Annotated in this window: 105 protein-coding genes and 15 pseudogenes (2 of these 120 cut by a window edge); 67 read left to right on the top strand and 53 right to left on the bottom strand. The window is 40.6% G+C overall.

What is annotated here, in order from left to right; all coding sequences use genetic code 11:
• The 3 genes in view from ANSO36C_RS32915 to ANSO36C_RS32905 are tightly spaced (at most 31 nt apart) and all read left to right on the top strand, a layout consistent with a single transcriptional unit that may run on beyond the window.
• Positions 1-126 carry the final stretch of a hypothetical protein gene (locus tag ANSO36C_RS32915; protein WP_251960811.1) on the top strand. 579 nt of this gene lie to the left of the window's left edge, so 126 of the gene's 705 nt are visible here — the last part of the coding sequence; the start codon falls outside the window, past its left edge; its stop codon occupies positions 124-126.
• A 31-nt stretch (positions 127-157) separates the two neighbouring features.
• Positions 158-343, top strand: coding sequence for a hypothetical protein (locus ANSO36C_RS32910; RefSeq protein WP_251960810.1), 186 nt, complete (start codon positions 158-160; stop codon positions 341-343).
• Positions 344-349: 6 nt separating this feature from the next.
• Positions 350-580, top strand: coding sequence for a hypothetical protein (locus ANSO36C_RS32905; protein ID WP_251960809.1), 231 nt, complete (start codon positions 350-352; stop codon positions 578-580).
• 407 nt (positions 581-987) lie between these two features.
• Here ANSO36C_RS32905 and ANSO36C_RS32900 read toward each other — a convergent pair whose 3' ends face one another.
• Positions 988-1,392 (bottom strand): hypothetical protein, encoded by a 405-nt coding sequence (locus ANSO36C_RS32900; protein ID WP_251960808.1) that lies wholly within the window; start codon positions 1,390-1,392, stop codon positions 988-990.
• Between the two features lie 244 nt (positions 1,393-1,636).
• Between ANSO36C_RS32900 and ANSO36C_RS32895 the strand changes: the two genes are divergently transcribed.
• Positions 1,637-1,918, top strand: a complete 282-nt coding sequence (locus ANSO36C_RS32895; RefSeq protein ID WP_251960807.1) for a hypothetical protein — start codon at positions 1,637-1,639, stop codon at positions 1,916-1,918.
• Between the two features lie 91 nt (positions 1,919-2,009).
• Here the strand turns inward: ANSO36C_RS32895 and ANSO36C_RS32890 are convergent, their stop codons facing one another.
• Positions 2,010-2,423 (bottom strand): hypothetical protein, encoded by a 414-nt coding sequence (locus ANSO36C_RS32890; RefSeq protein WP_251960806.1) that lies wholly within the window; start codon positions 2,421-2,423, stop codon positions 2,010-2,012.
• Positions 2,424-4,337: 1,914 nt separating this feature from the next.
• Positions 4,338-6,296 carry a hypothetical protein gene (locus ANSO36C_RS32885; protein ID WP_251960805.1) on the bottom strand — a complete coding sequence of 653 codons (1,959 nt, stop codon included), beginning with the start codon at positions 6,294-6,296 and terminating at the stop codon, positions 4,338-4,340.
• A gap of 36 nt (positions 6,297-6,332) precedes the next feature.
• On the opposite strand from ANSO36C_RS32885, the gene ANSO36C_RS34070 reads away from it, so the two are divergent.
• Positions 6,333-6,458, top strand: coding sequence for a hypothetical protein (locus tag ANSO36C_RS34070; protein WP_267145384.1), 126 nt, complete (start codon positions 6,333-6,335; stop codon positions 6,456-6,458).
• A gap of 259 nt (positions 6,459-6,717) precedes the next feature.
• Complete coding sequence (locus ANSO36C_RS32880) at positions 6,718-7,044, top strand: hypothetical protein (protein WP_251960804.1); 327 nt, start codon at positions 6,718-6,720, stop codon at positions 7,042-7,044.
• A gap of 131 nt (positions 7,045-7,175) precedes the next feature.
• Here ANSO36C_RS32880 and ANSO36C_RS34645 read toward each other — a convergent pair.
• Positions 7,176-7,322 (bottom strand): annotated as a pseudogene (locus ANSO36C_RS34645) (ATP-binding protein); the annotation flags it as partial.
• Between the two features lie 277 nt (positions 7,323-7,599).
• On the opposite strand from ANSO36C_RS34645, the gene ANSO36C_RS32875 reads away from it, so the two are divergent.
• The gene (locus ANSO36C_RS32875) at positions 7,600-9,255 is read left to right on the top strand and encodes an IS1634 family transposase (protein WP_251955401.1); all 1,656 of its coding nucleotides are present in this window, start codon (positions 7,600-7,602) and stop codon (positions 9,253-9,255) included.
• A gap of 254 nt (positions 9,256-9,509) precedes the next feature.
• On the opposite strand, the gene ANSO36C_RS32870 is transcribed toward ANSO36C_RS32875, so the two are convergent.
• A complete protein-coding gene (locus ANSO36C_RS32870; protein WP_251960803.1) occupies positions 9,510-10,589 on the bottom strand; it encodes a hybrid sensor histidine kinase/response regulator in 1,080 nt (359 codons plus the stop codon).
• A gap of 729 nt (positions 10,590-11,318) precedes the next feature.
• Here ANSO36C_RS32870 and ANSO36C_RS32865 point away from each other — a divergent pair.
• Together ANSO36C_RS32865 and ANSO36C_RS32860 are read left to right on the top strand one after the other, a co-directional pair.
• Positions 11,319-11,525 (top strand): hypothetical protein, encoded by a 207-nt coding sequence (locus ANSO36C_RS32865; RefSeq protein WP_251960802.1) that lies wholly within the window; start codon positions 11,319-11,321, stop codon positions 11,523-11,525.
• Positions 11,526-11,611: 86 nt separating this feature from the next.
• Positions 11,612-12,337 carry a response regulator gene (locus tag ANSO36C_RS32860; RefSeq protein ID WP_251960944.1) on the top strand — a complete coding sequence of 242 codons (726 nt, stop codon included), beginning with the start codon at positions 11,612-11,614 and terminating at the stop codon, positions 12,335-12,337.
• Positions 12,338-12,397: 60 nt separating this feature from the next.
• On the opposite strand, the gene ANSO36C_RS32855 is transcribed toward ANSO36C_RS32860, so the two are convergent.
• The 6 genes from ANSO36C_RS32855 to ANSO36C_RS32830 all read right to left on the bottom strand — a co-directional run bounded on the left by ANSO36C_RS32855 (position 12,398) and on the right by ANSO36C_RS32830 (position 16,856).
• Complete coding sequence (locus tag ANSO36C_RS32855) at positions 12,398-13,300, bottom strand: ThiF family adenylyltransferase (RefSeq protein ID WP_251960801.1); 903 nt, start codon at positions 13,298-13,300, stop codon at positions 12,398-12,400.
• A 15-nt stretch (positions 13,301-13,315) separates the two neighbouring features.
• Positions 13,316-14,008 (bottom strand): hypothetical protein, encoded by a 693-nt coding sequence (locus ANSO36C_RS32850; protein WP_251960800.1) that lies wholly within the window; start codon positions 14,006-14,008, stop codon positions 13,316-13,318.
• Positions 13,992-14,750, bottom strand: a complete 759-nt coding sequence (locus ANSO36C_RS32845) for a prokaryotic E2 ligase family D protein (protein ID WP_251960799.1) — start codon at positions 14,748-14,750, stop codon at positions 13,992-13,994. Before ANSO36C_RS32845 ends, ANSO36C_RS32850 begins: the two co-directional genes overlap by 17 nt.
• On the bottom strand, positions 14,723-15,547 hold the full coding sequence (locus tag ANSO36C_RS32840) for a hypothetical protein (RefSeq protein WP_251960798.1): 825 nt from the start codon (positions 15,545-15,547) through the stop codon (positions 14,723-14,725). The genes ANSO36C_RS32845 and ANSO36C_RS32840 overlap by 28 nt, the downstream gene beginning before the upstream one ends.
• A gap of 221 nt (positions 15,548-15,768) precedes the next feature.
• Positions 15,769-16,206: a hypothetical protein gene (locus tag ANSO36C_RS32835; protein ID WP_251960797.1), complete on the bottom strand. Its 438-nt coding sequence runs from the start codon at positions 16,204-16,206 to the stop codon at positions 15,769-15,771.
• Between the two features lie 5 nt (positions 16,207-16,211).
• A complete protein-coding gene (locus ANSO36C_RS32830) occupies positions 16,212-16,856 on the bottom strand; it encodes a hypothetical protein (protein WP_251960796.1) in 645 nt (214 codons plus the stop codon).
• 125 nt (positions 16,857-16,981) lie between these two features.
• On the opposite strand from ANSO36C_RS32830, the pseudogene ANSO36C_RS32825 reads away from it, so the two are divergent.
• Positions 16,982-17,545 (top strand): annotated as a pseudogene (locus ANSO36C_RS32825) (Uma2 family endonuclease).
• Between the two features lie 172 nt (positions 17,546-17,717).
• Here the strand turns inward: ANSO36C_RS32825 and ANSO36C_RS32820 are convergent.
• Positions 17,718-18,296 carry a siphovirus Gp157 family protein gene (locus tag ANSO36C_RS32820; RefSeq protein WP_251960795.1) on the bottom strand — a complete coding sequence of 193 codons (579 nt, stop codon included), beginning with the start codon at positions 18,294-18,296 and terminating at the stop codon, positions 17,718-17,720.
• 2 nt (positions 18,297-18,298) lie between these two features.
• Positions 18,299-18,466, bottom strand: a complete 168-nt coding sequence (locus ANSO36C_RS32815; protein ID WP_251960794.1) for a hypothetical protein — start codon at positions 18,464-18,466, stop codon at positions 18,299-18,301.
• A gap of 164 nt (positions 18,467-18,630) precedes the next feature.
• On the opposite strand from ANSO36C_RS32815, the gene ANSO36C_RS32810 reads away from it, so the two are divergent.
• Both ANSO36C_RS32810 and ANSO36C_RS32805 read left to right on the top strand, forming a co-directional pair.
• The gene (locus ANSO36C_RS32810) at positions 18,631-18,882 is read left to right on the top strand and encodes a hypothetical protein (protein ID WP_251960793.1); all 252 of its coding nucleotides are present in this window, start codon (positions 18,631-18,633) and stop codon (positions 18,880-18,882) included.
• A gap of 55 nt (positions 18,883-18,937) precedes the next feature.
• On the top strand, positions 18,938-19,561 hold the full coding sequence (locus ANSO36C_RS32805; RefSeq protein WP_251960792.1) for a hypothetical protein: 624 nt from the start codon (positions 18,938-18,940) through the stop codon (positions 19,559-19,561).
• A 152-nt stretch (positions 19,562-19,713) separates the two neighbouring features.
• On the opposite strand, the gene ANSO36C_RS32800 is transcribed toward ANSO36C_RS32805, so the two are convergent.
• The 3 genes from ANSO36C_RS32800 to ANSO36C_RS32790 form a co-directional block, all read right to left on the bottom strand.
• A complete protein-coding gene (locus ANSO36C_RS32800; RefSeq protein ID WP_251960791.1) occupies positions 19,714-21,069 on the bottom strand; it encodes a hypothetical protein in 1,356 nt (451 codons plus the stop codon).
• Positions 21,070-21,210: 141 nt separating this feature from the next.
• Positions 21,211-22,737, bottom strand: a complete 1,527-nt coding sequence (locus tag ANSO36C_RS32795; RefSeq protein WP_251960790.1) for a relaxase/mobilization nuclease domain-containing protein — start codon at positions 22,735-22,737, stop codon at positions 21,211-21,213.
• Complete coding sequence (locus tag ANSO36C_RS32790) at positions 22,734-23,090, bottom strand: plasmid mobilization protein (RefSeq protein WP_251960789.1); 357 nt, start codon at positions 23,088-23,090, stop codon at positions 22,734-22,736. The genes ANSO36C_RS32795 and ANSO36C_RS32790 overlap by 4 nt, the downstream gene beginning before the upstream one ends.
• Positions 23,091-23,822: 732 nt before the next feature.
• Here ANSO36C_RS32790 and ANSO36C_RS32785 point away from each other — a divergent pair.
• The 5 genes from ANSO36C_RS32785 to ANSO36C_RS32765 all read left to right on the top strand — a co-directional run bounded on the left by ANSO36C_RS32785 (position 23,823) and on the right by ANSO36C_RS32765 (position 28,089).
• Positions 23,823-24,971 (top strand): ParM/StbA family protein, encoded by a 1,149-nt coding sequence (locus tag ANSO36C_RS32785; RefSeq protein ID WP_251960788.1) that lies wholly within the window; start codon positions 23,823-23,825, stop codon positions 24,969-24,971.
• Complete coding sequence (locus ANSO36C_RS32780) at positions 24,968-25,606, top strand: hypothetical protein (protein ID WP_251960787.1); 639 nt, start codon at positions 24,968-24,970, stop codon at positions 25,604-25,606. Before ANSO36C_RS32785 ends, ANSO36C_RS32780 begins: the two co-directional genes overlap by 4 nt.
• 45 nt (positions 25,607-25,651) lie before the next feature.
• Positions 25,652-26,422, top strand: a complete 771-nt coding sequence (locus tag ANSO36C_RS32775; protein ID WP_251960786.1) for a mobilization protein — start codon at positions 25,652-25,654, stop codon at positions 26,420-26,422.
• Positions 26,423-26,606: 184 nt separating this feature from the next.
• Positions 26,607-27,392, top strand: coding sequence for a DUF2207 domain-containing protein (locus tag ANSO36C_RS32770; protein WP_251960785.1), 786 nt, complete (start codon positions 26,607-26,609; stop codon positions 27,390-27,392).
• Between the two features lie 151 nt (positions 27,393-27,543).
• Positions 27,544-28,089, top strand: coding sequence for a hypothetical protein (locus ANSO36C_RS32765; RefSeq protein WP_251960784.1), 546 nt, complete (start codon positions 27,544-27,546; stop codon positions 28,087-28,089).
• Between the two features lie 78 nt (positions 28,090-28,167).
• On the opposite strand, the gene ANSO36C_RS32760 is transcribed toward ANSO36C_RS32765, so the two are convergent.
• From ANSO36C_RS32760 to ANSO36C_RS32750, 3 genes are all read right to left on the bottom strand, one after another.
• Positions 28,168-28,482, bottom strand: a complete 315-nt coding sequence (locus ANSO36C_RS32760; protein WP_251960783.1) for a hypothetical protein — start codon at positions 28,480-28,482, stop codon at positions 28,168-28,170.
• A 184-nt stretch (positions 28,483-28,666) separates the two neighbouring features.
• Positions 28,667-29,098, bottom strand: coding sequence for a hypothetical protein (locus ANSO36C_RS32755; protein ID WP_251960782.1), 432 nt, complete (start codon positions 29,096-29,098; stop codon positions 28,667-28,669).
• Between the two features lie 174 nt (positions 29,099-29,272).
• Complete coding sequence (locus ANSO36C_RS32750; protein WP_251960781.1) at positions 29,273-29,902, bottom strand: primosomal protein; 630 nt, start codon at positions 29,900-29,902, stop codon at positions 29,273-29,275.
• A gap of 96 nt (positions 29,903-29,998) precedes the next feature.
• Between ANSO36C_RS32750 and ANSO36C_RS32745 the strand changes: the two genes are divergently transcribed.
• The 4 genes from ANSO36C_RS32745 to ANSO36C_RS32730 all read left to right on the top strand — a co-directional run bounded on the left by ANSO36C_RS32745 (position 29,999) and on the right by ANSO36C_RS32730 (position 33,841).
• Positions 29,999-30,160: a hypothetical protein gene (locus ANSO36C_RS32745; RefSeq protein ID WP_251960780.1), complete on the top strand. Its 162-nt coding sequence runs from the start codon at positions 29,999-30,001 to the stop codon at positions 30,158-30,160.
• A 10-nt stretch (positions 30,161-30,170) separates the two neighbouring features.
• Positions 30,171-31,799 carry an ATP-binding protein gene (locus tag ANSO36C_RS32740; RefSeq protein ID WP_251960779.1) on the top strand — a complete coding sequence of 543 codons (1,629 nt, stop codon included), beginning with the start codon at positions 30,171-30,173 and terminating at the stop codon, positions 31,797-31,799.
• 228 nt (positions 31,800-32,027) lie between these two features.
• The gene (locus ANSO36C_RS32735) at positions 32,028-32,813 is read left to right on the top strand and encodes a ParA family protein (RefSeq protein WP_251960778.1); all 786 of its coding nucleotides are present in this window, start codon (positions 32,028-32,030) and stop codon (positions 32,811-32,813) included.
• Positions 32,813-33,841 (top strand): ParB/RepB/Spo0J family partition protein, encoded by a 1,029-nt coding sequence (locus ANSO36C_RS32730; protein ID WP_323374639.1) that lies wholly within the window; start codon positions 32,813-32,815, stop codon positions 33,839-33,841. The genes ANSO36C_RS32735 and ANSO36C_RS32730 overlap by 1 nt, the downstream gene beginning before the upstream one ends.
• A gap of 882 nt (positions 33,842-34,723) precedes the next feature.
• Here ANSO36C_RS32730 and ANSO36C_RS32725 read toward each other — a convergent pair.
• On the bottom strand, positions 34,724-36,379 hold the full coding sequence (locus ANSO36C_RS32725; RefSeq protein ID WP_251955401.1) for an IS1634 family transposase: 1,656 nt from the start codon (positions 36,377-36,379) through the stop codon (positions 34,724-34,726).
• A gap of 328 nt (positions 36,380-36,707) precedes the next feature.
• Here ANSO36C_RS32725 and ANSO36C_RS32720 point away from each other — a divergent pair, with 328 nt between their 5' ends.
• A complete protein-coding gene (locus ANSO36C_RS32720) occupies positions 36,708-36,881 on the top strand; it encodes a hypothetical protein (RefSeq protein WP_251960777.1) in 174 nt (57 codons plus the stop codon).
• A 37-nt stretch (positions 36,882-36,918) separates the two neighbouring features.
• Here ANSO36C_RS32720 and ANSO36C_RS32715 read toward each other — a convergent pair.
• Together ANSO36C_RS32715 and rppA (ANSO36C_RS32710) are read right to left on the bottom strand one after the other, a co-directional pair.
• Positions 36,919-37,395 (bottom strand): annotated as a pseudogene (locus ANSO36C_RS32715) (two-component system sensor histidine kinase RppB); the annotation flags it as partial.
• A complete protein-coding gene (gene rppA / locus ANSO36C_RS32710; RefSeq protein ID WP_251960776.1) occupies positions 37,382-38,134 on the bottom strand; it encodes a two-component system response regulator RppA in 753 nt (250 codons plus the stop codon). The gene rppA (ANSO36C_RS32710) and the pseudogene ANSO36C_RS32715, both read right to left, overlap by 14 nt.
• 447 nt (positions 38,135-38,581) lie before the next feature.
• On the opposite strand from rppA (ANSO36C_RS32710), the gene ANSO36C_RS32705 reads away from it, so the two are divergent.
• Positions 38,582-38,746 carry a hypothetical protein gene (locus ANSO36C_RS32705; RefSeq protein ID WP_251960775.1) on the top strand — a complete coding sequence of 55 codons (165 nt, stop codon included), beginning with the start codon at positions 38,582-38,584 and terminating at the stop codon, positions 38,744-38,746.
• A gap of 29 nt (positions 38,747-38,775) precedes the next feature.
• Here the strand turns inward: ANSO36C_RS32705 and ANSO36C_RS32700 are convergent, their stop codons facing one another.
• From ANSO36C_RS32700 to ANSO36C_RS32690, 3 genes are all read right to left on the bottom strand, one after another.
• Positions 38,776-39,252, bottom strand: coding sequence for a DUF2808 domain-containing protein (locus ANSO36C_RS32700; RefSeq protein ID WP_251960774.1), 477 nt, complete (start codon positions 39,250-39,252; stop codon positions 38,776-38,778).
• A 110-nt stretch (positions 39,253-39,362) separates the two neighbouring features.
• A complete protein-coding gene (locus tag ANSO36C_RS32695; RefSeq protein ID WP_251960773.1) occupies positions 39,363-39,848 on the bottom strand; it encodes a DUF2808 domain-containing protein in 486 nt (161 codons plus the stop codon).
• Between the two features lie 285 nt (positions 39,849-40,133).
• Positions 40,134-40,613: a hypothetical protein gene (locus tag ANSO36C_RS32690; RefSeq protein WP_251960772.1), complete on the bottom strand. Its 480-nt coding sequence runs from the start codon at positions 40,611-40,613 to the stop codon at positions 40,134-40,136.
• Positions 40,614-41,403: 790 nt separating this feature from the next.
• On the opposite strand from ANSO36C_RS32690, the gene ANSO36C_RS32685 reads away from it, so the two are divergent.
• Together ANSO36C_RS32685 and ANSO36C_RS32680 are read left to right on the top strand one after the other, a co-directional pair.
• On the top strand, positions 41,404-41,598 hold the full coding sequence (locus ANSO36C_RS32685; protein WP_251960771.1) for a heavy-metal-associated domain-containing protein: 195 nt from the start codon (positions 41,404-41,406) through the stop codon (positions 41,596-41,598).
• A gap of 168 nt (positions 41,599-41,766) precedes the next feature.
• Positions 41,767-42,063: pseudogene (locus ANSO36C_RS32680) on the top strand (cation transporter); the annotation flags it as partial.
• Between the two features lie 154 nt (positions 42,064-42,217).
• On the opposite strand, the gene ANSO36C_RS32675 reads toward ANSO36C_RS32680, so the two are convergent.
• Positions 42,218-43,141: a transposase gene (locus ANSO36C_RS32675; protein ID WP_251960770.1), complete on the bottom strand. Its 924-nt coding sequence runs from the start codon at positions 43,139-43,141 to the stop codon at positions 42,218-42,220.
• 5 nt (positions 43,142-43,146) lie between these two features.
• On the opposite strand from ANSO36C_RS32675, the gene ANSO36C_RS35260 reads away from it, so the two are divergent.
• The 4 genes and pseudogenes from ANSO36C_RS35260 (at position 43,147) to ANSO36C_RS32655 (ending at position 46,087) form a co-directional block, all read left to right on the top strand.
• Positions 43,147-43,623: a hypothetical protein gene (locus ANSO36C_RS35260; RefSeq protein WP_410174745.1), complete on the top strand. Its 477-nt coding sequence runs from the start codon at positions 43,147-43,149 to the stop codon at positions 43,621-43,623.
• Positions 43,512-43,850, top strand: a pseudogene (locus ANSO36C_RS35255) (RNA-guided endonuclease TnpB family protein); the annotation flags it as partial. The gene ANSO36C_RS35260 and the pseudogene ANSO36C_RS35255, both read left to right, overlap by 112 nt.
• Before the next feature lie 34 nt (positions 43,851-43,884).
• Positions 43,885-45,543 (top strand): annotated as a pseudogene (locus ANSO36C_RS32660) (copper-translocating P-type ATPase); the annotation flags it as partial.
• Between the two features lie 22 nt (positions 45,544-45,565).
• The gene (locus ANSO36C_RS32655) at positions 45,566-46,087 is read left to right on the top strand and encodes a cupredoxin domain-containing protein (protein WP_251960769.1); all 522 of its coding nucleotides are present in this window, start codon (positions 45,566-45,568) and stop codon (positions 46,085-46,087) included.
• A gap of 42 nt (positions 46,088-46,129) precedes the next feature.
• Here ANSO36C_RS32655 and ANSO36C_RS32650 read toward each other — a convergent pair whose 3' ends face one another.
• The 5 genes and pseudogenes from ANSO36C_RS32650 to ANSO36C_RS32630 form a co-directional block, all read right to left on the bottom strand.
• The gene (locus ANSO36C_RS32650) at positions 46,130-47,302 is read right to left on the bottom strand and encodes an MFS transporter (RefSeq protein ID WP_251960768.1); all 1,173 of its coding nucleotides are present in this window, start codon (positions 47,300-47,302) and stop codon (positions 46,130-46,132) included.
• Positions 47,303-47,470: 168 nt separating this feature from the next.
• Positions 47,471-47,809 (bottom strand): annotated as a pseudogene (locus ANSO36C_RS32645) (class I SAM-dependent methyltransferase); the annotation flags it as partial.
• Between the two features lie 136 nt (positions 47,810-47,945).
• Positions 47,946-48,287, bottom strand: a complete 342-nt coding sequence (locus ANSO36C_RS32640) for a hypothetical protein (RefSeq protein WP_323374638.1) — start codon at positions 48,285-48,287, stop codon at positions 47,946-47,948.
• Positions 48,288-48,707: 420 nt separating this feature from the next.
• Positions 48,708-50,267 (bottom strand): ISKra4 family transposase, encoded by a 1,560-nt coding sequence (locus ANSO36C_RS32635; RefSeq protein WP_251960766.1) that lies wholly within the window; start codon positions 50,265-50,267, stop codon positions 48,708-48,710.
• 98 nt (positions 50,268-50,365) lie between these two features.
• Complete coding sequence (locus tag ANSO36C_RS32630; RefSeq protein ID WP_251960943.1) at positions 50,366-50,665, bottom strand: thioredoxin family protein; 300 nt, start codon at positions 50,663-50,665, stop codon at positions 50,366-50,368.
• Positions 50,666-51,023: 358 nt separating this feature from the next.
• On the opposite strand from ANSO36C_RS32630, the gene ANSO36C_RS32625 reads away from it, so the two are divergent.
• The gene (locus ANSO36C_RS32625; protein WP_251960765.1) at positions 51,024-51,512 is read left to right on the top strand and encodes a heavy metal-responsive transcriptional regulator; all 489 of its coding nucleotides are present in this window, start codon (positions 51,024-51,026) and stop codon (positions 51,510-51,512) included.
• Between the two features lie 213 nt (positions 51,513-51,725).
• On the top strand, positions 51,726-52,223 hold the full coding sequence (locus ANSO36C_RS32620) for a hypothetical protein (protein WP_251960764.1): 498 nt from the start codon (positions 51,726-51,728) through the stop codon (positions 52,221-52,223).
• A 13-nt stretch (positions 52,224-52,236) separates the two neighbouring features.
• Here ANSO36C_RS32620 and ANSO36C_RS32615 read toward each other — a convergent pair whose 3' ends face one another.
• On the bottom strand, positions 52,237-53,550 hold the full coding sequence (locus ANSO36C_RS32615; RefSeq protein ID WP_251960763.1) for an IS701 family transposase: 1,314 nt from the start codon (positions 53,548-53,550) through the stop codon (positions 52,237-52,239).
• 82 nt (positions 53,551-53,632) lie between these two features.
• Between ANSO36C_RS32615 and ANSO36C_RS32610 the strand changes: the two genes are divergently transcribed.
• Positions 53,633-54,142, top strand: coding sequence for a WD40/YVTN/BNR-like repeat-containing protein (locus ANSO36C_RS32610; RefSeq protein ID WP_251960762.1), 510 nt, complete (start codon positions 53,633-53,635; stop codon positions 54,140-54,142).
• A 192-nt stretch (positions 54,143-54,334) separates the two neighbouring features.
• Positions 54,335-54,997: a class I SAM-dependent methyltransferase gene (locus tag ANSO36C_RS32605; protein ID WP_251960942.1), complete on the top strand. Its 663-nt coding sequence runs from the start codon at positions 54,335-54,337 to the stop codon at positions 54,995-54,997.
• Positions 54,998-55,024: 27 nt separating this feature from the next.
• On the opposite strand, the gene ANSO36C_RS32600 is transcribed toward ANSO36C_RS32605, so the two are convergent.
• Together ANSO36C_RS32600 and ANSO36C_RS32595 are read right to left on the bottom strand one after the other, a co-directional pair.
• The gene (locus ANSO36C_RS32600) at positions 55,025-55,948 is read right to left on the bottom strand and encodes a cation diffusion facilitator family transporter (RefSeq protein ID WP_251960761.1); all 924 of its coding nucleotides are present in this window, start codon (positions 55,946-55,948) and stop codon (positions 55,025-55,027) included.
• Positions 55,949-55,951: 3 nt separating this feature from the next.
• Complete coding sequence (locus ANSO36C_RS32595; RefSeq protein WP_410174744.1) at positions 55,952-58,624, bottom strand: heavy metal translocating P-type ATPase; 2,673 nt, start codon at positions 58,622-58,624, stop codon at positions 55,952-55,954.
• 46 nt (positions 58,625-58,670) lie between these two features.
• Here ANSO36C_RS32595 and ANSO36C_RS32590 point away from each other — a divergent pair, with 46 nt between their 5' ends.
• The 3 genes from ANSO36C_RS32590 (at position 58,671) to tnpC (ending at position 62,980) form a co-directional block, all read left to right on the top strand.
• Positions 58,671-59,063, top strand: coding sequence for an ArsR/SmtB family transcription factor (locus tag ANSO36C_RS32590; protein ID WP_251960938.1), 393 nt, complete (start codon positions 58,671-58,673; stop codon positions 59,061-59,063).
• Between the two features lie 655 nt (positions 59,064-59,718).
• Positions 59,719-61,398 (top strand): efflux RND transporter periplasmic adaptor subunit, encoded by a 1,680-nt coding sequence (locus ANSO36C_RS32585; protein WP_251960937.1) that lies wholly within the window; start codon positions 59,719-59,721, stop codon positions 61,396-61,398.
• 76 nt (positions 61,399-61,474) lie between these two features.
• Positions 61,475-62,980 carry an IS66 family transposase gene (gene tnpC, locus ANSO36C_RS32580; RefSeq protein ID WP_251960936.1) on the top strand — a complete coding sequence of 502 codons (1,506 nt, stop codon included), beginning with the start codon at positions 61,475-61,477 and terminating at the stop codon, positions 62,978-62,980.
• A gap of 230 nt (positions 62,981-63,210) precedes the next feature.
• Here tnpC and ANSO36C_RS32575 read toward each other — a convergent pair whose 3' ends face one another.
• A complete protein-coding gene (locus tag ANSO36C_RS32575) occupies positions 63,211-64,671 on the bottom strand; it encodes an ISLre2 family transposase (protein WP_251960935.1) in 1,461 nt (486 codons plus the stop codon).
• 663 nt (positions 64,672-65,334) lie between these two features.
• Between ANSO36C_RS32575 and ANSO36C_RS32570 the strand changes: the two genes are divergently transcribed.
• From ANSO36C_RS32570 to ANSO36C_RS32545, 6 genes and pseudogenes are all read left to right on the top strand, one after another.
• Positions 65,335-68,526, top strand: a complete 3,192-nt coding sequence (locus tag ANSO36C_RS32570; RefSeq protein ID WP_251960934.1) for an efflux RND transporter permease subunit — start codon at positions 65,335-65,337, stop codon at positions 68,524-68,526.
• A gap of 164 nt (positions 68,527-68,690) precedes the next feature.
• On the top strand, positions 68,691-69,377 hold the full coding sequence (locus tag ANSO36C_RS32565) for a SanA/YdcF family protein (RefSeq protein ID WP_251960933.1): 687 nt from the start codon (positions 68,691-68,693) through the stop codon (positions 69,375-69,377).
• A 234-nt stretch (positions 69,378-69,611) separates the two neighbouring features.
• Positions 69,612-70,610 (top strand): sigma-70 family RNA polymerase sigma factor SigB, encoded by a 999-nt coding sequence (gene sigB / locus ANSO36C_RS32560; protein WP_251960932.1) that lies wholly within the window; start codon positions 69,612-69,614, stop codon positions 70,608-70,610.
• Between the two features lie 84 nt (positions 70,611-70,694).
• Positions 70,695-71,273: a hypothetical protein gene (locus ANSO36C_RS32555; protein ID WP_251960931.1), complete on the top strand. Its 579-nt coding sequence runs from the start codon at positions 70,695-70,697 to the stop codon at positions 71,271-71,273.
• A gap of 191 nt (positions 71,274-71,464) precedes the next feature.
• Positions 71,465-71,581, top strand: a pseudogene (locus ANSO36C_RS32550) (cation diffusion facilitator family transporter); the annotation flags it as partial.
• Positions 71,582-71,720: 139 nt separating this feature from the next.
• Positions 71,721-72,146 carry a DUF2808 domain-containing protein gene (locus ANSO36C_RS32545; protein WP_251960930.1) on the top strand — a complete coding sequence of 142 codons (426 nt, stop codon included), beginning with the start codon at positions 71,721-71,723 and terminating at the stop codon, positions 72,144-72,146.
• A 35-nt stretch (positions 72,147-72,181) separates the two neighbouring features.
• On the opposite strand, the gene ANSO36C_RS32540 is transcribed toward ANSO36C_RS32545, so the two are convergent.
• A protein-coding gene (locus ANSO36C_RS32540; protein ID WP_251955754.1) for an IS630 family transposase occupies positions 72,182-73,236 on the bottom strand; the annotation gives its coding sequence in 2 pieces (ribosomal slippage) (positions 72,182-72,841 and positions 72,844-73,236; 1,053 coding nt in all).
• Between the two features lie 710 nt (positions 73,237-73,946).
• Between ANSO36C_RS32540 and ANSO36C_RS32535 the strand changes: the two genes are divergently transcribed.
• From ANSO36C_RS32535 to ANSO36C_RS32510, 6 genes and pseudogenes are all read left to right on the top strand, one after another.
• Complete coding sequence (locus tag ANSO36C_RS32535) at positions 73,947-74,933, top strand: RpoD/SigA family RNA polymerase sigma factor (RefSeq protein WP_251960929.1); 987 nt, start codon at positions 73,947-73,949, stop codon at positions 74,931-74,933.
• 334 nt (positions 74,934-75,267) lie between these two features.
• On the top strand, positions 75,268-75,711 hold the full coding sequence (locus ANSO36C_RS32530; protein ID WP_251960928.1) for a DUF2808 domain-containing protein: 444 nt from the start codon (positions 75,268-75,270) through the stop codon (positions 75,709-75,711).
• Positions 75,712-75,742: 31 nt separating this feature from the next.
• Positions 75,743-76,480, top strand: a complete 738-nt coding sequence (gene rppA / locus ANSO36C_RS32525; RefSeq protein WP_251960927.1) for a two-component system response regulator RppA — start codon at positions 75,743-75,745, stop codon at positions 76,478-76,480.
• Positions 76,458-77,852: a two-component system sensor histidine kinase RppB gene (gene rppB / locus ANSO36C_RS32520; protein ID WP_251960926.1), complete on the top strand. Its 1,395-nt coding sequence runs from the start codon at positions 76,458-76,460 to the stop codon at positions 77,850-77,852. The genes rppA (ANSO36C_RS32525) and rppB overlap by 23 nt, the downstream gene beginning before the upstream one ends.
• Positions 77,853-78,019: 167 nt before the next feature.
• Positions 78,020-78,349 carry a YnfA family protein gene (locus ANSO36C_RS32515; RefSeq protein ID WP_251960925.1) on the top strand — a complete coding sequence of 110 codons (330 nt, stop codon included), beginning with the start codon at positions 78,020-78,022 and terminating at the stop codon, positions 78,347-78,349.
• Between the two features lie 61 nt (positions 78,350-78,410).
• Positions 78,411-78,785 (top strand): annotated as a pseudogene (locus tag ANSO36C_RS32510) (Nramp family divalent metal transporter); the annotation flags it as partial.
• A 146-nt stretch (positions 78,786-78,931) separates the two neighbouring features.
• Here ANSO36C_RS32510 and ANSO36C_RS32505 read toward each other — a convergent pair.
• On the bottom strand, positions 78,932-79,861 hold the full coding sequence (locus tag ANSO36C_RS32505) for a transposase (RefSeq protein WP_251960924.1): 930 nt from the start codon (positions 79,859-79,861) through the stop codon (positions 78,932-78,934).
• A gap of 65 nt (positions 79,862-79,926) precedes the next feature.
• Between ANSO36C_RS32505 and ANSO36C_RS32500 the strand changes: the two are divergent.
• The 4 genes and pseudogenes from ANSO36C_RS32500 to ANSO36C_RS32485 form a co-directional block, all read left to right on the top strand.
• Positions 79,927-80,073: pseudogene (locus ANSO36C_RS32500) on the top strand (divalent metal cation transporter); the annotation flags it as partial.
• A 72-nt stretch (positions 80,074-80,145) separates the two neighbouring features.
• Positions 80,146-81,257 (top strand): annotated as a pseudogene (locus ANSO36C_RS32495) (IS630 family transposase).
• A pseudogene (locus ANSO36C_RS32490) lies at positions 81,190-82,059 on the top strand (Nramp family divalent metal transporter); the annotation flags it as partial. The pseudogenes ANSO36C_RS32495 and ANSO36C_RS32490, both read left to right, overlap by 68 nt.
• Before the next feature lie 94 nt (positions 82,060-82,153).
• Positions 82,154-82,837, top strand: a complete 684-nt coding sequence (locus tag ANSO36C_RS32485; protein WP_251960923.1) for a tetratricopeptide repeat protein — start codon at positions 82,154-82,156, stop codon at positions 82,835-82,837.
• 424 nt (positions 82,838-83,261) lie between these two features.
• Here the strand turns inward: ANSO36C_RS32485 and ANSO36C_RS32480 are convergent, their stop codons facing one another.
• Positions 83,262-84,413: a precorrin-8X methylmutase gene (locus tag ANSO36C_RS32480; protein WP_251960922.1), complete on the bottom strand. Its 1,152-nt coding sequence runs from the start codon at positions 84,411-84,413 to the stop codon at positions 83,262-83,264.
• A gap of 86 nt (positions 84,414-84,499) precedes the next feature.
• Here ANSO36C_RS32480 and ANSO36C_RS32475 point away from each other — a divergent pair, with 86 nt between their 5' ends.
• Complete coding sequence (locus ANSO36C_RS32475) at positions 84,500-86,419, top strand: heavy metal translocating P-type ATPase (RefSeq protein WP_251960921.1); 1,920 nt, start codon at positions 84,500-84,502, stop codon at positions 86,417-86,419.
• A 118-nt stretch (positions 86,420-86,537) separates the two neighbouring features.
• On the opposite strand, the gene ANSO36C_RS34065 is transcribed toward ANSO36C_RS32475, so the two are convergent.
• The 3 genes from ANSO36C_RS34065 to ANSO36C_RS32465 all read right to left on the bottom strand — a co-directional run bounded on the left by ANSO36C_RS34065 (position 86,538) and on the right by ANSO36C_RS32465 (position 90,399).
• Entirely contained in the window at positions 86,538-86,669 is a 132-nt protein-coding gene (locus ANSO36C_RS34065; protein WP_267145385.1) for a hypothetical protein, read from the bottom strand.
• A 20-nt stretch (positions 86,670-86,689) separates the two neighbouring features.
• The gene (locus tag ANSO36C_RS32470) at positions 86,690-87,178 is read right to left on the bottom strand and encodes a hypothetical protein (RefSeq protein ID WP_251960920.1); all 489 of its coding nucleotides are present in this window, start codon (positions 87,176-87,178) and stop codon (positions 86,690-86,692) included.
• Between the two features lie 110 nt (positions 87,179-87,288).
• The gene (locus ANSO36C_RS32465; protein ID WP_251960919.1) at positions 87,289-90,399 is read right to left on the bottom strand and encodes an efflux RND transporter permease subunit; all 3,111 of its coding nucleotides are present in this window, start codon (positions 90,397-90,399) and stop codon (positions 87,289-87,291) included.
• 611 nt (positions 90,400-91,010) lie between these two features.
• Here ANSO36C_RS32465 and ANSO36C_RS32460 point away from each other — a divergent pair.
• Positions 91,011-91,457 (top strand): hypothetical protein, encoded by a 447-nt coding sequence (locus ANSO36C_RS32460; RefSeq protein ID WP_251960918.1) that lies wholly within the window; start codon positions 91,011-91,013, stop codon positions 91,455-91,457.
• Between the two features lie 300 nt (positions 91,458-91,757).
• On the opposite strand, the gene ANSO36C_RS32455 is transcribed toward ANSO36C_RS32460, so the two are convergent.
• Positions 91,758-92,174 (bottom strand): Chromate resistance protein ChrB, encoded by a 417-nt coding sequence (locus tag ANSO36C_RS32455; protein ID WP_323374643.1) that lies wholly within the window; start codon positions 92,172-92,174, stop codon positions 91,758-91,760.
• Between the two features lie 46 nt (positions 92,175-92,220).
• Between ANSO36C_RS32455 and ANSO36C_RS32450 the strand changes: the two genes are divergently transcribed.
• On the top strand, positions 92,221-92,361 hold the full coding sequence (locus tag ANSO36C_RS32450; protein WP_251960916.1) for a hypothetical protein: 141 nt from the start codon (positions 92,221-92,223) through the stop codon (positions 92,359-92,361).
• A gap of 3 nt (positions 92,362-92,364) precedes the next feature.
• Here the strand turns inward: ANSO36C_RS32450 and ANSO36C_RS32445 are convergent.
• A pseudogene (locus tag ANSO36C_RS32445) lies at positions 92,365-92,607 on the bottom strand (efflux RND transporter permease subunit); the annotation flags it as partial.
• A 288-nt stretch (positions 92,608-92,895) separates the two neighbouring features.
• Between ANSO36C_RS32445 and ANSO36C_RS32440 the strand changes: the two are divergent.
• The 3 genes from ANSO36C_RS32440 to ANSO36C_RS32430 are packed head-to-tail and all read left to right on the top strand — an operon-like array spanning position 92,896 to position 95,104.
• Positions 92,896-93,576, top strand: a complete 681-nt coding sequence (locus ANSO36C_RS32440; RefSeq protein WP_251960915.1) for an SMI1/KNR4 family protein — start codon at positions 92,896-92,898, stop codon at positions 93,574-93,576.
• Complete coding sequence (locus tag ANSO36C_RS32435; RefSeq protein ID WP_251960914.1) at positions 93,512-94,240, top strand: FMN-dependent NADH-azoreductase; 729 nt, start codon at positions 93,512-93,514, stop codon at positions 94,238-94,240. Before ANSO36C_RS32440 ends, ANSO36C_RS32435 begins: the two co-directional genes overlap by 65 nt.
• 3 nt (positions 94,241-94,243) lie before the next feature.
• Complete coding sequence (locus ANSO36C_RS32430) at positions 94,244-95,104, top strand: RNA polymerase sigma-70 factor (RefSeq protein ID WP_251960913.1); 861 nt, start codon at positions 94,244-94,246, stop codon at positions 95,102-95,104.
• Between the two features lie 7 nt (positions 95,105-95,111).
• Here ANSO36C_RS32430 and ANSO36C_RS32425 read toward each other — a convergent pair.
• Together ANSO36C_RS32425 and ANSO36C_RS32420 are read right to left on the bottom strand one after the other, a co-directional pair.
• Positions 95,112-95,610 (bottom strand): annotated as a pseudogene (locus tag ANSO36C_RS32425) (efflux RND transporter permease subunit); the annotation flags it as partial.
• A 127-nt stretch (positions 95,611-95,737) separates the two neighbouring features.
• Entirely contained in the window at positions 95,738-96,250 is a 513-nt protein-coding gene (locus tag ANSO36C_RS32420; RefSeq protein WP_251960912.1) for a hypothetical protein, read from the bottom strand.
• A gap of 240 nt (positions 96,251-96,490) precedes the next feature.
• On the opposite strand from ANSO36C_RS32420, the gene ANSO36C_RS32415 reads away from it, so the two are divergent.
• The 4 genes from ANSO36C_RS32415 to ANSO36C_RS32400 all read left to right on the top strand — a co-directional run bounded on the left by ANSO36C_RS32415 (position 96,491) and on the right by ANSO36C_RS32400 (position 103,095).
• Positions 96,491-99,205, top strand: coding sequence for a TnsA endonuclease C-terminal domain-containing protein (locus ANSO36C_RS32415; RefSeq protein ID WP_251960911.1), 2,715 nt, complete (start codon positions 96,491-96,493; stop codon positions 99,203-99,205).
• Between the two features lie 2 nt (positions 99,206-99,207).
• Positions 99,208-100,377: an AAA family ATPase gene (locus ANSO36C_RS32410; RefSeq protein WP_251960910.1), complete on the top strand. Its 1,170-nt coding sequence runs from the start codon at positions 99,208-99,210 to the stop codon at positions 100,375-100,377.
• Position 100,378: 1 nt separating this feature from the next.
• Positions 100,379-101,947, top strand: a complete 1,569-nt coding sequence (locus ANSO36C_RS32405; RefSeq protein ID WP_251960909.1) for a TniQ family protein — start codon at positions 100,379-100,381, stop codon at positions 101,945-101,947.
• A 599-nt stretch (positions 101,948-102,546) separates the two neighbouring features.
• Positions 102,547-103,095: a PepSY domain-containing protein gene (locus ANSO36C_RS32400; protein WP_251960908.1), complete on the top strand. Its 549-nt coding sequence runs from the start codon at positions 102,547-102,549 to the stop codon at positions 103,093-103,095.
• A 792-nt stretch (positions 103,096-103,887) separates the two neighbouring features.
• On the opposite strand, the gene ANSO36C_RS32395 is transcribed toward ANSO36C_RS32400, so the two are convergent.
• On the bottom strand, positions 103,888-104,076 hold the full coding sequence (locus ANSO36C_RS32395) for a hypothetical protein (protein WP_251960907.1): 189 nt from the start codon (positions 104,074-104,076) through the stop codon (positions 103,888-103,890).
• 327 nt (positions 104,077-104,403) lie between these two features.
• Here ANSO36C_RS32395 and ANSO36C_RS32390 point away from each other — a divergent pair, with 327 nt between their 5' ends.
• Positions 104,404-104,847 (top strand): DUF2127 domain-containing protein, encoded by a 444-nt coding sequence (locus ANSO36C_RS32390; protein ID WP_251960906.1) that lies wholly within the window; start codon positions 104,404-104,406, stop codon positions 104,845-104,847.
• On the opposite strand, the gene ANSO36C_RS32385 is transcribed toward ANSO36C_RS32390, so the two are convergent.
• The 5 genes from ANSO36C_RS32385 to ANSO36C_RS32365 all read right to left on the bottom strand — a co-directional run bounded on the left by ANSO36C_RS32385 (position 104,844) and on the right by ANSO36C_RS32365 (position 109,400).
• Positions 104,844-106,088 carry a sensor histidine kinase gene (locus ANSO36C_RS32385; protein ID WP_251960905.1) on the bottom strand — a complete coding sequence of 415 codons (1,245 nt, stop codon included), beginning with the start codon at positions 106,086-106,088 and terminating at the stop codon, positions 104,844-104,846. The two genes, ANSO36C_RS32390 and ANSO36C_RS32385, sit on opposite strands and share 4 nt — an antisense overlap.
• A gap of 15 nt (positions 106,089-106,103) precedes the next feature.
• Complete coding sequence (locus ANSO36C_RS32380) at positions 106,104-106,778, bottom strand: response regulator transcription factor (RefSeq protein WP_251960904.1); 675 nt, start codon at positions 106,776-106,778, stop codon at positions 106,104-106,106.
• 59 nt (positions 106,779-106,837) lie between these two features.
• On the bottom strand, positions 106,838-107,581 hold the full coding sequence (locus tag ANSO36C_RS32375) for a COG4705 family protein (RefSeq protein ID WP_251960940.1): 744 nt from the start codon (positions 107,579-107,581) through the stop codon (positions 106,838-106,840).
• A gap of 138 nt (positions 107,582-107,719) precedes the next feature.
• Positions 107,720-108,919 carry an MFS transporter gene (locus ANSO36C_RS32370; RefSeq protein WP_251960903.1) on the bottom strand — a complete coding sequence of 400 codons (1,200 nt, stop codon included), beginning with the start codon at positions 108,917-108,919 and terminating at the stop codon, positions 107,720-107,722.
• A gap of 136 nt (positions 108,920-109,055) precedes the next feature.
• Positions 109,056-109,400, bottom strand: a complete 345-nt coding sequence (locus tag ANSO36C_RS32365; RefSeq protein ID WP_251960902.1) for an ArsR/SmtB family transcription factor — start codon at positions 109,398-109,400, stop codon at positions 109,056-109,058.
• A 90-nt stretch (positions 109,401-109,490) separates the two neighbouring features.
• On the opposite strand from ANSO36C_RS32365, the gene ANSO36C_RS32360 reads away from it, so the two are divergent.
• The 4 genes from ANSO36C_RS32360 to ANSO36C_RS32345 all read left to right on the top strand — a co-directional run bounded on the left by ANSO36C_RS32360 (position 109,491) and on the right by ANSO36C_RS32345 (position 113,158).
• The gene (locus ANSO36C_RS32360; RefSeq protein ID WP_251960901.1) at positions 109,491-109,940 is read left to right on the top strand and encodes a protein tyrosine phosphatase family protein; all 450 of its coding nucleotides are present in this window, start codon (positions 109,491-109,493) and stop codon (positions 109,938-109,940) included.
• A gap of 30 nt (positions 109,941-109,970) precedes the next feature.
• Entirely contained in the window at positions 109,971-110,669 is a 699-nt protein-coding gene (locus ANSO36C_RS32355; protein ID WP_251960900.1) for an MBL fold metallo-hydrolase, read from the top strand.
• A 20-nt stretch (positions 110,670-110,689) separates the two neighbouring features.
• Positions 110,690-111,592 (top strand): sulfite exporter TauE/SafE family protein, encoded by a 903-nt coding sequence (locus ANSO36C_RS32350; RefSeq protein WP_251960899.1) that lies wholly within the window; start codon positions 110,690-110,692, stop codon positions 111,590-111,592.
• Between the two features lie 246 nt (positions 111,593-111,838).
• On the top strand, positions 111,839-113,158 hold the full coding sequence (locus ANSO36C_RS32345; RefSeq protein WP_251960898.1) for a mechanosensitive ion channel family protein: 1,320 nt from the start codon (positions 111,839-111,841) through the stop codon (positions 113,156-113,158).
• A gap of 51 nt (positions 113,159-113,209) precedes the next feature.
• Here ANSO36C_RS32345 and ANSO36C_RS32340 read toward each other — a convergent pair whose 3' ends face one another.
• Both ANSO36C_RS32340 and ANSO36C_RS32335 read right to left on the bottom strand, forming a co-directional pair.
• Positions 113,210-114,601, bottom strand: coding sequence for an MFS transporter (locus tag ANSO36C_RS32340; RefSeq protein WP_251960897.1), 1,392 nt, complete (start codon positions 114,599-114,601; stop codon positions 113,210-113,212).
• Between the two features lie 107 nt (positions 114,602-114,708).
• A pseudogene (locus tag ANSO36C_RS32335) lies at positions 114,709-115,343 on the bottom strand (efflux RND transporter permease subunit) (it continues 2,487 nt past the right edge of the window).

The following is a 115,343-nucleotide window of genomic DNA, read 5'->3' as shown; positions in this document are numbered from 1 at the left end:
GGACATCCTGATATTTTTTACTATCAAATACATAAATTTAAAGATAAAGGGTGGGCGATAAAAATGGTTTTTTATCAAAGTATTATATTTTTGGCATTACCTGACTCTCCAGCATCTAATTACTAAAGAAAAATACTTGTTAATCTGAGGGGGAGACATGAAAACTATTGATTTGTTAGAAGACTTAAAAGATGAGTTGGATGAAAGTTCTGTTTTGAGTACCAATGACATTGATGATTATGTTATCGGCTCTCTTTCTCTGTTAAAATCTTTAAAGAAAGATTTATTTAATGATATTCAAATAATTAAGAATCAGTTGTCTTTATTTATTAATTTGGAATGACATATTATGGAATGCGAACAGACAGGGATAGTTATTCGGCTAGACAGGCCAAACAAAAAAGCTTATCTGGCTTTAGCATCTCATGGATGCTATTACGAGGCTTATGGCTATGAAGATTTACTAGGGCAAGAAATTGTAGCGAGTATTCATATCTACGAAGCTCCCTTGCTGCTCCCCCTAGAAGATGGCTGCGCTGATATTCATGGCGTTGTCACTAAAGTGCTGCTAAAAATTTAAGCGATTGCAGGTATAATCGGCTCTGGCTACCCTTTAGCACTGATATCAAAATTCAGATCATCTTTATTAACAAAGGATATATTTCTTTAGCGAACGCAGAGAAGCTTATCTCGATGAGGATAAGGACGCGGTATTATTTCCCCTTCATCCCACCACGAGCAGACAGTGGCTTAAACTTTGGGGATTACGCTGGGTTTAGTTGGCAGTGGACTAGGGTGTTGACTGCGAGATTATTACGGAACCGACAACGGATTAGTAAAGGAAGTTGGCTACTGGAACAAAGACGGTAAGCACTCAACCAAGCTAATTATTACTCAGGCTGGAATAGAGTTTTACTGCCAGCAGTGGCACAATATCGCGCTCAATACCTGATGTGAATGCGCCCAAACCTGACTGATGCTATTGAACTACTGTCTGACCTCATTCAAGTAATATTTATCGATCTGTTCCCTCATGGAGGCTAGAGCCGATTGAATATCTGAGAATGGTAGGCTTTCTTGTAGCACCATTTCTGACTGCACGGGTACATATAATTCAGCCAAGTAGCAGCCAAGGCGTAGATCAAACCACACGTCAATAATGCAGCCTTTATACCAACCTTGCGAATAGTATTTATCGATCTGTTCCTTCATATAAGCTACAGGCGATTGAATATCTGAGAAGGCTTGCCTTTGTTGCATCAACATTCTGTTGCGTACTGGGGCATATAATTCAGCCAAGTAGCAGCCACGCCTATCATCACGCCACACATCAATAATGCAGCCTTTATATTTTTCCGAATGCTTTAAATCCTTAGACAGTAGATCAATCATGATTATCACTCATTTTGTTAGACGTTACCAAGAAGACACTGTGTTCATACTCTATACCAATTAACCGCTTTATTTCTTTAGGATTCTCCTCAATGTAATTCGGTATGTCACTCATGTTTGGGTGTCAGAAAACTTATTATTATGTTCTTTTACCACAAAATATACTATTTTGGAGATGTCTAATGTGTTACACAACTTGAAGTTCCATTGAAGTAAAACTTAGCACAAAAGTATAGAGGAAAATATGAGCGATCGCTTAATGGAAAAACTGTTTAATGAGGCAGTCAGCCCAATCTTCTCTTCAAACAACTTAACTAAATATTCAGCGCTCAAACAAAGAGAAGACGAATTCAAAGTATTATTTAATATTGAACTAGTAGAATACGTTGACTCGAAGAGAGGATTTAACTTATCTCTATTTATCCGCGACTTTTTGAGCGAAGCTAAATTGCCATATAATAGTGCTGTTAAGCAAAAATATGGAGAGCGAGCGGCGAATTTGATTGGGGAATTAATTTGTATTTGAAAGGCAGATTTTTTCTCAATCAAACTAAAGCATCAATAAGGATTTTAATTGATTTTTACTGGCTGAACTATTGCAGAAATCTAAATAAAACCTAATTAAAATGCTGCTTTAAAAGTGGGTAAATTTTTGCAGCAATAGATTCAAATTTATCCCCATCTGGATAGGGTCTGGCAATCTCATCCCCATCTTCATTCAGCCAAAAATGCTGATTTTGAGAATAATATAAGGATAATATTGCTCCACGCCACCACCCTCCAAGAATTAGTTCATCTTTAAAGTAATTAAGAGAAAAATCTACTCTCGTATTTCGGTATAAATTGCTATTAGGATTTGGATCAGGGCGATTTTTGGGATTAAATTGTTCAGTAAAATATCCTTGAAATTCTATGGTAATAAAATCCTCAGATATTTTAACAATCAGCTTGTATCTAGTATGTGCATAGGCTTGCGCTGCAATCGCGCAAACAGCTAACTCCAATTCTAATGATAAGTTTGATAAATTCATAGCTCTTTTTTGCTGTCAACTCACGACCACATTAGGGACACCTTAACTGAGTTTTCCCATGCTTAACATCTTCAATTGAGACTAAGGTTTTGTCTTGAGCAACGCCATACCTGAGCCATATTTGCAACATATACTTTATTTGATACACCAGTTTTATGGGCTTTACTTCCATTTAAAAATATCTTTACTGTATCAAATAAAAGCTACTCTATAATCAATAATTATTAAAAAAAATTATTATTGCGGTTTCAAAGGTAATAGGACTTACGCATTGACAGAAGCAATTAAATATGGGTATGTATTTTCAGGCATTTTAGTTTGATTTTTTCACCATTAGCCAGCGATCACTAGCGATCTAAAGCTAGTAACCAATAGCCTGAAACAAAGGTTTTTCTTGGACACACATGATAGTCATTTTGTACAGTGCGTAAGTACTAGGTAATTGTAAATTTATAAAAGTGCCTATGCTATTTGGCACATTTAAATAATCTCCTTTACCACTTTAGTTCAACTCAATATTATGACTGCTAATATGGTTTCCATTGTGTGATAACTCATGTTTTTTGTGAAGTAATTGTTCCCTCTCTAAAATCATCGCTTCTAGCTCCCTGGCACGTTCTTCTGAAAGTGGAAATATCTCCTCACCCGTCTGGAGATTGCCTCTACAAATTGTCCGTTTAGCTTCATTCCGCACAATAAAATCACCACTGGGTTGCACATAAGCAGTCCAATGACTACCAATGTTAAACTGCTCAATTTCATTACTTGCAGATTGATTGGCTTGTCGCTGTTCGTAGGTAGTAGCGATCGCTCCTACCAAATTATCAAACATTTCTTTACGCCAGAGTTCACGGTGAATGGCTCGGAATTGTCCAGCAGTATCTAACTTTGGTTCTGATTCCGGTAATGAAACTTCTGGCAGACTGATTGACTCAGAATTAACCTTGAGGATAATACTAGAGCCATCTGGTTGCAAAGTAGCTGCGAATGTAGCACCAATCGGCAGTTTCGGACTGTCAGGAGCAAAAGTGCCTAAATTCTTGCCATCAATCTGTAATATCGGTGTACCGTTGTAACGATAATGCTCTGGGTGTGATTCAGGTAACTCAAAAACTCCCACTTCCAAAGTAACACTGCGCTTTTTCCATTGCTTACTAGCAAAGTTTTCATTAGCAAAGTGATTGTATTTAATACCCAACACTTTAATTTCATCAAACTGAAAATCCTGAAGCTGCTGACATACTTCCTCTGTAAACAGGTTATATGCCAAAGCACCAACACCTGAATCCTGACGTGATGTTGCCCAACTATGATCTGCGGGAGGAATAATTCTTAAATCCTTGGGGATATTAAGTTCATCTAAATCGTTAATGTTTTCACCAAATTTAGCAGCTAATTTATCAACTACTTTGGGGGATAAGTCTTTCAAAGCAAATTCAATCAGAGGTAATTGAGGATGAATAGTGGCATCAAATTTAATTCCCTTTTGTTCTAAAGACTCTTTCCATTTAATAGCACCTGCACCGAAAGGAACACTCAAAACATAAATATCCTGTGGTAATGCAACGCTGGGCAGTTCATAATCGTGCTGAAACGAAAACGTAATTTCCATCTGTTCTGCCAGCTTTAAACAGTCTTTGCGATGCCGATCTAGTTCTGGACGGGTGTGTTGTGTGTGCCACAGTGCCGCCGCGCCTTCTCTGGGAGACGCTACGCATTGATTGAGCCTGTCCGCAGGATTTACAAACCTCTCTTCTGGACTGGGGAATAATTCATCAATTTCCGCCCGATAGCTTTCGTATAGCTTTCCTAGTTCCTCATTAAAGGCTTCCCTATCATCTCCCACCCGTTCCTTAATTTCGTCTCTAGCTTGCTGAAACCTTGTTTTCAGTTCCTCCGCCCATTCCAAGGCATCTACAGATAGCGTCTCTTTGGGAAACAGGTAGCGAAACTCGTGTCTATCTCTGCTGCGAATGCGTGTTGGTTCCCATACAGGATTGACAACAACTCTTGCAATGACGTTGATTGAGCCGGGAGCATCCGCAGGCATGGCAAAGGAGCGATAAAGCCGTTCATCTTTCTTAAAGTCAAAAAGTAACTGGGGTGAGACTCTGACCATTTTTTGGCATCTGCGAGTAAATTTTCTCCACCTATTTCCTTGATATCTTCCAATCTTTCTGCACTTTTGGGCGAATCTACCTCAACCTGAAGTGCCTGAAATAGGCGGTTTAGTAGCTTCCTTTGTCGTCTGACAAATCGCTCTACATTCTCACCATCTTGGGGCATTGATGACTGTACACGCCCAATGTTTGTTGCTACCAGCCCTACTTTATTTTGACTGCTAGCAGCAGCAATCTCTGCTAAATTTTTGTATTTTAAGTTGCCTTCTTCATCTGTAATTTCCGTATACGCCAGCTTAGGGCGTTGTTTAACTGGCTCAAATCGTCCCGGTTCACCTGCGCGGAGAGTTTCTTGAGCAATATTAGGCAGTTTACTAGCAGGGCTGACCATTAATTGGTCGCCATCAAAATCGGCTTGGTGATATTCCTCGGCATCCTTGGGGTGAATCCAAACTACGTTGCGAGTTTTCTTCAATTCTGGGTCGTGGATGTTACTGTAGAGACGGATGTTGTCTGAGTTGACAATGGGGTAACGGGTGAGAATGACATCTCCTTCTGGGAGATGGGGTACACAGATTGTGCCACGAGTTAGGCGATCGCATGGCATTGCCATACCCGAATTATGGTTGTATCCACCCTTAATTGCTAGGTCACGCCATTGATTTGCTATGTAATCGGTAGCAAACTTGCAGAATTTGGGGGTTTCAATCAATTGACCATATTTATCGTTGCGGAGTAGGGAAATCCAGCGAGATTCCTGTGCTTTATTGTTAGCATTACCCTCAATTTCGTCAAAAGCTTCTTCAGATTGCTCTTGCTGCGATCGCTGTTGTTTATCATATTGTTGGATGATGTATTTTGCCAACACCAAGGGATTGCGCTGCAACTGGGCCAGTTCTCTAGCTTTTTCTTCGGTGGGTTTGCTCAAATCTTGTTTGACTGCTTCTTCTGAGTACCAAATGGTAAACTGCCAACTATTATCGTAGCTGGTGGCTTTGGCGTTACCTCGATTACCGATTACCGCTTGGGGAAACTCATAGTCACCACAGGGAATTAAGTTTTTGAGTTCTGACTTTTTAATGCCTTTAATTGAGGAACGATCCATAATAATGTCGTAGCTTTCGGCATCGGTTAAAGTCGCATCAGGTAGGAAAGTACCTTTGGACAAGAAGCTGGTTTTTGGGCACTGGGAATTATCTGGTTCAGCCCAATTACTCCTCCAGGCGAACCGAAATTGGAATGGACAATTGGGTTCTCCTCCCAATTGTTTGGCAAGTTGGGGCGAAATCTTGCCGTGACAGTCTCCTGTTTTATAATGAGCATACTGTGGATCTTCAAAGTCCACAATTTTGACTCGCAGCCCTGTAAAAGTTTCTGAGCCTTTATAGCAATTGCTAACTAATAAAGAACCATAGCGACAAGCAGTATCGGGTTCTGTAGCGAATAAGCGTCTAATTTTTTTATGTAGTGAATCATCAGCAAAGTAATAAGTATTGCCAGAACTGAAAGCTAACTTGCGTCGGATTCCATCACTAAAGGTTCTTTGTCTTAAATGGTTCGCATCTGGATTTTTACTGTCAATTTTAACCAGTAGTAGAGATTGTAAATCTTCTGCTTCAAACATCTGTTCGAGCAGAGAATTTTTAATGATTTCTGGTTCAGATAAATATCTCCCCTTACCATTGTTATACGACCCATCAAAGATAGGTATACTCAGACCAGAACCTTCTAAGACTCTAGTGGTTAAATCCATTACCAATAATTTATTAGACAGCTTATCTAGCAAGCAATGAGACTGTTCTATTCACCTTGGCACGGAATCACCCCAGATAAAATCATCCAAGTGGATAATTTACTGATTTCATCGCAAACGGTATTTTATACGGTATTAGCTCTGCTAGATAGCCGTCAATAAATAATAGTTGACAATATAGACACAATCTGAATTCAAAGCGATCGCTGTTTCAGTCACCCAACTAACTTGCTTGTATTTTGTCCAATTCTCTAAAAAATTGATCTACTACAAAAGCTGTATTTCGTCAAGCACGAATACTTGACTGACTCTCTAGCAGGCTTCCGAGAAAGTTAAATACCTGAACAGCACCTTTAATCGTATTATCCTTTTTCCACTGTATTGCTCAAGTTACACCATTTTGAAGCTCCCACTAGATTTTATGAATAAAAGAATTCAACGACTAGAAGATGGTTTATTAGTAATGCTTTATGACGATGACCCAGATTCGCCAGGAGATGAGTTGATCACTCCTTCTGATGATATATCACAAGATGAGCATTACCCCGAATATGCTCATCTCAAACCTGGTGAAAGCATAATAATTAAGAAAATTCCTATCAAACCTACATCAGGTTATTATTATCCAAGTGGATATGAAGATTTAGATGAATTTCTCAATAGCGATCCTGGGGCAATTGATCGACTAGGTAATGTAAGTTCAACTACTCGTGGTTGGCGTCCACCTGAACCAGATGAATCTTGGTAAAACTTCACTTCAGAGGCACGCATTAATAAGTTACTTTTTTGAATAGCTGAAAGTTTTGATTATCAGTTTTTTGATAAACTAAGTAAGTTATTTCAGTACAAATCCTACCTGAGTTCGATTTCCCAAATTTTTTATGCTGATAACATTTTTGAATAAGCTGTTTGCACAGGCAAATAAACTTTGAAGATACTGCCTTTCCCAACAGTCGATGAAACAGAAATATTTCCCTGATGGGCTTCAACAATTTGACGGGACAAATATAACCCACATTCCGCACCCACAACTGTGACACCCCAAGGAAACGGATGTATTTAGTACATAGGAACTAATTAGTGGGAGAATTGACTAGAATTTATTGGCTCTAAATAGGAATTATTACTATTAACTTAGATATATAGTCAAAAAACTTGGACTTTGTACAAAATTTTGGTTCTTAGGTTATTTTGATGGAAAACTTGGTTCAAAATCATTGACTATAAAAAGACAAAAAACCGGTTTGAATCAACAGAAAAATGAGAAAATTTCAACAGATACTTTGATGGAGTTTCTGTTGCCATGTTTAGTACCAAAGACCTTGAATTGAAGAAGATTGACCATTTAGGGATAGTAGCAGGAATAGTAGATTCAATTGGGATTGTAGAAATAATTAATAATTTACTAGGGTCAGAGCCAGGAGAAAAAGTTAGTGCAGGTCAGGTAGTAAAGGCGATGATTTTAAACGGCTTAAGTATGATGTCACAGCCGTTATATATGTTTCCAAAATTCTTTGAATTAATTGCTTGTGAACATTTAATTGGTGTAGGAGTAAAAGCAGAATATCTCAATGATGATAAATTGGGGAGAGTATTAGATAAATTATTTATAAAAGGACTAGATACAGTATTTTTAGCCGTCAGTTTAAATGCAGTAGAAATATATCAGATATCACTCTCATCATCACACTTGGATTCAACATCATTTCATGTAGATGGAGAATATGAAAATAGTTTACCATCAGTGATATTTGAAAATCAAAAAGAATCAGGTTCATTAGAAAAAGAAAATAAAGAGAGTCAATCACCTCAAGCGATAAAGCTGACCTACGGTTATTCAAGAGATCATCGTCCAGATTTAAAACAATTTATTACACAATTAGTATGTTCAGGAGATGGAGATATACCAATATATATAAAAGCAGTATCAGGGAATGAAGTTGATTCTAAAAAGTTTGGAGAAATAGCAGTTGAATATCAGAAAAGAATACAAGTTGATAGTTTAATAGTAGCAGATAGCGCATTATATACAGAATCAAATATCAAGTTAATGTCGAGTCTCAAATGGTTAACCAGAGTACCCTTGACGATAAAATCAGCAAAAAACTTAGTGATGAGTTTAGCAGAATCGGAATTTGTTAAAAGTGAAAAAGTAGGATATTCTTATGCCGAAAAGAAAATAACTTATGGAGATATAGAACAAAGATGGTTAATCGTACAAAGCCAAGATAGAAAAAAATCTGACTTAAAGAAATTATCAAAGAAAATAGAAAAAGCTTTGACTAATACTCAAACTAAGTTAAAAAACCTATCGCAAGAAAAATTTGCTTGTGCTGCTGATGCTAGAAAGGAATTAACCAAAATAAGTAAAGAATTTAAATATCATCAAGTAGAAAATATCGAAGTTATCGAAAAAGATCCTAACGTCAAAGAAGAAAATCAATCAAAATACTATCAAATCTTAGCAACTGTTAGTGAAAATAAAGATGTTATTGACCAAGAAATATTAAGTGCAGGAAGGTTTATAATTGCGACAAATGTTTTGTCAGAAACTGAACTGAGTAGTGAGAAAATGCTGTCCGAATATAAAGCACAACAATCATGTGAGAGAGGATTTAGTTTTCTCAAAAATCCTTTATTTTTAGCAGATAGTATTTTTCTGAAAAGCCCAGAAAGAATAGAAGCATTGGCAATGATAATGGGGTTATGTCTGCTAGTCTATACTCTAGCACAAAGAGAAATTAGAGCAGCTTTAAAATCCTTAAACTATACTGTAAAAAATCAATTGGGCAAAGCCATCAACAATCCAACTATGCGGTGGATATTTCAATGTTTTCAATCAGTTCATCTTGTTACTTTTCAACAAAAAACAGACTTTTATAATTTGACATCTGAGATGAAGTACATTCTCTTATTCCTCCCCGAAGCTTGCCGTAATTACTACAGATATATAAGTTGATTTATCAATATTATTAATACTTTAATCATATCATTTGACTCATTAATAAAATTAATGAGCTTAATTTCTAATGCTGTTTTTAAGTTTATTTCTGGAGAAATATAAGTTATGATAAAGTCTTAATCGTTGAAACATAAAATTATATTATTTATTGTTCTAGAAACCACCCTCATTATTTATTGCTTCTTATTGAGAATACATCTGAATCAACTTTCCTATCTAAAATTTGTTTTTTTATAGATAAATGTATTTTTTTATTCTTTTTTCATGAATTTACCTCCGTAATAACCGATAGTGACACTGGGGGTGCGGAATGTGGGATATAATCCTAAACCGTTCCCCCGACGTTGATGCTTGCCCTGTCGAAAGCGATCAAATAAAAGTAATTGTTCTTCTGGATTCATGCCAATACCTGTATCCTCTACTTCAATCGTTACCCCTTGAACAGTGGAATTGAGGCGAACTTCTACTGACCCAGCATCACTGAAGCGAATGGCGTTACCAACTAAGTTAGTGAGAAGTCGGCGTAGTTCCAGGCGATCGCCTCTAACCCTAACTAAAGAAGCTTCAGTACCCTTTGTCAAGACAGCTTTGAGAGTTAACTGTTTAACATCAGCCAAAGGCATTAGTTCTTGCACTACTTGCTGACATAATTCCCACAGGTCAACCACAAAGAAATCCAAAGTTTTGCCTCCAGCTTCATACTGGTAAACTTCTAACAAGGTATCGACCATTGACAACAAAGTTTGGTTACTCTGAGCCATTTGTTCTAAAGATTCACGCATTGCTGATAAGGTATTGCCAAAAACACCTCTTTGCAGCAACTTCAGGAATTGGTCAGCAGCTATTAACGGAGTTCGCAGGTCGTGAGTGAGGCGGGTCACAAAATCTTCCCGTCGCTGAATGAAGAACAGTTGTTGGTCCATACTGTGTTTCAGTCTCAGCAAAGCCCGCACCCTAGCCAGTAATTCCTTCTTATCTACCGGCTTGCGAATAAATTCATCTGCACCTGCATCTAAACCTTTGACGACACTTGATTTTTCAGAACCTGTCACCAGCAAAATTGGGATAAAAGGTAAGTTTGAGTTGTGCTTAATTTGCCGGGTAACTTCGTAGCCATCCATATCCGGCATCACCACATCTAGGAGTACCAAATCGGGAGGAGATTCGGCAATTTGTACTAATGCTTCAGCACCACTGTCGGCGATGGTGACGTTGTATCCCTTCAGCTTCAAAGTGATTTGCAGCAAGCGGAGGCTGTCAGCTGAGTCATCCACCAGCAGAATTCTTTTGTTTCTTTCTTCTGAAGTTATATTCCAAGATAAAGTGTTCATAAAATGCCTTTGATAAACTTAATTCCTTTTGAGTACAGAAAAAGAGTAATAAAGCTAAATTTCGTTGTCAAAAGTGTATTTTCAAGCGCCATGCTAACCACTACGCGGCGATGAACATTCATCAGATTTTTCTAAAACTCAGGGCATTGGTCAACATAATTATTAATTCCTAATACTCGCCTCCTGTGAGAAGTAAGCTACGTAATTGGTAATTAAGAAACTGGTTATAGTCTCCCATCTCTACAGGTCACAACTTTATGATTGAGGGCTATTGTTATAGCGTTTCCTAAGCAACTGAGGTACACCTAAATCTTTCCTAGCAAAATAAGCAGCTTTAAAAACGTACCTCACCAGATCGGGAACCGCTATAATCTGGCTATGTTATGTATAAGAGCCAGGGTTCTCGCTTAGAAATAAGTTACATCCTCCTCTAGGTGTGATGTGGACACAAGTCAGAATAAACTGTATTGGTTTCAGTTTAACTTCAGTGCTTTTATATTTTTTTATACTTTGGGAAGATTTTTTCAGAGAATTTTCAGATTAAACCATGTCCATTTTGAACACTGGAGCTTTTTCAACAGCTAGTTGAGATATGTAGCCCTTGGTATATGAACTTTTCAGCCAATACTGTAAAAACTACTGGTTTCAACCTGGATGAAGTTTAATAACATTCAGTAGATCGAAAACTTTTGCCAGTTGACGAAATAATGGGGGTTTCAGCCGTCGGTTTTGGGACTGGCAATCATAACCAGTTGCGATCGCCAAAAAGTCCACCCAGAACAAAAGTTCTTGAAACGTAGATTACAAGCTGATTTCGGCTCCTGGCATTCCCAAGCGGAAATCAAGGACTGGCAAGGCTTCTGGAAAACTTTTTGGTCTACTGACATTGAAATGCCGCTTTGCATCTCAATAGCCACATTTTGGCTGAATAGCTAAAATTTTTCGTCCAATGGAGTAATCCTTTCCTTGAAACCATATTAGACAGTTAAAAAAGTATAGTTACCAAGCTGATGAGGTAAATGATGGGAGATATTCGAGTAGCAATTATTGAAGACCACAGCTTAACGCGGATTGGGATGCGTAGTTCTCTCAATGAGCAAGAAGGTATTCAAGTCGTGGGTGATGAAGCTACAGCGTCGGATGGGTTGAAACTGCTCCAAAGTACAAAACCAGACATAGCAATCATCGATATTGGCTTGCCGGATAGAGACGGGATATCTCTGGTGCAGCAGTTTCGGGAATCTTTAGTGTCAGAAACACCAGCACAGACAAAAATAATGATGCTCACTTCCTTTGCCAAAGAGCAGATGGTATTGGCAGCGTTTGCAGCTGGGGCAGACTCTTATTGTGTGAAGACAATTAAGTTTGAGTTGTTGCTGGAAGCGCTGCACATGACTCATGAAGGTCAGTCGTGGATTGACCCAGCGATCGCTCGTATTGTTCTTAAGCATACTCGTCAATCTCCGGCGGCTGTGGTAAAACCGAAACCGAATACTACTCAGACAGTGACGATCTCTGCAATTGACCCAGAGCAAGCAAGCATTCTGGAAGCAGATCCACTGACAAAGCGGGAACAGCAAGTCTTGGAGTTAATTGTCCAAGGCTATAGCAATAACGAGATTGCCCAGAAACTCTATCTCAGCCTGGGAAGTGTAAAAGTATATGTACGTGGGGTTTTGAACAAGCTTTGTGCAAGCGATCGCACCCAAGCAGCTGTATTAGCGTTGCGGGCTGGTTTGCTTAATTAAAGTCACTGTACAGCTGCTTCTGTACAGTACTTGGTTGTTAACTTGAGAGGGGAGCCATGTCTACGACGGGCTATTCGGTGTCGCACAGGAGTGACCCAGGAGAATCGCCTGCATAATACTGACTTGCGTTGTATACAGGGATTTTCCGCTACCACTCCCTAAGTCGAAATAAGTAGCAAATCGTCGTAGTTTCCCCGTCGTCAATTGCAATAAATAATCAAACGCCTCAGCAGCAACACGCTGGTTAATGCTCAAGGACTGGCTATTGAGCAAAGCCATTTGTTCACAGGACAAGTTGTTGTCTGCCAACTCTTCTGGTTGTGGAACCAGTAGGTCGGGTTGCTGTATGATTGGCGCAGGTAAGCGAAAGCAGCCCAAAGCCTCGAAATCATAGTCATTGGAGTTAGTAGACAGATGAGAACCTAATAGTACCTGACCACTACGCTTGGAGTTACCGCAATCCAAATGCCAAATGTGAGGGGCAGGGCGATCAGTATTGTGCTGAAGTACTTGGGCAATTGACTCTCTGGCTTTGGCATTATCTACGCAAGCAGTGACAACAATCAGGGTATTGTAACTGGGGACAATCCATTCGGGATGAAAAGGTTGAGCGATCGCTGTAACTTCCATCTTCCAAGCCAGGGAGTAGCGCAGCGCCAGAGTTTTGGCTTTGTTGAGTCCAATTTCTGCATCACAGAAGCACTGGCGGAAAACGTTAGCTGACTCAACGCGATCGGGATCAACAAAGTAAAGTTTCACCTGTTTACCTTGCTGAGAAAGAACTCTGCCTAACCGAATCAAAGAAGGAGCCAACCAAGAACCAGTACCACCGCACCCAACTAGCCACAGTTCTATCTTCGAGTAGTTGACAGTCACGACAGGAGAAGCATTTGCCAAATCAAGATTTAGCTCCATATTACGGTTGGTTAAATTTGATATAAGTATCGGTGAGGGGAAAGGCATTTGCCAAATTGAAATTCACCTCCATAGCTTTTCCATCACGTTAATAGGCAGTACATCGGTACTGTAAAATTTGCAGCCAGATGAAAGTGAGACATCAACCATAAAAAAGTCTGGGTCAATGTCAAACACTGCTCTAGCAGGTACATCCCAATAGTGGCAAAACAGTCCAACCCGGATTTTAATCTCTGGTTTGAGAGTATTAATTCTACCTAGTACTCCATAAATGCGAAAGCCAGATTCATCAGCATTATCAGTGGTAGAGAAAAAGGCAGGTAAGGAACTGTGGGAATGGATGTCTACAGCCGCTTTCTGGTGGGAAGAGTCACTGCCAGAATGAGTTGGCTGGCAGCTAGTTGGAGTTTGAATTTGCTCTGGGACTTGTAAATCCCAGCCTGCATCAGTACAGTGGAGGTGAAAGAGAATTTCATGAAATTGATTGCCAGCTTGATAACTCAACCGCCACATTTCCAGTAGCAGCGGTTTGGGAATTAAGGGAGTGACTTTGAGATAAGGTGTTAGGTGAGGTAGCCCTTTGATACTTTGGTAACACAAGCAAATAGGCATTAATACCTCTATGCCAGGACGAATGGCTCTAGCAAAGATACCATTTCCGGCATAAAGGTACTCTAGTCCACTGCTGGTGTGTGTTGGCAGAGATGAATCTGTGACAATTTTGTAACCAATAATGCCTTCAAGCAATGGGTTCATCAAGGATTTCCTGCACAAGCATAGCAACACTTTTTTGATTGCCGATAGGCACAAGGTCAGATACAGGATAGGTTGAACGTCTGCATCTTTTGTGCAGTTTTAGAAGTTGCTGACGAACATCGTTGCGGTATTTTTGTGACTTCCTTATTGTTAAATGGTTGGTGAAAATACTGGAAATAAACAAATTCCAAGCATGGTTAATTGATAGACCATTAGCAGCAGGTGGTTCGTTCACTCCCCAGCACACTTGTCCAGAACTATAGACATTCGGTAATGGCACATGAAAGGCTGGTGATTGAGGAGTAAATTCCTTGTCTTTAATTGCCCAAACCCAATATTTTAATCCCTTGCCCACAAACACCATTGCAGGTAGCGGAACAGTTAAAGAACCGAGTTCATCGCAGTTAATTGTATAATTGGCTGGTGGTATGAATTTTACCAAATATGTGTCTGTACTACCCGTACCCCAACGCACAATTCCCGGTTCCATCCAACCGGTATCAATGGGTTCATTGCTGAAGGCAGTTCTCAGGGCTGCGGGTGAGATACATTTGTAAATATGAGCTTCGGGAATTTCTTTGTCTCGGTGGTGAAATATATAAATACCATCCAGAAATAGCAATTCTGCTTGAATGACTGGAGATTTCCGGGGAGGGTCTGCCAAAATTGCTCGTAGAATCTCGCCGGATAGAATTGCTGTGGATGTAGTGTCGTTTAATGTGGTTTCGATGCTTGTTTCCATAGTTTTAGTATGATTTGAGCATGAGGTTTCAAGTCTGCTTCTAGCCAATCAATTAAATCGGTTGCACAGTTCAGCATTCGGCTGGCTTGCTGCCATTTTCTGGTCAGGAAGTTAATTGATGCTTTTGACCAAGGCAGAGATGTGCTGTCAGGTTGGTAGTAATAATCGTTTGCGTACTCGTCTAGCCAAACGTTTTTGGTTTCATGATCTAGGAGCCTTAAAGCTAGAGGCAGAAATTTTAAAGGGTTATGTGACTGATAGCACTGCCGTTTCAGTTGTTTTTGGTCAATTTCGTCTGGGTGGTCGATGTCACTGTATGTAATTCCGTAAATTGCAAATTCACTATCAAACCACTCACTGCCTTCTGGGTTAATGTCATCAAGCCAACGGCGGCCATCATTGCTAAAGGGTAAAAGTAGCTGCCAACCATCTTTGAGATGTTCAATTTCTCCATCCATTGTCCAGTCAATACCCATTGTGGTAATAGGAATGCTGTGCAATCTTTGTTCGTAGGCTGTTTCTATAGTCCAGTGGGATAACGGAAACAGATGAGTGTAAATCAGTACAATGAATTCTATTTCTCTAGGACTATGGCAATCTACATCTGTAGGTGGGTAAATAGTAGCTTGGCTGGCTGCCCATTCGGTGGGAAAGTAATGCTGATACAGTGCTAGTAAGGAGTAGATGTTGAGTTGGGTTTCCAGATAATCGAGTGATTCTGTGGCATCTAAGGTAAATTGGCACTGATAAAGACTGTAAATTGCCTCTGCCATGCTGATGGGTACGAGGTGAGACATACTTAGTGCAACTCGTTCTTATGGGGTTGGAATTAAAGAGGAGACGGAAGCAAAGTGTGGGGTATGCTGGGTGCGTAATCGTATTTCCTGGATTGTTGGAATTAAAGAGGAGACGGAAGCAAAGTGTGGGGTATACTTCAGTGGAAATGCAAACTGCTGTATGCTGTAATGTGGACAATAATTTATCTCTCAAGTCAATTTCCAAACCCTTTTGTAAGCACTCAAAAACCTTCAGGGATAACGCTAGATGTGAGAGTGCAGGCTCTTAGAGATTTTAGGGTTTGGTTGAGTTCTTTTGAAAATTCTGTCCCAGATGCGATCGCTTCTTCAATTTGAACTGATAGCTGTGCTGCATTTTGCCAGTCAATTCCAGTAATGATCTGACGTTGACGCATTTGGTAGCACATTTGGACTGCGGGGTTGATTTCTTCAGGGGCTACTATCAAGCAATCTAGAGAAGAAGTACCTTTTTTACCGGGTTTCTTGATGATGTGAATGGGTTCTCCTGGTTTCCGCTCAATGTCTGCGTTTGCCAGTTCAGCGCAAAGAGGAGTGAAGGCATCCCGTAGTAATTGGTCATTAATGGCGATCGCTTCTGGAATCCAGTGTTGTTGACCTTCGTAGATAACAAGTAATTTGTTGGTATTTGTAGTAGTCATGGCATTTAAAACAGTGAGATTTGCGTAGTATTACTTGCTGGTTTAGTAGTATCTGAGCTAGCAGCTTGAGTGCGAATTGGAGTCTGGGCAGTGGACGGTTTATTGGTTTTAACAGCTTGAGTCTGGGTTACATTCCGGCGAATTTGGCGATTAGGAAAATCAGCTTTCAGTTCGTCCAGTAGTTGAACAATTGCAGATGGTAAATCACCGAGTTCTTCTTGTTTGAGCATGGTAACTACAGGGAAATCACCGTGACTGCTGGCAGCAATCATTACAGGTCTATCTCCTGTTTGTTCTATAGGTAGTAAAGTGATGACAATTTGAACTTTGCATTGCTCGAAAATAAATGGTTCTAGTTGATTTATCTTGTTGGTAGCAGATGTTTCTATGTAATCGTCGTCTAACTGATGAGAGTCGATTTCATCTTCGGCGTAGTTATTTTCATCACTTACGGGTTCTAAAAATTGCAAAAAGTTAGGTTTACCTGCACGCAAGCGTTCCCTGTCAAATAGCAATCCTAAAGCTTGGAATTGTTCTTCAGCAGTGGTTTTTCCCTGTTGTTCTGAAATGTAAGATTTTAAAGTTTCAGATGTAACAGTGAGGTTGGCTTTGACAATGGCTTGTTCTGGTGTTAGCCATTTTGTGGTCATAGCTTTTTTGGCCTTGTTAACTGGTGTGCAAACATTTATGGCGGTAGCCAGAAGCAAAAACTGTTTTTGAGAGTAGGGTACTGCTAGACTAAAAACATATCCCGTTTGCTTTTCTCGACTGAGCCATGTCTACGGTAATTACCCAATCCCTGACCCTGGAGGAGTTTCTCAAGCTACCAGAAACAAAGCCTACAAGCATTTATATTAATGGTGAGATTATCACCAAGCCAAGGCCAAAAGGGAAGCATAGCCGATTACAGTTAAGGCTGTGCAACAGTATCAATGATGTTGCCGAAAGCCTTCATGTTGCTTAGGCCTTTCCAGAACTGCGCTGTAGTTTTGGTATCCGTTCTGTAGTACCTGATGTAGCGGTTTTCAACTGGTCGCGTATTTCCTTTGCTGCTGATGGGGAAGCACCCAACGATTTTCTGCTTTCTCCAGACTGGACAATTGAAATTCTTTCCCCAGAACAAAGTTCAAATCGAGTCACAGGCAATATTCTTTATTGCTTAGATCATGGTTGCCAATTAGGTTGGTTGATAGATCCAGAAGATCGTTCTATTTTGGTCTTTCGTCCAAATCAACAACCAGAACTTTTACAGGGTGATGAGCGTCTGCCAGTGTTAGCCGGGATAAACTTGGAGTTAACTGTTGCTCAGGTGTTTTGTTGGCTAAAAATGAGCAGTTAGAGAAACAGATGGAACACTATTTATTTTAGAAACTAAGCTTAATTCAGTTACGTTTCAACATATTTGACTTTCATAGTGCTAACCTACTTAAGTGTCAAAAAAGAGTTATAATCAGCAGCCAACAAAACAGTAAAATTCCTGCTGTTGGCTGATAAGTTAGTTAAAGCTATTGCTAAGTTAAAAGCGAGTCTTTGAAGTCGTGAATTGCTGTTGCTGTCAAAGCATAGAGAACTCGGCGCTTACGCTGGATGTGAGTGCCATCTACAGGAATACCTTTCTTCCAAGCAGCAATGATAGCTTTCTTGTCTGCTGAGTAAACAGTCTTTTCTCTGCGGTATTTTGGAGACAATTGTTCTGCATCTATCAGCACTTCACAACTTGGCGGATTTTCTTGAATTGTGATGCGAAGTGAATTACCAATCATTTGCTCAGGTAGAATTCCGGCAGCGGTTTGTTCTAAAATAGTTTCATCTAATTTTTGTCGCCAGCGTTCTAGTCTCAAGAGTGCTGATTGATGTACAGATTTTAGATGTTCTAGTCGTTGCTTAATAGCCGCTATTTCAGCATCCAGTTGTAATGCCAGTTCTGCTTGGATATCAACAACTTCTTCCTGAACTTTCTGAGTTTTCCAAATAGCGGTGATGATAGCAGCTTCCTCTTCAGGAGTCTGGCAATTGGTTAGCTGTTCCCAGAGATGAGCAGCAGTTTGGGAAAGTCCTGCTAAGGATTGTTGAGCGAGTGCTAAATTCATGACTACCACTCCTCACAAGTTTGGTAGTATTCATATTCAGCTTCAATCTGTTCTAAGATAGCTATAGTGCCTAAATCTAAATTAGTATTGAAAGATAAATTGGAAGTGACCTCTTGTGTAGGTTGAGGACTTGAAATGGGAGGAGCAACAAATTTATGTTTTAGTTTCATTAAAATTGCTGTTAATTGTCGCATTGTTCTAGTTGTGTAACGCCATCAATTTTGGCGCGATAGCGCATCTATCTGTGTTGGTATTATCCCAGAACTTTAGAAATTAATTGTATGCCATATAGTCGTTATTTTGTCAAGATTAATCGTCAAAACTGCAAATAAGTATGAAAATTATCAAAAAATCGGAAAAGCTACTCCAAGAAACAAAAATCACAGAGGAAACAAAAGAACCAAATTTTCAAATTGATACTATTAATATAAAAGAACCAATGGTTGAAGAAAAGCCAGAAAGAGGTGTAGCAAATAAGGAACTTAACTATATTCCAGCGCGTGATAATCCTGTAGTGCTTTCTGTTGGTAAAACTGGATGGCAAGTTTCTGATATTTGTAAGGATATTAGATTAGATAATTTCTAGTTATTGTCTTGATTTTGTTCTTTTTTATTGGTAAAAGTTTAATAAACGTGTGGTTATGTTTACTGGGTACTATCCAATTATTCTTTATCCACCACTAGTGAGACGTTTATACACTAAAGATTCTACAAGTCGGGAGCATCTGAAAGCTTCATTTCAAGGATGCGTTCAATTACCAAATGGAAATGGTACGGCCAAGCAAGGTGTCAGTGAAAAGCAATTTTTTCGCCATTTACTGTGTGCGTTTCTAGAGAATCTTATCTGTCAAGCGGTGGAATTTGAAATTCCTGGTTCGCCTCGACGTTACTCGGCTGATTTTATCCTTTATCATCGGTTTTCTGGGTTAGCTCTCGATATTGAGATTGATGAACCTTATGCTGGAGATACAGGTAAACCTCACCACTGCGTTGATGTTGATGACGATAAAATCCGTAACCGTTTTTTCTTAGAGCGCAATTGGGGTGTGGTGAGATTTGCAGAAGTTCAGGTAGTGCGTCATCCTTGGAGTTGTTGTAAGGCGATCGCTCAAATCATCGCTCGGTTGACTGGAGATGATAGTGTATTCATGTTATTGCAAAGATTAGCTGATGTTCCTTTGCAGAAACAGTGGACAAAGCGTGAGGCTAGGCTGATGGCTAAGAACAATTATCGTCAGTCTTATTTACCAAAAATGGGAAATTAGAACTAGAGATAGTACCTTTAATACTCATTTTTAATAGTCATATAGTCTCTCCAGAATGGAGCTACCGTGTACACACAAGTCTTTGAAACCGTTTTAATCTTGTACAGACATAGATGTACACGGTAGATTATAGGTAAAGGATTGGAAGGGTGTTACATCGATTTTGTCAATCTCGCATTAACTAATCTTTTTGGTTTTCTTACGCATTGCTTTTTTGATTTGCGGTGTGACTTCCACTCACGAATGCTCATGACAATTGAGCCAAAGTCCCGACTGGCAAAGGCTGTTGTTTTATTCGCACTGTGCCAAATTGTATCCGCCTCAGTTGGTTCAAGTGGAGGTATACAGCGATCGCAATATCGATCAAATAGTTGGCGTGGTTCGGGATGATAAGCGATTCGGTGTCTGGTAAGTAAATTAGATGTACCTAGTAGATTACGAGCTAATTTGTAGCCAGAATTGTTTCTGTTTCCCTCAGATTCGCCATAAGTTAGTAAAGTGCGATCGCTCTTCGTTAAACAGATAGATAAAGGAACAGACACTCCGCTAGCGCGTAGTTGTTTAAGAGATGAGCTATTATCTCTGGTTGTAGCCTGTGTTACTGTCCCTCGTCGGCAATGTAAGGTTGGGCGAGGTGCAGTAATAGAACGTTGCAGTAACGCTGTTTGTGGATCGATAACTTCTCCATTTTTCGCCTGATGGAGAAGCTGCACCCACTTGTGCCAACGTTGCTCAGAAAGTTCATAGGGAAATAAGGCTGTAGAATCAAATGCGATTTCTAGCTCTTCCAGGTTGTACTGACAGTTTGACCAATTTTCTAGGGTAATAGGGATAGTTGCACTCAATATTCCATCCACCACCCGTCTGCGAACCATACCCGGCAGTCTCATGGAACGAGCCAAATTACAAATGGCTGGATCTGCGTTTTGGATAATCGTCAGTTGGCGATTGAGGTACAGCCATTCAGCAGGATTCAAGGAATGGCTGCATTTAAAGTAAACGTGCAAGGATTTCCCACCTGTATAAACTACGGCGGCGGGTTCCAAGTTGATTTCGTCCTTTAGCCAATCTAGAGCTTGTCGCTGCTCACTCAATGCCAAATCATCAATTTCGTAGAATAAACATTGGCATTGACTGACGTGCTGATTACTGATTCCCTTGTCTGGTTGGTTGGGGTAAAAGCTAACTGTAGCACCAAGGGATGACATTTTAAATGCCAATGCCCAACCATCAGCATATCGTTTAGGTGTCAATCGCCAGCAAGTGTTGCCCTGTTTGTCTCGACCTCCATAAGTGCAACAGTAGAGTTGAAATCCTTGCTGGGTGATTTTACCACAGAGAATGTAGTGGGAGTAGACAAATTGACCATTGCGGCAGTAGTTATTCCAATTTTCGGGTATTAGGTCTGTAGGCAAGTCCCAAGAAATTCTGAGCCAAATTTTGGTTCCGGTGGTAAAGCCTATTTGTCTGAGAAATTTAATAGTTGTTTCTCTGGGATTGAAGGTCATGGCAGTTACGCCTAGAGAGTTTATCCCTCTCTAAGTGGCGTTAGCTGCGCTAGAACCAGCTTCTTCACATTTTACTTACATAAATTTTTGCCTGAAACCTTTAATTAGCTTGGCTCACTCAGGAAAAAATGATAACTGATATCAAAGTTCCCAATTTTGAAGCTCTGGTATTCGGCTTTGGTTGGGTTGCAAGTGATTGTTAGTTAACATCCCATTCCAGCCTGCTTCACCGGGAGAAACTTGTTTGGCTTGGGGTAGTTCAGCCAGTATCTCAGCTATCAAGTCCTCAATTTTCTCATTATCTTTAAAAGCGATGACTACTGTATCGATCGCTCGCAAAAATTCTAGAGGTAATTGCTCGCTATCGCCTACACTCCAATACAATGTAGGTTTGCGCTTTTCTTTGTCAACAGCTGATTCTAAGGCAATGACAGAGAGAACTTCAATCGGGTCACTTAGTAACACTGCTCTTTTTACTGTGGGATCTGTAGCAATCCAGAAGCTACCATTTTTCGCCGTCTCAGAGTTAAGGGGAATAGCGGTGAAGTTACCTGTTGGTTCTAGCTGCTTGGCAAGAGTTGGAAGATCATCGAGTGTGCGTTCTACAAATATTGCTTGACCTGCAAGACTTGCATAGAGCCAACCCTTTTCATACAGTTCTGTGAGCAGAGAATTAGGTAAATTATACTGCTGGCTTAAGTTTAGGCGTATTTGCTCCCAGTTTGTTGGTTCTGGTATAGACAAGGAGTTTGTCTGAAAAACAGAGGACACAGTATTTTCAACAGTTTGCTCTATCAGTTTCTTTGTGCGTTTGTCATCTTGTTTTGGGGGCACTGTTAGTGTGGGATTTTCAACAGCTTGCTCCATCAGTTTTTGGATGCGTTTGTCATCCCGCTTGGGACTGTAGTTTACACCTCGATGCTTTTGTAAACCGGGAAAGGTATATGCTTTACCGAGATGCGTACCACTAAAAGCCACACCATCAAGTTGGTAACTAATGCCTTTGACTTTGCCCATGCGAGTATAACCAACGCGGACATTAATACCTTGTTGTTGCGTTGGCGAAGCCGGCCGAAGGCATCGCTCTATTAACTCTGGCATAGTGGGATGGTCGTTTGTTGCTTGGTCGAGCGATCGCTGAAGTCTCACTCTAACGCTTTCCTCTCCAGTTCTGGCAATGTGCCTACGTTCGCCAGTAGTTGGACTGTGCTTATCTTTTTCCCAACTTGGTTGCACCGATTGCAAATTGTATTCCTGCTCCAACTTGCGAATTACCGCTTCACTTCTGCGATCGTCCCAGCTATCAGAAACTGTAGTGCCATCTAATTGAATGCGACTGGCAGCAATATGTATGTGTTCATGAGTACGGTCAGTATGCCGCACTACGACATATTGGTTCATATCAAAACCCATTGCTTGCAGATACTTTTGGGCGATTTCATCCCAAGTCTCATCATCTAAACTCTCTTTATGGGCCAAACTGAGAGAAGCATGATAAACAGCCCTGCTCACCTTCGGGTTTAATCTTCGAGATATACCAAATTCAGCTGCTAGTTCGCGTGGGTTTGTTCCTTCCATATTCCCACCGATTTGTCTTGCTCCATCTTTGCCAAAGAGGTAGTTTAGCAGTCCCCGAAAACTTTTACCTTTGATGTGCTTGCCAATCATGCTTCATCTTGTAAATCAGTAATTAAATCAATTTCAGCAATCTCTCGGCGAACCTGTTTCACCAAATCTCTTACCTGTGACAACAATGCTCTATCTACGACCACAGGTTCTCCCATGAGTACTGAAGTATTGATTGCTTTAGCTATTTGGTTGAGGTTGTTACCTATTTTCCCCAACTCCCAGTAAGTTTGGCCTGCTACTTTGGTGACACGCCTGGGTAATCTATTTTTCAGAGTCTTGGCACGAAACAACTCACTCATAGTGAGATTATTTTCATCTGCCATTAACTGTGCTTTCTCGTATTCTGCCAAAGTCAGTCTAATGTCTATCCTGTGTGAGCGTTTCTGTCGCATTATTGATGCATTAGTGATTAGCTATTTTAAGTTTGACGACAGCATTATCATTTGTCATTGACCAAGCGGTTACTTACGATTCTGGTTCAATAGCAAGATGCGACGCGAGATAATGGAATGTGATCGCGCAATTAAAAAGCTAATCCGCCCAAACCTTGCAGAAATTTTCCAAGCTAAACTCTTAAAGAGATTTTTCGTATCATCTTCCCCTCTGTCACGGTGGTTGACCTACTGAGGTAGGGGAACCGTGAAAGGAGGGCAAGTTTGTTGCCGCACCTGGGGGGTGCGTTTTTTCTCCCCAGAAAAAATGTCCGGACAGCAACATAGCTTGCTACTCACCAAAGGTTTTTTTGGGCTGCTCAAATTAAAAACATGAATGGCATTGAGTTGGCATTTAAGTGGCACTTAATTGGCATTTTTTGACCATTTTATTGTCAACAAATAAGCTTATTGATAATAAAAATATATACATACTGTATGCAGTGGCGTTGAATTGGCGCTTAATTGGGATTGAATTGGCACTCAAGTGACGCTTAAGTGGCGTTGAATTGGCATTTGAGTGGCGTATTTTTGAATCGAATTCAATAACATAAAAATGACCACTTGAGAAAATGCAGCAAAAAAATAACCAATGGGCTAATTTTTCGCCTTATAAAAATAGTCAGTGGGTAGATTGGCATGATTTATATTTGCACTTAACTTAAAGGAAAGCTTTTAGGTAAACCACAATCAATGTCAAACCTGATAGTCAGTTTTGACCCTGGTGCTTCCTTGACCAAGATTGTTTACGAACTAGCAACTGAAGGCAAACCATGTTTGATGACAATGGAACCAGAGATGCTGAAGTTGCCTCAAAGTTCGATTGACGCTTATATGTCAAGTCGCAAGGGTCTTGAATCTTCTAAACCAGCAGATGAAGCCTGGGTGTCAAATCCTGCGGATGGTGATACACAATGTACGGTAGTTGGATTCCTCGCACGGCAGTTTTCAGCATCTGCTAGACTCGATAAGCTCAAGTACGAAACCTCAATTCACAAAGCCTTGGCGGTTATTGGTGCGATCGCTCAACACAACAAATTGCCTAACAGGTTTTCACTATCACTGACCTCACTACTGCCTTATGGTGAATATCAAAATCGCCAAGCATTTGAGCAACAGTTGCAGTCTGCACTCAAGGATTTTAGGTTTCGGGGTCAAAGGTTACGGGTGAAACTGGAGCGATTCGAGTGCTTACCCGAAGGTGCGGGATTGGCAATGATTCGCCAACGCCAGAATGGTAAAGAATGGTTCAACGCCCAAACCATTGCAGTGCTAATGTTCGGGCATCGCAATACCAGCCTTCTATTATTTGAACGGGGCAAGATGACGGCGGGTTACACCAATGGCCTGGGCTTTCACCAAATGGTAAAGCGAGTAATTGAGCGCACATCTGGACAGGATGCTACTGCTTTGACCTCTGCCATCTATGCAGCCGGTTCAGATATCACACCTGACAACCAAGCAATTCGCACTCTGGTCAAAAGCAGAGAACCTAAAAATATTGATTATGAATTGCAGATGATTGTTAATGCCATTGCTACTGCTAAAGCTGAGTATTGGTCTAGGCTTTACGATTGGCTGGAATCAACTTTACCTGCCGTGAACGAGGTAATTCTGAGTGGTGGCGCAGCATTGTACTTAGAGCAAGAGTTGCAAGACTGCTTTCAAGAAATTTCAACTTATTGGGGTGCTGACTTACAGCAACAGGTACAAGAAGTATTCAAGGATAAAAGTAATGATTATTACCGCACTTTCCGAGAGCAGGAAGCTTTGTCGTTTAGGTTGATTGATGCGTTTGGTTTGTTTATGCGGTTTAGAGCGCAGATGGAAAAAGTAGCATGACCACAAATAAAAAACAACCCAAAAATAATGACAATAATAGACAGCCCAGTAGTAGTAATAGTTGCAGACTGTCTGAAGAAACTAATACTGACAAACAAAGACAATATAAAAATTTGACTTTTCGGCTTCGTGCTTACTCAAATACTGTTGATGGGAAGCTAATTACATATTTGCAAAAGGGGAATGGGGTCAGTACTAGCAAAGAGATGGTGTTACAGGCATTAAGAATGTGTTGGTTGCCTTTAGCATATCAAGCTCAAGCAAATGTCGATGTAGGAATTAGCGATCGAGAGATGCATCAAGTAGGGTTAATTTGTTGTCATGCCCTGGAGCAACATTTGGCTTACTTGCGAATGGCACTAAAATTACCACATAAATCAAGTGATGATTTGCCTGTACCTCTAAGCACTATGAGCAATCCTCAAATGCTTGCTACTATGTTCGGTCTAGACTTTGGTAATAGCAGTAGTATTGATGATGAAAATGATAGTAATGCTAGTACTAAAGGTAAGAGTAAAAGCAATGGCATTAGTCAGAATCACAACCAGCAAAAACACAAAGTAGATTCTGACTCCTTCATTCCTGGTGAGGGGTCTTTCTATGATGATACAGACAATATGTTTGAGGATATTTAAGTATTTATCAATGCACATTTAGTCAAATTGTCAAGGAGATTTAAAATGGCAGCAATTCACTTCGTTGATGGTGAAAAAGGTGGAGTTGGCAAGTCTTTATTTGCACGGGTTATGGTGCAATACTGCATTGACAATAAACTCTCTTATGAGTTGGTAGAAGCAGACCAAAGTAATCCAGACGTGGGAGCATTTTACCCAGACAATCATAAAATAGCAGTTTTTAGCGAATCAGAGCGTAAAGCTTATGATGCTGATGAAATTTTTAATTTAGCACTCACAACTTCTGTAATTGTCAATTTACCTGCTCAAGTATACCCAGCAGTAACTGATTGGATTGAACGTAATCAAATCCTAGAAATTACCGGGAAAAATAAGGTCAAAATATATAAGTGGTTTGTTTGTAGTGGTGGATATGACAGTGTTCAATTATTTATTCAATCTCTTGAACGCTTTGAAAACAAGATTAAGCATATCTTTGTACGCAATTGTGGTTTATGCGATGACTGGAAACACGTAGATGGACGTAAGGATTTACAGGATTTAATCAAAGCTTATAAAGTAGCTGTCATCAATTTTCCTAAGTTCAGCTATCGAGAGCGGGATATCCTTGATGCCAATCAGATAAATTTTTCTGCGGCTAGAGATTATGGAGAGTTAGGTGTATTGGGTAAGCAGCGATTACACAGTTTTCTGAAAAAAGCTTCTGAGGAAATTGATCAAGCTAAAATTTGGAACCTTCCGGCAGCTTCAATTACTTCTCCAACAGAAAAAGTTGATGATGCTAATGTCAACGGCAAAGTTGCTACCAAGAAGTAATCTAATTCAGGAGTGCTGTACATGGATAGCGGGGCGTTTAGCCCGTGCAATTAATTTTACTTTTTTACTCAACACTCGTTACTCAGCACTCAACACTGTTTCAGTGACATCTCCCACCATCAAATCAAATTACCAAATGAGCGTGGGGGACGAGGATGCGAATTAGCTAAAAGCAAATACAGATATGAGGAATTCTCACACTGAAGAACTCGATTTAGACGATGAGTTTTTGGATTCAGTAGCTGCTAGAGGCAAAGGACTGAGCCAAATTCCTTACCCAACTTTACTAGATTTAGCCATTCGAGGTAAAGATGATTCATTTAAAGCTAGGGTTTGGGAAATAGTAGTCCAAACCGGACTTGATCCTGATGACCCAGCATTTCTGATGATGATTGCTACCGGCAGGCTACAAGTCCTATTGGAAGACAATCCCAAAGAAATGGAAGCAATGTTTGACCTGTGGCAAACGCAGCTTTATGACCATCTCCAGACATATGAAAAGGCAGCAGTAAAAGGTCAGCAAAAAGCGATCGCTCAGGCTGTGACGGGATTAATTAGGCGTACTGAATTTGAGCGTGCTATTCATTCAGTTCCCTCTTTAATTGCTGCGGGAATACTGCTATTAATTGCAGCTGGAGTGGGTGGACTAGTAAGTGTAGGTGGAATGTCCTGGTATCAATCTAGTCATCTAGATCCTGCTGGGCCACGCCAACTCACACAAGCCCAAGCCAATGCTTTGGAATGGGCAACCAGTAATGAAGGTAAGTTTGCTCACAATCTAATGCAATGGAATCAAGATTTGCTCAGTCGTGACCAAAACGGTCAACTTTCTTGTGCTAAGGATGTCAAGCGTTTGGGAGTAACGCTGGAAATTGGAGCAAGTAGCAGAAAAGCCTCATCCGGGTTCTGCACGTTATGGACATCACCTACCAATCAGCGCCAGTTTGTATCTAAACCGCGTCAACCTTGAAAACCGTAGTTTTTGGAATTAAGGTAAAGCTCAGAATTCAAGCCACGACAGAATAATACACTCTCCTTAAAAACTCCAGGTTTCAAAATGGACGGGGTTTAAGTTAAAAAATTAGTTGTCAATTTCTCAATCGTAGAAAAGGATTCAGCAGATGTTTAACCACAAAGTTAACTGGCTTTGGCTGCTGGTAATAGGAGGTATAGTTACAGCTTGTACCCCTACTACTGTAAATGTCAGTGGCAAGGATGAGAGGAATACGACTCAAGCACAAGCTCAAACTGTGCCTGATTATCCGCCGATGTATGATGTGGATCTTAAAGTTTGTGGCAACATCATTGCCCCTCTCAAGAATGGAAAACGTTGTGTAAATCAACAATTGCGTTTGTGGGGGCCAGTAGGAGAGGTGAAATTAGTTCCTGCTGGTATTTCTCTGCCATCAGTTTCTAGCGTAGAGCATAAATTAGCGATCGCCTCAAAAGGCTGTTATCCTGTTTATTCCCAACCTGACCAGCAGCAGTTTTATTGGGCTAATTCCATTATTCAGGTCAACAGGGGAGGAACTGCACCAACAGTTGAGGTCAAACCAACTCAACTTTCAAACCAGCAGATTTATGAGTTAATGACTAGTAAATTTTCCAGTCGGACAATTACAACATTTGGTGGGGTGGGGTGCGAACCTGCATCTTCGGTAAAATAAAGCTTTTACGGTTGAGGGTGGGTGGGCAAAAAAGTTACCCCACATTTTAGTGGGGCTGCTGTGAGAGCCAGCAGGTAATTATGAAGCTTCAGCCCATCTAGCTGTACGTTGTTGTTTATGAGCTTTGCGCCGCTCCCGTACTGCATCCAAGTCTTTCAGTCCATACAGACTTTTGGCGTATGCTAATAGTTCATTGATCGGAGTTTCGCTATAGTCCTGGCGAAAGTGAATGTTATGTTCATTCCAATCAAACTCTTGCTGATTGAAACGTGCTTGAGCAGCGAGTTCTCGTCCACTTTCTTCCCGCAAAACTTCCAGTACCATTAATCGCACTTTATCCTGATATCCTATTACTTGATCCAAAGCTTTTGTTTGTTGCTGATTACGAGTCATTTGATTATCCTTTGATTAACGAATTATTACATCTCACCTAGACAGCATCGACAGATGCCTTCTGAATTAAAGTTCACTTTTGAATTTCTTGAATTCAACAGCAATCGCTGCCTTCAATTCTGTTTTTTGGATGCGGTGGGCGGTAATTACAATGCCCCGAATTAGATAATTCAGGGCATTGTAATTAATCGTCAATTTCTATATCTTCGTCATCTTCATCTTGCTCAAAATCGTCATTTATCGAGTCATCAGAGTTACTACTCAAACTATTGAGTCCGTCCATGCGTTTAGACCGAGCAGCTTTATGAGAAGCACGTCTATCTCGAATTTCATCAAGATTATTCAAGCCGTAAAGTTTGCGGGCATAATTCACCAGTTCTTTTAATGGTGTATTTACATAGTCCTTACGGAACTGGGAATTGTGTTTGTCCCAATCAAACTCTTGCCCGTTAAATCTGGCTGCTGCTGCTAATTCTCTTCCTGATTCTTCCCGCAATACTTCAATTACCATCAGGTGTACTTTTTCCTGATAAGTCATTACTCGTTCTAAAGCAGGAATATGCCTTTCAATTTTACGTGATGCTTTAGCAGTTTTGCGGACGTTAGCGTTAACCATGAGAATTACTCCTTGATATTTAGTATTTTTCTCATAGAAACAGCATCGAAAGATGCAATTCACTCCAGTTTCAATTCTTTATTCGGCAAAAAAAACAACCATGTATTGTTTGAGGCAATACATGGTTATTTTGGGTTATTATTCTGTCAATTACTGAGAAGAAGTCAGAATTATTTACTCGTCTTCATCTTCTTCATCTAATTCGTCATCTTCATCTAAATCTTCGTCGAGTTCGTCTTCGATATCCTCCTCATCTTCATCCAGGTCTTCGTCTAGTTCGTCATCTAAATCGTCAAGTTCTTCCTCTTCTTGTTCTTGGAAAGAATTACGACGTTCCAGAGATGCCCGGTTGAATTCAACTAAATCTGCTATTGCTTGCTCTGGGTCAGTGCTGATAGTGTCATACAGCATACCCATGAAAATTGCCACTACTTCTGGTGCATATTTGAGTGCATCTGGTTGTCCAAACAATTTAGTAAATAATTTGGTGTTCCATTTCTGCCAATCAAACTTTTTGTTACCACCTTTCTTTTTGACTTGGGCTGCAATGTCAAGTCCGAGTTTTTCACGCGCTGCATGACCGATTTTTGTGGAAACACGGGAATCGCGTAGTTGTAATTTAACGCCGTATTCCTTGAAGATTAGGTTCCGCAATTCCTTTAACAATGTAAATGCCTCTTCTTGTGGTGAAGCATTTGCTACCTTTGATTTAGTTGTAGCGGATGTGCCATTAGTTTTGGTAGATGTTTTAGCATTAGCTCCATTGCGATTGTTGTTATTGGTTCTAGCTTTAGCGATAGCCATTTTACAGCTTCCTTTAATGAAGTGAATTTTTCACCTCCTTGCCGCAATCGCGGCTTTCACATCCATTCCCCTCCAATTTCAAACCTATTTTTTTAGATGAACCGGAATTTTGGCGGAGTAGTTTCTGAAATTAACGCTGTGCTGGAAGCGATCGCTCTTTTTCACACAAGAAATATAGCCAACCCGTTAGTAATAATTATCCGTGTGGCTAAAGCATCAGTAATAAATTTGCTCTACAAGGAGAAAGTAAGTTGTTGAAGTCAGATTTATGAAGTTGACAGACTGGCCTACTCTAGCTAACCAAAATACTCCAATTGTGGCTATGGAGTATCATACGCCTGACAGAATGCAGATATTACAGCAGTTTTACCATTGGGGTGAAGAACGTTCTTTGTCAGTCTTTGTCTGGAATCCTGGTTACTGTAGACTACAGCAATTAATTCACCATCAAGGTCAGTACATCTTACAGTCAACTGACAGGGGTAAAGACGGGGACATTATTCAGTATCTTCTGGAGGAATATCAGCCAGGCATTTATTTACTGGAGGGAGTGCTAAATGAGCGTGATGGGAGCAAAATAAGTCAAAAATGTAGCTATCAATTACTCAATGCCTGTCATCAAGCTCTCTGGAGTCAGCAACATCATTACTGGGTGTTATTGGAAACTTACGTTCAACTACCTCTAGAATTACAGCATTTTATTCCTGTACTGTCAAATCTACTTCCAGACCAACAGCAGGTGCAGATGGTTGTGGAGCAGTTTTGTGATGCCTGGGTTGGACGTAGCCATCATCGCCTTCAGCAGTTTGCGGAGTGCGATCGCCGCGCTGTAACCGATCGCAATTCTTGGTTAAAGACAACAGAAAAAACATCAGCACTGCAATTGCTCTTCCGTGCCTGTCAGGGTTTACCTATAGGCGAGATAAATATGCTACTACAGCAATGTCTGGGTTTTGCAGAACAGATTGAGGGAATCGCGCAATTAGTTCTAGAGCATAAAGTTAGCAAACTGCGGGGACGGGGTTTAGAGTACATTGCCCAACCGGATGTACCTTCAGCCGGGGGATTAGATTTGCTAGAGAAAAGGTTGGAAACTATTACCTGTCTACTTCAACCTAAAGCACAGCAATATGGATTGAAGTTTCCCACTGGGATGCTCTTATGGGGGCCACCGGGTACGGGTAAAAGTCTCTCTGCCAAGTTAGCAGCTAAGAAAATGGGATTACCATTGTTAGCAGCTAATTGGGGTGTACTACTGGGTGATTCTCATCCCGACAGAGCATTAAAGGAGTTTATTGCTTTGGTGACTTCCCTTGCTCCCTGTGTACTTTATTGGGATGACTTTGATAAAGGCTTTGCAGGCTGGGACTCCAATGCAGATGGAGGTGTGGCACGGCGGCTATCTGCTGCTTTACTAACTTGGATGCAAGAGCATCAAGAGCCAGTTTATACTATTGCTACTGTCAACCGCTTAGAAATGCTACCTGCGGAATTAGTGCGTCGTTTTGATGATATCTTTTTTGTGGACTTACCCCATGAAGGGGCAAGATATGAAGTTTTCAATCTACATCTAGCCAAGTATTTTCCAGCTTTTCGAGACAATAACTCACCTTGGAGTGATGACCAATGGCGTAGGTTGTTGGCTGAATATCGTATTTGCAGCCCAGCAGAAATTGGTAATGCAGTCCGCCGTTGTGCTGAGTCGGCTTTTTATCAAGGTAGACCAGAGCAAATTGAGTTTGAGGATTTGCTGAAACAGCGACAAGAATTTACACCAGCTATGGAGCGAGAGTCAGAACAGATACAGGCAATTCGCAATCAGGCTATTTATGCTAAACCTGTGGCTAGTCTGGATGTTTCTCGATTTGCTTATCAGCACCGGGAGTTATTTGGTTGATAAATTTGGCGACAAAAAAATGGGGGAGAAGCTCGTCCACCACAGATAAATTAGGAGACTTATCGAGTAGCCAAAAAGCCTAGCTCAGTTAGCCAAATGTAATTTTTGAAATTCAGCTTGTGTCGTATTTCAAAATACAACATTTATTAAAATTTTCAAACTTATGTTTGTCGGATTTTAAAATCCGACAAACAATTGATATACTGCGACTAAGTTTGAGTAATTTTTATGAAACAAATAGTTCTCGCGCTCCTGGCTAATGCTGGTGGAGTAGGTAAGTCTACCATTAGCACACATATTGCCTATGAAGTAAGTAAGCGGGGTTATACAGTAGCTATGTTAGATTTAGACCCCCAACGTTCATTGGATGTGTTTTGTGGTTTGTCACCAGCCGAAGCAAATTTAACTACAGTAGAGTTACTTTCTAAGGATTTTAAAGGTGATTGGTCATTAGTACCAGTTTGGGATTCCAAAGTTGAGGTGTGTCAAGGACATCCCTTGTTGGCTGAAATAGCTAATGAATTGGTTATCAGAAAACGTGGAGAATACAGTCTAGCGGACAAACTAAATAAATATTCATTACCTCATAACTTAATTATCTTGGACTGTCCTGCAACTTTGGGTATGCTAAACGTCAATGCTTTAGCTGCTGCTACTCATGTTTTAGTTCCAGTACAGTTAGAGATGAAAGCTATTTCTGGTTCGGCAGAGTTAGTTGAATGGTGCATTTCCACAAGTGACGAGTTACAACTTGAACCACGTCCACCAATTTTAGGGTTTGTTCCCAGTATGTATAACGGAGTAGTAGCTATGCACAGGCAATACCTGGCACAGTTACCTGCAATTGCTGAGAGATTAGGTATAAAGTTGTATCCAAAAATTCGCAGTTCTAACGAATTTAAAAATGCTAGTGCCTATGGATTACCATTGCACAAGTATCGTCCCAAGCATCCTGCTTGCAAAGATTTCAAGTTAATTGTTGATGATATAATTGCATTAATTAAGGAAAAATAATGGCAAAAGGATTACCACAAATCGGCGATAAATTTAAAGGGGCAGTACAGAAAACTGATCAAGAACAAAGAATTACGGATTTACAAGCTGAAGTAGAAAGGTTACGTGCTTTACAATCACCAGAATTAGAGACAGAAATCGCCAAATTGCGCGAACAATTGCAAACGCAAACAGGTGAGATTGCCATTGATACAGGTCTAATTGACCCTAACCCTAACCAGCCAAGACAAACAATTACACAAGAGTCTATTCAGGCAAAAGCGAGATTACTAAAAAAACATGGGCAGATTACACCAGTTATTTTAGTTCCTCAAGATAACGGTCGTTATATGCTCTTGGACGGACAGTTACGTTGGTCTGGAGCAAAGCTATTAGGATGGGAGACTATTCGAGCATTAATCGTACCTCAGCCACAGGATTTAGATCAATCTTCGTTATTGACTTTTTTAGGTTTTGAAGATTTAAATCCACTGGATAAGGCAGAAGCAATATTTAAAGAGATCACCAAATCCACTAGTTTAGAAATTGATGAGGTTGCTACAACTCTTGGTGCTGTACTTAAGCGGCTTGAACGTAATAATCAAGTCAAGGAATTAACAAAATTATTAATTGCTAGTAGTGAGAAGCAACAACAAGGTTTAGAAGTACTGGGTATTATTAACGAGGAGCAAGCTTTATTTTTAGTGTTCTTAGAATTTGGGTTGAATCCTGCTTCTGTTAAGTCCAATCTTTTACCAATGTTATCTTTGCCAGAAGATTTAAAAAAAGCAATTCGTCATCAAGAACTGAAAGGCGCTCACGCATTGGCATTAGTAACATTGTCATCAAAAATATTGAAAGTTTCCGAACAAGAGGCAGCTATAGAACGAATAAAAGCAACAGAACAGGTATTAAATGAAAGTTTAACTGTACCTGAGACACGCGATTTAATTAAGGGTATTAAAACTAAGTATTTAACATCAGAACAATCAGAATCGAAAGAAGTAAAAGTAATTATTCAAAAATCAGTAGTGGATTATCTGAGATAACTTTAGCTAATGCTAGTCGTGAACAACTTCAATCTTTACAAGAAATCTTGTCACAGAAATTAAATGAAATTGGTAAGTTAATTGGATAAGTTTTTGGGCTAAAAAGAGCGATCGCATAGGCCACAGTTTGCATACCCCACAAGTAGCTACGGGTGAGGATTTTTACAAATAAAAAGGCGTTGGCGTTCATATAGCGTAACCGTAGATACCCAGAGGACGGCTTACCAGAAGGTAAAGTAGACTAAAATATACGAAGTTTGCCAAACCCCATATACCGAATGGCACTAAGAAAAGCTATAAACTATGCTGCATAAGCATTACAAGTCTTAATGCGTTAATAGAAGTGGACGCTTGGCTGCGATCGCTATTTTTTGTAGGGACTATGAAATGGAAGCGGTAACGGTGGAGGGTTGCCCAAAAAGTTTTCATAGGTAAAAAAAGCTTACTCGTTCATGAAATACTTTCTTTGATACGAGCAAGCCAACACTATAAATACTACTGTGACACTACGAGTACAAATCCTCAAGGATAAATTTAGCCAGAGTTTAGGGCTACCTTTTAACCCACATTCCGCACCCCCAGTGTCACTATCGGTTATTACGGAGGTAAATTCATGAAAAAAGAATAAAAAAATACATTTATCTATAAAAAAACAAATTTTAGATAGGAAAGTTGATTCAGATGTATTCTCAATAAGAAGCAATAAATAATGAGGGTGGTTTCTAGAACAATAAATAATATAATTTTATGTTTCAACGATTAAGACTTTATCATAACTTATATTTCTCCAGAAATAAACTTAAAAACAGCATTAGAAATTAAGCTCATTAATTTTATTAATGAGTCAAATGATATGATTAAAGTATTAATAATATTGATAAATCAACTTATATATCTGTAGTAATTACGGCAAGCTTCGGGGAGGAATAAGAGAATGTACTTCATCTCAGATGTCAAATTATAAAAGTCTGTTTTTTGTTGAAAAGTAACAAGATGAACTGATTGAAAACATTGAAATATCCACCGCATAGTTGGATTGTTGATGGCTTTGCCCAATTGATTTTTTACAGTATAGTTTAAGGATTTTAAAGCTGCTCTAATTTCTCTTTGTGCTAGAGTATAGACTAGCAGACATAACCCCATTATCATTGCCAATGCTTCTATTCTTTCTGGGCTTTTCAGAAAAATACTATCTGCTAAAAATAAAGGATTTTTGAGAAAACTAAATCCTCTCTCACATGATTGTTGTGCTTTATATTCGGACAGCATTTTCTCACTACTCAGTTCAGTTTCTGACAAAACATTTGTCGCAATTATAAACCTTCCTGCACTTAATATTTCTTGGTCAATAACATCTTTATTTTCACTAACAGTTGCTAAGATTTGATAGTATTTTGATTGATTTTCTTCTTTGACGTTAGGATCTTTTTCGATAACTTCGATATTTTCTACTTGATGATATTTAAATTCTTTACTTATTTTGGTTAATTCCTTTCTAGCATCAGCAGCACAAGCAAATTTTTCTTGCGATAGGTTTTTTAACTTAGTTTGAGTATTAGTCAAAGCTTTTTCTATTTTCTTTGATAATTTCTTTAAGTCAGATTTTTTTCTATCTTGGCTTTGTACGATTAACCATCTTTGTTCTATATCTCCATAAGTTATTTTCTTTTCGGCATAAGAATATCCTACTTTTTCACTTTTAACAAATTCCGATTCTGCTAAACTCATCACTAAGTTTTTTGCTGATTTTATCGTCAAGGGTACTCTGGTTAACCATTTGAGACTCGACATTAACTTGATATTTGATTCTGTATATAATGCGCTATCTGCTACTATTAAACTATCAACTTGTATTCTTTTCTGATATTCAACTGCTATTTCTCCAAACTTTTTAGAATCAACTTCATTCCCTGATACTGCTTTTATATATATTGGTATATCTCCATCTCCTGAACATACTAATTGTGTAATAAATTGTTTTAAATCTGGACGATGATCTCTTGAATAACCGTAGGTCAGCTTTATCGCTTGAGGTGATTGACTCTCTTTATTTTCTTTTTCTAATGAACCTGATTCTTTTTGATTTTCAAATATCACTGATGGTAAACTATTTTCATATTCTCCATCTACATGAAATGATGTTGAATCCAAGTGTGATGATGAGAGTGATATCTGATATATTTCTACTGCATTTAAACTGACGGCTAAAAATACTGTATCTAGTCCTTTTATAAATAATTTATCTAATACTCTCCCCAATTTATCATCATTGAGATATTCTGCTTTTACTCCTACACCAATTAAATGTTCACAAGCAATTAATTCAAAGAATTTTGGAAACATATATAACGGCTGTGACATCATACTTAAGCCGTTTAAAATCATCGCCTTTACTACCTGACCTGCACTAACTTTTTCTCCTGGCTCTGACCCTAGTAAATTATTAATTATTTCTACAATCCCAATTGAATCTACTATTCCTGCTACTATCCCTAAATGGTCAATCTTCTTCAATTCAAGGTCTTTGGTACTAAACATGGCAACAGAAACTCCATCAAAGTATCTGTTGAAATTTTCTCATTTTTCTGTTGATTCAAACCGGTTTTTTGTCTTTTTATAGTCAATGATTTTGAACCAAGTTTTCCATCAAAATAACCTAAGAACCAAAATTTTGTACAAAGTCCAAGTTTTTTGACTATATATCTAAGTTAATAGTAATAATTCCTATTTAGAGCCAATAAATTCTAGTCAATTCTCCCACTAATTAGTTCCTATGTACTAAATACATCCGTTTCCTTGGGGTGTCACAGTTGTGGGTGCGGAATGTGGGTTGTACTTCTTCTTTTTGCCCGCATACTGCTCCGAGATGAATCCAATTGAATTGGAGTGGCAGCACCTGAAAAAAGATGAACTATGTGGGCAAATATTTGATGATGAGTTAGACCTTGCTTACGCCGTGATTGATGGCGTTAAAGCTAGGGGAGAAAAAGGCAACTACAGGACAAAACGTATCAAATTTGACTCTAATGCCTCTGGTTAAACTTTCGTTACATAGTTCTAAATTTTCCCACCCACCTACTTAGAGTAATTTGATGGTAATCTTTGCCTTTGCTGTCTTTGAGAAATTGCCAAGTTTGTTGATTAAAAACATTAGGTAAACCCTTTGGATAATAACCAGCATTAGCAATCAATTTTCCCGAAATATCAAAAAAACGTATGTAATAGCTGGTTTTAGTAACGATCCCAAGAAGATGACGTTTAGAATGCGGCTGTTGTTGAATACAATTAGTAGCTTGAATTCCACAGTTAGCTATATTTGGAAATAACTGATGTGCTAAAGGTTCCAAACGTCCAGGTGACTGTAGTGTTATTTCAATACTATCGTGCAGTGTCCCCGATACAGACTCGATTTCACTGTCTAAAGCTACCACATGGGCATGGAACACTGCTCGATAAAAACCGAAGGCAGATATGCTTAAAATTAAACCCATAACGATGGCATAATAGAGAGCCAAACGAATACGGGTGAGCCGAAACAGCTTATTCTGATTCATTGGTGAGATGAAAGCGATATCCCATACCGTGCAAAGTTTCAATTGAGTTAGCACAGTCGCTATTGGTGAGTTTGCTACGTAATAAACGTATTTGCGCTGCCACTACATTGCTACTGGATTCCGCATTAACTTCCCAAATTTGATTACGAATTTGTTCAGTAGTAACAATCTGGTTGGGGTGCTTCATAAAATATTCCAATAGTTGGAACTCTTTATTAGTTAAAGGAATGCTTTGCTGTTTATCTATAGTATTTTTTCTTACAACTGTATTGTTGCCATAATCTAGAGTCAAGTTACCAACAGTTAATTGTTGGGGTTGAAACTGCGGAGAACGACGCTGCAAAGCCCGCAATCGCGCCAGCAATTCCACCATCCCAAAGGGCTTCACTAAGTAGTCATCTGCACCCGCATCCAAGCCAGTAACTTTATCTTCCGTTCTATCTCTAGCAGTTAGCATCAAGACAGGAAGAGGATTTGCTTTCAAACGCAGTCTTTTACACAATTCTAAACCAGTAATACCTGGAAGCATCCAATCAAGAATCGCTACTGTATATTGTGCCGAGCTATTTTCTAAGTAAGCCCATGCTTCATTACCATCCATGACCCAATCAACTAAGTACTTTTGTTGATTTAAGGTGCGCTTGATAGCAGCCCCTAAATCTGGCTCATCTTCGACTAGCAGCACCCTCATATCAAATTGAGTTGTTAAAAGTTCGGTGGAAATTTGTGACGTAAGCATAGCTTGCAATAGGCATACCCCTATAAATAGGTTGACAGAAGTTTATGAAATTAGAATGAAATTCTTAAGAATTAGGATTAAGCTATACAAGACCTAACAGTAGGCTAAGGTCTTAGCAGTACATAATCAAAAAGAAAAGACTCAGTAGACGACTTGCCTAAATAGGGTGTGAACTTAGTTTGAGGAGTTATAGAAACTAAGTTTTGCAAGGTATCTATTGAGTCAACAATAATTATGACACCTAAGTATGAAACTAAGATAAAATTCCAACTACTTAACAAAATCGATAATGTTTGTGCCGTTAATTAGTTGTAGTACTTTTTTTTGCACTTAAACGCAAATAGGAGAGTCAAAAGACGGATGGTACTTCTTCTTTCCCTAACAGACGGTCAGTAGATCGAAAACTTTTGCCAGTTGACGAAATAATGGGGGTTTCAGCCGTCGGTTTTGGGACTGGCAATCATAACCAGTTGCGATCGCCAAAAAGTCCACCCAGAACAAAAGTTCTTGAAACGTAGATTACAAGCTGATTTCGGCTCCTGGCATTCCCAAGCGGAAATCAAGGACTGGCAAGGCTTCTGGAAAACTTTTTGGTCTACTGACGGTACATAAATTTATAGACAGTAGTTTTATCTAGCAAATCAACGATAAGTCTGAATCTGAGCTATACCAAGTGGAATTTCTTCTGTGAATCCAACTTTCTTAGCATATACTTGATACTGCCAAGTTTCGTCGCTATACCCTGTGGTATTAACCCCTTTCATAGAAATTGATAGCTTTGTCTCAGGGTCTATTGGTTGCGAGAAAGCTACTGTAGCTTTTTGTTCATTAATAGAAACTGTCGTGGGAATTTTTTGCCCTGATTGATTTTCTACCTCAATACCCTTATCAATGCTCACTCCTTCAGGTAAATTAATTGTGAGTCCTGCCAGAGGTTTACCCTGTACATGGACTTCAAATTTATGAGTAGCGTCTATGGCATAAGTAGTATTAGGAATGGCAGCACTTTTCATCAAATGGGAAGCGCTAAAATCACCTAGTTTTCCGCTTGCGAAAACAGCATCAACTGAAGATGTAAATGCTAGTGTGAATGCAACAGCATAAATCAATTTTTTCATTTTTATTTTCCTTGAAAATTAATTCAATTTACTTTCTATTATCAGTTTGACATTCACAGATGAAATCTCAATGAAATCCCATAGTTTGTTAGTGAAAAAGTTGGATTGGATTAGTAAGTACGAAACCAAGCAACACCTATAGGAATTTCTGCATCAATGCCAACCTCTTTAACCGAAAAGCTGTAGACAGAACCATTACCAAGATTTCGTCTTTTTATCTTGTTAAGATCAATATCCAACTTAGTATTAGGAGCAACTGGTTCGGTAAAAGCTAGTAGTATTGTTTTACCATTGACAGATACATTAGTGTTAATATTATGTTCATTTTCATCCACAACATCGATATTTTTAATGTCACTACTTATAGTTACATTGTCTGGAACTTTGATAAGTAGTTGGGTAACAGCTTTGCTATTTTGGGGAACGTGTAACCGGAAAGTATGTCTAAAAATTCCCCAGCGTGTGGGAGGGAATTGTGTATTTCCATCAATATGGGGAACCCTACCATCATCGGTTCTAGCACTTGCATAGCTAGGAGCAATAATAGCTGTACTACTCAGAGTCAATACAACAGCGTAAATCAGTGATTTCTTCATATTTACTTCCAAAAAAAACTAGATGCGTGAGCTAAATTTCAGGTTCATGCTTTGTGAGTGAATCTGCTCTTAATAGATACATCAAAACTTGGCAAAGCCATATTTAACTACTCCCTTGATACAGCCGTTAGTCAGCAGAAGTAGCCAGTTAGCTTGCTCTTATCAGATTCAAATTGTCTGTGATGTTTTTGCTGAGGAGGTACACTTCCTCTATCTACTAGCATGGCAAGTCATAATGAAATCAAGATGAAATTTCAGCAGTTATTATTAAAATTTACAAATAAATTAAAATGAAGGAACTTGAGCTTCACCTACAGGAATCTCTACGTCACTACCAACGACTTTAGCCGAAAGATGGTAGGTAGAAGTAGAACGAAGAATTGATTGTAGTACTTTGTTAAGATTTATTTGTAAACTATTAGTGCTAGAAGTAACTGGTTCAGGGAAATCTATAATGACTCTTCTACTATTTACAGAGATATTAATTTTTATTTTTTGACCTTGATCATCCAAGATATCAATATCATTACTTACGGCTACTGTGGATGGAACGTCAATAATTAGCTTGGAAAGAGCGTTGCCATTTTTAGGAATGTGTAACCGGAATGTCTGTTTAACAAGTTGCCAACCAGCAGGAGGAGATTGCAAAATATTCTCAATATTAGCAACCGGATTATTGTCCGTTTTCGCATTTGCATAGCCACTATAAATCAGAGCTGCGGTAGCTAGACTACATATAGCAACATAAACCAGTGTTCTCTTCATCTCGACTGTTAAATTAACAAACTATGTCAACTAGATTGCAGATTTATTCTTAGCGAATGAACCTTTACAAAACCAGCTTGACAGGTGACTATGAAATTAAGATGAAATTGTCATAGCTTATTAGCTAAAGTTTTTAGCATACCTAAATGAAATCAGCATGAAATTTAGGCATCTCATTAGGAATAAATTAGCATTGTATCATTAGGTAGATGCTATTATGGAGACAATCACCTAGCGTGGATTGTTACAAGGATAACCGATTCATTTATTTAGCTAGGGAGAAAATTATAACTGCAACTCACGAATCTACCCTGGAAACATGTATTCAAACTTGTTTTGAATACCTGGGTGAGTGCGATAAGCGAAGCTTAAGCCTTGTCCTATCGGACACGCTGCGCGAACGGCTATCGCTGTGCTGATGCGTGCATGTAGTATCTGCGCCCAACCTTGCTTTAGCACTGAGTGCGAAAAACATGACAGCGATCGCTGCAAAAGAATTTGGCAAAATCTCTTGACTCTCTAGCTGGCTGGAGAGTCTAAGATAAATTTATGAAGTAAGACATTTCAGACATCTAAAGCTGTTGCAGTTCGTATACTTCCAGTTACGCCAAGCAATGGAATGGCTCATATGAGCAGGGATGATATCTGTCTGATGAAGCGATGTCTACGACGGGCTACGCCTACGCTAACTCGGTTATCCTACTAGCTAAAGCTGTAAACCATTGAGTCTTCAACTCCTGATTTTATTAACTCCATCTTTTTACTATCCAAGTTCAAGGTTTTTAACGTTATGACACTGCAACTAAAAGTTCCTAATATGGCTTGCTCTGCTTGTGGAGATACCATTACTAAAGCAGTAAAGGCAGTTGATCCTACTGCAACGGTTCAAGCAGATCCAAAAACAAAAGTCGTCCTTGTAGACACAAATGCTTCCGAAACAGTTATTAAAGAAGCAATTACTACTGCTGGCTATTCTGTGACTTAAAAGCCATTAACAAAAAATAGAGTAAGCGTTCAGAGCAAGGCAACGCTTAGTAAAGTCGTCTGAAAAAGACACAGGCAAAGCTAAGTATAACGGCACTCGGCTACTAATTACACCAAAATACCATTCTTAGAACTCAGTCAAAGCAGCGACTGAGGAGCATATATAACTATGGATACTCTGAGTCTTAAACTTCGAGGCATGAGTTGTGCCTCCTGTGCTAACAACATTGAAGAAGCAATTCGCTCTGTTTCTGGGGTGAGTGACTGTAACGTTAACTTTGGTGTGGAGCAGGCTACTATCCAATACGATCCCAAGCGTACCAATCTGGAAACAATCCAAGCCGCCATAGATGCTGCCGGCTATTCATCTTACTCACTCCAGGATCAAGAAATGATCACTGGAGAAGATGATACGGAAAAAACCGTCCGTGAAGCAGAATCACGCAGACTTACCCGCAAGTTAATTAGACATCTCCGAAAACTATCAAAGCTTTGCTGTGACTAGCTTCATAAGATGCAAGTGCAAGCATCGCTAACTAGCTAGTCAATACGAGAAAATAAGGATTTGAGATATTTATTGATAATAACAAGGTAAAAATATGTAGCTATATGCGTTGATTTCAACCTGATGCTAAAGGGTCTATTCTTGTTGGTAAGATTAGCGCTCCAATTCGTAATCTGACTAGTCCACAAATTGTCAAAATTACTTGTTCATACTTTTTTGGATTTAACCTAAATCTGTCTTGAACAACTCGAAAGATTTTTACCGAACGGATTCGATGTTCAACAAATATTCGTTTGGATGAAAACTCCTTATTTAATTTTTTCTGCCCAGTTGTTAATTCCTTATTTCTTGGTTTCTTAATTGGAATATCAATTAAGTCTTCTCCTAAATAACCTAAATCTCCCTTGAAATTTTGTTTTGGGTCAAAGTTATCACGATTTTCTCTAAACATTGTTATATCGCTTTTTGGTCCTGGTTCCCCTGCCACAACATCAACGATATCTCTACCATCTGGCATGATAATCATTTGGCTTTTAAATGTATGATTACTTTTCTTACCTGAAAAATATTTTTCTTGTTCTTCTTTATCTCCGGGTCTTTCCCTGACTTGTTCATAGCTGTCTACAATTAATTCATATTCTGTGAGTATTTCTTTAACTATCATCAAGTCAGATTCGTTTTTTTTTACTTGTTCAATTAAACTGGATGGTAGCAATTCCCTGAGTATTGGCAACCAATAATTAAATATGTCATTTGCTGTTGATTCACTCACTCCGAATTGGATACCAAGAAGTTGAAATGTCGTCATGTGTCTGAGATACACCAAAGTTAAGATTATTTGTTCTTTCACAGATAGTTTTGGTTTTCTACCTCCACCGCCAGCAATAATTCTAACTTTTTTTGATTCGAGTATTGCTTGTTTTTCATGATTTAATCGCTCGGCATTTTCGATTAACTGTTGTAACTGTTCATACTCCAGACCAATTAAACGCTGTGTTTCTTTTGGATTCTCTTCAATATGGTTCAGTATGTTGCTCATATTCTGTGTTAAAAAAGCTCTTTGATGTTCTTTTACCACAGAATGTTACTATTTTGGAGATGTCTATTGTCGGAGCAATCCTCAGCACTTTGCTTGTACTAGGGTCAATTTCTGCAATGACAGGGCTAAACCTGCCTTGGATTCGGACATTGTGGCTAGACAAGTCTTGGGTACAGTTGGTACTGGCAACCCCTGTCTTGTTGTGGTGCGGTGCAGACTTCTTCAAAAATGCCTGGAAAGCCTTTAAACGTCATACAGCAACGATGGATACATTGGTTGCTATGGGTACTGGTGCAGCGTATTTTTATTCACTGTTCGCTACTGTTTTCCCAGGATTTTTTACAGATGCTGGACTGATGCCTGATGTTTACTATCAATTACCGAAGAAGCGTATACGTCAAAAGCATCATTTCTTGATGGCGACTCCCTACCCAAGCATGGCGAAAAGCCACAAGGGTGGAACCCATCAGGGAAAAGAATAGAGCGAGGGTTATATAAAAGTCGTGATGGCTTCGTTATTAATGCCGATTGCAATGGTAGCGCCAATATCATGAGAAAAGTAGCCACACAGCTAGGATTAAACCTAGCCGAGGTGGGTAGGGCATTCTTGACAGTGCCACAGCGAATTGATTTGTTTACGAGATTAAATAAATCATATCGTAAACGTTGCGGAGCGGGTCTTTTAGACCCCGTAGCAACATCAGTTTAGAATCCCCCGCGCTTCTAGCCGGGGGAGATGTCAAGAAGCAGCAGCAGTCATTACCACCTTAATTCTGCTAGGAAGGCTATTTGAGAACCGCGCTAAGGGACAAACTTCTGAAGCTATCCGCAAACTCATCGGTTTGCAAGCTAGAAATGCCAGAGTAATCAGAAATGGGCAAGAAATTGATGTTCCTATCCAGGAAGTTCAGATTGGTGATGTAATTTTGGTGCGTCCGGGTGAAAAAATTCCTGTTGATGGAGAAGTAGTAGAGGGTGCTTCCAACGTTGATGAAGCGATGGTGACTGGTGAGAGTTTGCCAGTCAAAAAGCAACCGGGGGATGAAGTAATTGGAGCCACAATTAACAAAACAGGCAGCTTTAAATTCCGGGCAACTCGCGTCGGAAAAGATACTTTTTTGTCTCAAATCGTCAAAATGGTGCAACAAGCTCAAGGCTCCAAAGCACCAATTCAACGTTTAGCAGATCAAGTAACGGGATGGTTTGTGCCAGTAGTGATAGCTATTGCGATCGCTGCCTTCGTTATTTGGTTTAACGTCATGGGTAACTTGACATTAGCTTTAATCACCACAGTCGGAGTGCTGATTATCGCTTGTCCCTGTGCCTTGGGTTTAGCTACTCCTACTTCTGTGATGGTGGGCACGGGCAAGGGCGCAGAAAATGGTATCTTAATTAAAGGTGCTGAAAGTCTAGAACTCGCTCATAAAATCCAGACCATTGTACTGGATAAAACTGGAACTTTAACACAGGGAAAACCCACTGTTACTGACTTTGTTACTGTCAACGGCACAGCTAATAGTAACGAGTTAAAACTTTTGCAATTGGCAGCGTCTGTAGAACGAAATTCAGAACACCCATTAGCCGAAGCGGTGGTCAGATATGCCCAATCTCAGCAAGTGGAACTGACAGAGGCTAAGAAATTTGAAGCGATCGCCGGGAGTGGTGTCCAAGGAATTGTCTCAGACCACTTGGTACAAATTGGTACTCAACGTTGGATGGAAGAATTAGATATCAACATCCGCACCCTTCCAGAGCGCAAAGCCTCTCTGGAAGCTGCTGGTAAAACAGCTATTTTGATTGCTGTGGATGGGAAAATTCAAGGCTTAATGGGAATTGCTGATGCGCTCAAACCCTCTTCAGTGGAAGTTGTGAGAACGCTGCAAAAGTTAGGTTTAGAGGTAGTTATGCTAACAGGGGATAATCGCAAAACGGCAGAAGCGATCGCCAGTGAAGTTGGTATTAGACGAGTATTTGCAGAAGTTCGACCCGACCAGAAAGCCTCTCAAATACAAGCACTGCAAGGAGAGGGGAAAATTGTCGCAATGGTCGGTGATGGGATCAATGATGCTCCAGCACTGGCTCAGGCAAACGTGGGGATTGCAATTGGAACTGGAACGGATGTAGCGATCGCTGCCAGCGATATTACTCTCATCTCTGGAGACTTGCAAGGTATTATTACCGCAATTGAATTGAGCCGTGCCACCATGAGAAATATCCGCCAAAATCTCTTCTTTGCCTTTATTTACAATGTTGCTGGGATTCCCATTGCTGCTGGAGTTTTGTTTCCTATCTTTGGCTGGTTACTCAACCCAATTATTGCAGGTGGGGCGATGGCTTTTAGTTCTGTTTCTGTTGTTACGAATGCCTTACGCTTGCGTAACTTTCACCCCAAAAGTATCTAATAATTGTGGAGGATTTTAACAAATGTTTAACAAAAGTAAGATTTTGGGGAGTGTTGCTGGGCTAGGACTTCTATTTGGTACAGCATCAAGCGTAGCAACAGCACAAATACCAGCCGAAATGCCAGCGCATTCATCAGAACAAACCAGTCAATTTCGCCGCATTGAGCAACCCTTAGCATTAAAAGTCGGCGTTACTTTGGGCGGTTTGGGGTTAATTGGATTGGAACTGTGGTGGTTTCTCTTCAGTAAAAACAAAGCTATAAAAGCTAGTTCTGGTCAAGGAATACAGGAGCTAACAATTAATGTAGACGGCGGTTATGAACCTTCTCGTGTGATTGTGAAATCTGGTCAACCTGTACGACTAAATTTCTTTCGCCGCGACCCTAGTAGCTGTCTGGAGAAAGTGTTGTTACCTGATTTTCACATTGCTCAAGATTTGGCTCTTAACCATATCACTCCTATTGAATTTACACCTTCTAAACCAGGTCAATATCAATTTACTTGTGGCATGAATATGTTTCGTGGTGTAGTGGAAGTCCAGTAGGGAGGTAACAATAAACTTTACCTTTGGCTACTTTTACCAATCTCAAATATTGTGCCTTCTTACTTGCCAAAAAATGGGAATTGCTGCAACTTGGATAACGACTGAAAAGACAACCAAGGAACCAACAGAGCGATCATAAAGAATTCCCATTAAGGCACTACCTAAAAACCAGGATAAGCCATAGCCTGCACTAAAAATCCCATAAGCACTAGCACGTTTGTCCATTGGCACCATTCCTGCAATCGCAGCTTTCATAATTGATTCTTGTGCCCCCATCCCTACACCCCACAAAATCATTCCCAAAAGTGCAAGATTACTGTTTCCTGAAAAAGCCAACGGGGGAAACAAGCATGATATTAAAACCGCAAAAATGAGGATAGAAATCCCTTTACGGTCAAATAAACGCCCAAATATTAGTGCAGCTATAGCGTCAACTCCCATAGCTACCGCATAAAGTAAAGGAATTGTATTAGAGGAAGCGATCGCTCCTTTCTGCAAGTGGTAGGCAATTAGAGGGAAATCTGCATACCCCGCAGCAACTAGGGCTACTGCACTAAGATAAATCCAAAAGACTCGCGGTAATCGCTCCCCTTTGAGTGTTGCTGTGTGTACTTCAAAGTCGCAGGGATTTGGGTAAAGCCGTTGTCCTACCAAAAGTACAATTAATCCTAATACTGCTGGCACAATCAAAATTGCAAAGCCACTCCGATACCCTCCTTGTAAATAAAGCACCGCTGCTACAGCCAGTGGCCCCATCACGGCACCAATTTGATCCATCGCCTCGTGCAAGCCAAAACCAAAACCCGTACCAAGTTGACTCGCAGCATGGGAAAGCAACACATCTCGCGGCGGGGTGCGAATTGCTTTACCTGTGCGTTCAGCAATCATCAACCCCGCTGCGACTTCCCAGCGTCCAGCTAAAGCTAAAAGCGGCACAACTGCTGTATTGATAAAATAACCGAATGTAGTGATTCCCCAGTATTTTCGCGTCTGGTCACTGAGATAACCGATAACTAGGCGAAAGCCATAGCCAATTAACTCCCCTAAACCCGCTACCAGCCCTACCACAGTGCCACTAGCACCCAAAACTCCAAGATAAGCTCCCGTGATGCTACGCGCCCCTTCGTAGGTTGCATCAGCACATAAGCTAACAAAGCCGAGTAAAATTACGAACTTGAAAGCAGGGGTTTTAGAAAGGCTTTTGATATTTGTCATTGTAGATAGAGGCTTAATCCTGATTTAGCTCAAAACAGTTTTCAGCATGATTTCTACAATCATCTAACAGCGAGTAGTAATGGCACAAGGTTTCAGCTTTTCTAGCATTACCCTAAATTAAAAACGCAACAGCTTACAAGCGATCCTCAAATGAGTAAAACTTGTGATTCAGCGACTAGCTGTTACTACCATCAATCCCCATATCAACCCAAAACGAACCTTAGTAGCACGACAAATATTAAAACCTGCGGATGCAAGCAGGTGATGAAATTCAGCTTGGGAGTAACACTGCCTGTATGCTGGATCAGCTGGATCAAAAACTTTCAGCATGATGTCGCATATTTGGCATAGTGAATAATCTCTGCACCAATCTAAAATCACTAATTTACCATCAGCCTTCAGAACCCTTTTAATTTCTGCTAATGCAGCGTCAAGGTCATCAAAATAATGAAATGAACTAGCAGATACAACCACATCGAAACTGTTACTTACAAAGGGTAATGCTAAGTGGGTATTCCGCTTAAAGTTGTTACCTGACCAATTAAAAGTAGTTTCTTCTCGTGGGTTAACATGCTACATTTCCCAATTTGATTTGATTGCTATTTATCTGGAATTTTTTGATGTATTTTAGTAAAAACGGACATTATGAGCTATTTCGATAGCCCAGCGTATGGCGTCGAGCAAACAATAGCACCAAAGGCGGCAGAATTACCCATTGTAGTAGGGGTAACCAGCTAATTCCAACACCTGGGACAGCCAAGGCTAAAACACCATAAAGTTTGGCGATATGCACTCGATAAATTTCTGAACTGAAGGTGTAGACCCATCCTAAGCCAGTAAAGAGTATAGTCAGCTTCCATGTTGGTCTGAGAATCCAGTAGCGTCCGCACCAACAGCTAATGATCCAAAAACAGATGACTGTAATAACCCCATCTCCTATTGTGCAATGAGTAATGTAGTTCACCTTATCTGCTAGTGAAGGCATTTTATAGAAGTCAAAATAAGGTGACTGCCAGACTTCATAAACAAAATGAAGCAGGAAAGAAAACAAAAACAAATTCGTCTCTGGTGCAGGCAGAATCCATACTACCCAATTAGCTAGTAACCTTCTCATCTCACCGCTATTTTACTATGCTGCCCATCATGCTCTGAGCAATTTGTGTGTTCTGACTCGTTACAAAGTTGAGTGATACGATAATTAATCTCACCATGAGGATAAACAAAACCATCCAGAAAACAGATTTATGGTTCATAAGCTAATGTGCTATTCAGTTGCATAATTAGGGTGGGCGATGCCACCCTATAATAGATTTAGTTTTTTGCAAATCGAAGGTTTTTTAGCTTATTTACCTTCTGTTTCAAATATTAAAAGGGTGCGGCTCTTTTAAAAAGAGAAAGAATGAAGTTAGACAAGCATTGGGAGTGATAGTGGAGTAATAGAGCAGCGAGCTTGAGTGACACGCTTCATCAAAGGAACAGCATCAAAATACAACGGCAGATGATTACGCTCATATTCTTGACGTAAATGGAAGCGCCAATATTCATACCAATCACCACTAATATGGAGGGAACGAAGACGTAAAACAGCTTCTGCACCTGTTAGGCTCCACCTCGCGCCAGTGATATCCATCCTGTCTTTAATCAAGTGACGGCAAGCACCTTCAATGACTCCTGTAGCAATGGGATAACCTGCGTTTAAATAGCAGTCGTATTTGAGGTAAGCCTTGTTGTTAAGTAAATAATTAGCGCATTTATCAACATTCAAACGTTCTTGGGATGATAATTGTTGTAAAGTTGCACTGCGTCGCATAAGCGAAGCAACCAGACTCGATTTTCCTTGAAGGATAGAGAGTAAACGTTGACTTACCCAACTTTCTGCTGACTTACTAGTGTTGTCATAAAAGACAAATGCAGCTTTCCATAGATACTCAATTACATGGATAATATCAAGAACAATAGTCAGGTTTATATGATGTTGACGTGAAAACTTTTTTAGTAGGTTCAGTTGTGTTTTATTACCATCAACTAAGGCAACCCAATGTTTTTGTTTGTTTGGATCTCGATGTAATGCTTCGTCAAATGCATCACTAATAACTAACTCTGGCTCTTTAACTAAGCTAGCCCAAACTCGTTTATTTTCGGGCTTCGGGCGTTTATCAACACAAGATTTTTCTGGGTCAATAATTTGTTCTGGTGTGCGGATAAATCGGGCGATTGTATAAACAGATGCTACTGTTGCCATCCGTTTCGAGTTACGTTTTTCTCCCTTAGTTAACCTTTTATCGAGTTTCTTGTGATTTAAGAGCGCTCTTTTTTGGGTTTGAGGACGCAAATCTTCTGTGCGTAGAATCACGCCCTTTCCATCTGCACTAATAACGATTATTTCTCCAGTTTTTTCTAATTGATTCGATTGCTTTGGGTCTGCTTGTCGATGTTTATAGAATGAGTCAAAATCGCTAGCACTTCTACGAGCTAATTCCTCGACTTGCCGTTTTGGTACTTGTGCTGCGGTTGTTTTTTTTATGGCTTCTACCGTCTCATTAAACCCATTCAATGCTACTTCTGTTGCTACTCTTTCTCTAATCCCATAGGAGTATTGTTCTATGGGCAGGTTCAGTTCTGCGTCCAATGGTTTCAAGCTGACTATCTTTCTTTGACCATAACCAATACGACGGACTATGACTGTGCCAAATCGAGTTGTCAATTTTCGCTCTTGAAAGCGCTTATGGGTTCTTGTTTCCCCATCCGCTCCTTGACAATCTCCTTCTATCTCGTCATCACTACGTAGGTCTAGATAACCTTGTAATAAGCGTCTTAAGAGTTCGTTCCCGTTAACGAAGAGATTTTTCTCTAATTGTTCATGTTCTAGTCCGCAAACCACATCTGAGCCTAACCAGGCTACTATTTCTTCAAATAGTGAGCGTGCTTCTGTGAAAAATCCTTCATTTACCGTCGATGCTTCCATCTATCCCCACTCACAACTGTCTCTTTTTTTAGAATAGCGAGCCTGTCTTTTTGCCCTGATAATTGTCTCCAAAGCTTATGATTACAGCACTCTGATTTCTACTCTTTATCAGAGTATCGTCTTTTGATAAGAGCCGCACCCATATTAAAACTCAGGGGCTGACCGACACCAGCAGCTTGGAGTTGCTCTCGACTGGGTTTGCCAGTCACAACCAGTTTTCCATTGATGGCGATCGCTGGCACTGCATTCACTCCATAATGCTGGGCTTTTTCCTGCTCTTGTCGCAGGTTATAGACTGATACTTCACAATTAGGGCAAGTCAATTCTTGCACCATTTGCACTGTCTGATCACAAAGAGGACAGTCAGCCGTAAAAATCTCAATTTGACGTTTTGTCATAATGTCTACCAAAAATTTTTCTGACTCATTCATTCTGAATCCTCTAGTCGGCTATAGAGTCAACCCCAAAGGTGAACATCATTTTCCAAGGATGAAAATAATTGCCTAAATTTTTATCGATAAGCAGCTATTAATGCGAATAATTTGAGTTTTATTGAGATTGAGAGGTTCTTATTAACAAGACGCGATCGCCCTAATTGCCTTACCTGTTGCAGTCGAGTTAATGGATATAAATACTCAATACAAAAAATACAAATTTTTATAATATATCTTTACAAAAGTTATGGCTACAAGGGTTGACTCTATAGCCGACTATAGACTTTAAGGTTGTAACAACACATACTAGTAGTAAAAAACTATGATTGCTGTCGTGGAACAATTTTGCTGTGAAGTATCATCCCCAAAAAAGCTGCTGAAAATTGGTGAGCTAGCAAATCAAACTGATGTGGCAGTGGGAACAATCCGGTATTACGAAGGCTTGGGCTTGATAAAACCAGTTGAAAGAAGTGAAAGTGGCTACCGTTATTACGACTATGAGGCAATCAACAGGCTGAAATTCATCAAAAAAGCCCAATCTTTACAGTTTTCCCTGTCTGAAATTCAACAAGTGCTAGGCATCCGTTCCCAAGGCGACCCTGCTTGCCCACTAGTTCGGGACTTACTCAAACAGAAAATTGCTCATCTTGAGGAACAGATTTATCGTATGAAGCAACTCAAGGATGAGCTAGAGGCATATCAACAGCGTTGGGAAAACCGACCTTTGGATAATCCCTGTAATAAAGAGCTTTGCAGCTTGATTGAGGAAGTAGCTTGCTCTGATATACCTGTTCACAATTTACGAGGCTAGTAAATTTAATACTTGACTCTATCGCTCTTTTATGTCTCTGGTGAGAGAAAAATGCTGTGATTTGCTGAGATTCTTGAAATTCCTTGAAGGCTGTGAACAATACAGGCGCAGCTATGTCGGAAATATTGGGAAGTCATCAAATATATCTGTGAAAAAACCAAGATATGGCATAGATTACAGTTAACATGAAAAAGCCACAAAATCATGTTGAACGTGAATAAAAAAACTACTAAAAAAGCCTTAAACCCTAGCTGGGGAGGGTATAGAGAAAAATCTGGCAGGAAATCTACATGGAATCACAAACAAACAAGCACAATCCGTATACCAAAAGCTTTTGAGGAAGAACTGATGAGGTATGCACGATATCTGGACACAGGATTTATACTTGATAATGAAACAGAATCAATTGATTGGGACGATGATTTTGTGACTGAATCAAAATTGACTGTTCTAGATACAATTAGCGACGAGTTTGAATATGAAACACAATCAAGTTTAGAGGCAATAAATGCGCTCAATACTACTGACCAATTTGAAATAGTGACAGAATCAAGTTTGATGGCTCAACCCATGCCATCGTTCATGGATGCTATATTTTTAGCCAGAGAGATTGTTCAGCAAAAAAAGTGTGCGCGAATATCTCTAGCTAGATTCATATCTAAGTGTTATTTGACACCAGTTAATAGCGAATCCTTAAAAAGTTATCCTTGATCCATCTCATGATTTACCCCGAATCCACGGTTATATAACCTTGAAACTGATTCATTATTTTTATCAGCTTTTGGAATCCTAACTGGAAGTTAGTATTAACAAAAACGGCTAACCACGGTTTGATTAGATTCCAAAAAATATATGGTTGAATAATTAATCTTAAATTGTTCAAAGTGGACTTCCATCCCAAATTGAAATCCCACCATTTATGTTTACTAAAATCTGCGGGTTCTATTGAAATTGGCGATGAAATTGTTTCGTTATTGCTTTCGCTTTCAGATTTATTTCTAGCTTGAGCCTGTAAACTCACTAAAAAATAGGCGCTCATAACTAGCTCCCACCATTTTTCTATTTGCTGATAATTCGTAAGTCTAAAATCAGCCCATCCTAACTCATTCTTCCCTTGTTTAAAGGCATACTCTACCCAATTACGAAATCCATAAAGATTTCCTAATTTAGCAGCCATATCACTTTTTAAATCTGTTTTTACATACCATGTCTGATTTTTTGGTAAATTATTTGGGTCAGTAGTGATTCGCCAATATGTTACCAGTCTGGATTCGCTTTCATTTATCTGTTGTATATATCTTTTTTCTGACTTCCCATCACTAAATGTACGCTCAAACTCTTGCCACACCCCATACTTAGCCTCTTGGTCTGGCAAGCTAAACTCTCGATGATTACTTCTTATCGCTAGTAAATAATGTTTTTTATACTTAGACAACACAGCAATAAATGTTGGACTCTCACCATAAAGGCTATCCGCTAAAACCAAATCAAAATTAAATCCGATTTTGAGCAACGATTCAATTATTTCAACTGCTAATTGAGGTTTGGTTTTATAGACTCCTCCTACTTCAAGTCTTTTTCGTGGTTTATATATTAAAAATATTAAAGGGAAAGTCAAGTCTCCTAATACTCCATAAGCATTAACTGAGACAATTCCATTATCAACTTTACCCAAGTTCCCAATATATTGTCTGGCAACGTAATCTGTATGTTTCCCTTTCTTTTTATCTCCAGTTTCATCAATTACTAGCTTAAATGAACGTCCCTCTAACATTAAGAGAGTAAGTTCTAAACGCTTGTCTCGTAAAGCAACTACTGACCAAGGTGAATTCGTAAGGAAGTTTTGCAGTGGTTGTGCATCGTGTAAACCAACTGCCTTGGCTATTTCTGGTAAAGATTTACGCTTTATGTCAGATAACATTCCAGCATGAAGATGTTTAAAATTCTCAAATGTCCTCACTTCTGGAAACAAATCTCTATAGGCATCGCAGTACTGATCTACCACGGTGATCGTAGAGGTAGCCGTTCTTGAACCCAATTAAATACCCTTGGTAAATTAAACTGTTAGTAATTAATTATACTCTGATAAGAGTAATAAAAGAGCGGTAGACTTTCACGCTTTGGCAATATCTCTCAGTAACCCCAATGTTTTCTATGGATGGCCGGCTTCGGGAGCAGAAGGGCTGCATACTTCAAAAGATGGTGGAAAAAACTGGACTAAACCCCGCATGAATGGGTTAAGCGATGCTCCCTTTGACCTTGCAGTTGATCCGCGAAGCCCTGACCATGTGTTTGCAACTACTCGTTCGGGTTTGTACGAGAGTACTAATGGTGGTGACAACTTGACGCTAGTGCCAAATACGCAGGAAGTTCCTGTTGTTAGTTTAGCTTTGCTCAAAGATGGCAACAGTACTGTCATGTATGGCTATCGCTTTCTCAAATCAGCACCTGGTGTTTATCGCAGTAATAATGGTGGTAAGACTTGGGAAAAGCTTTGGACGGAAACTGATGGAGTGGTCGTGAAACTGGCAGTTGCCCCTAACGATCCACAGATATTTTATGCGGTAAATGAGAACAATGCTGTCTTTCAATCCCAAGATAGCGGCAAGACATGGAAAGAAGTAAAATAAATTTGAAGACTATTTACATAGCGGTAGTAATTGGGAATACCAAGGACTTAAATCTGCAATCAAGATATGTTGAACGTTTAGGATTACTTACAACTAAGATTACAGTTTAGCCATTACTTTAGTTAATTATTAGAGGGTTACAATCATAGCTTTAGCAGTACTAACTATAGTTCTAGAATCGAGAAAATAATGATGGCGAACATACGTGCTATAGCGTCAAACACAAAAAATTCTCCAGACTGGTATAAACGCTTATTTGCCTGGATGATGGCTCATGGCAATGCTAAGTATGAGGAGGAAATAGCAGACCGAAAGCGAGCTTTGTTTGCCGAACTGCATGGTAACGTTTTAGAAATTGGCCCAGGCACGGGCCCCAACTTGTCCTACTATCCGTCCGACATCCATTGGATTGGCATTGAGCCAAATATTTTCATGCATCCATATTTAGAGCGAGAAGCTGAACAGATCGCTTTAGATATCGACCTCCGCTTTGGAACTGCTGAACACTTGGAAGTCGAGGATAACAGCATGGATGCTGTTGTAAGTACGCTCGTTCTATGTTCCGTAGATAATCTAGCTGCTGCTTTGCAGGAAGTCATACGAGTACTTAAGCCTGGTGGACGCTTCTTTTTCCTTGAGCACGTTGCGGCACCTCAAGGGACAATGTTGCGGTTGATACAGCATGTCATCCGACCGCTTTGGAAAACCCTTGGTGATGGCTGCCATCCCGATCGCGAAACCTGGTTAGCATTGGAGAATGCAGGGTTTGAGCGAGTAAACTATCAACATTTTCGGGCAAACCTCCCTGCGATCGTCAGCCCTCAAATAATTGGTGTAGCAGTTAAGAAAGTCTAGCAGAGGTAAGTATAACTAAGTAAACTCTTAAACCACATTTTCTGGAGCAAGAGTACACGGATACCTCGGATCACCAGTCTCTATCTGCATAGTAATGTGTTCAATGCCAAAATGGTCGTGAAGCTCTTGATTTACCTGTACTAAAAAAGCATCGCCTGGATGTCCTGTGGGCATAATTAAGTGAGCAGTGAGTGCAGTCTCGGTAGTACTCATTGCCCAGATGTGCAAGTCGTGGACACCAGCTACACCAGGACGTTCAGCCAGATAAGTCTGCACAGCCAAAGGCTCGATTCCCTCTGGTACAGCATCTAATGCTAGATTCACAGAATCTTTCAACAGCTGCCAGGTTCCAACAACCACTACGACAACGATAATTAAACTCACAACTGGGTCAAACCACAACCAGCCAGTGAAAACAATGGCGATGCCAGCTAATACAACCCCCAACGAAACTCCGGCATCAGCCGCCATGTGCAGAAATGCTCCTCGAATATTTAAGTCTTGCTGGCGACCGGACAAAAACATCAAGGCAGTGACTGTGTTGATGATAATTCCTACTAAAGCAACACCGATGACTGTACCTCCTGAGACTGGGCTAGGTTCGCTGAAGCGGTGGAGGGCTTCCCAAGCGATCGCACCCATTGCTAGGAGGAGAACAAGTGCGTTGATCAGAGCCGCTAAAATTGAGTAACGACGCAATCCGTAGGTATGCCGTCGGGTTGGGGGTCGCCGGCTGAGGGCACTTGCTCCCCAAGCTAGTAGCAGTCCCAATACATCACTCAAATTATGACCGGCATCGGCAACCAGAGCAAGGGAGTGTGCTCGGTAGCCATAGACTGCTTCAACAATCACAAATCCTATATTGAGGGCTGTACCAACTGCGAAAGCGCGGTTGTAGTTGCCCTGTCCATGTTCGTGTCCGTGATGCTTGTGGCTGTGGTCGTGTACCATTGCTCAATCCTTAACAGTCTTAGTTTTAAATAAGCGCATTCCATTTGCAGTCACTAACAAGGAAGTCCCTGTATCTGCCAAGACGGCGACGGCTAACCCAACAAACCCAAATGTCCCCAACAGTAGGAACAAAGCCTTTGTTACCAGAGAAAAGACAACATTCTGTTGAATCACAGATACAGTGCGACGGCTTAGTTCTACTGCATAAGCAAGTCGTCTGAGGTCACTTCCCACGATCACCACATCTGCTGTCTCCAAAGCAATATCTATTCCACCAACCGCAAAACTAATATCCGCAGCAGCGAGTGCCGGAGCATCGTTGATACCATCCCCAACCATACCTACTACTCCGGTTCGACGCAGGAGTTGAATTTCTTGAAGTTTATCTTCTGGTAGCATTTCTGCCCGATACTCTGTAATTCCAACTTGCTGGGCAATCTGAAGAGCAACAGCAGTCCGATCGCCTGTCAACATCACTAACCGCTTTAATCCAACCCGCTTCAACTGTCGCATGGCTTCTGTGGCTTCTAAGCGGATACCATCGGAAAGTGCGATCGCTCCCAATAGCCCTTCATTTGTCCCTACCAGCACTGCAATTTGACCGAGTTGTTCAATTTCAGCTAACAAAGATTCAGCTTTATCAGATAAGCGAATACCTTGGTCTAAAAATAACCGTTTATTGCCTACAAAGTACAACAGATTTCCCTCCGAGTTTGCAGTCGCTACAACGCCGGGAAAATATGCAACGCGCTGCTCACTAAAGTTCGCCTGAATCCCTTTCCCAGGTAGTGCCATGAAGTTAATAGGTGTTTCTAACTCCATGCCTTGATCGTGAGCCTTGGCTACAATTGCCTTGGAGAGCGGATGTTCTGACTGTTGCTCAAGTGAAGCTGCAATCTGTAACACCATGTTTGCACTTATTGTTCCAAGGTTATAAACTTTCTGTACAACGGGTAGCCCTTGCGTAATTGTACCAGTCTTATCAAAAGCAAGGGTAGTCAGATGTCCGGCGGTTTCCAGTGCGTTGCCTCCTTTGAATAAAACGCCTTTACGAGTTGCAGCACCAATAGCACTGACAATCGAAACAGGAGTAGAAATTACTAAAGCACAGGGGCAAGCTATTACCAACATCACTAGCGCCCGATAGAGCCAGACGTTGAAAGGTTGAGCAAATGCCAAGGGGGGAATTAGAGCAATGGCGATCGCTGCTAAAATCACTATCGGAGTGTAGACCTGTGCAAACTTATCCACCCACTGCTGCGAAGGTGCGCGGCTTTCTTGAGCTTGTTCCACCAAATTAATAATTTTGGCAACGGTTGTATCGCTAGAAGTGTGCGTAACTTTAACTTCTAAAAAACCTGTCTGATTCAGCGTTCCAGCAAAGACAGTATCCCCAACGGCTTTATCTTCTGGGATTGACTCTCCCGTAATTGGAGACTGATCAATGGCACTGTTACCAGAAACAACCACACCATCTAACGCCACACGCTGTCCTGGTCGAATCGTCAAAACTTCACCTAGCTCAATACTTTCGACGGGAACTGTAAATTCCTGATTCCTTCGCTTGACAGTAGCAGTGGGCGGAGTTAAATCCATTAGAGAGCGAATGGCATTGCGGGTACGACCAAAGGTGAAAACTTGCAATGTTGTGCCTAAAGAGAACAAAAAGACAACCAGCCCCGCTTCAAACCAGTCTCCTAAAATCACTGCCCCAATTACCGAAATAGTCATCAGCAGATTCATATCGGCGCGACGCAAGCGCAACTCAAACAAACCAGCCCGTGCGATCGGATAGCCAGCAATTACTATACCAATGCCATAAAAAGCTCGTGCAATCCAGATGGGTAGCACGAAATACTGAGTAAGTAAACCTAAAACTAAGCCTATACCTGCAAGTATGACACTCTGTCCCCGACGATTTTCAATCCAGAATCTCCAGCTTGTTAGGTCGGATTTTTGTTTTTGTTTGGACTTGTTTATTGGCTGAGAATGCTCGTAGTTATGATCATGGCTATGGTCATGGTCGTGATGATAGGAACTATAGGAACTTGCTTCAACACCCTCCTCAACCGTGTAACCTAAATCTTGAATCCGGTCACAAATTGCTTTCTCATTCACCAATTGTGGGTCATAGGATATATGCAATCTTTCGCTGGCAAAGCTGACCGATGCTTCTTGTACGCCTATTATCTTCTGCACCCCAACCTCAATCGTCTTGGCACAACTGCCACAATCCATCCCGCCAATTTGTAGCTGTAATGTTTGCAGAGGAGCTACATCTACGTTATTGTCATGATTTTGGTGGTCATGGTCGTGTTCACCGCCACAGGAATGAGTATGCTGACGGGATTGCGCCTTATGACTCTGCTCTACCGTATAACCCAAACCTTTAATTTGGTCATAGATACTCTTTTCACTCAATACCTCTGAGTCATAGGAAACCCTAGCTTTACCAGTTGTAAAGTTTACCGTTGCTTCTTTCACACCGTGTAACTTTTGTAAAGCGACTTCAATTGTCTTGGCGCAACTTCCGCAGTCCATACCGCCAACTTGCAAAGTTCGGGTTTTGAGGTCAGGAGTTTGAGTCATAGCAGCTTTAGAATCAAGGCGAAAAGTTAACTGCCAATATTTTAATACAACAATTGAACAACTATTCAACTGTACAATGGTTATCATTTTAGGTATTATTGAGATTGATAACCATTGCTAAGTAAAATTTGCTATGAATAAGCACAAGAAAAAGCAGGACTTAGACTTAATTCAAAGTTCTGACACCCCTACCTGTGATACTCATCTGGTGCATCTAGAGAATGTACGCTCATCTCAGGCGCAAATCTTACCGACAGATAAAGCACAGCAAATGGCAGAAATTTTTGGGGTATTAGCAGATACAAACCGTATACGTCTCTTATCAGCTTTGGCTTCTAGTGAGTTGTGTGTTTGCGATCTAGCTGCATTAACGAAGATGAGTGAATCAGCTGTTTGCCATCAGTTGCGGTTATTGAAAGCTATGCGTTTAGTCAGCTATCGTCGAGAAGGTCGGAATGTTTATTATAGTTTGGCTGACAGTCACGTCATAAATTTATATCGCTCTTTAGTAGAAAATTTAAATTAATCAAATATTTGAATTTTGACTTATTTGGTTATCGATCTTTATGTTAATTTAAAATCCTTTAAATAATAGACTTTTAAAGTCTAAAATTAGATTTTTTTAAAAGAGACGTTATGAAATCAGGTGAGCGCAAAGCAGGCGCTATATGAACACAACAAAAGATAAAAATTTTTCTTTACTTCTGCCTTCTGTCTCCTGTCTCCTGTCTCCTTTTCAAGATAGGGCTAATAGCTGAAGCTTGATAGCGAGTGCCTTCTTATTTAGAAAGCTGTAGGCTATTTAATTTTTACGTTAGCTAATAGTAATGAAAATATACAAGAAATATTTATAGTTGTGTTGTAAAAATGCCTACAGTAATTTCAAAACGTATATATATTATATACGTTTTGTGTATTTTGTAGTTCCAGGAAAAATGTAAAATTCCAAACATGAATATCGCCTAAATATTATAGTTACTCCTAATAATAATCGCCACTAAAAATTTCACCCAAATTTCATATCGATATGAAACACTGAAAGAAGAGTAATATTCAAACTCCTTAGATTGCTCACGAAAGCAATGTAACTAGCTAAAAAAAGCGTTAGTCCAAATTTGCACATCAAAAGCCAACATCTAAAGGCGATTCTGCTTTCTCACTAACTTAGGACACAACAAGCGATGGGAATCTCTAATTTGTTTCAATGTTCTGCGCCACTGCGTTATGTTTCGTTAACAATGTTGAGTTTGTTACTACTAAATACTCCTACTACTGTTTTGGCTGGTGCTGGACACGACCATACCGGTGCAAGTTCATTTCAGGGTGGTGGAAGCGAAGCAACTGGTTCTGTCGAAGTTGATACCGAAACCGCAAAACTGTTGGGAGTTAAGGTCGAACCGGTGCAGCGTCAACGATTAGCTGTCGGTATTAAAACCACTGGACAAATTGAAATCTTACCTAACCAGAAAGTGGCAGTCACAACCCCGGTTGAAGGGGTAAGAGTAGTTGAACTATTGGTGGAACCAGGTGCATCAGTAAAGAAAGGTCAACCTGTCGCCGTTGTAACTAGTCCAGGTTTAGTGACGTTGCGCGTGGAATCTCAGGACAAATTAGCACAAGGTCAAGCTGATTTACAACAGGCTCAAGCTGACTTGAGGCTGGCTCAACAAAACTACGATCGCTATCAGCAAATAGCCGCAGCAGAAATCGCCCAAGCCCAAAGCCAAGTAGCATTTGCTCAAGAAAAGTATGAGAAAGATCAAGTGTTAGCCACTGAAGGTGCTTTGGCACGTCGCAACGCTCTTGAATCTCAAACCCAGCTAGCAGAAGCTAAAGCTAAACTAACCACAGCTAACAGTCACCGCGATGTTATCCAGTCCGAAAATCAACTCAAACGCGCTCAAGTATCAGTTCAACTAGCAAAATCCAATATTAATCGCAGCAGCGCTATTTATGAAACGCGGCTGCTACAACTAGGAAACCGCGCTAATGCTAAGGGAGTAATAATAGTAACTGCTCCGATTTCCGGCAAGGTTACTGACAGAGAAGTTACTATCGGCCAATCATTTCAGGATGCGGGTGGCAAGTTAATGACGATTGTCAATGATAGTCGGGTTTTTGCCACAGCGAATATTTATGAAAAAGATTTAGATAAAGTGAGGACAGGTCAACAGGTCAGGATGAAGGTTGCTAGTGTACCTAATCAAACCTTTACAGGAAAGATTACACGAATTGGCTCAGTGGTAGAAGGAGAAACGCGAGTAGTACCAGTACAAGCCGAAGTCAATAATGCTAGAGGGCAGCTTAAACCTGGAATGTTTGCCGAATTTGAAGTTGTAACAGACCAGACATCTACAGCTACTTTGGCAATTCCCCAGTCTGCTGTAGTGGATGCAAATAATAAGAAATTGATCTATGTCCAAAACGGCAATGCTTTCCAATCTGTTGAAGTTGAGTTAGGACAAACCTCTGGAGATTTAATTGAGATTAAAAGTGGTTTATTTGAGGGAGATTCAGTTGTCACCCAGCGTGCGCCACAACTTTATGCACAGTCGTTACGGGTTGATAGTAAATCTAACGAAGGAGAAGAACAGGAACAAGCACATTCAGAGGAGACTAAGGCTGACAGCTTACCAGTACCTCTATGGTTATTTGGAGCAGGAGGAATAACCCTTGCTACTTTGGCTTTTGTTGCAGGTAGTTTTTGGTCTAGCCGTCGTAACCGTTCCCGTCTAATACCAGTAGGTGACGGTTTTAATTATGAAACCGAGGTTTATATCGACGACCACAAACAACCAACCCCCTCTACTCCCACCACTTCTGTTGAGGAAAATGACAAGCATCCTCATTCCAATTACTAATAAAAAATGTAACCGTTCACAGAAGTTGTGCTGCTACTGTGAAAAATAGGTACAGGTAGATGGTAGATTAAGAGGCATGGAAGAAAACTGTCTCGCCTACGGAATTGAAATTTCCGACTCAGATTGGTACCTGACTCCAGCCAGGGTCAAACAACTGGTGGAGAGAATGGGGCAGCATATCAAGAAATCAGAAGAAAAGTTGGCGGAACTTGAGGCCAAACAGCAAGAACTATTAGAAAAAATCAATTGCACATCAAAAAATTCCTCATCTCCGCCGTCTTTAGATCCACTTCATGCCGAAAAAAAACCAGAAAAAAAGAAGAGTGGTAAAAAGCGAGGGGGGCAACCAGGGCACAAGGGTCATAGTCGGTTTTTGTACGATGTGTCCGAATGTGAAAGTGTTTTAGACCACCATCCAAAGACCTGTAGGTGTTGCGGAGAAATATTATTAGGAGAAGATGCCAACCCTTACCGCCACCAGATCGTAGAAATTCCCCCCATCAGCCCAATAATCGTAGAACATCGCCTGCACCAACTAATGTGTGGGGAATGCGGTACTTTAACTCGTGCAACATTACCACAAGATGTGTATCCAAGTGGCTATGGTGTAAGAGTAGTGGCTCTTGTAACTGTATTGAGTGGACTTTACCGCCACAGTCAAAGGATGGTGCAGAGTGCCATGCTAGATATATTTGGAATTTCGATGTCCTTGGGTACAGTCAATAACCTGAGACTTGAAGCAAGCAATGCAGTCGAAAGTGCAGTTGAAGAAGCGAAAATATACGTCCAGAACTCCCAAGTAGTTGGAGCTGATGAAACAAGCTTCTTCCAAGGAAATGTTGATGGATGCAATGACAAAAAAAGTCTTGGTTGGCTGTGGGTTGCGGTTACACCACTAGTGACGTTTTTTGAGATTGCCCTTTCCCGTTGTTCGGATGCAGCCCGTAATCTATTGGGTGAAAACTTTCGCGGGATTTTAAATTCAGATCGGTATGCAGCATACAATTGGGTGGGTTTAGAGCAACGCCAATTGTGCTGGGCACACTTGAAACGAGAATTCATCAAAATATCCGAGCGTCCCGGAGTTTCAAGCGACATCGGAAATGCTCTGGTCAAACAACAAGAAAAATTATTTGAACTGTGGCATCGAGTTAGAGACGGAACTTTGAAGCGTTGTGAGTTTCAGCTTTTAGTCCAACCAATTCGTAATACCATTAATTCCTCTCTAGAAGAAGCTGCCAATTATGAGATTGGTTCCAAGGAAAAAACACCACTAGCTAAAACTGTCCGCACTTGCCGCCAAATACTGAAAGTTGAACCTGCTTTATGGTTGTTTGTGACAGTTGAGGGTGTAGAACCAACTAATAATGCTGCTGAAAGGGCGATACGTCCTGCTGTTATATGGCGACGTACCAGTTTTGGTTCTCAAACCCAGGCTGGTAGTTATTTTGTGCAAAGGATGTTGACTGTTGTGACCACTCTTAAGTCTCAGCGTCGAAATGTCTTGGAATTTTTGACTCAAGCCGTTAGTGCTAAACGCCAAGGTCAGCCAACTCCTTCTGGGAGCAATGCGATTTTGTGAGGTTGGACAAAAAAGGTGCGATCGCTAAAAATCAAATCTAAGTAAAGAGTGCTTTTATTTACATAAACTATATTGTTTTACACAAAGATTTATCTTGATGAGATATCTCAAAAAGATTACTAGCAAGTATTTTGACGATTATTCCTAAAAATATCTACAAGCAGTCTTTGATACTTAGTATCAATTACGGCAGGAAATCAAGTAAAGTCCGAACTGAAGTATAAAATTAATCAAGCAGTTTGAGGTTTAATAAAGGAATTAAAGATAGAACTACAAAAAATATCCCAACTTTCAGCTATCCATTGACAACGCAGATGTAAGATAATTTCTGCATTTTCTTTCAACCAAAATTTACTATTACCCTTGATTCTTAAGTTGACAACTTGACGGATTAAACTCTCAATTGCCCCACTACCTATTGGTAGTTTTTGGTCTAGTATCTTAGCGTAATTTAAACGCCTTTCACGATAGGCACGTAAAAGGTAATTTCTCTGTATGACCATAGTTTTACAACGCTCTCCCGTGGCTTCAAAGATAAATTCATCCATCTGCCTAATTATGGACATGGCATTACTTTTTTTTAAAGTTCTACGTGCTTTTTTAAACCAATTATTCCGCTCCTTCTCATCACTAAAAGCGACATCAGCAAATTTATGTAGTCGCTCAGTAACATGGTAAAAATCAAATAATTGATAAGTGGCATCGGGAGATTTCAATTTCTTTAAAAGAGGAGGAATATGTTTCCAAATCCATTCAGCACCGTCAGCAATTAGTAAAACTTGTTTTGCTTGACTAATTCCCAAACTAATCAGATGCATTTCTAAAATTGGTAAAAAGCCTTTATAGTCTTCATAAGTGCCATCATTTACAATCTTTATTTCGCCATTTTTAACTTTTTTACCCTGTTCATCAACCACATAAATTGTTAATAATTTTGGCTCAACCCATTCCCCTATAAAGCCATGCTTATTTGTTTTGGGATTTTTTCTACCTTTTTTATTAATCCTAATTCTACTCCTGCCACCATCTACAGCAATTACAACTCTTTGGTCTTTAAGTATATTCCCATCAGGTAATTTACCTTGTTGCAAGTTAGATATTTTAGTTTGACGTAAATCAATGCCGATTTGACCAAATTTATATGTCAATCGTTCAATTCGTTTAAGACTAATATTAATTCCCCAATCAACCAGGATTGTATGTGCGGCTTCAAAAGAACTAGCTATAGCACCATATTTTGCAATATATGACCAAACTAATGGGGTCAAGCCTTCTGACATTCCTAACCATTTTAACAAAGGACAGAATCCAACATTAGGAGATTTTTTCTTCGCTTTTTTTTCTCTTTTTTGAACAACGTATGGTAATTTAAGATTTACTATAACATTACCTACTGTTAATATTTCCCTCTTCGTATAACCGTGTCTTTGCGTGTCGGTATGCCACCATCCTTTGGTTTGATTAATTGCTGTTTGATGAGCCGACTCTGATTGAGAAAGCTTATGCAATAATATGGCGATACATTGACCCGCTAAAACTAACGCAGCTTGTCTAATTGTTTCTTCTTTTTCTTTAACTATTCTTCCAGACCATTCCTCGATATTTTTCAACTCTAAAAGTTTCGTCACATCCTCTTTAAAATCTGATAATGAATCGGCAAAATTTAGATTTGCATATATGTTGTTCTCCATAAAAGTAGATATTTCCTATTTCAAAACTATTCTTGAAAGGAAATTTTACCTTTTTATAGTCGCAACAATGTACAGAAACCTCGTTTTTAGCACACGTTGTGTCTTCTAACGAATATTACTCAGGTTATTGTATTAAATATTTAGTATATACGTAAGATGTTATTAGCGATCGCTCTCCAGGTGGGGTCATCTCACAAAATCGCATTGCTCCCACTCCTTCTTTACTTCCACAAGTTCTTGCCACTGCTGAAGAGTCAAAAATGCTGCTTAAAACCCACGAATTTATACAGTTTGATTTCTCAAATTGAATCAGTCTGCTATCTGCTTCTTTTGACCTCTAACTCTTTGATCTCAATGGGTTTAACTTTGTTGTAATTTGCGATCGCCCCGTGGTCGATTACTAAAAAATTGGCGGTGCTGATTAAGAGTATGAATTTATCGGGCTACGCCCCGCTAACGCTAACACGCAGAGGCGCAGAGAGCAGTAGTATGAAATCCTTGATTTTTTATTATTTCATACTTCAATATGGCTACGCCACGCAGGCTATCAGCAACGCCAAAAAATTAATAATGTGGAATTTGAAATTCTCTCTTATAAAGTTGTGGATTTGAAATAATTAACAACTAATAACCAACCAACAACAATTAACAACTAAATAGATAATGATTAGTACAGTTGCTAAATGGGTAATTTCTCGACGCTGGTTAGTAGTAATTGCTGCACTTATTTCCACAATAATCATATTATTTAATACCATCCCGCAAATGCCGTTGGATGTTTTCCCCAACTTTGCACCTCCCCAGGTCGAAATTGAAACAGAAGCTCCTGGACTCGCTCCCGAAGAAATAGAATCTCTGGTGACATTACCAATTGAAAGCTCAATCAACGGCACTCCAGGAATCAGCGCAGTTCGTTCTTCCTCTTCAGCAGGACTTTCTGTAGTCAGAGTCGTTTTTGGCTGGGGAACAGATATATATCAAGCCCGCCAGTTGGTACAGGAACGACTACAACAAGTAGTGAGTAAGCTACCTCAAGGAATTGAAACGCCAAGACTCGCTCCTATCAGTTCACCTATTGGCACTGTATTAAAATATGCCTTCACCGTGGAAGAGGAAGGGCAGAAAGGAGAAATACCCATCCAAAACCCAAAATCCAAAATCGACTTGATGGAAGTACGCCGAATCGTGGATTGGCAAGTTACAAATCGCCTTTTAGCAGTTCCTGGCGTTAGTCAAGTGCTAGTGTATGGCGGTGATGTACGCCAGTATCAAGTACTAGCAGATCCGAACAAACTCAGAGCTTTTAATGTATCCTTACAGCAAGTATCTGAGGCAGTACAGGGAGCAAATGTCAATGCTCCTGGTGGCTTTTTAATCAGCCCTGACAAGCAAACTCTGATTCGGGGAATTGGCCGAATTGAATCCTTGGATGATTTAAAACAATCTGTAATTGTTGCCCGTCAAGGAACACCTGTGCGTTTGGGAGATGTTGCCGAAATTCAAATTGGCGGTGCGATTAAGATAGGCGATGGCAGCTTAAATGGCAAAGATGCTGTAGTAGTGATGGTGAATAAGCAACCTCTAGCTGATACTCCCTCCGTTACCCGTGCTATTGAAGCCGCAATATCTGAGCTAGAAGCAGGTTTACCGAAAGAAGTTAAAGTAAATGCAACCTTCCGTCAAGCTGATTATATTGATGCTTCAGTAGAAAATGTTAGATCGGCCTTGGTAGAAGGTAGTATCATTGCCGCACTTATCCTCATTCCCTTTTTGATGAATTGGCGGACTCTATCACTTTGCTTGTTAGATTTTGTTTTGACTTTTGTGTTCTCCTTACAAATATTATCCTGGCTAGGCTTGGGGCTAAACACTATGACTTTAGGCGGATTAGCGATCGCCATTGGTACAGCAATTGATGATGCCATTGTCTATGCAGAAAATACTTATCGCAACCTCCGCCAAAATAAACATTCTGCCAATCCGCGTCCGGTACTAGAAGTCATTTTTGAAGGCGGACAAGAAGTCCGAGAATCTCTCCTCGGTGCAACTTTAATTACTATTGTCGTTTTTTCTCCAATATTTGCCCTCGCAGGTGTAGAAGGCCGAATTTTTGGACCAATGGGAATGACTTATTTAGTGGTGGTTATGGTTTCCAGTTTAGAATCATTACTATTGAGTCCGGCTTTGTGTGCAATTTTACTTCCACACGGAAAAATGCCGTTAAAAGAACCATTAATACCCCGAATTTTCAAGCGGCTGTATTATCCTTGTTTAAATTTTTCTATCCGCAGTCCCATGATCATTATCTCCGTGGCTGTAGCGGGGATGATAGCGGCAATAGTGATTTTTCCAGCTTTGGGACGGGCTTTTTTACCAGAATTTCAAGAATCAACTTTGGTCAATACTTTAGCTCTTTATCCAGGTTCATCTTTAGAAGCTACTAACAGTGCAGCTTTTGTGTTGGAGAATAAACTCAAAGATGATCCCAGGTTAAAATATGTGCAGTTACGGGCAGGACGCGCCCCTAGTGATCCAGATGCAGCACCCGTAAATCTTGGTCATCTTGATATTGGGCTGAGTGACAAAGGAATGGAAAAGCGTAAAGAAACAGTAGAATGGTTGCGGGAAGAATTTAATAAAGTACCGGGTGCTGCTGCAAATATTGGTGGATTTATTTCTCACAGAATTGATGAAATATTATCTGGGGTAAGAAGTCAAATTGCTGTGAAAATATTTGGACCAGATTTAGAAGAACTCCGCCAGATTGGTCAACAAGTTGAAGGTGCAATGTCATCCGTGTCTGGGCTTGTAGATTTACAATTAGAACCTCAAGTTCCCATCGAACAGATTCAAATAAAATTTGACCGTGTTGCCGCATCACGTTATGGTTTAACAGTTGGGCAACTATCTGAACTTGTCGAAACTGCGCTCAATGGTAAAGTAGTATCGCAAGTTTTGGATAAGCAACAAAGTTTTGATTTAATTGTGTGGTTACAGTCAGAATACCGTAATAATTTACAAACGATTGAAAATTTGTTAGTTGATACCCCTTCCCAAGGTGGAGATGAAGGAGGAAATAAAATTCCTTTAGCTAATGTGGCTAAAGTTACCTATGGCACTGGACCAAATACCATTAACCGGGAAAATGTCTCTCGTCTAATTGTAGTATCTGCTAATGCTAAAGGCAAAGATTTGCGATCGGTAGTCAATGAAATTAAAAACAAAGTCAAAGCACAAGTGCAATTGCCCTCTGGATACTTTATTCAGTATGGCGGTCAATTTGAAGCCGAAGAAAGAGCCTCACAAAATATTTTGATTTTCAGTGCCATTTCCTTTGTAGTGATTACGGTATTAATGTATCTTTCTGTCAAATCTATTGCTTCTACAGCAATGATTATGATTAACTTGCCCATCGCTTTAGTCGGAGGTGTAATTGCTGTGGCACTAACAGGGGGCGTTGTCTCAGTCGCTTCCTTGGTAGGTTTTGTGACTTTATTTGGTGTAGCTACTCGCAACGGACTACTTTTAGTAGACAATTACACTACTAAATTTGCTAGCGGAATGTCGTTAAAAGAAATTATTATAACCGGGTCAATGGAACGACTCAATGCTATTTTGATGACATCCTTCACATCAGCTTTGGGATTAGTACCGTTAGTAATTGCAGTTGGTCCAGGTAAGGAAGTTTTGCAACCACTTTCGATAGTGGTTTTGGGTGGTTTATTTACTTCTACCGCGTTAACTTTGCTAGTTTTACCTGCTTTATATTCTAAGTTTGGTAAGTATTTCTTACCTAAGCGAAGTGCGGTTGTTGTAGAAAATGGAAAGGTAGCTGGGGTGGTGTTGGAGAATTAATTGGCATCACTAAGTTAAGCACAGATGTGACAGTAATTTTGCTAAAGTACAGCCAGTGATTTGTTTTACTGGCTGATAATATAAGAAGTAATTTATAGGTACATATCAACTTTCGAGAATGTGCATCGCTGATCCAATAAAATACTCTGTAAAACATCACTTGTATGAGATTTTTTGAAAAAATTGTAGGGAAAAAATATTTCAAATTTTTCCATCACCTGCGATGGATTTTGTTAGGTTTAGTAATTAGTGTATTAGCAAAACCTTTAATAGCAACGACTTATATAGGTTTAATGACGAATGGCGATCGCTACGTTCAACCAGAATCAGTCCCAAAAGAACTGGTTGCAATAGTATTCGGTGCAGGAATTCTTCCAAATGGTAATCCCACACCTATGTTGTCAGACCGTGTAGAAGCTGCTGTCAAACTTTATAAAACGGGAAAGATTAGTAAACTCTTGATGACAGGAGATAACAGCACAGTTTCCTATAATGAGGTCAGGTCTATGCAGAAATATGCCCATGATCTGGGTGTACCGATAAAAAACATTACCTTAGACTATGCAGGTTTCAGCACTTATGAGAGTTGTTATCGCGCTCACAAGGTTTTTGGTGTACATAAGGCTGTTGTCATAACTCAAAATTATCATCTTCCCCGCACTGTTTACACCTGTCGTCAATTAGGACTAAAGACAGTTGGTTTAGGAACTCCAGATATAGAAATTTATGGATTACGAGGAATGATTCCCGATTTAGGGAGGGAAATGTTAGCGAATGTCAAGGCTTTGTGGGAAGTTGACATTACCCGTCCCCGACCTACTTTTTTAGGACGTTTTGAGCCTATTAATTGAGTATTTTACAAATTTTACTCAGTTGTTAGATGCAGAATTAATCACAAAACTAGCACTAATAAAAAAACCAAAGTTGCAATAAAAAAACAATTCAGAGATTTGGATTTGCGCTGAAAATTTCATTAGTAAATTCAGGTAATTTTCCAAAATGTAGAAGTTTATCATCTCGATTAATCTGTGTTTATTTATGATTTTATAAACATTTTAATTTATTCAATGGAGGATAATCTATTCATGTCTAATTCAGCATCCCAACCAACTAAAGTTAAGAGCAAGAATAACGAACTTTCACCTACAGCAGATGCAGTCCGTATCTATCTTCATAAAATTGGACGTATACCTCTTTTAACTCATGAACAGGAAATTTTTTTTGCTAAACAAGTTCAGCAAATGATGGCAATGCTTACTGCGAAGGAAGAGCTATCTGAAAAATTACAGCGTGAACCCACTCTGGAAGAATGGGCTGACAAGATGCAGTTGGAAGAAGATATGCTGCTGCAACAACTAAGTCAAGGACAAATTGCCAAGCAGAAGATGATTCAGGCTAATCTGCGGTTAGTGGTGTTTATTGCTAAAAAATACCAGAAACGCAATATTGAGTTTCTAGACTTAATTCAAGAAGGTGCATTGGGGCTAGAACGAGGGGTAGAGAAATTTGATCCAACTCTTGGATACAAGTTTTCTACTTATGCTTACTGGTGGATTCGTCAGGGAATTACACGAGCGATCACACAACAATCCCGCACCATTCGTTTACCCATTCACATGGCTGATAAGCTGAACAAAATTAAACGTGTTCAGCGAGAGTTATCTCAAAAGCTTGGTCACACTGCCGACGTGACTGAAATTGCCCAAGCGCTTAATCTAGAACCCAGTCAGATTCGAGAATGTTTGCAGTTTGCTCGTCAACCTGTTTCCTTAGATATGGGAATTGGATCTGAGCAGGATACTCAATTGCAGGATATTCTGAAAGATGATGGAATATCTCCCGAACGCTACACTGAGCGAGAATTGCTCTATCAAGATGTTCACAAACTATTAGCAAAGTTGACTCCCCAGCAAAAGGAAGTATTAATCTTGCGCTTTGGTTTAGCAGGTGGATGCGAACTAACCCTAATACAGATTAGTCAACGGACAGGCATTTGTCGGGAACGAGTGCGACAACTGGAAAAAAAAGCTCTCACGCTTCTACGAAGATATGGGTTTAACTCACGCAGCTATCTAGCTGACTGATACTCCTTAATTTTGAAATGGGTGGTTTACTTACAACGTGCTGCATTAGTTTTTAATTCACAAAACATCAAGGAGTTTGAATTCATGAAATTTCTGAAGACCAGTTTAGTAATTGTTAGCAGCTTAGGATTAATTTTTTTGGGTGCTTGTGGTGAAGGGAATCAAGCTGCTAACTCGGAAAATGCTACCAAGACTGCAACTACAGAAACATCTGTCAAAACTGAACCCGTTGCTAAAAGTGCAACTACAGAAACATCTGCCAAAACTGAACCCGTTGCTAAAACTGGGGAAGCCCATAATGAAAACGACGGTCATGGACATGATGAAAAAGGTGGTCACTCCAATAGTGGAGAGAAGCGTAGCAGTCAAGTTGTAAATTCGGGCAAATATCATTTAGAGTTTAAACCAGATGTAGAAAAAGATTCTACTCATTTAGATATCAGCGTACACGGCGAGCAGGATCAAGCAATTACTGATGCCAAGCTCACGGCTCAAGTTCAGCTACCAGATGGCAGCAACAAAACCCTACAAGTTCCTTATAATACCGAGGAAAAACAATATACAGTAAACCTGCCTGCAACTGCAACGGGAGAGTACAAAGTTGTTGTTCAAACGGATGTAAAAGGTGAAAAATTTAATGGTCGCTTTACCTTTAAACGATAATCCGAGCAAATAAATAATTAGTGATAATAGCGACACCATTATAGGAAACGCTATATGACAACGGTTATTGCAGTTTCACTAGCAATAACCGAATTTTTTTCCTTGGTCAAAGATATGCTTAAAGATAAGTTTGTTACTTGTCAAAGCATAGAAGTTCTCTCACCGTTGGTAACACTTTAAGGGCAATATTCATGTCTCACAGTCACGGACACAAGCACGAACCGACTAATTACAACCGTGCCTTCCTTATTAGCGTTGCTCTCAACACTGGATTTGTTGTCATGGAAGTAGTTTATGGGTTAGCTGCCATGAATGAATAATCTTACCTAAAGAGTCAAAATTTCATCCAATTTTCATAGTCTTCTGTCATTCTAATTAAGTAGAGGTTTATGCACTGAAGATAATTTTCTAATCTAATTGACATATCTTATAGGTTTGACAGCTAAGATGAAGAAAAAAATAATTTACGCGACAGTAGCATTTACTGCGGCTACCCTAGCTTTAATTTTTGCCGGATATGCAGTTGCCAAAACAGACGATGACATAGATCCCAATGTGGATAATAATCTGCCATTTTCACCTAATGCTTGGCGACTTGTTAAACATACTTTCCGAATAAATATTCCTAAGAATGGCAAAACTATTTCCCAGCTAATAATTGATGTTCCATCTACTGTAGCTGTAAGTAATGATATTGAAGTTTTGGATGAAGAGGGTCAAAAAATCAATACTAATATTTCTGTAAGTGGCAGACAAATCATAATAAATTTTCCTAAAACAGTTGTTTATAACTCTAAGCTCAATGTTAACCTCAACAAAGTAAAACAACCAATTTCTGGTTCTGCTTCTATTTATAAATTTTCAGTTAAGTAAGTCGGCGGGAAAATTTATAAGTATGTAACGAAAGTTTAACCAAAGGAGTTAAAGTTAAATTTAACACGTTGTGTACTGTAGTTTCCTTTTTCCCCTCTAGCTTGGACACCATCAATTACGGCATAAGCAAGTTCTAGCTCGTCATCAAACATTTTTCCTGCTAGTTCATCTTTTTTCAGGTGTTGCCATTCCAATTCAATTGGGTTCATTTCCGAACAATATTTCGGCAAAAAGAAAATGTACAAACCCATCTGTTCCCACTTTGACCATAATTGCTGCACTTGTTTACATCGATGTATTGGACCGTTGTCCTGTACTATGACTCTGATGCGCCCTATCTTTTGGGCATCAAGGGCTTCAAGCTCCATCATCTGGATATAAGATTTTCTGTCAACACCTCCAATCACCAGACCGTAAATAAAACTGATTATTGGCTGAAGAAACCCAATAATGCTTAATCTACGACCACGACGCTTGCTTTGTTCTAAACGTTTTTGCTCACCTCGTTGGTAATAAGTGTAACTAGGCTCGCTCCATGCACAAAACCCGGATTCGTCCAAATACTTTAGGTCTATTTCTCCAGCAGCAGCAGCTAATTCCAGCATATCTAAGTCCGCTTGCTTTTTTTCCCGTATTACAGGGTCTTGTTTTCCTTTATGACTCTTTCTGGTTCTTTTCCAAATGACCCCCTTTTTTTGAGTACCCGTCTTAATCTGTCGGGACTCAATTTAACTTGGCGATCGCTAGATAGTTTTTGAGCTAGTTGATGACTGTTGTATGTACGAGGTTCTTTTTTGAGGCATTCTTCCAAAAAAACTATGTCTTCTTCTGAGTACTTGGTTTTTCCTCCTCTACCTGGTAATTCCCAAAGCCCTTCTAGACCTAGTTTCTGCCATTTATGTAAGATTTCTCTTACTGTTTGTGGAGTCCAATTAAAATGAGCAGCTATTTTTTCTACGTACCAACCATGTGCATTCAGCCTGATTACCTCTGCTCGGTCTTTCACTTTCTGCGGTGCATCCGTAGTTCTTAGATTTAATAGAGTTTTATCCTGCTCACGAGTCAAAAATACCCTTAAACGAGCGCCCATGTCTTAGCCACCTCGGTAGATACATTCTACGTATTTACTTATCTTTACATACTTTGGTTTTTTCACGCCGACTTACTTAAAGTTATTGGTAGTAACGTAGAAATTCCCGTAGGCGTAGCTCAGTTTCCCGCATTTTAATCTTAATGGAGCTTGAGTTTGTTTATGTAATATTTTTCGTTATTTTTGTAAATATTATAAGACTCATATTTGATTTTTGTTGACGTAGCCTGCGCTCTGCGCTTAAAAAACTCAGTACACTTGATGTTCCTTGTTCCCTGTTAAGAGTTCTCTGTCTTCACGAGTCGTTCATAAATCAAATCGGATTCCTATAGTATAATTCTAAATACATAAAATTGCATATAAAAATATTTAAATTAATTTCATATTTTATTTTAAAAACTTAATAAAATTATTTTTATAGTTATGATGAACAGCAATTTTCCCTAAATATTTAATTCTAATCTCAATTTCATCTACGGCTGCCAAACTAAGATTTAATAAAGTTTTTGAGTTAATTAGCAAACACGTAATTTTTTTATTAAAAATAATTCTAACTTGATATCTAAAATTAAAACAAATAAATGTCATAGTAAATACTTACATAGATAATAAACTTGACAAAAAAGCTATTAGCTCACCGTTGTATTGATTTGTAATTAAGTTTAACTTTAGCCTACATCTAAATTTTTTGGACAATAAATACTAAAACCATGTCAGCTTCCGACACTAGCACAACAAATTTAAATACTAAATTCACCACAGATATAGTTCGGATTTATCTGCGAGATATTGTTCGTGTACCATTGTTGACTCACGAAGAAGAAATTTTATATAGCAAACAGGTACAGCAGATGATGGTGTTACAGAAGAAGAAGGAAACTTTGAAGAAACAAATCAACCACGAACCATCTCAAAAAGAATTAGCTAAATATGTACAGCTTAGTGAAATAAAAGTGAAGGAAATTTTTCAGCAAGGTACACAGGCAAAGCAAAAGATGATGACAGCAAATCTTCGTTTAGTGGTTTCTATCGCCAAAAAATATCAAAGACGAAATTTGGAGTTTATGGATTTAATTCAGGAAGGTTCGTTAGGTTTAGAACGTGGCGTAGAGAAATTTGACCCCACTCGTGGCTATAAATTTTCTACCTATGCTTATTGGTGGATTAGCCAGGCAATGACACGAGCAATATCTCAGCAATCACGAACTATTAGACTGCCAATTCATATTACCGAAAAGTTGAATAAACTTAAAAAAGTGCAAAGGGAACTATCTCAGAAATTAAAGCGCAGTCCTAGTGTAACTGAAATTGCAGAAAAGATGAAATTAAACCCTGCCCAAATCCGCGAGCTGCTGATGATGTATCGTCAACCTGTCTCATTAGATAAACAAGTGGGCGATAACGAAGACACAGAATTGCAAGAACTTTTAACAGAAGTTCCAGAAGCGTCGCCTGAAATCCAAGTAACTCAAGATTTAATGCGTCAAGATATCTATCTCTCACTGACAGAATTAACTCCAGAGCAGCAACAAGTCCTAATTTTGCATTATGGCTTGGAAGATGATTGCGAACTCACCTTGACGCAGATAGCTCAACATCTCAACATTAGTGAGAGCAGAGTTCGTTACATAGAAAAACAAGCACTTAGTTATCTCCGTCGTTGCCAAACAAATCTACGAGAGTATATTTTCAGTTAAATGTATGAAAAAACATCAGTACGAATATTTTGCTTCTTCAACTGTTTGTCAATATCGTTATAAGCTGAAACGAGGTTAGAGATAGCTTTGAGACTATAAAGGTGTACGTTTACGAAAGTGTTATGATTTCATCAAAGGTCACTTATTTGTTTTTATTTTTAAAAAATCTGTTTAACTAGCTAAAATTTCACCCAAATTTCATCTCACTTTGTCAAGCTATTAAGAGGCAGCATCTTTCACGGCAGATGATTCTGATGATTGATAGACATAGTGAAGTGATTATATGACTCAAATGAATAGAACACTGACATATACTGCTATTTTCGCATTGACTATGGCAGTTTTCATTCCAGCTACTTATGCAAATCCTACACCACAATCTAGTAACTTTCCTCACATTATTAGCTTAGGGGAATCTCCTCAAGGTATTCGCCATTGGAGAATTCTCAGACATACTTTAAAAATAGCAGTTCCCCAAAACAGCAAGGCTATTTCTCAGCTAATTATCGAAGCTCCAACTAACATTGTCCTCAGAGAAAATATTGATGTGTCCGAGGAATCCGGTAAAAAAATTGCTGCAAAAGTTTCTATTCAAGGCAAAAAAGCTACGCTAGAGTTTGCCGAATCAGTCGCTCCTGGAACTATCATCATCGTAGAAATGAAGAATGTTAAAAAAACAGCAGTGACTACTGGTGACAAGTTCTACAAGATATCTACTATTCTCGCTGGTATGAATGTAGAGTTACCCATTGGAGTTGTTCAATTGCGTGTAATTTAATGAACAAATTTATAAAGTAAATCTACTGCTTATGAAAGTTTTGCTAGTTGAAGATGAGCCTGATCTAGGTGCGTCGATTCAGCGAAAGTTGAGTAAAGAAAGATATATTGTTGACTGGGTTTTGGATGGAAATGAAGCCTGGATTTATCTAGAACATGATTGGACTCAATATACACTGGCAATTTTTGATTGGTTGCTGCCGGGAATGTCAGGTTTGGAACTGTGCAAGCGATTACGTGGTCGGGGTAATGCTTTGCCCGTGCTGATGCTAACTGCTAAAGATAGCATGGCAGATAAGGTAGCTGGTCTAGATGCAGGGGCTGATGACTATCTGATAAAGCCGTTTGGCATGGCAGAACTACTGGCACGGTTGCGGGCTTTGCAAAGACGAGCTTCTTTTGGAGGTGCATCGCTTACACCTCAGTTTCAGTCTTTACAATTGCAAGTTGGTGGCCTTATCCTAGACTGCGGTAATTGTACAGTTTCTCGACAGTACCCTAATGGTGAAAATAAGGTAATTTATTTAACAAAAAAAGAATTCCAATTATTAGAATACTTGATGAAACGTCCTAATACAGTTATTACCCGCGACCAAATTTTAAATCATCTGTACGCCTTTAGTGCAGAACGCGTTAGTAATGTAGTAGCAGCCCAAATCCGACTTTTGCGACGCAAATTATCGGAATATGGTTGTGATAGGCTAATCGAAACTATCCCTAGTATGGGCTATCGTTTCAATCCTGGCAATGCAGATTCGACTATTTCGTAAGACTCGCTGGCAATTGGCTACCTGGTATGCGGTAGTTATGGCTCTAATTCTGTCCTTATGCGGTTTCGTGATTTATGAGGTAATCATTGATGCTTATGTGGTTTCTATCAACCGAGAACTGGAATCAGTAGCAGGTACACTTCATGATGTAATTGAACCGACTTTGAAACAACCTGGTCTTACAGAGCTAGTTTTCCAGCAGGTTTTACCAAATATTTGTTTAGCTGAGTCCAGTTGTTCTACCCAAAAGATCCTGCGCCACGGTAAAACCACCCCTGATGACCACGGCATTTTTAGTACTGTATACAAAGATAAGCAATATTACATCCGTTTTGTCGATGCTTCAGGACGGTTAATTGCAGTGGCAGGTTTCCAAGCGGATGAATTGCCACCAACTGTGCAAACCCAAGTTTGGCAAACAGTCAAAGACTTACAAGGCAATCGTTACAGTCAAAAGTCTCTACTGTTGCACACTCAAGATAATCAGGTTTGGGGCTATATTCAGGTAGGGCGCAGTCTAAATGACCTTGATAGTCGTCTCGCAGCTTTGAAAGTAATTTTGGCGCTAGGATTGCCAATTACGGTATTGTTAGTTGGTGGTTCTAGTTGGTGGCTGGCAGGGTTAGCAATGCGACCAATTGACAGGTCGTATAAACAAATGCAACAGTTTACGTCTGATGCCTCTCATGAGTTGCGTACTCCTCTAGCAGCGATTAATGCAACGGTAGAAACTTTATTTGATATGGAGTATCTAACTGAGGAGACGCAAGATATTTTGGCATCTATTCAACGTCAAAATCATCGACTAGCTGAACTAGTTCAGGATATGCTGCTACTGTCTCGATTGGAACAGCAAGAGCTGGCGACACAACAAATACATTGCTGTCTGAATATTTTGATTAATGACCTGATAGAAGAATTTTCAGCCTTAGCGGCGGCGGCTTCTTTGCAGTTAACATCTTTGGTGTTATGCCAGGAGCTGTTATACGTGATGGGAGATGAAGACCAACTGTTACGTGTGCTTTCTAATCTAATTGCTAATGCTATTCAATACACCCCTGCCGGCGGTTATGTAACTGTCATCCTCAAACGCAGCAATGTTGATGCAGTGATTGAAGTTCAAGATACAGGTATTGGCATTGCATCGCACGAGCAAAAGAGGATTTTTGACCGTTTTTATCGAGTGAACAGCGATCGCTCGCGTCGTACTGGTGGATCTGGATTGGGATTGGCGATCGCTCAAGCAATTGTTCAAGCTCATAGAGGCAGTACACAGGTACAAAGCCAAATTGGTAAAGGTAGCACCTTCATCCTTCACTTACCCTTGACACAAGAACGGAGCGCATTCTCCGTTCATCAACGTTTCACGTAAGTAAACTGCACATCCAAAACAGCAGATAATTTTAAGGCTTTATCACACTATCTCTTTAGGCATTGGTAGATGTCAGCTACCGTAACCGATCTAGCATTCAGAAGTTATCGCATTTTATGCGTTTGCACTTATGTATTGGTGACAAATTTATATTTGCTAATTATTTTATGCCTATTATCAAATCTCTGGTTTACTTCTTTTTGGCTGGTTTGTGTGAAATTGGCGGAGGCTACCTAGTCTGGCTGTGGCTACGAGAAGGCAAAAGCATGTGGCTAGCTTTGGGAGGGTCAGTACTGCTAACTGTTTATGGATTTATTGCCACACAACAGCCAACCAACTTTGGTCGGACTTATGCCGCTTACGGAGGTATTTTCATTATCCTCTCGATTCTGTGGGGCTGGAAGATAGATGGATTAGCTCCTGACAAATTTGATCAATTAGGCGCATGGATTGTGCTGTTGGGGGTGTTGATCATCATGTATGCGCCAAGAGGTTGACATTTATTTCTAATTTTCTGGGATTATGAGAAGAATATGAAAATATCTCCGCGTAAAACAAATGACTCGTCCCGAAAACCGTCCCAGTCTCCCTGAAGTTCACCGCAGTATTAGAGTCCCTAACAGTAAAAGCTTTTGGCGCAAGATGTTGGCTTATGCAGGGCCAGGGTATCTGGTTTCAGTCGGATACATAGATCCTGGAAATTGGGCAACAGATATCGCTGGGGGGTCAAAATTTGGATACACTCTGTTAACAGTGATCCTGCTGTCTAACTTGATGGCGATATTACTGCAATCACTATGTGTGCGTTTGGGTGTTGCCACAGGTCGAGATTTGGCACAGGTTTGTCGGGACTATTTTAGTCGAAGGGTGAGCTTTTGTTTGTGGGTATTGTGTGAGATTGCGATCGCCGCTTGTGACTTAGCAGAACTACTAGACATCTCCAATAACTATCAAAGCTTTACTGCGGCTAGCTTATAAGACGCAAGTGCAAGCATCTCAAACTAGCTAGTCAATACGAAAAAATAAGGCTTTGAGATATTTACTGATAGTAATAAGGCAAAAATATGTAGTTATATGCATTAACTTAAGGCGAATGCTACTAGGTCTATTTTTGTTGGTAATATCAACGCTCCTATTCGCAATCTTACTAATCCACAAATTGTCAAAATTACTTGCTCATACTTTTTAGGTTTTAGCCTAAATCGGTCTTGAACAACTCGGAAAATTTTTACTGAGCGAATTCGATGTTCAACAAATACTCGTTTTGATGAAAACTCCTTGTTTTCTTTTTTCTGGCCAGTTGTTAATTCCCCATTTCTTGGTGTTTTAATTGGAGTATCAATTAAATCTTCTCCTAGATAACCTAAATCTCCCTTAAAACTTTGTTTTGGAGCAAAGCTATCACGATTTTCTCTAAACATTGTTATATCGCTTTTTGGTCCAGGTTCACCTGCAACAACATCAACAATATCTCTGGCGTCTGGTAAAATAATTATCTGGGTTTTAAATGTATGTTTATGTGCCTTGCCAGAAAAATATTTTTCTTGTTCTTTGTTGTCCCCTGGTCTTTCCCTGACTTGTTCATAGCTATCTATAATTAATTCATAATCCGTGAGTACTTCTTTAAGTATTTCATAATCAGATTCATTTTTTTTTACTTGTTCTATTAAACTAGATGGTAGTAATTCTCGAAGTATTGGTAGCCAATAGTTGAATATATTATTTGCTGTCGATTCACTTACATCAAATTGGATACCAAGAAGTTGAAATGTAGTCAGATGCCTGAGGTAAACCAAAGTTAAAATTATTTGTTCCGGTATTGGTAATTTTGGTTTCCTACCACCTCCACCTGTAATAATTCTTATTTTTTTTGATTCTAGCAAGACCTGTTTTTCATCGTGTAATTGCTCTGCATTTTGAATTAACTGTTGTAGCTCAGGATACCCAAGACCAATCAAGCGCTGTGCATCTTGAGGATTTTTTTCAATATGGCTCAGTATAGAACTCATGTTTTAGCACCCAAAAACATCATGTAATATTCTTTTACCATCAAATATTACTATTTTGGAGATGTCTACTGGGAAGTGCGATCGCGCTGCAACTTTTATTCGGTATTCCCTTGATATGGGGTGTGTGCATCACTGCGCTGGATGTCCTGGTATTGTTATTCCTGCAACATAAAGGCTTTCGCTATACAGAAGCCTTAATAATAATGCTGGTATAGGACTCCTATTTGATTTTTGAACAAGACTACAAGATAATACGTAGGGAAATGAAAGTCTAATAAAGGACAATGATAAGCCAGCATTTACAAACTACCACACTTGCACTGGAAGTATCGCGCCAACAGTCAACAGAGGAAATAAAATTTCATGCCATCGTGGAACTACAAGATTTTATCGCTCTGCGTCCAGATGTGCGTGAGGTCAGGAAAGCGTTGGCAGTCAAGCTGGTTTATCAAGGCTACTTGTATGATGAAATTCAAACAATTCTAGATGTGTCTAGAGGCTCCATAACAGGTTGGATCTTGCCTACGAGGAATATGGAATTTCGGGACTGCGCTTGAACCACAAAGGGAGAAAGAGCTACCTAAATGCCGAACAGCGAGAAGAGGTGTTGAGTTGGTTGCAAACACTCGTACTGTTGGGAGCTTGGGGAACTAGAGTATAAATTGGCCTTTGAGTATGATGTGGTTTATGAGTCAAAACAAAGTTACTACGATTTGTTCGATGCAGCATCTATCAGTTGGAAAAAAACGACAAAGCTGAACCCCAAAGCCGACGAGAATGCTGTTGCCGTAAAAAAAAAGAGATTGAAACATTGCTGGCAACTCACCGGGAGTCAATCGAAACAGGAAAATTAAGAGTACTGCTAATTGATGAATGTCATTTAATGTGGGGAGATTTAAGCGGCTACGTATGGGGAAAAAGTGACCAAGAAATAGCGGTGAGAGTCATTAATGAACGAGATAAGCAGACATACTATGGGGCAGTTGACTATCTTGATGGAAAATTAGTTCTCAAAGCTTATGATGCGGGAAACTCAAAAAATACCATTGACTACCTACAATACTTGCTAGCTGACTCTCCCGACCAGCAATTACTAATTTTTTGGGATGGTGCTAGCTACCACCGTTCCAAAGAAATTCGAGGTTTTCTGGACTCTGTTAATCAAAGTTTGCCAACCGAGCAATGGAAAATACATTGTGTTCGCTTTGCCCCCAATTGCCCAATACAAAATCCAATTGAAGATATCTGGTTACAAGCCAAAACATGGGTTAGACGTTTTTGTGCTTTGGTTCCAACATTTTCTCATTTAAAGTGGATGTTTGAGTGGTTTATTAGACACACTACCTTTGATTTCGACACTTTACAGATGTACGGAGCCTATTCAAAAATCAAATAGGATTCCTATAGCAACCGTAGGTATCTGTTTTACAGCGGAAATTCTGTTTTCTCGACCTGATATGGGGGGGGTAATGTTTGGATATCTGCCCAAGGGAGAAATTTTACAGAATCCAGAAATGCTCTACATTGCTATTGGTATTTTAGGGGCAACAGTGATGCCTCACAACTTATATTTACACTCCTCAATTGTGCAAACCCGTGATTGGCAACCTAATACTGAAAAAAGATGGGAAGCAATTAAGTTTGGCACAATTGATTCAACTTTTGCTTTGTCATTAGCACTGTTTATCAACTCGGCGATTTTAATTGTGTCTGCTGCAACATTTCATTTTTCTGGTAATCAGAATGTAGCAGAAATTCAAGATGCTTACAAACTGCTTTCACCATTATTGGGCGTTAGTGCTGCTAGTGCAATTTTTGGGATTGCCTTACTTGCTTCTGGTCAAAGTTCAACATTGACTGCAACCCTAGCTGGGCAAATTGTAATGGAAGGCTTTTTACAATTTCGCCTTCCGTCATGGTTACGGCGTTTAGTTACCCGTCTGCTTGCCATCATCCCCGCGCTGATTACAATTATTATCTTTGGGGAACACAGCACAAGTCGCCTTATAGTTCTCAGTCAAGTTATCCTCAGCTTGCAGTTACCATTTGCAGTGATTCCATTGGTGATGTTCACAAGTAACCGTCGCTTAATGGGTGAGTTTGTAAATCCGTTATGGCTTAAATATTTAGCTTGGGGAGTTGCTACTGTTATCGTTGGGCTAAATGTTTGGTTGCTATTACAAAGTATTTTGGGCTAGCTGGGTTTCAAGCTTTAAACCGCTTAGGATGGATCTAGTCGAGAATAACCCTGTGCATCTGCTTTGATCTGTCTGACATGGAGAAAGTCAAGCCATGAACTACATTCACAAATCTGTAGCCATCCTGGGAATAACAAGTAGCGTACTGAGTGGAATACCTGTTGCTGTCCTTGCTGCACAAGAACCACAAACGCGCATCCAACAGATGAATTTTCAGGAATACTATAATCAGGGTGTGCAAAAGCTTGAGCAAGGCAACTTCAATGGTGCAATAGAAGATTTTAATCGGGTAGTACAGTTAAATCCACGATACTACGAGGGTTTCTGCCTGAGAGGTTTGGCAAAGTCTCAATTAGGAGATTTTAAAGCAGCCGTTACCGACTTTGATCAAGCACTGCGACTAAATCCCAACCATACAGATGCTTACAACAGTCGAGGGACTGCTCATGCGGAACTAGGAAGTATTAAAGCTGCAATTACCGACTTTAACCAGGTACTAAGAATTGATCCGAAGTCTGTAGATGCCTACTACAATAGGGGCTTTTTGAATTATAGACAGGGAAATCACAAGTTGGCGATCGCAGATTTTAACCAAGCACTACAAATCAACCCCAAATTACCTGATGCCTACGGCAACCGAGGACTTGCTGAATATGCTTTAGGCGATCGCAAAAGCGCTATTAGCGATTTACAGCAAGCTGCAAGTCTATTTCAACAGCAAGGAGATACCCAGAGGTATCAGCAAACACAAGCTCTCCTTCAGAAAATTCAGCAGTAAGCAATATTGAGGCTTGAAATTAGGTAAAAATCATTTTTAATAAGTTTATTTTAAAGGTGTACTAACCAGCATGAGTGCAACTTTGTTTTGTGTATTTTGCTTGTCAAAATCAAAGTAGCATTCTTGTAACCAAATACTATCCGAAATCTCAAATTTGCTGATGCTTTCGTAGTTAACGATTTAAATTTCTCTGTTGCTATACAAAGTCGAAAAAGCCAAACGCAATTACCTTAAGACAGTTTGGAGCGTTTGAAAAAAAAGCGCTCAACAAAGAGATAGACCAGCAGCACTACATCTAAAAGCAGTCATCGTGGCAATTATTTAGAGGCATAAGCGATAGAAATTACTGAACTACTGAGGCGATATTTTTAGCTCAAAGTGGTAGATACTCAATTTATTCTTCTACCGATTTTTTGTACTAAGTTTATTTTTCGGACAGGTCTAATGATGTGAGATAGCAATGGCAATTTGGCTTTTCCAATAAAGACTCTACCAGAGCATTTAACGCAACTGCCGCCAACAAACCACCGCCTAATGTTCCTTCAATAGTGATGTGAGGAATGCCAGAGCGCACTAATCGGCGTTTGGCTGCTGGGGCATGACTAAAACCGATCGGCATTCCAATTACAAGAGTCGGTTGAAGGTGTCCCTGCTCAATCAAGTCACAGGCAGCCATCAATACTGAAGGCGCATAGCCAATCACAAGAATACAACCAGCAGGCAACTGGCGTAAGCGTTCCTTCCACTGCTCGTCGTGCCAAAACGCTTCCTCTGCTTCTGCTGCATTTGTGATGTGTGGGTCGGCAATCAACGTTTTGATGGGGCACTGCAAATGTGCCAATCGAGTTTGATCTAAGGCAGCAACAACTGTTGGAACATCACCTACAACTTGACAACCCCTCTTGAGTGCATCACGAGCAGCCGCGATCGCGTCCTGTAAACGATCTCCCAAAATCCCCCGACTTAATCGTACAAACTGGATCAAACTCACATCTCCACAAGCCAATACCAGTTTGGAGAGCAAGTCTACTTCAATTTCAGAGCGGTTAGACAGGTCTGGCAACAGGCGCTGTAGCGATTCCTGAAATGCTTCTGGGTGAGCCGTTGTTTCTGCATCCAGACTATGCCAAAGTTCTTCTAGCTCCTCTAGCCCATCTTGAGTTTTGGCTTCTAACAGCCTCAGTTGAGCAATAGCTTCCGCCTGGATTGTTTGGCAGTTGAGATCGCGTCCCAACACTCCTTCCAGTGCGGTCGCTGTTTGTCGAAGACGGGTTAATTGCTGGATTACGGTGCGATATTGCTGTTGCAGTTGCGTAATCAGCGTTTGCTCCACATTTACGCCTGATTCACTTTGGAGGAGCTGCTGAATGTGGGATAGCTGAAACCCTTGCTGCTTCAATGCTACGATCTGCCGCAACTGCTGCACATCTTGTTGGGAGTATAGTCGATAGTTACCCGCCGAGCGTGGCGGTTGAGGTAGCAAACCCAAGGTGTGATAGTGCCGCACCATGCGAGGGGTGGTATCTCCCCCAACCGCCTCTGTCAGTTCTTTTATCGTTAAATGCTGGTTTTTCATACTTCTAATTTCAGATTAAAGGTTGACATTTACATTAATGTCAAGGTTTAGGGTAGAGAAGTAATTTTATCTCAACCCATTGCCAAATGTCTTCTACTACACTGCCTCGCTTTCCTTCCTTGCTGAAGGATCATCCAGACGCGATCGCCTCTGGGGTCTGTGCAATCCTCGTATTTCTTGGTTGGTTTACCCTCAACCAAGGGTGGCTGGGACTCAGCTTCCTGATTCTCCCGGCTGCCTATGTCATTGGGGGCTATAAAAGTGCGCGTGAGGGGTTAACGACGCTATTTCGAGAAAAAGAACTGGACGTAGACCTGCTGATGATTGTCGCAGCATTGGGGGCAGCGGCTTTAGGGCTTTGGCAACAAGAGTATTACTTCATCGTCGATGGGGCTGTGTTAATTCTGATCTTCGCGATCAGCGGCGCTCTCGAACGCTATGCGATGCAACGAACCGAGCGTAGTATTCGAGGACTGATGAGCCTTACCTCCGATACCGCCCGGAAACTGCTGAATGGGCAAGAACAACTAATCCCCGTTTCTGAGCTACGAATTGGGGATCAAGTCCTGGTTAAACCGGGAGAACTGGTTCCGACTGATGGTGTGGTAATTGAAGGATTCAGCACCCTCAACCAGGCTTCCATTACCGGAGAGTCGATGCCCGTTGAGAAAGTAGCGGGCGATCAAGTTTTTGCAGGCACCATCAATGGCAATGGAGCACTCAGACTCAAAATTCATCAGCCACCCGAAAGTAGCCTGATTCAGCGAGTGATTCGACTGGTGGAGCAGGCGCAAACAGAAACGCCGCCTTCCCAACAGTTCATTGAACGATTTGAGCGAGTCTACGCGAAGGTGATTGTGTTGATGGGTATTCTGCTCGCAACCCTACCTCCGTTCTTTCTGGGTTGGACTTGGGAGAATACAATTTATCGGGCGCTAATTTTTCTGGTGGTAGCTTCGCCCTGTGCGTTGATGGCAGCGACTATGCCCACACTGCTGTCGGGAGTTGCCAATGGCGCACGAAACGGAATTTTGTTCAAGAACGGTGCTCAACTGGAAATGATTGGACGGATCAAAGCGATCGCCTTTGATAAAACCGGAACCTTAACGACGGGCAAACCTCAAGTTGTCCACGTCATGACAGTCGAACAAGCAGGAGATCAGTTGCTCCAGGTCGCGGCATCTTTGGAAAGTTTGTCAGAGCATCCGATTGGAGACGCGATCGTTCAAGCGGCTCGGAAGCAACAGTTGAAATGGACTGAAGCCACTAATGTTCAAGCTCAAGCAGGACAGGGGATTACCGGAGATGTTGCAGGCAAAATGGCTGTAGTCGGTAAAGCTGCTTTTGTTCAAACTCATGCAAACCCTTGTCCAGATGCTCTAACTCAGCAAAGCCAACAGTGGGAACAGGAAGGCAAAACAGTGGTTTGGGTTGCTGATACCGGACGTATCCTCGGAATCATTGCCGTTGCCGATATTGTGCGACCGACAGCTAAACAAGCGATCGCAAACCTAAAACGCTTAGGGATTGAGCAGATTGCTATGTTGACAGGCGACAACGAACGAACGGCACAGAGCATCGCTCAAGAGACTGGAGTCGATCGCGTGTATGCCGAACTGTTGCCCGAAGATAAAGTTGAGGTAATTCGGCGGCTACAGAAGCAGTACCCGGCTGTTGCAATGGTAGGGGATGGGATTAACGATGCTCCAGCTTTGGCGCAGGCATCCGTGGGAATTGCGATGGGAGCCGCAGGCAGTGATGTGGCGCTGGAAACAGCAGACATTGTGTTAATGGCAGACCGCCTAGAAAAATTAGAGTATGCCGTTCGTCTGGGTCGTCGCTCTCAACGCATCGTCAAGCAGAATATTGTGTTTGCCCTTGGTTTCATTGTGCTGCTACTCATTGCCAACTTTACTGGACACATGAGTCTACCTCTAGGGGTTTTAGGTCACGAAGGATCTACCGTACTCGTGACACTCAGTGGTTTACGGTTGCTGAAGAATTGAACTGCTTTTTTCTCTCTACATCAAAGCCTCGTGACTTAAAGTAAAAGATTACCGTTTTTTAAAGGATAAATTTGCCGTAACGGAGGCTGAAAGCATTATTATTTCGATTTTTTCGGAATTAGTTGTCGAGTTTAATTAAATAATAAACTTGCCATGAGTTTCCAGACTGAATGAGACTTTGGGAGAGTTTTCGTGCTTTGCGATGGCGTACCCGCCCGCCGGAGGCGATCGCGCCATAACTGCCCTGCAAGCGATGCCTAAATACTCAGATCACTGATTAAAACTAAACCGACCGTTGACCTTTTCGCCGCCAACATTTGCAGTAATTTTCACCTGATATTGCCCTGCGGCACCTTTATCTAGCTTGGCAGCGTAGTGTTTACCATCAGCATCATACGTTAGGGGAACTGTTTTTTGCTTTCCATCGGGTGACTGAATATCAGCAGTAACTTTCGCATTTGGAACTGCTTGGTGTTTGTCACCTGTTTGCAAATATAAATCTAAGTGAGTCGTGCCATCTTCTGTCTCAGGCACTAACTCTAAGTGATATTTTCCCACTTCAACAACTTGAGCATTTTTACCATGCGAGTCGCCATGAGCAGATGTTTCAGTTTTGGCGGCTGGTTCGGTTTTGTTAGTATTTTCTGTAGAAGGACTAGAAGGATTACTACTAGAGTCAGAAGCTTGATTACTGCAAGCTCCTAAGAAAAATAATCCTGTACTTGCAAAAATAATAAAACCTAGTTTGAATGATTGCATTGATTTACTCCTCATTGATTATTAGAAAAATTGTGATCAATTACATGCAAAGTGCATGAATATCTGTGTATTTCCAGGTGGACATCTGGAAATCATTAATAAATTAAGTGTCATACAACTGAACCTTGAGTAACTTTGATATCGTATATCTGTGTAGTCTTTTTTGGAACTAAAAATCTCCCAAATAGCGAATATAAAGCCGGCAAAACTAATAATGTTAAAGCAGTGGAAGTAAATAAGCCTCCTAACACTACCACAGCCAAAGGTTGCAAAATTTCTTTACCTGCACCAGAACCAATTACTAGGGGAACCATACCTAGCGCTGACGAAAGTGCTGTGAGGAGAATCGCTACTAATCTTTCCATCGAACCATCAACAATTACTTGTTTGAGTGGTATTCCCTCAGCAAGACGATTATTATAGTTATCCACTAACAACAATCCGTTACGGGTAGCTACACCAAATAGAGTGATAAAACCAACCATCGAAGCAACGGAAATAATACCACCACTCAAGGACACAGAGATGACACCACCAATTAATGCCAGTGGCAAGTTAATCATAATCATGATTGTGGCAGGAATTGACTTGACGGCAAAGTAAATCAGTACGGAAATCACTGCAAAAGCAATTCCACCTGCAATAATTAATGTCTGCGTGGCTTGTTCCTGTGCTTGAAACTGTCCGCCAAATTGGACATAGTATCCTCCAGGCAGTTGAATTTGTTTAACGCGATCGCGTACATCTTTAATTACAGAACCCAAATCCTTTCCAGAAACGTTGGCAGAAACCACAATCAGCCGGGAAACATTTTCACGATTAATGGTACTTGGCCCCGTGCCATAATCAACTTTGGCAACCTGGGATAAAGGGATTTTCTGCCCGTTGGGTGTATCTACCAACAAATTGCCAATTACATCTAAATTATTACGATAGCGCTCTTGCAACCACACGACCAGATTAAACGTTTGTTGCTTCTCCAACACTTGAGAAACTGCTTTGCCATTTAGCCCAGTCTCAATTGTTTCTGCCAGTTCCCCCACGGTTAGTCCATAACGTGCTGCTGCATCGCGGTCAAACTGAATTTGAATTTGTTTGACTGGGATTTGGGGTTCGAGTTGCAGATCCACAATGCCAGGAATACCACTCATCGCGGATTGTACCTGTTGACCAAGGGTGCGGAGTTGTTTGAGTTCGGGGCCGTAAATTTTGACTGCGATCGCACTCCTCACACCTGAGAGAATATCATCTATGCGGTGTGAGATAAATCCACCAATATTAGTCGCCACACCAGGAAGTTTTTCAAACTCTTTGCGGAGTACTTCAACAGTCTTGTCCCGATTTTTCGCTCCGGCTTCGCTAATCTGCACATCCAACTCGCCAAAGTTGACCCCTGCTACTTCTGGATCTCCTTGAGCAAATCCAGATCGCAACGCAATGAAATCGAAACGGCGATCGTTTTTGAGCGCATCCATCACCGCTAAAGCTGCTTGGTTAGTTGCATTCAGAGATTCACCAGGTAAAAGAACCATTGAATTGACCAAAGAACGGTCTTGAAATTCTGGTAGAAAGACTTTTCCCAACCCAGGTAGAATAATTATGGAAGCAACAAAGCCCGCAAGCGCAACTCCCAAAATTACCTGGGGACGGCGAATCGAGAACTTCAACGCTGGACGATAAAATTGATGTACTTTGCGCTCTAGCCAAGTCTCTGTACTGGGTAAAGGTTGATTTGCCAGCAACAAGGCACATAATGCTGGAGTCAGCGTTAATGCAACTAAGGTAGAAGCGAGAATCGATAGCAAATACGCCATTCCCATCGGTGTGAAAATGCGACCTTCTACCCCAGACAGGACAAAAATTGGAGCAAAGACTACTGCGATAATGACTGTCGAGAATAAAACACTGACGCGCACCTCTACTGAGCCGTCAAACACTACTTGTAAAGGATTTTTCGGGTTTCCTGCTATTTGGTTTTCCCTTAATCGGCGGTAGACGTTTTCCATATCAACGATCGCATCATCCACCACTGAACCAATTGCAACTACCAGTCCACCCAAGGTCATTGTATTAATGCCCTGTCCAGTCCAGCTAAGAATAATCATGCCTAACAGTAATGACAGAGGTAGGGCGCTAAGACTAATAATTACCGTGCGCCAGTTCATCAGGAAAATAATCAGGATGACTGAAACAATAATGATGCCATCGCGCAGTGCTTCTTCAACGTTTTTGATTGAAGCTTCGATGAATAAATCTTGGTCAAAGGTTTTAGTAACCTTGACATCCTGCGGTAGCCCTGGCTTAATCTCTTCCATTGCTGCTTCTACAGCTTTGACTACAGTGGGTGTATCTGCCGCAGGCTGCTTAGAGACAGTTAAAATTACTGCTCGTTTGCCCTGAAATAGTCCATCTCCTCGTCTGAGTCCTGGGCCAATTTTGACCTCTGCGACTTGTTCTAGTAATATGGGTGTGCCTTTAACTGCTTTGATAACCGAACGCTTCAGCTTGTCAATCGACTCAATGCGCCCAATCCCCCGAATCAAGGTTTCTTGATCAGGAGTAATCAAAAATCCTCCCGGCACATTGACGTTGGCATTCTGCACTGCCTTGGTAACTTCTGGCAGGGATACACTATAGGCTTTGAGCTTGTCTGGATCAACTAAAACTTGATACTGCCGTTCATCGCCACCATAGAGAAATACATTACTCACCCCTGGTACAGCCAGCAAGCGATTTTTCACATCCCAGTTGACAATTCGCCACACCTCCATCATGTCAGTGCTTTGGGAGGAGAAAGCGTATTTAACAGCCCATCCCAAGGGCGAATTGACAGGCAAGATTTCCGGCTGTTCAACTCCCTGTGGCAGTTTCACCCCTTGTAATCGTTCTGTTACCAGTTGACGGGCACGGTATATCTCAGTGTCCCAGCTAAAGACAGTTTTAATAGCAGAAATCCCAATTGCAGATGAAGACCGCAACGATTCCAGTCCAGGTGTGCCATTAATCGCGCTCTCAATTGGGCGAGTCACCAAAGACTCAATTTCTTCTGGTGCTAAACCAGAAGCTTCAACTTGAATTTCTACTTGGGGCGGAGCGAAAGCAGGAAATACGTCGAGGGGCATTTGCGTTATGACGCGCAATCCCCACAAACTAATTAATATCGAGGCAATAACGATTAGCCACCTTTGCGCGATCGACCATTTAACAATGGAATTGAGCATTTTTGAGACAAATCAAGGGTTTTTTGCTTGACGATACAGTGAATCTATCTGGGATAATCTGTAATTTTGACAATCTGGCACTGTATCTAATGTCTCAAATGAAGATGAAATCAGGATGAAATCAAGGTTGAATATTTGTGGCGCAGTGTAGCAGAGATTTGGTCATACTCGCTGTCATCGAGGCTTTAGAACTTTATTATGAAGCTGCACAAGGAGAAAATCCGTGTCCGCTCTCAAAGAAAATTTAGTTAGGCGTTATGATTTAACAAAGTATGTTCAGTTTAATTCCCCTGCCTCTACAGGCAGCACGTTTTGTGTCGGGGTTAAATCCCCGTTAAAAAACGTAATTGCGGTACCGTACCCCTACGGGGAAGCAAGCTACGTGCAGCGTCTCGTAGAGAGGAACGAGCGTCCGTAGGAGCGTCATTGCGAATTGCGAATTGGTTGCTGGCTCTACACTCTCTGGACATTACAAACAGCCTCTGGTATGCTATCGTTTACATGCACTTTTTACAAGATACTGAGATATCATCAGTATCTTGTCTATATTTGTATATAAGTTACTCAGTAATAATTTAAAGGTGTGAGCAGTCACAAACGCTTTTGAATAAATGAACAAATTTCTCCTCACCTTGTTTTCCAGCCCTGCACTGTTTGCGTCTGTGATGTCTACGATCATGATGACTCAACCATCTTATGCAAATCAGACCGTGGATGCAGCAGGCAACCGTCTTTCTTGTATACAATCCCCCCACTCAGCAACGAAGAAAATGGTCTGCATACGGGTTAGCAATACTATTGCTTCTGCATCTACACCAGGGGTGAAACCAGCCCAAGCTCAACCAAATGAAGATAGAGTTATAGAGTTCACCGCTCCCCAAGCTCAACTAGAACAGGGTGGGGCTGTAGAGTTAGCCTATGCCTCTGTCCAAGAGCTTCCTGAGTTACAATTCACTGATGAAGAGAGTGAAACTTCCATAACTTTGTTCAGCTGCGATTGCCCAGCCTGCTTAAATGCTCTACGTCAGATGCGGGGTTTGCCTGGTTTGGTAGACTAGTACATTAGCAGTGCTTAAGTTTGGGATTTTTGAGCTAATGAGTTTTTGTTTAAGTACTTTTAACGGTACTTAAACTTTTTTGAGGGAAAAACAAGCCTCAAACTCATACAGAGTTAAGATAAATACACCAAATCCTCAAAAATGGCTGAAACTCAGATAAATTAAGAAACTAAGCAAAACGATGTCAAGGTCTGTCTGTATATAGATTAGAGGCTATTTTCTGGGTATTTTTTGTCTAAGCCCCATTAAAAGAAGAACGTGTCAGTAAAGATGGTAAGCAGGGCAGCAACTGAGGCAATCTTAGTGACAAATTGGGTCTACACGGGTAATTTCGGTGTGTTGTTTACGCAGCTTTTCTAAGGTTTCCAGCAGACTGCTACGACCTTCCAGGTTGGCAGTAAGATTCACAGACTTTTCAAGTTCAATTGCTTGGGCTTCAATTTCTTGATACTCTTCACTCCGAGCTTTATGGAACAGTGAGATGATTTCCTGGTCAGCCAATCCCTCAAACTGCTCAACCCGCGTTACTAGGGCTTCACCCTTGGCCTGTTGAACTTCCTGAGCTAACCACTGGAAAGATTCTATACATTCGTCACGAGCGGGAAGGACGTGAATGCTGCCTTTCAGTGAGATGGCTCCCAATCGTCGCAACCGTCGCCACAATGTGACACGAGGGCTGGAAGAAGATTTGGAAGGAAGGGAGTAGGAGAAAACCATCCAACTCAACTTTGACACCTCCATTTAGGATTTAGAGTAAAGTTTATTGCAACAAAAAGCAATAACTGTTTCATTAAAACCAAGGATTTTTAATTACATTACTTTGGGGCATTTCAGAATTCCTAGTACTGATGAGAATGCGATCGCTTTGACTTCACAGAGTTGGCGCGATCGCACCTCTAATTAATCTCTAATCAATCTCTGGAAGCACTGAATTTACCGATAGATCGGGATTCAAAGGAAAACTCGTCTCATGGTCGGCAGGTTTTTGGTTGGGGATCAAGTATTTGCCAAACTTAGCGTAGAGGGCAGGAATAACCAACAAGGTTAATGCCGTGGAGGTAAACAAACCGCCCAAGACCACGATCGCCAACGGTTGCAGAATTTCATTTCCGGCTCCGCCAGCGATCGCCAAGGGCAGCGTCCCCAGTGCATCAATGCTCCTGATTCTGGGGGTGATAGTTACTAATTGACTTGTAAATAAGCCGTCTAACAAGCCCGTTGCACGCCGACTGTTATGAGTTTTTTTTACGAACCGAACCATATGGTTAGCGGCGGGTGAGCTTGGTCGTTGTGCTGCTTAAGTCACAGGGATAGAGCGCAATTTCAAGGTGATTTGTTAATGTTCAAAGTCTTGTCACAAACAAAGCATCTTCCTCGTCTTAATTAAGTAAGCCAATCTCTGACTGCGAGAGATTAGCGCAACTTTGAAGGAACTGCCATGACTGCACCGATCGACACACTACACCGTTTCGACACTGCCCTGAGAGAGACTGCCCCTAAAATTGCCAGCCGCCTACAGGCTGGATTAACAATCGCTGATATTGAAGCAAAAACTGCTTCCTTTTCGTGGGAATTGCCCCAAGATGCTTACGACCTCTATCAATGGCATAATGGGCTGTCTGGTCAGCCAGGAAAGTTAAATCTGGCGGAAAAACTACTCCGAATCAAAGGCAAATGGCATGGAGAATTATCCGGTCGAGAGAATGAATTTCATCTACAACTTGGAAACCGTCTGATTGTTGCCAAATTCTTGCCCTTGGATTATGCCTTAGCTGGACATCGCCATCTAAAGCTGGGCAGATGCTCAATCGATTTACTGCCTTTTTGTATCTTGACTGAGGGCAAAGATACGATCTACTGCATGATGCGCCTAGACCGAGACAACCCGATTCTGTATTGTGCGAACGGCACAAACCTACCGCCGATGAAAGTGACTGAAGCATTTCTATCAACACAGCCTCAATTCAACCGATTGAGCGGTTTCATGACATTTCTGACAAGCTGTTGTCAACAGGGAATTGAACCTATTTCATCACAGCAAGCGAGTTTGCTGAATGCGATCGATCTCCAACTCAATCCGGTGGAATTTAAGCGGCTTTACCAGCAGCAAACAAGCTAGCCTCCTGCAAACCTCAATCCAAACTGATGGCATAACACCCATGAAACTCCTTGAAATCCAATCTAGTGTGCGGTTAGATCGGTCAATTTCTCGCGCACTCAGTCACGAATTTATCCAAGCGTGGCAGAATTCCCATCCTAATGCGCTCCATAAACAACAGGATGTCGGAATGCATCCGCCCGCTCACCCAACAGAACTATGGACAACGGCAAACTACCTTCCTCCTGACAGTCGCACCCCAGAAATGGAAACGGCACTTGCGGCTTCCGAGCAATTGATTGAGGAATTGTTATGGGCAGATCGCCTATTGCTCGGTGTGCCGATGTATAACTTCAGTGTGCCATCAACATTTAAGGCATATTTGGATAATATCGTTCGAGTCAATCGCACCTTTGCTTTTGATTCGGCTAATTTTACATTTAAAGGATTGGCGATCGGCAAAAAGGCATTAGTGATTACTCCGAGTGCGGGAGATTTTGCACCCGATACGCCGATGGGAAGTTTAAATTTCTGTGAAACTTATCTGCGATCGATTCTGGGTTTCATTGGCATTGAAGACATCACAATTGTGGCTGTGCCAAATCAATTCATGCCCGATGAAATTCGGCAACAGTCAATTGAACAAGCCCGCGCAAAGCTGATGGATTTAGCGACGACTTGGTAACTTATGAACCGATTAGACCTCTTCAATCAGTATCGATCGCTCTTATTTGCGATCGCCTATCGAATGCTGGGCAGCGTGACCGAGGCAGAAGACATCCTTCAGGAAACCTGGATTCGTTGGCAACGGACTGAAAGTGTCGTGCAGTCTCCCAAAGCGTTTCTATCGACGACTGTAACTCGTTTGTGTATCGACCATCGGCGATCGGCTCAAATAAAACGAGAACAATACACGGGAACATGGTTGCCAGAACCCCTGATCGCGGAATCAACAGAGGTCAAAGACTGTGCTGAATTAGCAGAATCTCTTTCATTCGCATTTCTCATGCTGCTAGAGTGCTTATCCCCAACTGAGAGAGCCGTTTTTCTATTACGCGAAGTCTTTGATTATGACTACGAGGCGATCGCCAAAACTGTCGGTAAAAGTATTCCAAGTTGCCGCCAAATCATTCGTCGCGCTCGTCAGCATCTTGTGCTACGCAGACCCTCAATTGCCCCAATTTCTCACGATCGAGACATCCTGGTTGAGCAATTTCTTGACTGTTGGAATCATGGCGACTTGCAGGGACTTATTGCACTGATGGCAGAAGATGTAACATTTTGGTCAGATGGCGGCGGTAAAGTGGTGGCAGCACAAAAACCATTGTCTGGCTGTCTAAAAGTAGCTCGTTTTTTAGTGGCGATTCGTCGCAGCCGATTAACCCCGATGCTGATTTCGCAGGTTGCAGTCGTCAATAGTCAGCTTGGAGTGATTAATATCGTGGATGAAAAGCTTCATAGCACTTTTAGCTTTGAGTTTACAGGAGATAGCATTCGATCGATTTTTGCAGTGGTTAATCCAGAAAAGTTAGGGGCAGTGAAGAAGTAATCGAACGTTAGTTGACAGCAGCACAACAACCCTGTTGGAGCGGACAGTTTGGAGATCCTGGTGATAATGCAAAGATTATCTGCCGCCGCTGACTAGGAACGTTGTACTGCTTCCGTTCTAGTCTGTAAAGTTGGTGGGTTTGCTTGGGTATCAACCACTTGCCAAATTTGGCATAGATCGCAGGAATGACCAACAAGGTTAATGCCGTGGAGGTAAACAAACCACCCAAGAAAGACCACGATCGCCAACGGTTGCAGAATTTCATTTCCGGCTCCGCCAGCGATCGCTAGCGGCAACATCCCCAGTGCCGAGCTAAGGGCAGTCATCAGGATGGCGTTAATCCGTTCCAGGGAACCCTTCACAATCACATCTTTAAGGTGCATTCCCTGGGCAAATTTGTTGTTGTAGTTATCAACCAGCAACAAGCCATTGCGAGTGGCAACCCCAAACAAGGTGATGAAACCAATCAGGGAGGCGATGGAAATGACCCCGCCAGTAAGGGCGATCTATCCATAGTTTACCACCTTGCACTTTGACCACGGATTGCTGCAAGTCTTCAATTGATTTCACCTGCTCAATGCCGCGCACCAACAGTTCTTGACCGCCGCCAATTAAGAATCGCGCATTTCCTCCTTATTTCTGTTTAATATCAGTATATTCACCTATAGTTTTAAGGGTAATGGTAATTGTGTTAGATGTCCGATTTCTCCAAAACCAACCATGTGAACCATCAAAGGCTGCTTCAAGTTCCCCTTGTTCGCTTTGCGAAGATCCCTTGCTGTACTGATGGTAATTGATTCCTAATGTTTGAGAATCGGCATGCACATCAAAATTGGCTTTGCCACCATCTGTAGACCAAGTGTATTGCACTTTATTGCCTTTACTCATGTCAAGCTTGATTTCCTTACCTTCATCAGGGGCAAGCGTAACCTGCATTTCATGGTTTAAAATAGCTGCACCAGCAGTTGTGGGCTTAGGTGTTGTTGCAGCTTCAGCATTGATCCCGCCCTGTTTATCCTCGGTATTGGCAACTAAATTCTTGGCTTGATCTGCCGCCTCTTTGTCGGTGGAAGGATAAGATTGCCGCGACTGGAACCATAATATTGCCGCCATAGTGGCTGAGATGCTGATGTGTCCGTTAGACACTTTGAGTCATTTTTCAGCAATTGGAACCATAACATTGCCGTCAAGCAAAATTATCACCATAAGCTTGCCAAAAATATACTTTCTTAAGATTTCAAATCGGTAGTAACAAATACAATGAACTGAAGCACTCAGACCAGTGCCGAGAGCAATGAATCGAGTGACAGCACTCCTACCACTGCTATAAAAACAAGACATATGTTGTGAGTTGTGTCTTCAACTCAAATTTCAGGGGGAGAAAAAATGCTCACACCTGACGAGTTTGATAACTGGTGTAGTCGTCAAAACCTATCACCGATGGCTCGCAAAACTCTCGCAGACATCCGATCAAAAGAACCTGCACGGCGTGTAGGAGGAGGGAGAAAAAATGTGTCAGGTTTTTACCCCAGTAAAAAGATGGGGCAAAGCATTCAATTTGAGTCCCATAAAGTTGAGCTTCCCTTCGTTTACTCACTGGAGCATAACGAAGATGTCTTAGAATTTTACGACCAACCCCCTGCATTTAAGATTAATTATCAAGGAGCCTGTGGGCGAAATATTGGATTCTTTTACACCCCAGACTTTTTTGTCATCAGAACAAACAGTGCTGGTTGGGTAGAGTGTAAAACTCTAAGTGAACTCAAATCGCTGATTGTTAAACACCCCCATCGCTATAGTAAGGGAGAAGATTTAAAGTGGTATTCGCCACCAGCATCTAAACACGCAGCACAGTTTGGATTTGATTTTCACATCCAGTCAGATGACCAAATTAATTGGGTTTTATATCGTAACATTACCTTCCTAGAAGACTATTACCGAAATCGTGTTGATAGTATAGATCCGAATCAAACACAACTTATAAGAGCAATAATTCAGGAACAACCTGGAATAACTCTGAGGGAATTGCTCTATCAAGCTAATAAAGTTAGTGTAGATGAAATTTACCAACTGGTTGCCACTGAAAAAATTTATGTGGATTTAAAGGCAACCCTTTTGGTTGAGCCAGAACGGTGCAGAGTTTTTTGTGACCAACTTTCGGGAACAACTTACAACTTGATGGTTTCGTCGCAGACCATCGCTGATTCTATCAGTTCCCCAGTTATAAATTTGATTCCCAACACGCCAATTAATTGGGATGGTGAAAGCTACAACTTAGTTCAAATTGGTCACACTGAGATTACTTTGCGTCCCAGAGAAGGAGACTTTATTGATTTGCCCATTTCTGAGTTTGAAAATAAAATTCGTCAAGGAAAAATCACAGCTTCTCAACTCCAACAGTCCAACTGTAACGATGACCAAATAAAGTCTATTCTGCTCCAAGCCAGTTCAAAAGATTTAGAAGAGGCCAATCACCGTTACAGAAGTATTGAACCAATGTTGCTGGGGCAACCACTAGAGAATTCCACAATATCAGAACGTACCTTAAGAGATTGGTTAAGCAAATATCGGCAAGCACAACAAAAATGTGGCTATGGGTATATTGGGCTTTTAAGTTGCTCTAATAAAAAAGGCAACCGCAACCGAAAGCTACCCCAACAGACCTTAGAACTGATAGACAAATTCATAACACAAGCCTACGAAACGCACAAACAGAAGCGCAAGTATGAAGTCTATGGAGCTTTTAACAATGCCTGCGTAAGTGCCGGAATTTCTCCAGACCAAATTCCCAGCTACAAAACATTTATTAACGAAATAAAACGGCGTAGTGGTTGGGAACAGACAAAAGCTCGTGAAGGACATCGGGCTGCCTACCCACAAAAACCTTTTTACTGGGAATTAGAGCTAACGACACCGCGTCACGGAGATCGCCCTTTTGAGATTGGTCATATTGACCACACCAAAATGGACATAGAGCTACGGTGTTCACTTACAGGTCAAGTTCTTGGCAGACCTTGGGCAACATTTTTGGTGGATGCTTACAGTCGTTCAATACTAGCGGTTTATTTGACTTTTGACCCTCCCAGCTACCGCAGTTGCATGATGGTGCTGCGGATTTGCGTGATGCGCCACTCTCGCCTACCCCAAATAATTGTGACAGACAACGGCAAAGAGTTTCATAGCAACTATTTCGAGAGTTTGCTGGCTTTGTTTGAATGTACGCTCAAACACCGTCCCCCTGCCGCTTCTCGATTTAGTGGAGTTTGCGAACGCCTATTTGGAACTGCAAACACCCAGTTGCTCTACAACTTGGCCGGCAATACACAGATTACTAAAAAAATCAGGTTGATGACCAAATCTGTCAATCCTAAAAACTTGGCAGTTTGGACACTTGGCTTGTTGTATTTATATCTCTGCGAATGGGCTTACTCTGAGTACGACACAACAGAACATCCGGCATTAGGAATTTCGCCAAAACAGGCTTTGACTTCAGGAATATCCCAGTACGGAAGTCGCGCTCACCGACTAATACCTAACGACGAAACCTGGAGAATTTTAACTTTACCAACAATACAATCTGGGAAGGTAAAAGTGCATCCAGCTAAAGGGATACAAATACGGGGCATTCACTACTGGAATTCTGCCTTTCGTGACCCTTTAATCCAGAAAACTCATGTAGAAGCCAGATATGACCCGTTTGATGTTGGAATTGCCTATGCCTATATCCGTGGTCAATGGGTGAAATGTATTAGTGAATATTATGCAATTTTCAAAGGACGCTCAGAAAAAGAAATTTGGCTGGCGACTGCTGAGTTACAAAAGCGTAACTCTAACCATGACAAACAATTAACAGTGAGAGCTAAAAAGTTAGCGGAATTTCTATCAACTGCTGAAGCAGAGGAAGTTTTACTCGCCCAACGTCTGCGAGATGCTCAAGGCAAGGAAGTATTTCAAGTTATTGATGGAGTCAGACAAAAAGAAAGCTTTTTGGAGCAATTGAATATCGCACAAGAGATTAACAATAATAACTCAGAATCGTCTCCTACATCCGAGAATATAGCGGTTAAACCCCATCTGCTCCAATCTTTCGATTCTTATTAATCATGTCCAAATCCCCAAGATTCCCCCAATCTCTACTGTTGCAATCACCGCTAGTGCGGTTGGCTTTCTTCGATAACTATACAATGGCACACCCTCGGTTAGAAGAAACCTTCAATTTACTCAAGCTTTTGGTTAGTAATTCTGGTGAATCACGAGTTATTTTTATTTACGGGCCAACTGGAGTTGGGAAAACAACCCTGCGTCTGCTGATTGAAAAGTGGCTGATTGAGACGAACCGACAAGAATTAGAAGCTGACAGAGGTTGGTTGCCAGTTGCATCAGTTGAGGCAGTAGTTCAAAAATCTGGACTTTTCAATTCAAAAGATCATATCAAACGCTGCTTATTTGCCCTTCATGAACCATTGATTGACCAGAAAATAGACTATGGGACGCGAGGTATATATCGTAATAGCAATGGGCAAATTGTTATTGAATCAAAAGTTATTGAAACAGACTTGGGATGGGCATTAGAACAAGCTCTCAAACATCGTAAACCCAAAATATTTTTTATTGATGAAGCTCATCATATGCTGATGATAGCTTCCGGGCGCAAGCTCACAGATTTACCAGAAGCTATTAAGTCCCTTGCCAATAGAACAAGTGTTGTGCATGGGTTAGTTGGCACCTATGAACTGCTCACCTTACACGATGTAGGGGATCAATTGAGCCGACGTAGTGCCTACGTACACTTTCCCCGCTACCGTGCTGACTGCACTCAGGACAGAGAGATATTTCAAAGCGTGGTGTGGGGTTTTCAACTGAATATGCCCCTTGTTGAGGAGCCGGATTTAGTTTCTCATTGGGATTACTGTTATGAGCGAAGTCTCGGCTGCGTAGGGATTCTCAAAAATTGGTTTCAGAATGCGCTCTTCGATGCCATGACCGAAGGTGCGAACACCGTTAAAATTCAACATTTAGAACGGCGTGCCTTATCTGTTGCCCAATGCCGGAACATTCTCAAGAAAATTAAGGAAGGTGAAAACAATCATGCACAAATTGAAGCAGAAGTTTCTCAACTGCGTGCAGAACTCGGTTTGCCATCTTTAGGAGCCGTTGCAGATGATTCGGAGTCACAGACATTGAAAACTCCACAATTAGGTACTCAAAAAGCACGCTTAAGAAGAAAACCTGGACAACCCAAACCCAAGCGGCATCAAGTAGGCAATCAGTAATATGCTCAAAGAGACCCTCAAACTTTACCCATCATGGGATATTGAGAAAACTGCTATCCCACAAAGAAGTCGCTTATATCATCTAGAGCCAATTGGTATAGGAACTCCTTATGTAGAGAGCTTAACAGGCTATGTGCAAAGACTTGCTCATGAACATTGCGTCACTGTTAGACGGTTGACTATAACCGAAATTGCCCCACTAATGGGCAAAGAAGCAAAATTGCAAGACGAAAGTATTAGCAAAGTATTTGGAACTGGCAGAGATAGAACAGCGTTTAATGGAACAGGGTTCATGGCAACTAATCTTGTGGGTGCAATGTCTGCGCTAACTAGGCGTTTGGACTTGCACTACCTTACCCTGTTACCTTGGGCGCAGGTCATTTCTAAAAGAGGCTTGCTCCGTCGTCACCGGGCTTGGTGTCCCAAATGCTACCAAGAATGGCATGACAATCACACAAGTGTTTATGAACCACTTCTCTGGTCTATCAATACTGCCCAAGTCTGTCCTTACCATCATCAACCGTTGCAAGAGCAGTGTCCTCACTGTCATCAACAACAACTGACAATTTCTGGGGACTCCCGAACCGGACACTGTAATAAATGTGGTAAGTGGCTGGGAAATAATCGACATAAAACTGTTTTTACAAGCCTGATAAAGTCAGAAGCAGAACGAAATCGGCAATTGAATATAGTTAACAATTTGGGAGAGCTAGTTGCAGTAACACCTACTCTCAATTCTCCTCCTAATCTTCAGAAAGTTAGTAATACAATTTCTAGCTACATTTTGCAAGTTTTTAAATCTAGTATCCCTGCATTTTCTCGGCAATCTGGGATGAATAAAGCAACAATTGGTTTGTGGTGTAAAGGAAAAGTAATACCTCAGATTGATAATCTTTTAGTTTTAACTCACTATCTAGAAATATCTCTGTTAGATTTATTAACAACAGACTTATTATTAACTGACTCAAAAAACAGTTCTCTCTCACCAAAACTGAATGTAGTTAAGCAGCCAAGAAAATCTTATAAGCACTTAGATTTGGAGAGAAAACAAGTTTTAAATGTAGTTCTAACAGAGGTACTCAAGGAATATCCTGCACCTTCTTTGGAATATGTGGCACTGCGTTTGAGATATCGTCCTTTAGTTTTGCAATATCATTTTCCTTCTTTATGTGAGTCAATCAAAATCAGACATGCTGAGTACAGAAAGGTAAGTAAACAGCAAAAAATACAACCTATTCTGGAAGCAGCACTCAAAGAATTTCCACCTCCTTCACTTCTTTCCATTAATCGACGACTTGGCTATAAAAATAACAGCTATTTATACCGATATTTCTCTGAACTTTCTCGCGAAATCTCTAAGCGGTATAAAGAGTACCAGAAAGCTAGTGGACAAGAGAAAAGGGAACGCATATGCCAAGAGATTATTGATATTGCTCAATTGCTTCATGAAACAGGACACAAGCCGACTCAAGCTAGGGTAACTCAGCTTCTCACTAAGCCAGGAGTCATGCTGAGTTGGTATGCTAAGAAGACTCTACGTGATGTTCAAAACTCTCTCGGCTATGAATAAGCATGATCTATACCGGAATGAATGGCACGCTTGTTTATTTGGAAGCATAATTTTGCCGAAATCAATTGGAAGCATAAGCACGTAAAAACGGCAATCTTATGGTTCCACCGACAGTAAGAGTTTTCAGTCCATCTTGCCCTTCATGACAGCTTCGCTATATCTACCCCATCTAAAGTGGATGTTTGAGTGGTTTATCCGACACACTACCTTTGATTTTGCGACTCTTCAAATGTACGGAGCTTTTTCAGAAATCAAATATTAGGGGAGCAATGCGATTTTGTTAGATCGGACTTTAATTCTCAGTTATAGAACTAGATTCTCAATAAAAACAGTTATTTAGCTGCGATCGCACCCCTAAATAGGTGATTTAGCACCCGAATTTTAAGCACCTCACAAAATCGCATTGCTCCCAATATTAGTCCTATAGTTAATAAACTAATTTTTTATAATCTCAATCAATCTTTCCGACTTCTTGACTTTTTATTCTTAAAGTGAAGCCATAGCAAATCTCAAGCAGGTGTAAATACCACAATTAAGGATTTGTATCTGCTAATTATTTTGGATTGCTCAAAAAACACATATTTCCAGGATTGACACACATGAAAACTTCAACAAAAATCGCTTTAGCAGCTGCTTTAATGAGTATTTTAGGTGTTGGTGCAGTGGTCAAAACCGTAAGTGCCTCTCCTTCACAAAACAGTGTACAAGTAGCTCAAGCTAGTGACGGAGATGGCGAAGCTAATGACGCTACAGAAGCTCATGAAATCATGAAGAATGGTGTTCATCACACTAAAATAGCTCAAGCAAGTGATGGTGACGGTGAAACTAATGATGATCAAGAAGAACAGCAAGAGGACAAAAAACTACAAGCTTTAGCTAAAATTACAGCAGAACAAGCTAAACAAGCTGCTGAAACTTCTGTCGGTGATAAAGCTAGTAGTGTAAAACTCGAAAATGAAGATGGTAACTTAGTTTATGCTGTAAAAATTGGTCAAAAAGAGGTGAAAGTTGACGCTGGTAATGGTAAGGTTCTCTACACTGAGAATGCGAACCAGGAAAGCGATGAAAATGAAGCTTCTCGTCCAAAGAGTAGCATTCAAGTTACGGAGAATAATAACGAACGGGAAACAAATGAAGGCAGTAAGTAGGGTTATTTATTACTAGTCACAAGTGATGCGTGGCTGTAAATAGCTAAATACGAGGTTGTTGAATGAACTATTTTCAGCAATCTCCTTTATTTGTATGCGAATTATTACATTCATGTTTGATTGAGCAGGTGTATCAGTTACATTATATTTTCTCTTGCGATCGCTCATAAATTTTAAAAATGACAATTTTGTATAAAACTGTTGAAGATAGTATAGCGGTTCTCGGCAGGGCGGCCGCATCATGTCAATAAGCAAAGTCTATTCTCAATAGAGCTAAAAATAATGTCATTAACTCTTACTTATTGCGAAAATTTTAGGCGATCGCTTTAGGGCTTAAAAAATAATCAAGCGCGAAATCCTCATTTTTTCGTTGGTTCTTAACCTTCGTTGTGATCAAGAGTAATTTAGATGCGTTTGCCCTGGCGGTTCTCGGTCGGATGCAATACAGTTAAGGGCGGCTCATAAAGGTTTTGCGATTTTAAACTGTATCTCACTGATCTGAAAACCGCTATATCTTATCTTCAACAGTTAAAATAAAGCTCTACGTAGTTAGTTTCGTAATACCAAGTTGCAATCAAAAAGGTAAGTTAGTCATATTGGAGCAAACCGAGCTTAACAAAGAATCTCGCGAAATTCTTACCATTAGGAAACACTTTGCTAACACTTCATCTCGCTATGTAACCAGCAGAAAAAGCTTTAGGTTACAGAATGACATTTAAGAAAACAAATTGGTATTAAATTCACGGTAATTTTCAACGAAAAGGACAACAAGATAAAGTGCAAAAGTTGGGCTTAACCTTCTGGGCGATCCTCTCCATTGCCATCAGGCCCGCCAGGTGGGTCTCCAGCAGGATCGGATGGATCAGACTCTTCAGCATTGACTTGAGAGAATTGGGTGTGTTTGGAATACTCAGATTTGACAGAAACACTAGACGGTATTTGAGTTGCAAAGACCGACTTTGTTAATCCCAATCCCAACATAATAATAGTGTTATCAATTAATTACGTACCCTGGTAGTATAAATATTGTCATAAATCAATCATATATCAGGACTTAAACATTTTTGAGGCAAAAACAAGCCTCAAACCCTTGCACAGCAAATAAAATACACCAAAGGCTAAAAAATGGTTGAAACCTAGATATATCAATCAACAAGACAAAGTAATGTCAAAGTCTTTCTGTATATAGGTTTGATGGTTTTTTCTGGCTACTTTTTGTCTAAGTCCCAATATTTAGGTTGTTAACCTTTTTATTGACAAATTATTTAGCTTTCCATAAGCAATAAAGTAACAAGTAAGGAAAATTAAATGATCAAGAAACGTCCTCCAGGTTTAATAGCAATTGTTATTTATAAAGGCTTTGTTGCTTTACTGCTTACAGCTACATCTATTATTCTACTTTTAGCTTTAAAAAAACATGATACTCTTGTAGCCTTTTCCGAATCTTACATATTGGAAGGTAAACGCGAAGTTATTGAGTGGTTACTAGAAAAAATTATTAATATCAAACCACAAACTTTAAAATTTAGTGGAATTGCCACTGCAATATACGCAGTTGTGACAGCCATTGAGACTATCGGTTTATGGTATGAAAAAACCTGGGCAAAGATATTAGTTATTGGATTAGTTGGTATTAGTATACCTCCCGAAATCTATGAGTTAATTAGAGGGGTAACAATTTTAAAATTTTTAGTCTTTATGGCTAATATAGCTGTACTATGGTACTTGATCAGACACTTTTATAAACATTAATTAAGAGAACTTGCTGGTAAACGCACTGTAAAACAACTTCCAATTCCCAATTGACTTGTGACGGTAATTAATCCATCGTGATTTTGAGCAATAGCTTGGGCAATAGCCAATCCTAAACCAGAACCACCAGAATTATAAGAACGTGATTTATCTGCTCGCCAAAAACGCTCAAAAATATTTTCTAAATCTTTTGGTGCAATTCCTATACCTGTATCTTGGACATTAACTACTATATCGGAAGCAGAACGATTAGCTGTGATTTCTACCGTTCCTTCTGACGAGGTGTAATGTATAGCGTTTTGAATTAAATTAGTAAATAATCGTGTTATTTGATTTATATCACCCAACAGATAAAGCTTTTCAGTCAACTGACTTTTCAGATTAATTTGTTTAGCGATCGCTTGCGGCTGATATAGTTGCACTAAGTTATTTAAAATTGAATTAAGATTAATAATTTCTTTACTCCGGCTAGGAATATTATCATGACGAGCTAAAAATAGTAAGTCTTCAGTGAGCCGAGTCATTTGGTTAGTAGCACTAGAAATAGCCTGAAATTTTTCTGCGTCAGTTTCTCGCATCCCTTCTGGATACTTGAGTGCTACCCCTGTATTACTTTTAATCGCCATTAAAGGACTGCGGAGTTCATGGGAAGCATCAGCAGTAAACTGTTTTAACCGTTCAAAGCTTTCTTCAATTGGTTGCATTGCTTGACGAGTCAACCAAACTCCACCAACACCACTAATAATCAAAGCTACAACAATTCCACCGCTTAACCCCAAATCTAATTTATTTAAAGTTTCATCGAATTCTTCTAAAGATTGACTAGCTCTTACATATCCAATGAATTGTTTATCGTCACTACTAATAATTGGTAAAGTGACAGACTGAATACGATTTTTACCAACTATATTAATTTGTTCTCCTTCCGTTACATGAACAGGTAAATTTAAAATATCTTGTCCCTGTTTTTCTATAAGATTACCTTTAGTATCAAACCAGTGTAACCCTTGATGATTTTCAAACAACTTATCTTGAGGTAAGTCATTTTCAATTTTAATTTTACCGTTATCAAACTCGGCATTAGCAGCAGCAACTTGTGCTAGAACAGCAAGTTTTTGTGTTTGTTGTTTATGGAAGCTATGGGTAAAGACAATCCGAACGGCAATTGCAAATCCACCTAAGATTAATGATAATACGATGAAATAAGACAACAGTAAACGACGGCGAATTTTTTCAAACATAAGCTAAATTTGCCCTTACTTAGGACACAGACGATAACCAACACCGTAAACAGTTTCAATAAAATCCTCTGAACTTCCTACCGCTCTGAGTTTCTTTCTTAAATTTGTAATGTGAGTTTTAACGGTTTCCTCCCCGGATAATTTATCAAACTCCCACAATTTATCTAAAATTGCAGAGCGAGTTAAAACTTGAGTAGGATTTTTCAAAAAACATTCCAATATCATGTATTCTTTATGTGTTAATGACAAAGGGTTGCTTGCATAAGTAACATTGCAATTACTAGGATCTAATTGTAAATCACCATGAATTAAGATTAATTGGCGAGTTTCTGGACTTCTCCGAGATAAAGCTCTAATTCGTGCTGCTAATTCTTCTAGTTCAAATGGTTTAACTAAATAATCATCTGCACCAGCATCAAGTCCAATTATTTTATCTGATGTTGTATCGCGTGCTGTCAACATCAAAATAAAAGCGTTGCAATTAGAAGCACGTAACCGTTTACAGAGAGTAATTCCATCTAAGCGCGGCAACATTAAATCTAATAAAATTAAATCATAATTACCTGCTTGGGAATATTCCCAACCTTCAATCCCATCACAAGCAATATCAACAGCATGATGCTGGTGTTTTAAATCTTCGGCTAAAGGTTTAGCGATGCGATCGTCATCTTCAACTATTAAGATTCTCATATTTTTATACTATTTATTTTGTATTTAACAAAAAATAGTCATCTGCCTGATTAAACGCATCACTCAATTGGGTGACGCACTTTTTTCTCGTTTCGCACAGAAAAGAATAGGACAACTGCCAGCAGGATAAAGGCGATCGCCGAAGCATAGCCCCTTGGCAGTGATAAACCACCATTTTTGATTGGTTTGGTAAGAAAATCTCCGAAGGTGGCTCCGAAGGGGCGTGTGAAGATGAACGCGAGCCAGAATAGGAGAACATCGCTCAACTTTGTTACGTAGTGAAGGGCGATGACAACACCAATGACGCTGGCCGTCGCGAATGCGCCCTGGATATAGCTTAGTCCTAAGTTGCTTGTCAGAAAATCACCAAAGGCCGTTCCCAAACTGTTTGAGAACAGAATCGCCAGCCAATAGGTTGTCTCTGCGTCTTTCCTTGCGATCGGATAAACGCTCAAATCCCGATCCCGGTAGTACCAGATGGCAAGAACGCTCAAGAGAGCGGCTACCAGGATAAGCGATCCTATTGCGTAGCCCAGCCCAAGAGATCGATCCATCAGGTCTGACACTTCGGTTCCAGCTGTGGTTGTCGCAATGATGGCTACCCAGTAAAGGGCTGGACGATATCTGTCGGATTGAATTTGAAAAAACAGGAAAATAGCAAGAATGGCGAACGTTATGGCAAAGGCTACGTAATACCCCAGTCCAAGAGACATTGAGATGAAGTCACCTGCGGTTTCGCCGAGTGTCGTGGCGATGATCTTCATAATCCAGAAGAAAATTGTAACTTTTGCAACTTTGTTCATTTCTTTTTCACAATAAAAATAGTAAGCAATCATAGTTCAGATGAGCATAGTCTGGTACAAACAACATCTGAACTTGCAGGCTCATCGTAGAGAGAAAAAGTCAAGAACTTGGAAAGATATGGCTGGCAATGAAGATTTTTACTCTCTACCTACTGATTTCCGTCTTCTGCCTTCAAATACCAGCAGTAATACGATCGCACTCAAAGCGAAAACACTTCCAGCGATGAAAGTTGCTTTTGGACTGATTGTTTGCCACAAAACACCTCCCAACAAACTAGCTGGTAAGAGCGCTACACCAGTAGCCAAATTAATTAACCCAAAAGCAGTACCTCGTAGATGGGACGGAACTCTATCTGCTACCAGTGCTAACAATATGCCCTGACTCATCCCCTGATGCAGCCCATACAGCCCAAAAAGTCCCCACACCTGCCAAGGAGCATCAACAAACGCAAAACCTAGATATGCTAAAGCATACACACAAAATCCACCCACTAATAGCCCCAATCTACCAATGCGGTCAGATAGCAATCCTACTGGATAGGCGCTGAGAGAGTAAGCTACATTCATTACAACCAGGGTAAGCGGTACTAGGGAAGCAGATATTCCAGCTTGCTGTGCTTGCAGCAATAAAAAAGCATCGCTAGAGTTACCAAGATTAAATAGTAGCGCAATTGCGACTAGCACCCAGTAGCTTTTACCTAAACTTTGCAAGGCAGACCACTGTAGAGGATTATTCTGCCTTTGACTGTTTATATTGCTGGGTTCTTGCACGCCCGTTGCCAAAAGAGCTACTGCTAAGATACCAGGAAGCAGCGCTAACCAGAAAACTAGACGAAAGTTCTGTCCTGAAAAAGACATCAACATAAATGCAACTAGTGGCCCAGTAAATGCGCCGATAGTGTCCAGAGACTGGCGTAAACCGTAGGCGGCTCCACGATTAGCGCTATCGGTAACATCTGCTACTATTGCATCGCGGGGAGCTACACGAATTCCTTTGCCAACGCGATCGCCAAAACGAGCCATCAATACCCAAGCAGGACTAGTTGCCAATGCGAATAAGGGTTTAACTAAGGTAGATAGCCCATAACCAACAACAGCCAATTTCTTACGCTGTCCTAAATAATCACTTAAGGCTCCTGAAAAAACTTTCAGTACAGAAGCAGTTGATTCTGCAATTCCCTCAATCCAGCCAACTGTCAGCAAATCTGCCCCTAATACCGAAACTAGAAATAGTGGCAACACTGAATGAATCATCTCAGAACTAATATCAGTTAACAAGCTGACAAATCCTAAAACCCAAACATTACGGGGGATGGTTTGAAAAGTTTTTGTTGTCACTGTTGCTGTTACCTTTGGGTTGATGACTGGTAATTCGGTGCTAAGAGAAAGCTGTAATTGTTAAATCACAATTAATTGCATTTCTCATCATCACACTTGACAATGAAATCCTATCGCCTCTGAAAAAGAGCAATTTTTACGGATGGCGCAGTGCTTGCAGTTGCTCCAACTGTTGTGTTTGTTCTTGCAGTCGAATAGCAAGGCGATCGCACACTAACTCACATAGCTCAAAAATTATCGGGTCAGTAATTTGGTAAAAAACACTGATTCCTTGTGGTTGACGAGTGACTATACCCGCTTGCATCAATACTTTCAAATGTTTGGAAACATTTGCTTGTCCCAGTCCGGTTTCTTGGATGATTTCTGTCACGTTTTTCGATCCTGACTTGAGACAACACAAAACTTGCAGCCGACTTACTTCTGACAAAACTTTAAAGTATTCAGCAACGGGAGCAAGAGCTTGAGGGGAAGATTCTAACATACAGACTTAAATATTACATCTTCTTATATGTAGTTACTACCATATTACCAGATAGTAATATGGTAGTAAGAGTTAAGAGATAAAACAGCAATGGAAAACGTCAAAAAGATTAACAATGAATTAACAGTAGCAGGACAGGTGACATCAGAGCAGTTACAGCAGGCGGTGAATGAAGGTTATAAATCTGTACTCAATCTGCGATCGCCTGATGAACAAGGTTTTATCAGCAATGAACAGCAACAAGCACAAGCTTTAGGGCTGCACTACGTCAACATTCCGGTCAAGCCGAACGAGATTAGCGATGAACTGACTACAGAGGTACTTGAGCAAATTGATCAGCTACCCAAACCCGCTTTAATTCATTGTGCCAGTACTATGCGTGCGGGTTTAATGGCATTTATGAACGTAGCGACGCGACAAGGAATGACACCAGAGCAAGTATTTGAGAAAGCTGCTGCGGCTGGCTTTGATTGTAGTGCTAATCCGCAGATGAAACAGTTCCTTGAACATTATGTTTCAACTCACTCCCAAGCAAATTGAAGTCTTGGCATTGTTGCAAGAGGAAACACTATGTTATTCAGACAGTTATTTGACAGAGAAAGCAGCACTTACACTTATTTACTTGCAGATCAACAAACTCAAGCAGCTATTTTGGTCGATCCGGTACTGGAGCAAGTTGAACGTGATTCAAAACTACTTACAGAATTAGGGTTATCTCTGCGTTACTGCTTAGAAACCCACATCCATGCAGATCATATTACAGGTACAGCCAAATTGCGGGAAATGACCGATTGTTTAGGGATTGTTCCCGATAAAGCTCAAGCCAGTTGTGCAGATCGGTACATTAAAGATGGAGAAATCTTACAATTGGCAAGCATAACAATTCAGGCGATCGCCACACCAGGTCATACAGATAGCCACATGGCGTATTTAGTTAATCAAGATCGAGTTTTAACTGGAGATGCCTTGTTTATTCGTGGCTGTGGACGAACCGACTTTCAAAGTGGTGATGCGGGAACTTTGTTTGAATCAGTGACACAAAAACTATTTACTTTATCAGATGAAACTTTGGTATATCCTGGGCATGACTATCGTGGACAGACAGTATCTACCATTGGCGAAGAAAAACGCTGGAATCCAAGATTTGTCGGGCGCGATCGCCAAAACTTCATTGAGTTCATGGGCAGTTTAGATTTACCTGAACCGCAAAAAATTATGGAAGCAGTTCCCGCCAATGAACGTTGCGGTAACTTACTTTTTACCCGTTAAAATCTTTTGCTCGATCCATTATGACGATTGCCTGGATATTAGGTCATTTTTTCGCCATTTGTATAGGCATCAGTTTAGGGTTAATTGGCGGCGGTGGCTCGGTTTTAGCAGTACCGATTTTAGTGTATGTCATGGGTGTGACACCGAAACCTGCGATCGCCATGACGCTTTTTATTGTGGGATGTGTAAGTCTGATTGGTGTCATCCCCCATTGGCAGCAAGGCAATGTAAATTTAAAAACCGCTTTCATGTTTGGCTCTGCCACAATGTTAGGAGCTTATGTAGGAGCGAAATTTGCGACATTACCTTTTATTACTGGCACAATCCAGATGATTCTGTTTGCCTTGATGATGCTATTGGCAGCAGGATTTATGATTAACAAAAATGCTAAACCAGTTCCAAAAGTTGCTGCGACTGATTTGGATTTAAGCTTATATTCCAAACCAATATGTAAATACTGTTGGCTTTGGATGCTGAGTGAAGGTTTAGGTGTAGGTTTATTAACTGGATTAGTTGGGGTTGGTGGCGGATTTGCGATTGTTCCTGCCTTAGTTTTGTTGGGAAATACACCGATGAAACAAGCGATCGGCACTTCTTTACTAATTATTGCAATGAATTCTGTTGCTGGACTGTTAGGCTATCTAGGACAGGTATCACTGAATTGGCATCTCATGGCTTCATTTACAATCGCTGCCAGCATCGGCACAATTAGTGGAGCTTATCTTTCTCAGTTTGTACAGCCTAGACAGTTGCAACGAGGATTTGGCTATTTGCTCATAGCAGTAGCAAGTTTTATTTTATTTCAAAATCGCAGCAAATTTTACTCCTCTCCTTCCCCAGCAGCACACAACATACAGCAAGAGCAACATTATCAGAATTCACGTTCTCATTTCGGTTACAAAAAAATCAGGAATTCTATTTGAATCATTGTTAACAAATTGCTAAACAGACAATATGCCAATGCGTTAAGCTATTATGCCTTTTTAGCTTCAGGGTTTCTTTCGCAAGCATGAAGACAAATATCGGCCATAGCTTTATTTTTAAACAATAACAGTAATTTATTAACCTTATCAATAGGCAAATCAAAAATTTTGATTTGTGGCTAAGTGGACGTTTGCGAGGGTAATTTAATTGTGAGGCTAAGAACCAGGACAGTAATCACAAATCGCTTGAGCAAACTAGCACGGACTCGCACAATTTGGGTATTTTTACTCACCATTTTGATTGTGATATCAATAACTATACCCAATTCAGTGAGAGCGCAAGATGAACGAGTAACAGTACGTCTAGATGGTCGTGCATTGTTCCGAGTAAGTGCAGTGGATAACACCAAGGCATCAGATCGTGCAAGGCAAATCGAACGACGGATGAATCGGTTATTAGAAAATCCAACAGCAATTTCTCCACCTCAGATTGAAACTTCCCAAGATAAGCAAAAGCGCGTTATTACTACTGCGGGAGTACCAATTGTTACTTTAACTACAACAGATGCTCAAGACAATTTAACAACTGTTGACGCGCTAGCTATCCAATGGTCACAGGCAATAGATGCTGCTCTTAAACGAGCAAGTCAACGCCGCCTTTCGCCTTGGGGGCGATTTGTAGCAGAAGTACAAGCATCAGTAGAGACTGCTTTTGGGCGACTGATAGAATCTGCTATCACAATTATTCCGCGTGCGATCGCTGCTATTTTAGTAATTGGTCTTTTCTGGGCAATAGCCACATTCATACGCTGGCTGATGCGAATTATCTTCCGCCACATTGTTGAAGATTTGACTGTTGAAAACCTAATTAAGCAGCTTGCATATTACGCCGTTTGGACACTCGGCTTGATAGTTGCCCTCGATGCTTTTGGCTTTGATCCCCAGGCTGTGGCGACTGGATTAGGATTAACTAGCCTTGCTTTGGGATTTGCCCTTAAGGATATCATCTCCAACTTTATTAGTGGTATGCTAATCCTTGTCTTACGTCCTTTTGAGTTGGGCGATCAAATTGTTGTTGGCGAAACCGAAGGAAACGTTGAGCGTATAGAATTGCGTGCTACCCAACTTCGTACATACGATGGTCGCGTGGTACTAATTCCTAATGCTGAAGTGTTTACTTCTCGGATCATTAACAACACAGCTGCACCTATCCGTCGTAGCAGTGTCGAACTATTCATTGGTTACGATAGCGACCTGCAACAAGTGGTTACTATTTTAAAAAATGCAGCCCAGGCAACACAAGAGGTACTTGATGAGCCGGGGGTTTCTGTGCGGATACGAGATTTAGGACAAGATGACATTGTAGTTGAAACCCGCTTTTGGACAGATTCGCGGCGTTCTGATTTTGTGGCTACGACATCAGCAGTTAGACAGGCGATAGTTGCTGCGTTGAAAAAAGCGAACATTGGATTACCAGACCCCGATGTAAGAATTTTAGTGCCGCGTCATCCGCAAAGGTGGCAAGCAGCATTCGGTTTAAAGGATAGTGACAGTGCTTCATCTTAACTCTCTGATAAGTTTTAACCAATATCTGATCGGAATATTATCAACAGCAGTTTAATGACTATGACGATGGTGAATGTCCCTAGTGTGAGGGTTACTGTGATAGATAATCGTCGTGTGTTCGTGAAGATGGTTGTGAGATTCGCCTACAAGTATTTCCTGATCGTGGTCATGCTGATGGTGTTCATCGTGGATGTGCTTATGTTCATGCACACTAGGATAGTGAAAATGTTCGTGTTCATGCGGTTGAGGTGAAAGGGTAATTTGCACTACCACTAGCAGCATCAAGCCCACTAAGCTACCGTAAAGAAACTCACGTTCAGCAAAGTTACTTCCCAACCAACCTGCAAGAGGATATGAGATTGCCCACCAAAGATGACTCCAGGCAAAGTGTGCGCCATAAACTCGTCCTTGTACAGCAGTTGGGATGCGGTCTGCAATCATTGTCTGGGTGGGTAAGTTCACTAAACTTTGCCCCGCACCCGCTACCAACCATAAAAGCATCAATACTGTTAAATTTGCGTAGTTAGCAGGCAATAAAGCCAATGTTATCAAAGTTGCACCAATCAAAACAAACGTTGTCCGTGGCAAACTTCTATTGAACGTACCAAAAACAACCGCACAGAGAGTTGCACCAATACCAAAAGCTGCCATCACCCAGCCATACTGCACTTCTCCCAATTGGAGTGTACCTTGGACGTAGCCGACAGTATTTACTAAGATTTGCGCTCCGGCAATCGATGCGACTAACTGCATCGCCAGCGCGTAACGAATAGGTGCATCTGTAAGCAGGCGAGTTGTACCGTCTTTAATGTCTCGCAATGTTTGGCGTGTTGTCCTGGAAGGCTGTTGATTTTGTGCAACGACGAGCTGACCTGGTAGGGTGAAGATTAAGACTGCCGCGATCGCAAAACTGAGAGCATCCAAATAGAAAACTTGTCTCGCACCAATGAAGGCGGCGACACTCCCAGCGATACCGGGGCCAAGTACACCAAGTAATTGAAAAGTAGCAGCCGAAAGCGCGATCGCGCCTGCACAGTCATTCTCACGCGTTACTAGTGGAATTGTGGCTTGGTAAGTTGGGGTAAAGAAAGCATTAAAGACGTTAAGTGCAAATATTAATACGTAGACTTGCCAAACCTGCGTCACAAAAGGCAACATACCCACAATTAACATTCTGAATATGTGGGTAACGACCATGATTTTCTTACGATCAAGGTGGTCTGCGATCGCACCTGCAAGGGGAGACAGCAACACAAAAGCAGTCACACGCAGAGTCAAAGCTACTGAAAGCACAACCGCAGCATTCTTTCCAGCTAACTCAAAAGCAAGCAGGGCTAAACCTACCCAAGTAAGTGCATCGCCCAATAAACTAGTGGTTTGAGCAGTGTACAGCCTTGCAAATACCGGATTTCTCAAGCTGCGAAAAAATGTCAAAGTATTCATTTATCATGGGGGATAGTTATACAAGTCTTTTATGTTGGTATTTTAACAGAAATGGGGGGAGGGGGCATATTTCTCAAAACTAGAAAATTGCCTTGTTAAGACCATTTTTACTCAAAAACTGCTTTTGGTACTTTGCCATCCTCTACAACTGATGTAGTGCGCTTAGGTAGCAAGAACTTACCAAACTTGGCATATAAAGCTGGTAAGACCATCAAAGTTAATGCCGTAGAAGTAAACAACCCACCTAACACCACTATTGAAAGTGGTTGTAAAATTTCCTTTCCAGGGCCACTTTCAACTACTAAAGGTGCTAATCCTAAAGCAGAGGTAAAAGCTGTCATCAAAATGGCATTCAAACGTTCCATCGACCCTTTAATCAGAACTTCTTTAAGTGGCATTTCTTCTGCAAATTTGGTGTTGTAATTATCCACAAGTAACAAACCATTCCGGGTAGCAACTCCAAATAAAGTGATAAAGCCAACCAAAGAAGCAATAGAAATAACGCCACCAGTCAAAGCTACTGAAAATACTCCCCCTACTAATGCCAAAGGCAAATTAATCATAATCATGGCAGTAGAGGGAATAGATTTGACAGAAAGGTACATAATTACTGTAATTGCGACAAAAGCTATAAGGCTCGAAATTAAGATATTCTGAGTTGCTCTTTCTTCTGCCTCAAATTGTCCCGCATACTGGATATAGTAACCAGAGGGTGGATGTACCTGTTGATTAACTTTGTCTC

Source organism: Nostoc cf. commune SO-36 (assembly GCF_023734775.1).
In the GTDB taxonomy this organism is placed as follows: domain Bacteria; phylum Cyanobacteriota; class Cyanobacteriia; order Cyanobacteriales; family Nostocaceae; genus Nostoc; species Nostoc commune_A.
This window is presented reverse-complemented; position numbering and strand designations above follow the sequence as displayed.

Excerpts from the sequence above, each read along its gene's own strand:
- tnpC (WP_251960936.1), top strand. The coding sequence starts at position 61,475 with ATGGAAGAAAACTGTCTCGCCTACGGAATTGAAATTTCCGACTCAGAT.
- ANSO36C_RS32770 (WP_251960785.1), top strand. The coding sequence starts at position 26,607 with ATGAGGAATTCTCACACTGAAGAACTCGATTTAGACGATGAGTTTTTG.
- ANSO36C_RS32380 (WP_251960904.1), bottom strand. The coding sequence starts at position 106,778 with ATGAGAATCTTAATAGTTGAAGATGACGATCGCATCGCTAAACCTTTA.
- ANSO36C_RS32390 (WP_251960906.1), top strand. The coding sequence starts at position 104,404 with ATGATCAAGAAACGTCCTCCAGGTTTAATAGCAATTGTTATTTATAAA.
- ANSO36C_RS32565 (WP_251960933.1), top strand. The coding sequence starts at position 68,691 with ATGAGATTTTTTGAAAAAATTGTAGGGAAAAAATATTTCAAATTTTTC.
- ANSO36C_RS32460 (WP_251960918.1), top strand. The coding sequence starts at position 91,011 with ATGAACAAATTTCTCCTCACCTTGTTTTCCAGCCCTGCACTGTTTGCG.
- ANSO36C_RS32475 (WP_251960921.1), top strand. The coding sequence starts at position 84,500 with ATGTCTTCTACTACACTGCCTCGCTTTCCTTCCTTGCTGAAGGATCAT.
- ANSO36C_RS32440 (WP_251960915.1), top strand. The coding sequence starts at position 92,896 with ATGACTGCACCGATCGACACACTACACCGTTTCGACACTGCCCTGAGA.
- ANSO36C_RS32555 (WP_251960931.1), top strand. The coding sequence starts at position 70,695 with ATGAAATTTCTGAAGACCAGTTTAGTAATTGTTAGCAGCTTAGGATTA.
- ANSO36C_RS32505 (WP_251960924.1), bottom strand. The coding sequence starts at position 79,861 with ATGAGTTCTATACTGAGCCATATTGAAAAAAATCCTCAAGATGCACAG.
- ANSO36C_RS32405 (WP_251960909.1), top strand. The coding sequence starts at position 100,379 with ATGCTCAAAGAGACCCTCAAACTTTACCCATCATGGGATATTGAGAAA.
- ANSO36C_RS32765 (WP_251960784.1), top strand. The coding sequence starts at position 27,544 with ATGTTTAACCACAAAGTTAACTGGCTTTGGCTGCTGGTAATAGGAGGT.
- ANSO36C_RS32605 (WP_251960942.1), top strand. The coding sequence starts at position 54,335 with ATGGCGAACATACGTGCTATAGCGTCAAACACAAAAAATTCTCCAGAC.
- ANSO36C_RS32690 (WP_251960772.1), bottom strand. The coding sequence starts at position 40,613 with ATGAAGAGAACACTGGTTTATGTTGCTATATGTAGTCTAGCTACCGCA.
- ANSO36C_RS32895 (WP_251960807.1), top strand. The coding sequence starts at position 1,637 with ATGAGCGATCGCTTAATGGAAAAACTGTTTAATGAGGCAGTCAGCCCA.
- ANSO36C_RS34070 (WP_267145384.1), top strand. The coding sequence starts at position 6,333 with ATGAGACTGTTCTATTCACCTTGGCACGGAATCACCCCAGATAAAATC.
- ANSO36C_RS32835 (WP_251960797.1), bottom strand. The coding sequence starts at position 16,206 with ATGACTACTACAAATACCAACAAATTACTTGTTATCTACGAAGGTCAA.
- ANSO36C_RS32700 (WP_251960774.1), bottom strand. The coding sequence starts at position 39,252 with ATGAAAAAATTGATTTATGCTGTTGCATTCACACTAGCATTTACATCT.
- rppA (WP_251960776.1), bottom strand. The coding sequence starts at position 38,134 with ATGCTTACGTCACAAATTTCCACCGAACTTTTAACAACTCAATTTGAT.
- ANSO36C_RS32630 (WP_251960943.1), bottom strand. The coding sequence starts at position 50,665 with ATGACAAAACGTCAAATTGAGATTTTTACGGCTGACTGTCCTCTTTGT.
- ANSO36C_RS32695 (WP_251960773.1), bottom strand. The coding sequence starts at position 39,848 with ATGAAGAAATCACTGATTTACGCTGTTGTATTGACTCTGAGTAGTACA.
- ANSO36C_RS32410 (WP_251960910.1), top strand. The coding sequence starts at position 99,208 with ATGTCCAAATCCCCAAGATTCCCCCAATCTCTACTGTTGCAATCACCG.
- ANSO36C_RS32655 (WP_251960769.1), top strand. The coding sequence starts at position 45,566 with ATGTTTAACAAAAGTAAGATTTTGGGGAGTGTTGCTGGGCTAGGACTT.
- ANSO36C_RS32355 (WP_251960900.1), top strand. The coding sequence starts at position 109,971 with ATGTTATTCAGACAGTTATTTGACAGAGAAAGCAGCACTTACACTTAT.
- ANSO36C_RS32810 (WP_251960793.1), top strand. The coding sequence starts at position 18,631 with ATGAAAATTATCAAAAAATCGGAAAAGCTACTCCAAGAAACAAAAATC.
- ANSO36C_RS32415 (WP_251960911.1), top strand. The coding sequence starts at position 96,491 with ATGCTCACACCTGACGAGTTTGATAACTGGTGTAGTCGTCAAAACCTA.
- ANSO36C_RS32535 (WP_251960929.1), top strand. The coding sequence starts at position 73,947 with ATGTCAGCTTCCGACACTAGCACAACAAATTTAAATACTAAATTCACC.
- ANSO36C_RS32470 (WP_251960920.1), bottom strand. The coding sequence starts at position 87,178 with ATGCAATCATTCAAACTAGGTTTTATTATTTTTGCAAGTACAGGATTA.
- ANSO36C_RS32365 (WP_251960902.1), bottom strand. The coding sequence starts at position 109,400 with ATGTTAGAATCTTCCCCTCAAGCTCTTGCTCCCGTTGCTGAATACTTT.
- ANSO36C_RS32850 (WP_251960800.1), bottom strand. The coding sequence starts at position 14,008 with ATGAACCCATTGCTTGAAGGCATTATTGGTTACAAAATTGTCACAGAT.
- ANSO36C_RS32750 (WP_251960781.1), bottom strand. The coding sequence starts at position 29,902 with ATGGCTATCGCTAAAGCTAGAACCAATAACAACAATCGCAATGGAGCT.
- ANSO36C_RS32830 (WP_251960796.1), bottom strand. The coding sequence starts at position 16,856 with ATGACCACAAAATGGCTAACACCAGAACAAGCCATTGTCAAAGCCAAC.
- ANSO36C_RS32885 (WP_251960805.1), bottom strand. The coding sequence starts at position 6,296 with ATGGATTTAACCACTAGAGTCTTAGAAGGTTCTGGTCTGAGTATACCT.
- ANSO36C_RS32590 (WP_251960938.1), top strand. The coding sequence starts at position 58,671 with ATGAATAAGCACAAGAAAAAGCAGGACTTAGACTTAATTCAAAGTTCT.
- ANSO36C_RS32585 (WP_251960937.1), top strand. The coding sequence starts at position 59,719 with ATGGGAATCTCTAATTTGTTTCAATGTTCTGCGCCACTGCGTTATGTT.
- ANSO36C_RS32855 (WP_251960801.1), bottom strand. The coding sequence starts at position 13,300 with ATGCCTTTCCCCTCACCGATACTTATATCAAATTTAACCAACCGTAAT.
- ANSO36C_RS32780 (WP_251960787.1), top strand. The coding sequence starts at position 24,968 with ATGACCACAAATAAAAAACAACCCAAAAATAATGACAATAATAGACAG.
- ANSO36C_RS32575 (WP_251960935.1), bottom strand. The coding sequence starts at position 64,671 with ATGGAGAACAACATATATGCAAATCTAAATTTTGCCGATTCATTATCA.
- ANSO36C_RS32845 (WP_251960799.1), bottom strand. The coding sequence starts at position 14,750 with ATGGAAACAAGCATCGAAACCACATTAAACGACACTACATCCACAGCA.
- ANSO36C_RS32905 (WP_251960809.1), top strand. The coding sequence starts at position 350 with ATGGAATGCGAACAGACAGGGATAGTTATTCGGCTAGACAGGCCAAAC.
- ANSO36C_RS32875 (WP_251955401.1), top strand. The coding sequence starts at position 7,600 with ATGTTTAGTACCAAAGACCTTGAATTGAAGAAGATTGACCATTTAGGG.
- ANSO36C_RS32890 (WP_251960806.1), bottom strand. The coding sequence starts at position 2,423 with ATGAATTTATCAAACTTATCATTAGAATTGGAGTTAGCTGTTTGCGCG.
- ANSO36C_RS32785 (WP_251960788.1), top strand. The coding sequence starts at position 23,823 with ATGTCAAACCTGATAGTCAGTTTTGACCCTGGTGCTTCCTTGACCAAG.
- ANSO36C_RS32485 (WP_251960923.1), top strand. The coding sequence starts at position 82,154 with ATGAACTACATTCACAAATCTGTAGCCATCCTGGGAATAACAAGTAGC.
- ANSO36C_RS32725 (WP_251955401.1), bottom strand. The coding sequence starts at position 36,379 with ATGTTTAGTACCAAAGACCTTGAATTGAAGAAGATTGACCATTTAGGG.
- ANSO36C_RS32730 (WP_323374639.1), top strand. The coding sequence starts at position 32,813 with ATGGCAAAAGGATTACCACAAATCGGCGATAAATTTAAAGGGGCAGTA.
- ANSO36C_RS32360 (WP_251960901.1), top strand. The coding sequence starts at position 109,491 with ATGGAAAACGTCAAAAAGATTAACAATGAATTAACAGTAGCAGGACAG.
- ANSO36C_RS32435 (WP_251960914.1), top strand. The coding sequence starts at position 93,512 with ATGCGATCGATCTCCAACTCAATCCGGTGGAATTTAAGCGGCTTTACC.
- ANSO36C_RS32900 (WP_251960808.1), bottom strand. The coding sequence starts at position 1,392 with ATGATTGATCTACTGTCTAAGGATTTAAAGCATTCGGAAAAATATAAA.
- ANSO36C_RS32375 (WP_251960940.1), bottom strand. The coding sequence starts at position 107,581 with ATGAACAAAGTTGCAAAAGTTACAATTTTCTTCTGGATTATGAAGATC.
- ANSO36C_RS32455 (WP_323374643.1), bottom strand. The coding sequence starts at position 92,174 with ATGGTTTTCTCCTACTCCCTTCCTTCCAAATCTTCTTCCAGCCCTCGT.
- ANSO36C_RS32760 (WP_251960783.1), bottom strand. The coding sequence starts at position 28,482 with ATGACTCGTAATCAGCAACAAACAAAAGCTTTGGATCAAGTAATAGGA.
- ANSO36C_RS32790 (WP_251960789.1), bottom strand. The coding sequence starts at position 23,090 with ATGCGACAGAAACGCTCACACAGGATAGACATTAGACTGACTTTGGCA.
- ANSO36C_RS32675 (WP_251960770.1), bottom strand. The coding sequence starts at position 43,141 with ATGAGCAACATACTGAACCATATTGAAGAGAATCCAAAAGAAACACAG.
- ANSO36C_RS32870 (WP_251960803.1), bottom strand. The coding sequence starts at position 10,589 with ATGAACACTTTATCTTGGAATATAACTTCAGAAGAAAGAAACAAAAGA.
- ANSO36C_RS32820 (WP_251960795.1), bottom strand. The coding sequence starts at position 18,296 with ATGAATTTAGCACTCGCTCAACAATCCTTAGCAGGACTTTCCCAAACT.
- ANSO36C_RS32860 (WP_251960944.1), top strand. The coding sequence starts at position 11,612 with ATGGGAGATATTCGAGTAGCAATTATTGAAGACCACAGCTTAACGCGG.
- ANSO36C_RS32840 (WP_251960798.1), bottom strand. The coding sequence starts at position 15,547 with ATGTCTCACCTCGTACCCATCAGCATGGCAGAGGCAATTTACAGTCTT.
- ANSO36C_RS32745 (WP_251960780.1), top strand. The coding sequence starts at position 29,999 with ATGAACCGGAATTTTGGCGGAGTAGTTTCTGAAATTAACGCTGTGCTG.
- ANSO36C_RS32600 (WP_251960761.1), bottom strand. The coding sequence starts at position 55,948 with ATGGTACACGACCACAGCCACAAGCATCACGGACACGAACATGGACAG.
- ANSO36C_RS32735 (WP_251960778.1), top strand. The coding sequence starts at position 32,028 with ATGAAACAAATAGTTCTCGCGCTCCTGGCTAATGCTGGTGGAGTAGGT.
- ANSO36C_RS32775 (WP_251960786.1), top strand. The coding sequence starts at position 25,652 with ATGGCAGCAATTCACTTCGTTGATGGTGAAAAAGGTGGAGTTGGCAAG.
- ANSO36C_RS32625 (WP_251960765.1), top strand. The coding sequence starts at position 51,024 with ATGATTGCTGTCGTGGAACAATTTTGCTGTGAAGTATCATCCCCAAAA.
- ANSO36C_RS32350 (WP_251960899.1), top strand. The coding sequence starts at position 110,690 with ATGACGATTGCCTGGATATTAGGTCATTTTTTCGCCATTTGTATAGGC.
- ANSO36C_RS32545 (WP_251960930.1), top strand. The coding sequence starts at position 71,721 with ATGAAGAAAAAAATAATTTACGCGACAGTAGCATTTACTGCGGCTACC.
- ANSO36C_RS32740 (WP_251960779.1), top strand. The coding sequence starts at position 30,171 with ATGAAGTTGACAGACTGGCCTACTCTAGCTAACCAAAATACTCCAATT.
- ANSO36C_RS32815 (WP_251960794.1), bottom strand. The coding sequence starts at position 18,466 with ATGAAACTAAAACATAAATTTGTTGCTCCTCCCATTTCAAGTCCTCAA.
- ANSO36C_RS32465 (WP_251960919.1), bottom strand. The coding sequence starts at position 90,399 with ATGCTCAATTCCATTGTTAAATGGTCGATCGCGCAAAGGTGGCTAATC.
- ANSO36C_RS32480 (WP_251960922.1), bottom strand. The coding sequence starts at position 84,413 with ATGAAAAACCAGCATTTAACGATAAAAGAACTGACAGAGGCGGTTGGG.
- ANSO36C_RS32430 (WP_251960913.1), top strand. The coding sequence starts at position 94,244 with ATGAACCGATTAGACCTCTTCAATCAGTATCGATCGCTCTTATTTGCG.
- ANSO36C_RS32515 (WP_251960925.1), top strand. The coding sequence starts at position 78,020 with ATGCCTATTATCAAATCTCTGGTTTACTTCTTTTTGGCTGGTTTGTGT.
- ANSO36C_RS32910 (WP_251960810.1), top strand. The coding sequence starts at position 158 with ATGAAAACTATTGATTTGTTAGAAGACTTAAAAGATGAGTTGGATGAA.
- ANSO36C_RS32530 (WP_251960928.1), top strand. The coding sequence starts at position 75,268 with ATGGCAGTTTTCATTCCAGCTACTTATGCAAATCCTACACCACAATCT.
- ANSO36C_RS32805 (WP_251960792.1), top strand. The coding sequence starts at position 18,938 with ATGTTTACTGGGTACTATCCAATTATTCTTTATCCACCACTAGTGAGA.
- ANSO36C_RS32755 (WP_251960782.1), bottom strand. The coding sequence starts at position 29,098 with ATGGTTAACGCTAACGTCCGCAAAACTGCTAAAGCATCACGTAAAATT.
- ANSO36C_RS32720 (WP_251960777.1), top strand. The coding sequence starts at position 36,708 with ATGAATCCAATTGAATTGGAGTGGCAGCACCTGAAAAAAGATGAACTA.
- sigB (WP_251960932.1), top strand. The coding sequence starts at position 69,612 with ATGTCTAATTCAGCATCCCAACCAACTAAAGTTAAGAGCAAGAATAAC.
- ANSO36C_RS32650 (WP_251960768.1), bottom strand. The coding sequence starts at position 47,302 with ATGACAAATATCAAAAGCCTTTCTAAAACCCCTGCTTTCAAGTTCGTA.
- ANSO36C_RS32640 (WP_323374638.1), bottom strand. The coding sequence starts at position 48,287 with ATGCCTTCACTAGCAGATAAGGTGAACTACATTACTCATTGCACAATA.
- ANSO36C_RS32385 (WP_251960905.1), bottom strand. The coding sequence starts at position 106,088 with ATGTTTGAAAAAATTCGCCGTCGTTTACTGTTGTCTTATTTCATCGTA.
- ANSO36C_RS32340 (WP_251960897.1), bottom strand. The coding sequence starts at position 114,601 with ATGAATACTTTGACATTTTTTCGCAGCTTGAGAAATCCGGTATTTGCA.
- ANSO36C_RS32635 (WP_251960766.1), bottom strand. The coding sequence starts at position 50,267 with ATGGAAGCATCGACGGTAAATGAAGGATTTTTCACAGAAGCACGCTCA.
- ANSO36C_RS32880 (WP_251960804.1), top strand. The coding sequence starts at position 6,718 with ATGAATAAAAGAATTCAACGACTAGAAGATGGTTTATTAGTAATGCTT.
- ANSO36C_RS32570 (WP_251960934.1), top strand. The coding sequence starts at position 65,335 with ATGATTAGTACAGTTGCTAAATGGGTAATTTCTCGACGCTGGTTAGTA.
- ANSO36C_RS32800 (WP_251960791.1), bottom strand. The coding sequence starts at position 21,069 with ATGACCTTCAATCCCAGAGAAACAACTATTAAATTTCTCAGACAAATA.
- ANSO36C_RS32685 (WP_251960771.1), top strand. The coding sequence starts at position 41,404 with ATGACACTGCAACTAAAAGTTCCTAATATGGCTTGCTCTGCTTGTGGA.
- rppB (WP_251960926.1), top strand. The coding sequence starts at position 76,458 with ATGCAGATTCGACTATTTCGTAAGACTCGCTGGCAATTGGCTACCTGG.
- ANSO36C_RS32595 (WP_410174744.1), bottom strand. The coding sequence starts at position 58,624 with ATGATAACCATTGTACAGTTGAATAGTTGTTCAATTGTTGTATTAAAA.
- ANSO36C_RS32395 (WP_251960907.1), bottom strand. The coding sequence starts at position 104,076 with ATGTTGGGATTGGGATTAACAAAGTCGGTCTTTGCAACTCAAATACCG.
- ANSO36C_RS32400 (WP_251960908.1), top strand. The coding sequence starts at position 102,547 with ATGAAAACTTCAACAAAAATCGCTTTAGCAGCTGCTTTAATGAGTATT.
- ANSO36C_RS32795 (WP_251960790.1), bottom strand. The coding sequence starts at position 22,737 with ATGATTGGCAAGCACATCAAAGGTAAAAGTTTTCGGGGACTGCTAAAC.
- rppA (WP_251960927.1), top strand. The coding sequence starts at position 75,743 with ATGAAAGTTTTGCTAGTTGAAGATGAGCCTGATCTAGGTGCGTCGATT.